Origin of the sequence: Pseudoalteromonas sp. SG45-3 (genome assembly GCF_014164075.1) — a bacterium.
Taxonomy (GTDB): domain Bacteria; phylum Pseudomonadota; class Gammaproteobacteria; order Enterobacterales; family Alteromonadaceae; genus Pseudoalteromonas; species Pseudoalteromonas distincta.
Window position 1 is genome coordinate 1 of the sequence record NZ_JACJEN010000020.1, and the last position, 81,880, is coordinate 81,880.

Consider the following 81,880-nt stretch of genomic DNA (forward strand, 5'->3'; position numbering starts at 1 on the left):
GTTGATAATGTAACCATAAATGCCGATGGCACATGGGAAGTAAGTGACGAAGATATAAGCTCACTTGCAGATGGCGACGTAACAGTAAGTGTTAGCGTATTTGATAACGCCGGCAATGAAGCGGTTAATACGACAAGCCTAACAAAAGATACTGTTGCTAATGTCACGGTTGATATTGTTGATACAGACGATAGCGTAATAAATGGTGCTGGTGAAAATACAAACGTAACCATAAACGGCACCGCCGTTGGTGTTGAAAATGGCCAAACGGTTACCGTAGTAGTCAGTGATGGCACAAATAGTGAAACTTTCACCGCACTCGTTACTGATGAAGCGTACACAATCACAGGCGCAGATGTATCAGACCTAAACGACGGCGAATTAACCGCCACAGCCACAGTAAGTGATGTAGCAGGTAATACAGCAACCGATACAGATACAGCCACTCACGATAAAACCGCTGCAACCAGCATTGATGTTGCAACAGGTGATGACGCTGTTATTAATACTGCAGAGCAAAGTGATGTAGTTGTAAGCGGTATAATAGAAGAGGCTGATGCTAACCAAACAGCCACTGTGGTATTTACCGATGTGAACGGAGATAAAGTCACGGTTGAAAACGTCGCGATTAATAGCGCAGGTGAGTGGGCAATAAATGCCACTAATATTTCAGGCCTTGCTGATGGTGAAATTACAGCCAGTGTGAGCGCATTAGACGTTGAAGGCAATTTAGCCACAAACAAAACCAGCTTTACTAAAGACACCACAGCTACCGTAACAGTCGATATTAACGACACAGACGACAACGTAATAAATGGCAATGGCGAAAACACCAATGTTGAAATTACAGGTACTACAACCGGTGTTGAAGATGACCAAAAAGTAACGGTTGTAGTAAAAGATGAAGCCGGTAACGAACGCAGCTTTGAAGCCACCGTTACCAATAATGCTTACACAATTACAGGTGCAGACTTATCAGGCCTTAACGACGGTAAATTAACCGCCACGGCCACCGTAAGTGATGTAGCCGATAACACAGCCACTAATACCGATACAGCTATTCACGATAAAACAGCAGCTACTACCATTACAATGGCAGCGGGCGATGACGTAGTTAATAGTGATGAGCAAAGTAATGTAGTAGTAAGCGGTGTAATTGATGAAGCCGATACAAATCAAACAGCCACCGTGGTATTTACTGATAAAGACGGTAAAAAAGTTACAGTTGAAAACGTCGTTATTGACGCAGATGGACAATGGCAAGTTGATGCAGCAGATATTTCAGGTCTTGCCGATGGTGAAATTAAAGCTAGCGTTAGCGCATTAGACGTTGAGGGTAATTTAGCCACAAACTCAACCACCTTCACCAAAGACGCCACCATTAATATTGATATTGATACCGGCGATAACGGCATTAACAGTAGTGCATTTAAAACTGGTCAAGTAGCCACGCTGAGCGGTACAACCGATGCTGAAAATACCTCTACTGTAACGCTTACTATTTTTGATGGTACCAACAGTGAAGTAGTAACTGCCAATGTGACAGATGGCGCTTGGAGCGTTGACGGTATTGATGTGTCTGCGCTCGATGGTTCACAGAAGTGGACTATTACGGCGGCTGTTACAGACTCTGCAGGTAATACAGCAGAAGATAGCACACCAATACTTGATGCGCTTGATAGCCAAACACTTAATGAAAGTAATACAGGTAATGGCGGAACAAGTTCGGCTAAAAGCAGCATAGAAATAGATAACGCAGTGCTTACAATCAGCTCTGAGCAATCAGGTCTTGAGGGTTTAAAAGTAAATGGTGAAGCTGTAACTGTTGCATTAGCAACTGATGGTTTATCGTTAGAAGTTAAAGACTCGCAAGGTAACCTAGTGTTAAGTGTTGCGCTTGCGGGTGGTGAACTTACTACCACGCTACATGCACCTATTGATCACGAAAGTGAAAGCTTACTTACTGATATTTTTGTTGATGCACTACAAACAGATGCCGATGGCACAACCGAACTAGTAGTTGTACCAACAGCCGTTACTATAACCGACTCCGCCCCACAAAGTAGTGACGACAGCTTTACAGTAACCGAAGCCGACACCGATGCAGGTAGAGTATCAACAGGTAGCTTAGTCACAAACGACAGTGTAATAGAGGGCGCACCAACCGTTACAAGCGTAACATTTAATGGCACTGACTATGATGTAACGACAAGTACACCTGCAACAATAGACACCGATGAAGGCACATTAACGGTTAACAGCGATGGCACATGGAGCTTTGATGCTATCGATAACCAAGATTCTGACCCAGAACCACAGTTTACTATTGAATACACAATAGAAGATCGCGACGGTGTAGGTAGTTCATCAAGTACAGCCACATTTACTGTACAAGATGGCAGTGCGGGCAGCTTTACAAATCAAACAGCTACTTATACAGAAAGTGATTATGGCGCTACTATAACAAATAACAAATCTTTTGCTGTTGTGGCGGGCTCTGATGCACTAGTTGCTGATTCAATCACCTTTGATGACACTATCGAAAACTTAAACGCACTTAATTTAACAAGTGCTGGTGAAGCTATTACCTTTGTTTTAACTGACGGTAAAACAATAACAGGCTCTGCTAATGGCAGCGAAGTAATTAGCTTTAGCGTAAGTGCAACCCAAAATGGCAAAGATTTAAACGCTAATGTACAAACAAAAATAAGCTTACCGCTTGATAACCCTAATGGAGAAGATATTGATTTTGCGCTTTCTCTTAACGGTGAGGATAGTGATGGCACAGCAATTAGCGATGCTGGCAATGTAACCATAACCGTTGAAGATGGCGGCGCGCCAAAAGTAGCGGATACTACAGCAACACCTATTAGTATTGACGAAAGTGGCTTAGACCCTGCTAATAACATCACATTATCTGAACAAGGTACCGTGAGTACAACGCTAGGCAGTGATTCGTTAAAATCACTTACTTTCTCTACCGACTCGCAACCAGAGCTAACCGCAGGTGGTGTACCACTTGTATACACACTAAGTGATGACGGGCGTACAATAACCGCCAACACAGGTGACGGCACAGAAACAATTTTTGTAGCGACTTTACCTGACATTAATGGCACGAGTAATCAAAACTTAACTTACGATTTTACATTATATCGCCCATTTGATAACGATACAGGCGGAACAGGCGTACCACTACAAGTAGAAGTGCAAGACACTGATGGCGATAACGATACAGCAACGTTAAATATTACCGTTAATGATGGCGCAGTGCATACTCAAAATGATATTGCTTTAACTGTATCTGAAACACCTAACAGCGTGGCTGACAATAACGAAGATGGAGATGGCCAAGCAAATACTGATACTGATACCTCATTTACAGTAACAGCAGGTCTTGATGATGTAGTGGACATGCAAGTTAGTATTACTGATGGGGCAGCGGTGCTTGATAGTAATGGTAATCAGCTAACGCAAACTACGCTCGATGAGAACGGTAATGCTGTCACCACAAATATTGTTTGGCAAGTTAATAGCGACGGTACCGCACAAGGTATTTTAGAAGGCACTTCAACCGAGGTCTTTAAAATCACTTTACCAGATGTGAATGTTGATGCACAAACCTCTGCCACCTATGCTATTTCATTCGAAATTTCAGGTGCAATAGATCACACAGGTGATACCACAGATGCACCGCAAATAGTGATTCCAGTGTACACAGAAGATACCGATGGTTCACAAGTTACAAGTAATGTTACGGTGACATTAAACGACGGTCAAGACCCTGCAATAGCTGACTCAGCTGCAAGTGTTGATGAGACTAACCTTAGAAATAATGACTCAATTACAACTACGGGGCAAATTATAGTAACGCAAGGCTCTGATGAAGTTGTAGAAATTAAGCTTGCAGATAACTTTATAACAACCTTTAACGACGGAAGTTACGTTACTGCAGATGGAAATAATGCGATTACATTAAGCGATAAAAACGCTGATGGCTGGTATATCGCTACAGCAAATGGCGAAGATGTTTTACGCGTTAAATTTAATCCTGATGGCTCTTACACTTACGAGCAATTTACAGCAATTAAACACCCTGATGCTGACGGAACAAATACGCAAGATATCAGTTTTGATGTAATTGCTGTTGATGCTGATGGCGATACTAATAACGCAGCAGTGACTATTACAGTAACTGATGATACACCAACAGTAGATAACACACCTGTCGCTGTTAACCTTGTTGAGGGCGGCGGTAAAACACTCGAACTGCTTGATATTAATAGCAGTAACTTTGTTGGTAACACCAATAACCCAGGTGCAGATGGTGCTAAATTAGCTTCATTTATTTATGGTGGTACAACGTACACTGCGTTTGACTCAGGCTCTGATTCAACCGGTAACTATAAAGAAGTTGCCTTTAAAGGTGAGGGTGACAGTGATACGTCTGGCACATTAAGAGTATACGAAAGCGGTAAAGTAGTGATTACAACTGACGAGTTTGCTCAAAGCGCTGACGAAGATTTTACAGACTCAATTAGCTATACTGTTATCGACAACGATGGTGATACCGCAACAGGAAGTATTGATTTAACAATAAGTGATTACAAAGGTGAGTTAACCGTTACTGCAACGGACATTAACGAAGATGCCATTGACGGTAGCGATAACGCTAACAATGCACGTAGTGAAGTAACCATTACCATTGACAGAGGTGATATTTCTGACCAAGAAGAGACAGTCAGTGAAATAAAAATTGAGTTGGCGTCTTTACAAGGCGGAGAGCTTTACCTTAATGGTAACTTAGCTACAGACAATGCCGATGTTACAATTGTGGATGGCTATTATGTATTTACAGGCGCTGCATTAGCTACTAACGCTGATGGTACAGTGACAGTTGCTAATTTAACTTATCAACCAGCAGAAAACAGCTCCGACTTTTCTAATACGGTTGAATTTAAAGTTGAAACCACAATAACCATTAAAAATGGTGGAACACCTCGAGAATTAAACGATTCGACTACCATTTCAGTTGAATCAGTAGCCGATACCCCAGAGTGGGATACAGGTAATGCTTACCAATACACCCTAGATGAAGACTCACCTGAAAACCTCATTATTAGTGCAGCATTAACTGATACTGATGGCTCTGAGAAATTGACTTATGTAATTTCAGGTTTAGATGAAAACTTAGTACTTAAAATTGGTGGCAGAACAATAACCGAAGGCGCAATACTCACACAAAGTGAACTTAACAAATTAACGGTTAGTAACAAATTACATTCAACTGGCGAATATACGTTTGATATTCAAGCAACAAGTACAGAAAAAGACAATAACAACACAGCAACAGCTGACAAACAAACGGTTACAGTAACGATTAATCCAGTAGCCGACGCGCCAAAACTAGCTGTGCGCGTTGATACAATTAACGAAGATTCAAACCCTCAACTGAGTGACCTAATAAACGGACTGCTCGTTGATACAGATGGTTCTGAGCGCCTCAAGTACGAAATAGAAATACCAACATTTATAGATGCTAATGGTGATGAGCAAGTTGTTACATTATTAGATGGTAATGGAGATGAAGTAACCCCAGTTAATGGTGTTTACACTATTTTTGACACTGACTTAGCAAATTATACGCTTAAGTTACCTGAGCATTTAGCGCAAGAAAAAATTGCACTTAAAGTAAACGCAATTAGTGAAGAAGTTGTAGATGGTAATGTTGTTGATAGTGCAGAAACCGGCGTAAAAGAATTTACCTTTAAAGTAGTGGGTGTTGCAGATTCACCCGTATTAACAAGCAATAATGACTGGGTATATGACGACTCAGGGCTTACTTTAGAAAATACCACCGGTGTAGAAGATGAATTACTCACGCTCGACTTTTTATTCGAAAGTGAAGACACCGATGGCTCAGAAACCGTTAGTTTAGTAATTTCAGAATTACCCGATGGTGTAACGCTTGTAAATGCAATAACGGGAGAGCCTGCTAATTTACCTGTTGTAGGTATTGGCGCTAATGGCAACCCTAAGTACAGCTTGTTAGCCAGCGAGTCTGGTAATTATGCATTAAAACCAAGTGCCGATTTTAGCGGTAACGTTGACTTTAATATTACAGTGGTGACTACTGAGCCAGATACAGGTGAATTTAACACAAAAGACACGGAAATTAAGGCAAGTGTTACATTTACGCCGGTTATTGACTCCACTAACTTAAATACAAATGTTGTTGGCAATGAAGACAGCCAAATCTCACTTAAATTAAATCCCGACCTCTCAGATGTAGATGGTTCTGAAAGTATTACAAAAGCGATTATTAATAGTATTCCAGATGGTACAACGCTTTACATAAACGGTGTTGAAACAGCTGTTGGTAGTGGAATAGATGTTACCGACTACTTAAATACAGATAGTGTTACACTCAAACCTGATGAAGATTACTCAGGCGAGCTTAGTGTTGAGATAACTTACACCGTACAAGATACTTCTGCTGCTGTATCAAGTGATATAAGTGCAAATATTACGGTAACTGTTAATGGCAAAGTAGATGTAGCCCCAAGCATTGAGGCTGACGGCGCTGTTACTCGTATCGAAACCACAGATGAAACCATTACTAATGAAGGAAGTGCTAATGAGCGTCAAATTAATTTAACTGGCGTTGCATCATTCATTGAAGAGGATATTGATGGTTCTGAGCATATAACATATATCGAAATTATCTTGCCAAAAAACTCCTCATTAAAAGTTATTTACATGCAAGATGGTGAAAACATAGCCTCGCCAGATGGGACTGGTCGCTGGGTTATTCCTATAGACGCTGGTACAAGTGACGCCGCTAAAGACAGCATAAACGATTTGCTTAATAACGTAATTATTGAAGCTAACTCATCTACTGGTTCTGACGTTGATGTGACAGTTAATGCACGCGTTAAAGACGGTGACGACAGCGCCCTTATTAGCGGAAACTTTAAAGTACGGTTTAATATTGATGGCGAAGGAGAAACGACTACTGCATCGCCTGTTAATACGTTACAAATAGAAAATGTTACGGCTGATGAAGGCGGTAGCGTTACTTTTGAGGAAAGTGACTTTAATTTAGGTGAAGATTTATCTCAAGATGTTGATGATAACTATAACGATGTAATTACTATTTATGTTGAGCAGAGCAGTTTGCCAGAAGGCTTCACTATTGAGGGCGATGGTATAATTGCGGTAGAAACAGACACTGGTGTAGAGTACATAATCCCTGAAAGCTCGCTAAGTACAATGGTTATTAACAGTAACGACAGTGACTACTCTGGCTTATTAGAAATTCCAGTAAAAATAGTTGCCGTAGACCCAAGTGGCGACCGCGAAATAGATATAACCCAATCATTAAGTGTGGATATTAACCCTGTAGTTGATGGTGGCACCCTTGCTGCTGCAACGCAAACGATTACTGAAGACAATACAAATACATCACTTGGTATTACGTTTACCTCAACAGACGAAAGTACAGATACTGAAGATGGTGGTGTTGAAGAAATTGATTTTACTCAGCCAATAACAATTGAGTTACCAGATGGAGGTACATTATATGACCCTTCAGATAATTTTGAGTTACAAACTGATGGCAGTTATTTATACAAAGGTAATGGCAGTACATTTGACGATGATTTAGCCGGTGTTGGGATTAACCCTCCTGAAAATGCCAAGGGTGATTTTGATATTAATATTAGCGCTACAGTAGTAGATAGAGCTACGCTTTCGACAGGTGAAGTAAAAGCGAGCTCTACTATTAACCAAACAATTACAGTAAATGTAACACCTGTAACAGACGGTGTTATGCTTACTGCTAATAGCGTTACTGGCGATGAAGACAGCGAAATTATACTTACGGGATTAGCGGCTACTTCGCTAGATGACTCCGAAACTACCTATTTTACAATTAGCGGTGTACCAAAAGGTGCCACTCTTATTGATGCGGTAACAGGTGAAGAGCTACAAATAATTAATAATGGTGATGACGGCTCAGAAAATGGCACAACGAGCTGGACTATTCCTCGAAGCTTACTTGAAGGGAATGCAGATAATATTGTATTACTTCCTCCTCTTGATTTTAGTGGAGACATAACACTAAGTTTAAATGCAATTAGCCAAGATGGTACACAGGGCGAGTTATTACAGCAATCACAAAGCTTTAACGTGAGTGTTAACCCTGTAGCAGACACGCTTGATTTTAGTCAAAAACCAGAAGATAACTATTCAGGTGACGAAGATAGCAACGTAACTATTGATCTTGCTGCCTTTAGCACTGAGGCCGATGGCACTGAGCAAGTGCAACTTAAAGTTATTATTAATGGTGATACTTCTGACTTATCGGCATTAGCTGAGCTAGAAAATGGCTATATAGAGCTTGCTGATGGTACTAAAGTTAACTTTGCACAAGAGGGTAATAACTATATTGCTACCGTAATAAGCGAAGAAGGCAGTGGTATAGAAAACTTTGACTTTAACGCCGGTGGCCTTGCGTTTGGCACGTTTAATATGAGCGTTGAGGTAGCGACTATGGATAGCGCAGTTATTAATGGTGAAACCGTTACTGTAACTGGCACACCTGAAACGTCAGACTTTATTGTAGAGTTAGAACCACAAGCAGACGCGCCTGTATGGACTGCTGCAAATGATGTTACAAGTAATTCAACTAACAATATCGCCCTAAACCTAGATGTAGATTTACAAAACCCTGCAACAGATGAAACCGGCTATATTGAAATTATCGGCTTACCTGATGGATACAGCTTTAATGTTGGAGAAAAAGTCGGCGATACATGGACTGTTAATATTACTGATATTGAAAATCTTGAAATAGTTGATGGCGCTGCAGGTGATAGTTTTAACTTAACGTTAACTGCATTTTCAACACTTAACGGTGAAACACAAGAGGCTTCGCCTGAGGTAGTAAATGTAACTATTTCTGATTCGGCTACAGCTAGCTCAGCGCGTACCGCAAGTGCGAGCGGTGACAGTGGGCCTGATTATAGCGATATGTCTGGCAGTGGTAACACAGCACATGATGAGACGATTGCAAGTATGACCAGCGGCGATCAAAACGTATGAAGTTAATCCTAAACCGAGAACAAATATTAGCACTTGGTAAGCATATTGCCGATGCCTTGCATTTACGCCATCAAAGCGACAACTTATTACTTGGTTTGCCAAGTAATGAGTTTTCGGCGCATCATTTAGAGCAAGCATTAAGTAATATTAATGTGAGTGCGCAGCAGCAAACTACGCCAAAACATTATGCTTACCCTGCTTTGGCGCTTGATAAAGAAGGCTACTTTTGGTTTTTTGAAAATGATGGTAAAAGTACTTTTAGCTCACTTGATGAAGCAAAACCTAAGCAATTAAGTGATATTGATAAAGAGCTTATTTGGTACTTGTCGCACGATAATGTAACTGATGAGCGCTCAGAAAAACTTCATACACGTATTCCTAGTTGGCTAAAGCCTGCATGGGATCAGGTTAAACCATTTTATAATTCGTTGTTACTCGCCTCGCTAACCGTTAATTTATTAGCTTTAGTAGTGCCGTTGTTTACCATGAACGTATACGACCGCGTTGTGCCTAATGCTGCGCTCGATACCTTATGGGTACTTGCAACCGGCGCAACAATAGCCATTGTGTTTGATTGGTTATTAAAGCAAGCGCGCGGGCATTTAACCGATGCGGCTGGCAGGCAAATAGATTTACGTATTAGCAGTATGTTGTACGCTAAAGTGCTAGGTATGCGCCTTGAGCAGCGCCCAGCCTCTGCAGGTGCTTATGCAAAGCAAGTGCAAGACTTTGACAGCGTGCGAGAGTTTATAACCTCAGCGACGCTTGTATCGGTAATCGATTTACCTTTTACACTGCTGTTTTTAGCGCTTATTTTTTGGCTAGGTGGCTTAATTGTTTTAATTCCGGTTGTAGTACTTACCTTGGTTGTTATTACAAGCGCGGTATTACAAGCAAGACTGAGTGAAAGTGTTGAGCAGGCATCTAAATTGTCAACCCAGCGCCAAGCGTATTTAATCGAAAACCTGAACCAGCTTGTTGAGCTTAAGCAAATGAACGGCCAAGCAGGCGCGCAACAAAAGCTTGAACAAACACTCGCACAAATGGTTGATTGGCAAAATAAATCACGCCATAGCGCCACAACACTTACGCATACAGTTGCAAGCCTTAGCCAATTTACCAGTATTGCGCTTATTGTGTTTGGTGTTTATTTAATTAGTAACGGCGACATAAGTATGGGCGCACTGATTGCTATTGTTATGCTGAGTGGGCGCGCATCGGGTTCTATTTCTGCTTTAGCTGGGCTTGTTTTAAAATATAAACAAACACAAACAGCCATTGAGTCGGTTAAAAATATAATGGCGCTTGAGCAAGAACAAAAAAGTGGCGAAAACACGATTAATGCGCCTGTAAATGGCAATATTACAGCCCGCCATTTGAGCTTTCAGTACCATGAGCAAGAACTTGAGGCAGTGCACAGTATTAACTTTGAAATTAAGCAGGGCGAAAAAATAGGTTTATATGGCCGTGCAGGCTCTGGTAAGTCTACCTTGCTTGCAATTATTGCTGGGCAGTACAGAGCTACATCAGGTCAGCTTTTAATTGACGACATAGATATAAGGCACTGGTCGTTAAGTGCGCTACGCAAGCAAAGTGGCTGGGTAGCACAAAGCCCAAGCTTGTTTTATGGCACAGTGCTTGAAAACATTACTCTAGGCGCACAAAATATAACCCCAACAAACTTAACCAATGCATTAGTTAAATCTGGCGTAAGTCGTTTTATTGACCGGTTGGAGTCGGGGCTGGAAACACAGGTTGGCGAGTTTGGTCGGTTTTTATCGGGCGGACAACGTCAAGCTGTATGTATTGCGCGTGCTTTATTAAAAGACGATAACGCATTACTTATTTTAGATGAACCTTCGTCGGCTATGGATGCAGGCCACGAAAAACTCCTCATTAAAACCCTTCAGGATCGCACTGAAACGGTGGTTATTTCGAGTCATCGTAAAGATATGCTGACTATATGCGACAGAATATTTGTGCTCGACCACGGTCGCTTAAAAAGTATAGAAACACCAAGCTCATTATTTAGTAATAAAGTGCATGGTGGTGTAAAACTAGTAAGTAAAAAAGTGACAAGGGTGAATACAGAGACTGGGAGTTCTTCAACCAATGGCTGATTTATATATGGGGCAGCTACAAGCTGCAAAACAAGCTAAAAGATTGGTTATTATAGTTTTTGTATTACTTTTTGCTGTGGTTTTGTGGGCTAAATTTGCTAAGCTAGAAGAAGTTGTTGTAGGTCAAGGTGCTGTTATACCAGTACAACGTGTTCAAACTATTGAAAACCTTGATGGCGGTATTTTAAAAGAAGTTTTAGTACGTGAAGGGCAAATTGTAGAGGTGGGTGATCCGCTTTTACTGATTGATGAAACCCGATTTGCTGCTGCTTATGCTGAATCTAGTCAAGAAAAAGGTTCGTTATTAGCAAGACGAAACCGTCTAGTAACTGAATTGAAAAGCGTTACTTTAAATGAAGAAAGCAGTTTTGGCGCTAATATAGAACGCTTAGAAATACCTAGAAAAGATATTGCTGTAGATGTGTATAAGCAGGCATACAATACGTATACTTCAAGACTTACACAGCTTGAGTCTCAGCTACAGCAGCGCACGCAAAACCTACTCCAGCAGGAGCAAGCCAGTGTAGAGCAACGTGCAAATATATCTGCGCTTAAGCAAAGGCTAAAGCTCACAACACGGGAAGTACTGTTAACTCAAGGTGCTGTAGATGCGGGTGCTGTTGCCGAAATGGAGTTGGTTAAATTGCAACGAGACGAAATTGGCATGCAAGGTGAATTAAACCAAGCCAATGCGTTATTACAGCAATTAAAAGCGGCAAAAAGTCAGGTAAAAGAAGAGCGAAAAGCGATAGTATTTGATTATTTAGCGGATACACAAAATCAGTTAGATGAAGTGAGTAACGAGCTTGCTAAAATTCAACAAAGTAGCAAATCACTCGAAGATAGACTTATAAAAGCACAAGTTAGATCGCCAGTACGTGGTACCGTAAAAAATATTGTATCACGCTCTATTGGCAGTGTAATTGACCCCGGCGAGGTGATGATGGAAATTGTCCCTCAAAACGATTTGCTTTTAATTGATACTAAAATTCAACCAAAAGATATCGGTTTTATTCGAGTGGGCATGGCTGCTAAAGTTAAGTTTACTGCTTATGACTTTGTAATATACGGTGGACTTGAAGGTGAAGTTACTTATATTGGTGCAGATGCTCAGTATTTAGAAGATGGAACTGCTTATTATCAGGCTTATATTAAAACAACAATAAGCCAAATAGCAGAGCAAGCAATAATCCCAGGGATGCAAACGCAAGTAGATGTTATTACTGGAAAAAAAACTGTTTTAGATTATTGGCTAAAACCTTTGCTTAGAGCAAAAGCCAATGCAATGCGTGAACCATAATATAGGAATATTAAATGCGTAAATTAGGACTACTCTCTGTTTTAGCCTTAGCCCCAGGGTTATCGAATGCGTTAACGCTTGAGCAATCTGTAGCTGAAACATTAAACACTAATCCGAGATTAATGCAGAAATATGCGAGCTTTGAAGCAAAATACCGCGATAAACGCAGTGCGTTTAGTGAGTATTTACCACAAGTTCGTTTATATGCAGGATATGGATACGAGCGCGTAAACTATAAATCAGGCCGAGAACTTGATAGCGAATTAAATCGTAGAGAAATAGGTTTAAAAATAACACAAATGTTATTTGATGGTTTTAGAACATCATCTGAAGTTGCTAGACTAGATAACGAAGCAAAAGCTGACCAATTGGGTTTAATATCTGCTGCAGAGAATATTAGCCTTGAAGTTGTACAGGTATATTTAGACTTGCTTAAATCAGTTGAGTTAGTTGAGTTGTCAGAGCGAAATATCAACATACATAAAAAAATATTAAGTGATATTGAACAACGACGTCAACGTGGTTTATCAAGCGATGCCGATGTAGCTCAAGTACAGTCTAGACTTGCTACATCACAATCTGGTTTTTTAGCTGCTAAAAATAATCTTCAAGATATTAAAGCAAATTACTATGATTTAGTGGGTCAGTACCCTGATGATTTAATGATTCCTAAAGTGGATGAAACATATATACCAGCCACTTTAGGTGATGCTATAGCAGTCGCTAAAAAATCACATCCAGAAATTATGGCTGCTGTTTTTGATATAGAAGCTGCAAATAAACAAATAGAAAGAGAGAAAAGCGGTTATTGGCCAAAGGTTAGTTTAGAGTTTGATGTAGCTGATAACGATAATATTTCGGGCTCTCCTGGTCGTGATGATAACGGCCGAGTAATGCTTTCTATGAGTTACGATTTATACAACGGTGGCAAAACAAATGCAGATACCGAAGCGGCAAAATGGCGTTACCAAGAAGCCGTAGCAGTTAAAGACACAACTCACCGGCAAGTCGAAGAAGCGACAACCTTTGCATGGAATGCAAACATGTTTTTAGCTGAGCAAAAAGGCTTTTACGAAGAAAATGTTGGCTATGCTGAAGTTGCTCAAAAAGGGTATGAACGCCAATTTTCATTAGGTCGTCGTTCGTTATTAGATGTACTTGATTCGCAAATTGAGTTGTTTACAGCGCGTCGTAACTATATTGAATCGGCTTATGATCAACGCAAAGCAAGCTTTAGGCTTGTAAATGCAACAGGGCGTTTAGTTAGAGCTCTTAGGGTTGATAAACCTGAAGCATGGCTACTAGGAGATAGATAATATGAAAAGCATTATGTTTTTAAGTCTTGCATTATTACTGTCTGGCTGTGCTAGCGATGCAAAAAAATATGAGTATCAAGTTCAATCAAAAGATTTATTTGACCAAGACCGCGACGGTGTTATTAACGCAAGAGACAAGTGTGCTGAAACACCGATAAGAGCCAAAACAAATAATGATGGTTGCCCTAAAGAGCAAAAAATAACGACATCAAGAAACGTTGTTATTGAATTTGGTTACGATAAATCGACGCTAACGGATGATGCAAAAGCAAAAGTAGTAAGTTTTGCTAATAGTGTTGTTGATGTGCCAGGTATTACTATTTTATTAATTGGTGATACTAGCTTAGAAGGGTCATTAGAATATAACCGTAAGCTTGCTTTAAAACGAGTTGAAACAGTTAAAGCGGCTTTGTTAGCGCAAGGTGTTAAAAATATAGAAATAACTGAGCAAACATTTATTGATTCAAAAGATATTCCTAAAGTCTTAGCTGGCAGAAAAACACGAGTTATAGCGTTAGTTGATGGAGAGAGTTCTGTTGAACTAGAAAAGCAATTTGATTTATATAATGCCGGTTTTTAAATAATTATACAAATACAGTTTAAAAAGCCCGTTTTATACGGGCTTTTTTATTGCTTAAGTTTATATTAACGTGGATGTGCCAAAATAAACTAACCACTTTATTTTTGGCACTATAAAAGGAAAATTATATGGCAATTCAAAAAAAGCTAAAAGAAAAAACACGTAATTTTATTGATTCTAAGCATATGCTTAGCGGTATTACAGTGGCGTCGTTTTTAGAGTCAACCATAGTGCCTATTCCACTTGAGGCTGTATTAGTACCGCTAATGCAAGCTCGTAGAGAGAAGCTATGGCTTATCGCCTTAATGGCGACTTTAGGTTGCATAGTGGGTGCATTGTTTGGTTATGCGTTGGGTTATTATTTATTTGATGCGGTTGGTGATTGGATTATTAATACGTTTTCGAGCCCTGAGCAATTTGAAAACGTTAAGCAGCAAATGCAAGATCAAGGTTTTTGGTTTGTTATAACGCTTGGCATTGTGCCAATTCCGTTTCAAATAGCGATGCTTGCAGCAGGCGCGACTAAGTATTCTATTTGGCTATTTTTATTGGCTTCGGGTATCGCGCGTTCTATTCGTTACTTTGGTCTGGCTATTATTGTTTATTATGCAGGTAATGAAGCTGAGCGAATTATTAGTAAACATAAAACTAAAGCGATGATTGGCATTACTATTTTAGTGTTGGGATTGTGGGGACTTAGTACCGTAGTTTAAGTTTAAATTTGAGGGGGATTACGGTTTTCATCTTCGTGATGGTTTTTATTATTGTGCTATAGTTTTCAAATGAAGTACTGAAAAACCTAGCAATTAATATGATTGAAACAGTAAAACTTACCGTTAAACTTTCTAACTTTTATAAAATGCCTTTGATCAATAAAGTTTTAAGTTTAGCTTTATTGATCTATATTGCTATTTTTTCAGCCTACTCCCTAACTAGCTTTCCTCCCTTACAAGTTCAAAACAATGTGTACGGTTTTACTACCGATTTTATTAATTTAACTGTCATTATATTTCTGTTTTGGATTGTTCAATGCTCTGAGCTATCTAAAAAAGCATATATTTTTTCTAGTTTTGGTTTATTACTATGGAGTATTGGCACCACGGCAGACGTGCTTGATGAGTTAGTTGTACAGCCTTACTGGGTAAGTGTTTATTTTGAAGACTTATGTAGAACCAGCGGCATGCTTTTAACTTCTTATGGTTTATTTAAAACTATGCGCTTTGTACAAAGTATTAATAATAGGTTAGCCGCAGAGTTAATAATAGATGACTTAACTAAAGTGCATAATAGGCGCTATTTTTATCGACAGGTTAAAAGTGCAAACATTGTATCTTATGTTATTTTAATTATTGATATAGACCATTTTAAGTCTATTAATGATGAGTTTGGCCATGATGTTGGTGATGTGTAATGCTTAAAGAACTAGCAACTAAATACGACAATGCTTTTACGCACCAAAACAAATTTGCTCGCCTCGGTGGTGAAGAATTTGGTGGCTACTTGCCTACAAATAATATGACGCAAGCGTATGATTTTTCGCAGCAATTAATTGACCTTGCGCACACCATAAATATTCAAAACTCTCGTCACTTAACAGTAAGTATAGGTGTTGCAATGCAAACGCCTAATGAGCCTTTAGATAAAGTAATGAAGCGCGCTGATCAAGCTTTATATTTAGCTAAGAAGAGTGGCCGAGATCGTTTTGAAATTGCCCCATAAGCGTTTTAATTATATAAAAACACGTCCTTATTGTTTGCACATTTACTACACTTTTTAACGTTTTCGTAAGGAAGTGTCAGTGAGGGTAATGCTTTGTAAATTATGAAATTAAAATAGAATGTTTGGGTCGTAATGGGGATATTAATAATAAGGAATAACCTTAATGACTAACTCCCTTTTAAAAGCTGCATTACCCTTAAGTCTAATTACTATTTTGTCGGGCTGCGGCTCTGACGATAGCTCAAGCTCTACAGGTTACATCCAATTGTATAACGGCTCTTACAATAGCCCATACACACGTTTGTTTGTTGAAGAAACAGAGCGCTCAGGCGCTGATTTTGCTGATGTAACTACTCGCCATAACTACAGCACAGACACTTATGATGTAAGTTTTGAGTACCTAGATGCTAACGACAGCTATATAACAATTAGCGATCAAGAAATTTCTATTAAGGGTGACAAAACACAGTTAATAGTAATGAGTGGTAACTTTGATGAACCTACATTTACAGAGCTTAGCGTACCTATTACAAGCGATACGGGTGAGTTTAACTTAGGGTTTTATAATATTGCAGGAGAGGACACTAACTACGATATTTACTTAGCAACTGATGATGGTGTATTTGAAAGCGCGACACTTTTCTCATCAGCTCAATATTTAAGTGAGTTAGATCTGCAAAGCGTTGATGAAGGTTATTACACTATTTACATAACAGAAGCGGGCAGCAGTGATGTTGTGTACGAGTCGTCATCTGTTTATTTATACGATGAAGCAAGTTATGTAGCAATGATCCGCCCAAGTTATGCAACAGAAGAAGGCGGCATTACGCTTGATGTAGTAACCGATAATAACTACGTTACTGAGCTTAAACACCAATCTGCTCTGGGGCAATTACGTTTTATAAATACCGTTGATGACTACTCGCCAGTAAGCTTTTCTGCTACACGCGGTACAACTGTAAACACAACAAATACAGTCGCTAGTGACTCTTATACCGATTATGTTGAACTTTCGCCTAATAGTTACAGCGTAGCGATGTACGACGAAGAAGGTACAAAACTAGCTGATAACTTTTTAATGACGCTAGAGCGCGAGCAAAGTGCGGTGGGTATTTTTTATAACGACGCAGATAACGGTTTACGTATGATGAGCGTTGAAGAAAATCTAACACCAAGCAGTTACAGCCATACGGTATCGGTTGTAAACCTAATTGAAAGCTACGCAGGGCAGTCGGTTTCAGATGTAGATGTGTACTTTACACTTAACGGCGAAACGGTAGACGACACTAGTAACGTAGTCGATGGCCTAGATAAGTATGACCAAGAAGAGCAGGTTGTAGATAACGAAATTTACACGGTTTATGTTGTTTACGAAGACAACGGCCAGCAAATTGTGCTTATTCAACAAAGCGATATGGACTTTACACAAGAGGGTAACTACATATTGATTTTAGAGCATGATGAAACAACAAGCTCTGGTTATAAGATGACCCTAGAGCGCACTATTACCGATAGTGTTGAATAAACCTAAACATATTAAGTAGCATAAAGCCTAAGCACTTTAAGTACTTAGGCTTTTTTATTGAACAAAATTTACCTACTCATTAATAATTAGGTACACTCAGGGCATAATAATTAATAAGAGTGTGCCATGGATGATTTAGTTGGGTTAGCCGTCATAGTAATACTGGTTGTGGTTGCCGGTGCTATTTGCGGCTTAATAGCGCTAGTGCAGTTAAATGCATTAAAACAAGAAGTTGCTGTTTTAAGGGCCAAAATAACACATCTACAAACACATAAATCGATATCGCAAAGTGAACCTCAAAGTGAAGCATCTACGGCTCAGGCAGCGATTTCAATAACAGAGCCAATTGCTCATAAAGCACAGCCAAGCTTAACGTCCCAAAACGCGTCGCCACCTGTAATAAATCAGCTATCAGCACCTCCTAAAAAAGCCAAACCAGCTGAAGCATCAGCCATAGAATTACTATTTAATAAATTGCGCGCAGGGTTTGAAGAGAACTGGATGACCTGGATAGGCGCAATAGCGCTTGCGTTTGGGGGCATCTTTTTAGCTAAATACAGCCTAGAAGCGGGATTATTATCGCCTGTAATGAGGTTGAGTTTAGGCGGCTTATTTGGGCTTGGCCTAATTGCAGCCGCAGCTTATTTACACCATAAACGCATTGTATTTGAAGGCTTTAATAATTACATACCCGCAGCGCTTGCAAGCGGCGGGTTTATTACCTGTTTTGCTTTAACGCTTTTAGCTTACAGCAGTTACGACATGCTGAGCCCTACCGTGGCATTTTTTGCGTTAGCTATTATAGCAATTAGTGCAAGCGCGATGGCGCTTAGGTTAGGCCCGCTATTGGCCGTGCTTGGTATTATTGGCGCTTACAGCGTACCAATATGGGTTAGCGCTGGCAGTGGTAACTTATTTGCGCTGTTAATGTATATTGGCTTTGTAAGTTTGTCGGCTGCGTTAGTTGCACATAAAGTACAACGTATTTGGCTATGGTATTTACTATGGGTTGGGCACATTGGCTGGTATTTAGTTGGTTTTACGCTACTTAAAGCTAATACCGTTTGGTTAATGGGGGCATTTGCTTTACTTAGTATTGTAGGGTTAATTGCTATACCGCGCTTAGGTCTAAAACTAAATGTTATTGAACATCGCCCGCACAGTTTAAAACGCTTAATTAAAGTGCTTCCAGATCATGCATTACTACTCGCTTTTATTGCGCCCTTAATATTTACTATGTTGATCAGTCACTTTGATATGCAGTGGCAAGCAATCGGCGTGTTAAGTATTGTATTGGTGTTGTTTTTAGTCCTTAAAAATAGCCGTTGGGATATTTGGCAGGGCGTAGCGTTAGTTATTTCAACGCTATTAGTGATAGGCGCTGAGCGCACGCATCTTTCGCCAAATCTATTTGATGACGCACTCTTTATATTCAAAAATGAGTATGGTTTGGGTTTATTACTCGGATTGTTACTTACCGCTTTTGGGCTCTATTACGGTAAAAAACAGATTAAGCGTTTAGCGTTTCATATTACGGGGGCATTTAGTGCATTTGTAATGATAGCGACTTTATATAAGCTTATTCCTAATTCTGCGTTAAGTACAGCATATCCACTTTGGGCCGTTGTATTGTTTATAGTGGCAGCTATTTTAATAAAGTGTGCGCAGCATAATACAACGCTATTTCAGCGTTTTACTTATTGGGTAGGTGCTAATGCCAATATTACGTTAGCAATTACCATGCTATTAAGTGACAGCGGCCTAACCATTGCACTTGCTGTACAAGTATTACTTATAAGCGTACTTATAAAACGCTATAACGTGCCTATGCCGCATTGGCCTATAAAAGCCTTAGTTGCTGCGTTATTACTGCGCTTAACGCTTGCGCCTTGGACACCAAGCTACGATGCGTTAACGGTATTTGGTTTGCATTGGAGTATTGTGGTTTATCCGTTATGTATCGCGTTATTTTTTGCCGCAGCTAAGTGCTTTGACTCATCAAAACTTAAAATATGGCTCGAAGGTGCAGCCCTTCATTGTTTAGCGCTTTTTATTACTACCGAAACAAGTTATCAGCTAGTAGGGCATTATCCGCAATTTGATTCACTTAACTTTTACGAACAAATACTCCTTACCTGTAACTGGCTGGCATTAGGGTGTGTGTATTTACACAGAGCAAAACTTGCCGGTACTTTAGCTAAGTTATATAAAGTGGCGGGTTTTGCACTTGCGGGGTTAGCAGGGCTTTTTGCTATTAAAACACTACTTGACGATAACCCATTATTTGAATCACTTTACATAGGTGAGCTGCCAATATTTAACTGGTTATTACTATTGTGGTTAGTTCCTGCAGGATTAACGCTTTGGCTGGCCAAGCTTGTAAAACCAATAAATGCTAAAGCTACGCCATTTATATTGGCCGTTGCGGGTGGCTTTATATTATTGGCAATAAACAGCTTTATTCGTCAGTACTGGCAAGGTCCTTACATTTACTTATCAAAAGGCGCAAGCAATGCAGAGCTTTATAGTTACTCTGTTATTTGGTTAGTATTGGGGGCGGGTACTGTTATTTTTGGTCATTTAAAAAATCAATTATTAATACAAAAAGTAGGCCTAGGCATACTAGCTGCCGTTATTGTTAAAGTGTTTTTAATTGATATGGCTAACTTGGAGGGCTTACTTAAAGCGCTTTCGTTTATTGGATTAGGGCTTTCGTTGGTGGGGTTAAGTTGGTTGTTCCAAAAGCTTAGAAGCCGAGTAAATCAAGTTTAACTTTATGAATACTTTATAAAGCAAAGCCCAGTGAAGATACTGGGCTTTTTGTTTTACGCTATTACTTGATAGCTTTTAACTAGAACACTTTTTACTAGAATACTTTTAACTAGATCACTTTTTACTAGCTTATTATGTACTGTGATTAAGCAGTGCCTTTAGTTTGCCCGGTTTAATTGGCTTACTTAAATAATGAATATTAGCGGCTTTGGTTTCTTGCTTAAGCTCGGTGTCGCGCACTGCGGTAATTAAAATAGCAGGGACTTGGCTTTGCCAAATTTCGCGCAGGGTTTTAATTAGCGTTATGCCATCGCAGTCACTACCTAATTGGTAGTCCATTAAAATAACATCGGGTGCACCGTTTTGCTTAGCGTGCGCCAGTACATTATCTACGTTATCAAAAAGGGTGTAATTAGCTTGCCACTTTTTAAGTAAGCTTGCCATTGCTGCTAAATTTTCAGGGTCGTCGTCTACGGCAACAATATTAATTGCTGCACGGTTTTCTATTAGGCTGTTTGTAGTACTTTTTTGTTGTACAAACTGCTCGTCACCATAAGGTACCTCAATGCTAAAGCGGCTACCTTTATTTGGCTCAGAATGCACATCAAGCGGCAAACTTAATAAGTCAGCCATACGTTTTACAACACCTAAGCCTAAGCCTACGCCTTTGTTATCGCCCGACTCCACACGGTAAAAGTCGTTAAATATTTTGGCTTGCTCTACTTCGCTAATACCGGGGCCTGTATCCCATACTTCTATTCGTAAATTGTGCTTTCGGTTCCTGCAGGCAATTAATACACGGCCATTGTCGGTGTATTTAACTGCATTAGAGACCAAGTTTTGAATAATTCGGCGCAAATAGGTTATATCGCTGTGCACAATTTGTTGGTTTGAACGCACACTAAGCTTAAGGCCTTTATCACTTGATAAAATAGCGTATTCACTTTGTAGTGGCGCTAAAATATCTTCAATATAAAAGTGGCGAGGGGTAGGGGTCATAGCGCCTTGCTCAAGCTTAGCTATTTCAAGCAATGCCGACATTAAATGCACGGTTGAATCGAGACTGTCGCCTAGTTTTTCAAAGCTGTTTTGGTTAGTGCTGTCGAGCTGTTTTTCGTCAATAGCGGCAAGGTATAAACGTGCTGCATTTAACGGCTGTAAAATGTCGTGGCTCGCCAGTGCTAAAAAGCGCGTTTTACTGTCGTTGGCTTGCTCTGCTTCTCGTTTAGCTAAAGTAAGTGCTTGCTCAGTTTGTACACGGCTATCTATTTGAGCTTGTAAGTCTTTATTGATAGTTTGCACTTCTTGAGTACGTGCTTCTATGCGGTTTTCAAGATCCATGTTAACTTCTTCAAGTGCATTTTGCGTACTTATGTGGTTTGTAATATCTGAAAAGCTGGTAACAAATCCGCCATCGGGCAGCGGATTACCAATCATTTCGTATACTTGGCCATTACGACGGTGGCGAATAAAATGATGCGAGCTGCCATATTTTAAATGCTGTACACGTTTTTCTACTTGGCGTTCTATTTCACCAGGGCCACATTCACCACGGTTAGCGTTGTATCTAATAATGTCTTCTATGGGTTGGCCTACTTCTAAAAAGCCTTCAGGGTAGCCAAACATTTCATTGTAGCGTTTGTTCCATGCAACGAGTTTTAAATCTTTATCAACAACTGAAATACCGTGGCTTAAATTTTCGAGTGAGGTAAATAACAGGTTTTGATTAAATTGCAGCGCTTGTGTGGTTTCGTCAAAAAAGTTTACAACTTCTTCAAACGCCATACGCTTACCCGACGATACCGTATGTATTAACGCTTGCGCTGACGATGCGCCAAGCACGCCTGTTAACGCGCGTTCGCAGTAGGCTATAAATTCAGGTTCTGGGTGTGCGTTGTTATCGCTTAAATGATGGGCGAGTGCGTAATGGGCCAGTACTTGTTGGCTGCGCTGAATACCTAGAAATGTTTGCAGTAGTATTTTAAAGTCGTAAACGGTGGCTTTTACGTCTTTATTTAAGCGCCTTGATAAAATAGCCTGATCTTTAGGGTTAACAAAAGCAGCGGCCTGAATTTTATCAATTAAGCGCTCCTCAGCCCCAAGTGAAAAACTAATATAACAACCAATATTGGCAAACAAAGCTATCAAGGTTCCACGCGTTATAAGCGTTTGTTGCAGCTCGCTATCAAGGGTTGTGCCGGCATCGAGTATTGGCAGCATTAAAAATAGTATCCAGCAAATAAAGCCTGCTACCAAACCCGCATACACCCCATAAGCATGACCTTTTCGCCAATATAAACCACCCACAATAGAGGGCAGCAATTGGGTAACAAGTGAAAATGCGACCAAGCCCATACTGGCCAGTGCGCTACTATGGCCAAACCATTGCTGATAGAAATAGGCCAAAATTAATATGCCTGCAATAGCAAAGCGCCTTACAAGTAATATACGAGACTTATAACTGCTGGTAATTAAGTTACGTTTAAACTTTCTACGCAGCATTAACGGCAATACCACATCGTTTGAAATCATCGTGCTTAATGTAAGCGTTGCTACCACTATCATTGCGGTGGCGGCAGATAGTCCACCTATAAATACAAAAGTGGTTAAGAATGCATTGTCGTTAATTAGCGGTAGGGCAAGTACAAAGCTGTCGGGTGAATAGCCGCTGCCAATTTCAGGATGAATGGCCGCAGTCGCAATAGGTAAAATCATTGCGGCTGTTAGTAGTAAATACAGCGGAAAAGCCCAGCGAGCGGTAAGTAAGTGGCGTTTGTTTTGGTTGTCGACCACGGTTACATGAAACTGGCGAGGCAAACATATAATAGCCGCTGCAGCCATTAAAGACTGGCCAATAAAGTTAAAGCTAAAAAAGTTAAAATCGCTCCAGTGACCCCAAATAGATTCAGTTACTTTGTTCGTGGTGGCTTCGGGTAAATTAAAAAGTGTAAATACTGCAAGCCCCGCAACGGCAATAAGAGCAATAAGTTTAATCATAGATTCAAATGCAACAGCGAGCATTAAGCCAGAGCGATATTCAGTTACATCAACTTTGCGAGTACCAAAAAATATAGCAAATAAAGCCATAATTAGTGTGGCAGAAAGCGCGAGCATATCGCCGGATATTTTATTACTGTTTTGCAAAAGTAAAAAGCTTGTACTAAGCGCTTTTAATTGCAGTGCAATGTAGGGAATGGTTGCCAGTAATGCGATTACAGTAACCATTATTGCTGTAGTTTGACGTTTGCCGTAACGAGCTGAAATAAAGTCAGCAATAGTAGTTATATTTTGTTTTTTACTTACCAGTACCAGCTTACGTAAAAATCCTTGGCCGAATAAAAACAGCAACGCAGGGCCTAATAATATTGGCAAGTAACTCCAACTGCTGGTGGCGGCTGTTCCTACCGAACCGTAATAAGTCCAAGAGGTACAGTAAATCCCGAGTGAGAGTGAATACACAAATGGGTGATGGCTAATACGCTTTGCTAAAGGGGTTGTTTTATCGCCCCAATTGGCAAGCCAAAACAGCACACCTATATAACTTAAAGCAACAATAATGAGTACGGCAGTCATGTTGTTATTAAACCTTATTATTTTAAATAATCCCTCATCCGTATGAGGGATTAACACAATACCAGAACTGAGGTTAAGTGTGAGGGTTGAATTTAAAATAAAACTTTTATTTTATTTATATCTTACTGAATATTAACAGTAAAAATAAAACACCCTTGAGCATTAGACTAATGTCGCATTAATGACCAACTTATCAATTTAATCATAAAGCCAGCTTACAAAAACAGCCTAAGTAATTGAAATAATATAAAAATATATAAAACACGCTTGAATGATAAATACAGTTTACGTAAACGTTAACAAGCTGTTACGACTATGGTCTCAATTCAATATGTAACCAGCGTTGCTAAATTGGTAAGCGAAGATAAAAAACCACTCATCGCGATATTGCGGTGCTTAAAGGGGAAAACAAAAATGGCTTTTAAAGATGAAGAACAAGCAAAAGCTTATTGGGCAGAAAACATTTCGCTGTTATTTAAACTGTTAGCAGTGTGGTTTGTCGTGTCTTTTGGCTTTGGCATATTACTGGTTGATGTACTTAATGAAGTACGTTTTTTTGGGTTTAAACTTGGCTTCTGGTTCGCCCAGCAAGGCGCGATTTATACCTTTGTGGCTTTGATTTTTGTGTACGTTTTCAAAATGAATACGTTAGATAAAAAATACGGCGTAGACGAATAGGAGCTAAGCAATGGATGTTCAAACACTCACGTTTTTAATTGTTGGTTTAAGCTTTGCGCTTTATATCGGCATAGCAATATGGGCCCGAGCGGGTTCAACCAAAGAGTTTTATGTAGCGGGCGGCGGCGTACCTCCTCTTGCTAATGGTATGGCAACAGCTGCCGATTGGATGAGCGCCGCGTCGTTTATTTCAATGGCGGGTATTATTTCGTTTGCAGGTTACGATGGCAGTGTTTACTTAATGGGGTGGACAGGTGGTTATGTACTATTAGCCATGTGTTTAGCGCCTTACTTACGTAAATTCGGCAAGTTTACTGTGCCAGACTTTATTGGCGACCGTTACTATTCACGTACCGCGCGTTTAGTTGCTATTTTTTGTGCCATATTCATTTGTTTCACTTATATAGCAGGGCAAATGCGTGGCGTAGGCGTTGTATTTTCACGCTTTTTAGAAGTAGAAATTGAAACCGGTGTTTACATTGGTATGGTGATTGTATTCTTTTATGCGGTACTTGGCGGCATGAAAGGCATTACCTACACACAAGTAGCGCAGTATTGTGTACTTGTATTTGCCTACCTTGTACCAGCCATTTTTATCTCGATGATGATGACGGGTCACTTCTTCCCACAAACCGGTTTTGGTGCCACATTAATTGGCAGCGACGGCGTGTACGTACTTGATAAATTAGATGGCTTAAGCGCTGAACTTGGTTTTGCGCAATATACCGAAGGCTCTAAGAGCATGATTGACGTATTTGCTATTACTGGTGCGTTAATGGTAGGTACTGCTGGTTTACCACATGTAATTGTACGCTTTTTCACTGTACCTCGCGTAAAAGACACACGTATTTCTGCTGCATGGACTCTTGTGTTCATCGCGATTGTTTATACTACAGCACCTGCGGTTGCAGCCTTTGCTCGCGTAAACATGGTTGATACTATTAATGGTAAAGACGGTAGCGGTACAGCTTACGCAGAAGCACCAGGATGGATTAAAAACTGGGAACGCACAGGTTTAATTACATTTGATGATAAAAACGGCGATGGCAAAATGTTCTACACGGCGGGTAAAATCACCGATCCGAACAGTGCTAACGAAGTAAATGTAGACCGCGACATTATGGTATTAGCAAATCCAGAAATTGCTAATTTACCAGCATGGGTAATCGCACTTGTAGCTGCCGGTGGTATTGCCGCTGCACTGTCTACAACAGCAGGTTTACTACTGGTTATTTCGACCTCCGTTTCGCACGATTTACTCAAGCGAACCCTCAAGCCCGATATTACCGACAAGCAAGAGTTACTTGCAGCGAGGTTGGCAGCCATGGTCGCTATTGTTATCTCCGCATACTTTGGTATTAACCCGCCTGGATTTGTGGCATCGGTAGTGGCATTTGCATTCGGCTTGGCGGCAGCGAGTTTCTTCCCAGCAATTATTATGGGTATATTCTCTAAAACAATGAACCGAGAGGGCGCAATTGCAGGCATGGTAACGGGTATTGGCTTTACCGCTGCGTATATCATCTTCTTCAAGTTTGTAAGCCCTGAGCTTAATAATCCTGAACATTGGTTTTTAGGTATTTCGCCTGAAGGTATTGGCTTAATTGGTATGATTATTAACTTTGTAGTAGCTGCAGTTGTTCTTAAATTTACTCAAGCTACACCTATTGAAATTCAAGAAATGGTAGAAGGTATTCGTAACCCTAAAGGGTCAGCTGAAGCGCACGATCACTAGGCAACATTTATAGATATAGTAAAAAAATATAAAGCACCCAAAGCCCGACTTTAGTCGGGCTTTTTATTTGTTTAATAAATAAGTACATTAGATTGGTACATCACCATTTAAAGAGCGAATACAATGAGTGTAGAACAACAAGAAATAGCCCAATACGTTTGTTTGCAAGCGCCTTTTACTATGCTTGATAGCAGCGCATGCGAATACTTTGTAAATCATCTTGATATTATTTACCTTACCCGCGAAAACCAAACTCAGTGGTTACAAAGTGAAAACCCTAAACTATTTTTAATTCGCTCTGGTTTGTACGACCTCGTTGATGGCAAGGGCGATGTTGTTACGCGCTTAGCGCAAGGTGACTATTTTGGTTTTCCGTCGCTATTAACCGGTGAGGCAATTCAAAATAGGTTAGAAGTACAAAAAGAGGGGATAGTGTATATGCTCTCTCAAACGCACTTTGATTTTTTACGCAGAGAATATAAATCGTTTGAGCAATACTTTGTACGCGCTCATGCTAACCGGTTGTTGTCATCGCATTATAAAAGTAAGAACGATAGCTGGTCGGAACGTAAAATATCAGAGCTGATGACGCGCACAGCAATTACGCTTACGCCCGATGCAAGTATTAGGCAAAGCGCTAAAAAAATGAAAGAGCATGGCGTATCGTCAATAATGATAACGCAGCACGCGCACTTAGTAGGGGTTGTGACCGACCGCGATTTACGCAACCGAGTACTTGCCGACGAGGTAGATCCACAAGACGCAGTAAGCAGTATTATGACCGCAAAACCTAAGTTTATATTTGAAAATAACCGGGTGTTTTCGGCGCTGCACTTAATGCTTAAATACAATATTCACCATTTGCCCGTGCTTGACGAAAACCATAACCCGATAGGGATGATAACCAGCACCGATTTACTGCGCCAACAAAAAAGTGACCCCGTACAGCTTATTGGGCGCATATATAAAGCGCACACTGTTACTGATTTAAAACGCTACGCTAAAGAAATTCCCGAACTTTTGCGTAGTTTTTCGTACAACATTGACGACATATCGCTAATTGGTAAATTACTCAGTGGTTTAACCGATGCGCTTACATCGCGCCTGATTCACTTATTTCAAGAAGAGCATGGCGCAGCGCCAACCAGCTTTAGTTTTATTTGCTTTGGCTCGCAAGCACGCGAAGAACAAACCCTGCATTCAGATCAAGATAACGGCTTATTACTCCCTAACGACTTAACCACCGAGCAACACGCTTACTTTAAAAGTATGGGGGAGTTTGTATGCGAGAATTTAGTTGAGTGCGGCATTAGGCGTTGCCCAGGTAATATTATGGCAAGCAGTGATGAGTGCCGTATGAGCGTAAACGACTGGAGCGAGCGCTTTTTTAAATGGATAAAAAGCCCCACACCCAATGCAATGCTTAACTGTAAGATATTTTTTGACCTGCGATTTATTGAAGGTTCAAACGCTTTATACACGGCTTTTTGCGAGCAACTAATTCGTATATCGCGTAACGACTTATTCTATGCCGCAATGGCAACCGACATAAGCAGCAACAGCGTGCCAATTGGTTTATTTAATAAATTTAAAACCGAAAAAACAGATCAAAATAATAAATACATAGATTTAAAAAAACGTGGTGTCGTAATTATAAATGACATAGTGCGGTTATACGCTTTAAAAGCGGGTATTAGGCGCGCCAACACACAAGAGCGGTTGGACGCACTACTAAAACATAAACTGATCAGCAAAGAAGATATATACAACCTAAAAGACTGCTGGCGGTTCTTAACGCAGCTTCGTTTGAGTACACAAATAAACGAAGAGGGCTTACCGAGTAATTGTATTAATCCTAATAAATTAAACTCACTAGAGCGCCATCAACTAAAAGAAGCGTTTTATCTTGTTAAACAAGCGCAGCAAGCCGCTGCGTTTAAGTTTGCTCGCGGCAGTTTATAATGATGGATTACTAACATGGTAAAAAAGCTGCTCACTCGGTATTTAAAGCGCCGTAAATTACTAGGCAAAAATGCCTTACAACAACGTTATTTGGTGATTGATTTAGAGCTAACTGGCCTTGATGCAAAACAGCACGAAATTGTATCGGTAGCGTGGGTGGTAATAGATAACCAATGTATAAAAATGAGCGAGTCGCAGCACCTTATAAATAAAGACGTAAAAAGCCTTGAGCAAAGTCCTGTTTTTCATGGGATTAGCGATGATGCTATAGCAAAGGGGCTAAGCCTAAACAGTATATTAATGCAATTAAGTAACCATTTTAGCGACTGTATTTTAGTGTTTCATAATGCCATGCTCGACTGGGGCTTTTTAAAAATAGCGCTTAAAAATGCCAATATAACTATACATCCTAAACTCATAATCGACACACTGCATATTGAGCAAAAGCGCTTACTCCATCATTCAACTGAAATAAAACAAGATGATTTAACCCTTAATGCTTGCCGCACACGTTATGAGTTACCAAGCTATCATTGCCATCACGCACTGACCGATGCACAAGCCACTGCCGAGTTACTGCTAGCCCAGTGCCATCAAATAAGCCGTGGCAAAGAGTTAAAAGTAGGCGAGTTGATGTAGGTTGGCTGTAGGCGGGGCTTTATGCTGCGCGAGATAAACTCCCGCCAACAATAAAGAGTAGTTTACTTTTATTGTTATCCGTATAACTATAGGTACAGTTACGTAATCATTATCTAACTAATCACTTCAAGGACGATCATGAAACTCATCACTGCCATTTTCTTAACCTTATTCCCACTCATCACTTTTGCTAATTCAAGTTTGCCTGCTAATCGCCATATTGCAGTGCAGGGTACTGCAGAGGTATTAGCAAAGCCCGATATGGCTAAGATTTCTTTTGAAGTAATAAGCTTTAAAGACAAATCACTTGATGCAAAACGTGATGTTGATGACCGAGTAAATTTGTTACTTAAAGGTTTAAGCAAGTATGGTGTTAAGGAGACTGATGTTTCTGCTACAAGCCTGTTAACTCATAATGATGACGATATGTTTAATGTCGAGAGCGGTACAGCAATTAATGCAGGATATGTAGCAACAAGAACACTTAAAGTAACATTAAGAAATATTGAAAAAGTGAATGATTTTATCGATTTTGCACTAAGTGTAAAAATTAATGAACTGACGAATATTGAGCTTATGTCTTCAAAAGCCTCGCAGTTAGAAGCTGAAGCAACACAAGGCGCAATAGATAACGCTATAGTTAAAGGGGGTAAGCTTGCCAAAGCATTTGGCGCAGAGATTGGAAAAATTTACAGTATTAATTCAAATTCTAACCGTTCAAGTTATGGTTATGGCGTAGATGATTTTGATAGAATAGTTGTGACCGGCTCTAAAGTTACTAGAAATCCATTCGAGCAAGGCAGGTATTTACAAGAAACTATTACATTTAAATCATCAATAAACGTGGTGTTTGATTTAGAGGTAAATGATTAAGTTAAAATTTTCATTTCAAATACATTTTCATAATGTAAGCTGGCTTTAAGTTTTTGATTAATTTGAAGGTAGCCATATTATGAGCGATGAAAGCAACACGTTAAAAGCACAAACTGAGGCAAAAGTAGCAGCAGGGCGCAAAGGTAATCCTGATTTTATGAAAGGTGTTGATGAAACGATTGCACAAGCAAAAGCGTTTCAACAAGGTGCTAATGCACTTGATTTAAACCAAATTGCACCAAGTTTTGAGTTACCAAATCAACATGGTCAATCGGTGCAGTTAACTGAGTTACTTGCTAAAGGGCCTGTGGTTGTTACTTTTTATCGTGGTAGTTGGTGTCCGTACTGTAATTTACAACTGAAAGCACTGCAGTCACGTTTACCTGAAATTCATGCTTTAGGTGCGCAGCTGGTGGCTATTAGCCCGCAAGTACCCGATGGCTCAATGAGCGAAAGCGATATAAGTAACATGGATTTTTTAGTGCTGAGTGATCAAAATGCCGATGTAGCAGCAAGCTACGGCGTAGCATGGCAAGTGCCCACATTTTTACTCGAGCATATGCAAGTAGACCGAGGCCTAGATTTAGAGTCGGTTAACAATGGCAATAGTAGTGTTTTACCGATCCCTGCCACCTTTGTTTTAGATAAACAAGGTAAAGTGACTTGGCGTTATGTTGATGTTGATTATCGTACTCGTTCTGAGCCAGAAGATATAATTAACGCTTTGAAAAATTTAGTATAAAAAACTTAATTTTAAAAGTCAGACCCCTTGAAGAGCTTGCAATGCCTAAGCTCTTCAACGTTAATTTAAAGTTTCTAATGCTTCCCTCTTATAATCAGATGCAAGGTCGATTACAATACAGACATCTAAAAGGCGTATTGCCTTTATCTGCACGCTAAAAGAGTGGATTTTATATTTCATGGCAATCAAACTTGCAATTAATGGTTTTGGTCGTATTGGTCGAAATATTGTCCGCGCGTTATACGAGTCTGGTTTGAGCGACGATATAAAAATTGTTGCGATTAACGAACTTGCTGATCCTGAAGCTATTGCTCATTTATTAAAATACGACACATCCCACGGTCGTTTTTCTTTTCCTGTAAAACTTGGTGAAGACACCATTAGTGTTGCAGGCGATACCATTGCACTTTTTTGTGAAGAAAACCCAATTGAATTACCTTGGCAAACGCTCGATGTAGACGTTGTACTTGAATGTACGGGTGTTTACCACTCGCGTGAACATGCGCAGTTACATATTACCGCAGGCGCTAAAAAGGTGTTGTTTTCGCATCCGGCCGATAACGATGTTGATGCTACGATTGTGTATGGCATTAACGACGATGAGCTTAAAAGCGAGCACACAATTGTTTCTAACGGATCGTGTACAACTAACTGTGTTGTGCCGGTTATTAAAGTATTAGATGATGCATTTGGTATTGAGTCGGGCGCTATTACAACGATTCATGCGTCGATGAACGATCAACAAGTGATTGATGGTTATCATCATGATTTACGCCGTACTCGCGCTGCAAGCCAATCAATTATTCCAGTTGATACAAAGCTCGCTCGTGGTATAGACCGTATTTTACCTAAATTTAAAGGCCGTTTTGAAGCCATCGCCGTACGTGTACCTACTATAAATGTCACGGCAATGGATTTAAGTGTAACGGTTAATACCGATGTAGATTTAAATGCAGTAAATAATGCACTTAAAGCACAAGCAAAAGACCGCTTAGAAGGTATTTTAAGTTATACCGAAGAGCCGCTTGTATCGGTTGATTTTAATCACGACCCACATTCTTGTATTATTGATGGCACACAAACACGTGTTAGTCACAAACGACTGATAAAGTTATTAGTATGGTGTGATAACGAATGGGGTTTTGCTAATCGTATGCTCGACACAGCGCGTGCTATGATGGCAGTGAATAAGTAATTTATTAATATAATAATTTTAAACGTATTTTTCAGGTTCAGTATCGTTAACTAAGGAGATGTTCATGTCGGTCATAAAAATGGCAGATTTAGATTTAAACGGCAAACGCGTATTAATTCGTGAAGATTTAAATGTACCAGTTAAAGCAGGTAAAGTGACGTCAGATGCGCGTATTCGTGCAGCACTACCTACTATTAAACTAGCTCTTGAGAAAGGCGCTAAAGTAATGGTTATGTCACACCTTGGCCGTCCTACGGAAGGGGAATACGATGAAGCGTTTTCGCTTGCACCTGTAGCTGATTACTTAAACGATGCCCTAGAGCAAACTGTACGTTTAGAAAAAGATTACCTAAACGGTGTTGATATTGCTGATAACGAAGTGGTTGTTTTTGAAAATGTGCGCTTTAACAAAGGCGAGAAGAAAAACGACGAAGCGCTATCTAAGCAACTAGCAGCACTGTGTGATGTATATGTAATGGATGCATTTGGTACGGCTCACCGTGCACAAGCGTCTACCCATGGCGTTGGTTTATTTGCTGATGTGGCATGTGCAGGTCCATTGTTATCGGCTGAGCTTGAAGCGTTAGGAAAAGCACTTGATAATCCAGCGCGTCCATTAGTAGCGATTGTTGGTGGTTCTAAAGTATCTACTAAGCTTACCGTTTTAGATTCACTTTCTAAAATTGTTGACCAATTAGTTACCGGCGGCGGTATTGCAAATACCTTTATTGCTGCATCAGGTAGCCCAGTTGGTAAATCGCTTTACGAACCTGATTTAATGGATGAAGCGAACCGTTTATGTGCAGCAGCGATTGCTAATAATGGTGAAATTCCGGTACCGACTGACGTAGTGGTTGGTAATGAGTTTTCTGAATCTGCTGTAGCTACACTTAAAGATGTAAGCGAAGTAACAAGCAATGATATGATTTTTGATATTGGCCCTGATACAGCGAGCAAGCTTGCAAAAATTATTGCAAATGCAGGCACTGTTGTATGGAATGGTCCAGTTGGCGTGTTCGAGTTTGACCAGTTTGGTAATGGTACTCGTGCTATTGCACAAGCAATTGCTAACTCAAATGCGTTTTCAATTGCGGGTGGTGGTGATACCTTAGCCGCAATCGATAAATACGGCATTGCCGATAAAGTATCTTATATTTCTACTGGTGGTGGTGCGTTCTTAGAGTTTTTAGAAGGCAAAAAACTTCCAGCAGTTGAAATGCTAGAGTCGCGCGCTAAGTAATTTTAGTGGCGTAAGGTGAAGGGGGTAATAGCCCTCACCGACAATTAATTACTAAATACCTCTCACCCTAATTTAGTCGTTAATTTAGACGGAATATTACTGCAAAGCAGTGGTTTTTCGTGGCGTTGTTATAACGCCAAACTAACACATCCGTTCAAACTAGATGGTAGGGAACTACTGTCGATAAATTGGAGAATACCCAATGGCTTTAATCAGTATGCGACAACTTTTAGATCATGCAGCAGAGCATGGTTACGGCGTACCTGCTTTTAACGTTAACAATCAAGAGCAAATGCGCGCAATAATGGAAGCGGCTGACAAAACAAACAGTCCAGTAATCGTTCAGGGATCAGCTGGCGCACGTGCTTATGCTGGTGCTCCATTTATTCGTCATATGATTTTAGCAGCCGTTGAAGAATGGCCACATATCCCAGTTGTAATGCACCAAGATCACGGCACGTCGCCAGGTGTATGTCAGCGTTCAATTCAGCTTGGTTTTTCATCAGTAATGATGGATGGCTCGTTAATGAGCGACGGCAAAACTCCTTCAAGCTACGAATACAATGTAGAAGTAACGCGCGAAACAGTTGCTATGGCACATGCCTGTGGCGTATCGGTTGAAGGCGAGCTAGGTGTACTTGGTTCACTTGAAACAGGTGAAGCTGGCGAAGAAGATGGCGTTGGCGCAGAAGGGTTATTAACAACTGATCAAATGCTAACAGACCCTGAAGAAGCGGCTGATTTTGTAAATAAAACACACGTTGATGCACTTGCAATTGCTTGCGGTACTTCACACGGTGCTTATAAATTTACTCGCCCACCAACAGATGACATTTTAGCGATTGATCGCATTAAAGCGATTCATGCTCGTATTCCTAACACGCACTTAGTGATGCATGGCTCATCTTCAGTTCCTCAAGAATGGTTAGAAATTATTAATCAGTACGGTGGCGAAATTCCAGAAACTTATGGTGTGCCAGTTGAGCAGATTGTTGAAGGCATTAAGTTTGGTGTTCGCAAGGTAAATATTGATACTGATTTACGTTTAGCATCTACCGGTGCAATTCGCCGTCATATGGCGCTTAACCCATCTAACTTTGATCCACGTAAATACCTAGCTGAAGCTACAAAAGCAATGACAGAGATTTGCGTTGCACGCTATAACTCGTTTGGTACTTCTGGCCAAGCTAGTAAAATTAAGCCAATTTCACTTGATGAAATGCACCTTAAATACTTAAGCGGCGAACTAGACCCTAAAATTAGATAATAGATCAATTTATAATTGATCATTATTAGGGCCTGTTTATCTTTCGAGGTTGAATTTGCAGCAGTATGTTTGGTATTTAGGCAAGGCAGAGCCTATGCAGTGTGGTTATTCCCCATAAATAGGCGATAACGTGGAATAAATGCCAAACATGCGCTGCCCGAAGGGCTCTGCCTAGGGGCAATTTACTCTTTGTTGCCTACATGGATGTAGGTAAGGGGCGTGAGCAGGACGCGGAAGCTTTGCTCGGTTTTTACTTAGCCCGCTAGGTTACAAACCTCACGCCGCGATTAAATCGCCCCTAGATTGAACAAATTTTAATCCTGAAAGGTCAACAGGCCCTAAGCCAGTAACTTTGTTGCTGGCTTTTTTAATGTCAGCCCTTTTTATATTACAGATTACGGTTTTTTGATCAGATCACTGCATTACCAACGCGGAATTTTGGGATCACGCATTTACTAACGCAGCCTTTTTCGGATCATTACTTTACTAAGCCGAATACACTTTAATGCTATATATGGGTTCTGAGATAATTTGATCGTTATTTATTTGTACAAACAATCAACAACTTATGGCTTTGACTAGGTACAACTCTGATCTGAGGGTTGATCGGCTTGGTAAAAATCTGATCCTTTATTTGGAGCTTAGTAAAATTTAGATCTATTTTTGAACGTATTGTTTGTTACACAGGCGGGTTTGTTGATTTTAAAATGGCTTTAAAGCTACTTTTAAACGATCGATCTGTAAAAATGTCTTGGTTAGTAAAACAATGATCCCAGCTAGTTTAATATTGTTTAGTGGTTTAAATAGCGATACAAAAAAGATAATTTTAAAAAGTTAGCTATTACATAAATTTATCGTAAATCTCTTTTTATTACGTTAAATATTAAAAAGGTTTTAAAAATATGACGTTAATGAGGTTTTTTGTCACTAATTTGTGTTTTTTTTACCACCATTTTAATTTACACGTTACACTTTCATAAAAATGTCATACTTAGTCATAATAATGAAAACTAATTCGATAGCGTAAGAGATAAATTGGAATGTCACGTAAAGTACTAGTCGTAGATGACGAAGCTCCTATCAGGGAGATGTTGGTTTTTGTTTTAGAGCAAAATGGATTTCAAGCAATTGAAGCAGAAGATTACGACTCTGCTATTGCAGCTATGGTTGAACCTTACCCAGATATGGTTTTACTTGATTGGATGTTACCAGGTGGAAGCGGTATTCAAATTGCTAAAAAGTTTAAGCAAAACGAACACACCCGCCAAATCCCAATTATTATGCTTACAGCTCGCGGCGAAGAAGAAGACAAAGTACGCGGCCTTGAAGTAGGTGCAGATGATTACGTCACCAAGCCGTTTTCTCCTAAAGAGCTTATGGCACGTATTAAAGCGGTTATTCGCCGTGTATCGCCAACCTCATTAGAAGAAGCTATTGAAGTACATGGCCTGCGTTTAGACCCTATTTCTCATCGTGTTACCTCAGAAGGTAACGAGCTTGATATGGGGCCAACCGAATTTAGATTACTGCACTTTTTTATGACTCACCCAGAGCGTGTATATAGCCGTGAACAACTGCTTGATCATGTGTGGGGAACTAACGTTTACGTAGAAGATCGCACTGTTGATGTTCACATTCGTCGCCTGCGTAAAGCAATTGGCCCACTTGGACATGACCGTTTGGTGCAAACAGTACGTGGCGCTGGGTATCGTTTTTCAAGTAAGCTGTGATCAGCTTAAAGCTTAGCTAATGTGTAAAATACGCATGTATTACTACTCTAAGGTAAAGTGAGTGTATGTATCGAGTTGTTAATAAGCAGGCGTTAGTAAAGCGCCTGTTTATCTATTTTTTACCCTTACTATTAATTGGTGTGCTGGTTGGCGCGCCATTTTTGCTTTTATTTTTAGGATCTTTTTCCCTCCTTATTTGGCACTACCATCAACTTTATCGTTTGAGCGATTGGCTACTTAATCAACGCAGCTTTAATCCACCAGAGGGTGAGGGTGCATGGGAGCAAGTGTTTGAAGGTATTTACCATCTCCAGCACCGTAATCGTAAAAAACGTAATGAGCTTGCAGATTTAATTCGTCGCTTTCGCGATGGGGCTGAAGCGGTACCTGATGCGGTAGTGGTATTACAAAACGATTTAAGTATTGTGTGGTGTAATCAATTAGCCCTTAAAGTGCTTGGTTTGCAGTGGCCTACCGATCATGGTCAGCGCCTTGATAATTTAATTCGCGAACCTAAGTTTGCTAAATACATGCACAAAGGCGAATTTGACGACGCGCTTGAGCTGGATAACGGTCATAGTATTGAGCAGGTGCTTGAGTTTAGGGTAATGCCATATGCAAGTACGCAACTTATGGTTGTGGTACGTGATGTAACGCGCTTAAAACAGCTTGAACAGATGCGTAAAGACTTTGTAGCCAATGTGTCGCATGAACTACGTACACCGCTTACAGTGGTTACAGGGTATCTTGAGATGATGGATGGCGACATGATGCCGCCGCCAGCAATGTGGAACAAAGCGCAAAATACCATGCTTGAACAATGTAAGCGCATGGATAGCTTAGTCAGCCAATTATTATCGCTTTCGCGTATTGAAGGTGCACGGCGCCAAGACAACGATAAAGCTATAAATGTACCGCAATTACTTGGTTATATTCACACTGAAGCAAACTCAATTAATCAAGACAAAGGCCACGAACTTATTTTTGATATTGATAAAACCCTTGATATTAAAGGCTCTGAGGATGAACTGCGTAGTGCGTTTTCTAATTTAGTATTCAACGCGATTCATTACACAAAACCAGGCGGTAAAGTAGAAGTTTGCTGGCAGCGCAAAAACAATAAAGCGTGTTTTAGTGTTACCGATAATGGTGATGGTATTGCGCCTGAGCATATTAACCGATTAACTGAGCGTTTTTATCGTGTTGATAAAGCTCGCAGTAGAACAACAGGTGGCTCAGGCTTAGGGCTCGCTATAACAAAACATGTGTTAACTCGCCATGATAGTAAATTAAATATTCGCAGTGAAGTTAACAAAGGATCGTGTTTTTCTTTTGAATTTTCAATAGATAAGATAGTTTCGCTGACTAAATAATTAAGCTAATAGGTCAAGTCATAAAAGTGTCATTTAAGAGTAATGTAACTGTCATGTACTCACTTTAGAGTGGGCAGCAGTTAGAAAATGGAACGAACAAACCGGAGAACTCTACATGAAATTTAAAAACTTAGTTGCCGCAATGGGTGTGGCTGTTACAACTTTCGTATCTGCACAAGCAGTTGCTCTAGACCAAAATATTCCTGAGTATCAAAAAATTAGTGGTGTTTCAGGCAACTTTTCATCAGTAGGTTCTGACACTTTAGCCAACATGATGACGTTTTGGGCTGAAGAGTACAAACGTATTTACCCAAATGTAAATATTCAGATTCAAGCAGCAGGTTCTTCTACTGCTCCACCGGCACTTACCGAAGGTACAGCTAACCTAGGTCCAATGAGCCGTAAAATGAAATCTAAAGAAATCGAAGCGTTCGAAAAACGTTACGGTTACAAGCCAACAGAAGTTCGCGTAGCTATTGATGCACTTGCTGTATTTGTACATAAAGATAACCCAATTGAAGGTCTTCGTATTGACCAAGTAGATGCTATCTTTTCATCTACTCGTAAATGTGGCGCACCAGAACAAGTTAACCGTTGGAGCGATGTTGGTCTAACAGGTGATTGGGCAGCTAAAGATGTGCAACTTTACGGACGCAACTCAGTATCAGGTACGTATGGTTACTTTAAAAAGAAAGCACTTTGTAAAGGTGATTTCCGTAATAACGTAAATGAGCAACCGGGTTCTGCATCAGTAGTACAGTCAATTTCATCTTCATTAAATGCAATTGGTTACTCAGGTATAGGTTATAAAACATCGGGCGTACGTACAGTACCGCTAGCTAAAAAAGGCGATAACTTTGTTGATGCAACACTTGATAACGTTGCACAAGGTAAATATCCATTATCTCGCTTTTTATACCTTTATGTGAATAAGCACCCAAACAAGCCGTTGTCTCCAATGGAAGCGCAATTCTTAAAAATGGTACTTTCAAAAGATGGTCAGCAAATTGTAGAAAAAGATGGTTATGTACCACTTTCTGCAAAGCTAGTAGAAACAGAACTTAAGAAGCTTGGTTTAAATTAATAAACTATAAGCAATAAAAAACCGCTCATTGAGCGGTTTTTTTGTGCCTAAAACTAAAAACTTTAAGGAATTAAATATTACCTAATTTTTCGGCTTGTGCTTTACATTGATTATAGCTCTCAACACATTTGCCAGAGCATACTTGTTGCTTTAAGCCCTCAGCAGTTGTTTGCTGTTCACAACTACTTTCACACTGGTAGTTTTGTTGAGCACACTGATTCATTTCAGGGTTTTCAACTTGGTTTTGACAACCTGCCAATAGTGCAAAAGTAAGGGCGACTACGCTTGTTTTTATTAAAGTGTGCATGCTTCTTATCCTTAAAATGGAGTCGCAATAATATTAAATTTCGACTTGGATATTGTCGATCAATCTAACACCACCAAAATAGGCTGCGGCTAAAATAACAAATTGAGTATCTTCGATTGTAGCAGTTTTTAATGTATCTCGTTGAGCAATCTCAAAATAGTCTGGTTTTAGGCCTGCTTGCTCTAAACTTTGTTTAGCTAAGCTTTCAAGTTTTACAAAGTCTTTCTCGCCACTTTTAAGTTGCTCAGCGCACGTATTAAGGGCTTTAAATAATACGGTTGCAGTCGCTTTTTGATCATCAGATAAGTAACCATTACGTGAGCTCATAGCAAGGCCAGAAACTTCTCGCATTGTAGGTACACCAATGACTTCAACCGGAATTGATAAGTCGCGTGCCATAGTTTTGATTACTTGTAGTTGCTGAAAATCTTTTTCACCAAAGCAGGCGTAATCTGGTTGCACTAAGTTAAATAACTTAGTTACGATTGTTGCAACACCTCTAAAGTGACCTGGACGTGAGCCACCGCAATAGCCTAATGAAATGTCAGGTACATCTACAAAGCTTTGTGCACCCAGTCCGTTAGGGTAGATTGTTTCTACACTTGGGGTAAATACAATATCAGTGCCTAGTTCAGCAAGGCCTTGTTTGTCTTCGTTTAGCGTACGAGGATAGTTATCTAAATCTTCGTTAGCACCAAATTGCATTGGGTTTACAAAAATACTTACAACGACTTTGTCGGCCAAGTTTTTTGCTTTTTCTACTAGCGAAAAATGCCCACGGTGCAAGTTGCCCATTGTTGGCACAAGCGCCACGCTAAGACCTGCTTGGCGCCATGCTTTAATTTGACTACGTAACGATCTGATTTCAGTTATTGATTGCATTATTTAAACTCATGTTCAGCGCTTGGAAATGCGCCACTTTTAACATCTGTACAATACTTTTGAACGGCTGCAGGCATATTGCCTGTTTCGAGCAAAAAGTTTTTAGAAAATTTAGGAATGTAACCTGCCGAAATACCAACCAGGTCATGCATTACCAGTATTTGGCCGTCAGTTAAGCTGCCTGCACCAATACCAATAGTTGGGATACTTAAAGCGTCTGTAATGCGTTTTGCCAGGGCACTTGGAATACACTCAAGTACTAATAATTGCGCGCCAGCGGCTTCAAGTGCTTTCGCATCATCAATCATTTTTTGTGCTTTATCTTCTTCGCGACCTTGTATTTTAAAGCCACCAAATACATGAACTGACTGTGGTGTAAGGCCTAAATGCCCGCAAACTGGGATACCTTGTTGAGTGAGTGCTTTAATGCTCTCGTAAAGCCACTCTCCGCCTTCAAGTTTAATCATGTTTGCGCCAGCGCGCATAAGCTCAGCTGCATTTTTACAGGTATCACTAACGCTTGAGTAGGTCATAAAAGGTAAGTCAGCAATTACAAATAATTCGCGGCTACCAGCGCGTACACAGCGGGTATGATATGCAATATCTTGATTTGTTACGCCAAGGGTGTCATCGCCGCCTTGTAGTACCATGCCCAATGAGTCGCCCACTAAAATAACTTCAACGCCGTTATCATGAAATAACTTTGCAAAACTAGCGTCGTAGGCTGTTAATGCAGTAATTTTGTTATTTTCTGCTTTCATTTTATTTAAAGTAGAAACGGTTATTTTAGACATAATATCCTCGCAGGCAAAAGCCTAGGTTAATTACAGAGGTAATTGTTGTAAGTCGTTGAGCGGTAAGTTATTTGCAATGGTTTTTAATGCAATGCCGCTAGGTAAAATAAGTTCAGGTGCAAGCTCTAATAGTGGGTAAACCACAAACTCGCGATCACTCAAACCATAATGAGGCACGGTTAAGCGCGCCGTATTTATAATTTGATCATCAAATAATAGGGTATCGATATCAAGTGTGCGTGGACCCCAACGCTCAGCTTTTCTTACTCGACCATGCTCAAGCTCAATACTTTGTGTTAAATCAAGTAATTGCTCTGGAGCAAGGGTCGTTTTAATACAGGCTACGGCATTGATATAGTCTGGTTGATCTTGTGGGCCCATAGGCTTACTTGCATAGTAATGCGATACGTTTAAAAATTCACAATTAGGCAGCTTTTTAAGCGCAATTATCGCGTTATCAAGCTGCTCTGTTGGTGAGTTTAGGTTGGCACCTAAACCCAAATAAACACAATGCATGTTATTACTCAGTTGGCTTTTTAGTAGGGCGACGGCGCTTTCGCGGCTTAGGACCACCTTGATGACCTAAGCTTTTAACCATCTCTTTTTGGCCGTTTATATCTTTACTTAAGTATTGTGTCCACCACTGAGCAAGCTCTGTATGCTGAGTTTCGCCTGCATCTACGCGTAATAATAAAAAGTCGTAAGCGGCTTTAAAGCGAGGCTGTTGCGTTAGCCTGTATGCACGTTGGCCAGCACGTTTATCTAAGCGGTGCTGAATATGCCAAATATCGCGAGCACCTAAAGTAAAGCGCTTAGGAACAGCTATATGCTGTGAATTATCGCTTAGTACTTTATTCATTGCTTGTGCGAAAGCATCGTATTCAGATAGTTGCTCATGGCTTTGAATTTTTTTAGTGCGCTCAAGCAGTGGGAACCAAAGTAGGGCAGCAAAAATAAACGCCGGTGTTACTTTTTTATCGGCATTAATACGCTTGTCGGTATTTTGAAACATTTGCTGAATAAGCGTGTGCTCTAAGCCACTTGGGTTTTTATCTAAAATTTTATCAAGTTCAGGAAAAAGTGAGCGGAATAAGCCGTATTTACGCAGCATTAAAAAGTTAGCTTCGGCCTTGCCGTTTAAAAACAGTTTAAGAATTTCTTCAAATAAACGTGCTGGCGGAATGTTATCAAGCAAGCTTGCAAGCTCGCTAATTGGCTTTTCACTTTTAGGCGCAATGCTCATATCAAGCTTAGTGGCAAAACGTACTGCACGTAACATACGAACAGGGTCTTCGCGGTAACGCGTTTCAGGGTCGCCAATAAGCTCGATTTGTTTAGCTTTAATTGCCGCTAAGCCGTTGGCGTAATCGTGAATACTAAAATCTTTAATTGAGTAATAAAGTGCGTTGATTGAAAAGTCGCGGCGCTCCGCATCTTCTTCAATACTGCCAAATACGTTATCACGTAGTAGTTGGCCCTCATTGCTTGATTGGCTTATTTGATTTTTGTCTTCTTGCGCTTCGTGGTGGCCACGCATTGTTGCCACTTCGATAATTTCACGGCCAAATACAATGTGTGCTAGACGAAAGCGACGACCTATCAGGCGACAGTTTCTAAATAGTTTTTTTACCTGATCTGGAGTTGCATTAGTAACTACGTCAAAATCTTTTGGCTGTTGGCCTAACAATATATCGCGAATACAACCACCAACAAGGTAGGCATCGTAGCCACCGTCTTTTAAGCGGTATAATACTTTGATTGCATTTGGGCTAAATTGTTTGCGAGAAATACCATGCTCACCACGAGTGACAACAATAGGTTCACTGCTTACAGAAGCGCTTTCGGCACTGGTATTCGGGCCGATTATTTGTCGGCAAAATTGAAAAAGCTTGGAAATAATAGTCTGTCTCCTAGAAGGTGTGATTGACTCTGCATCGCAATCAAAAGTTACAGCAAATAGGGCGGTTATAACCCAGTACAAGCTGTTTGACGTAATTAGCATATATTTAGGCGGCTATCATATACCAGCAGGGTTTAAAAATTAAGTTGATGTGTTGAAATTAAGCCGTTTTTAGCTATTTTATTTACTTAAATGTGTAAATTGGACTTTCTGGCTATGTGGATGTTGAGAAATTTGTATTTCGGATACTTGGGGGACCTGTTTTAAGCTAAAGTTTTTAATTCCCCAATCGATTAATTGTTCTATATTTAAGTCGCTTAAATCAGCTATAACAGGTAGCCCTAAAAATTCAAAAGCGCTAATTAAAGCAGGCTTTGGATTTTGCTTACAAATGGCGGGGGCATAATTTTGTTTAGATAGTTTAAAACCGGGTTTGGCAACCGCTAAAGGTAAATGAGCAAATTCAGGTACAGGGCTGTCGAGTTGTTTAAACAAACTAATTTGCCGAGCTGTTGGCTCAATTAAATCTGCGCCTCTTACGATTCGATTTATCCTTTGATCGATATCATCGACGACCACAACAAGTTGATATGCAAATAAACCGTCACTGCGTTTAATTAAGTAATCTTCGTGGGATAATGCACTATTTACCGATATATCACCTTGAATTAAATCACTAAATTGAGTCGTTGGATGTTGCTGAACTAAACGAAGCGCGCCGGATTGAGTATGATGATTAAGTGCTTTGCAATGCCCCTGATAAATACCGCCAATGGCTTTTATCTGCTTGCGAGTACAGGTGCAACCATAAACAAGGTTTTGCTCTAAAAGTGAGTGGGTAATATCTTGATATAAAGACAGGCGCTGTGTTTGGTATACAACAGGTTCATCCCAATAAAGGGCGTAGGCTTGTAAGGTATTTAGAATATCGGAGTCGGCGTTTTTAACCACGCGCGTAGTGTCAATGTCTTCAATACGAACTAACCATTTTCCTTGATTAGCTTTTGCATCTAAATAGCTACCCACAGCCGCTACAAGTGAGCCAAAATGTAATGGCCCAGAAGGAGACGGCGCAAAACGACCGCGATATTTACGCATAGGCGCAGTAACGGCTGTAGGAGACATAACTAACTAATAAGTTTTAATTAGCCGCGTCCAGATTGCTTTTCTTTGATTTCTGCAAGTGTTTTACAGTCTACGCATAAATCGGCAGTAGGACGTGCTTCTAAGCGACGTATGCCAATTTCGATGCCACAAGACTCACAAAAGCCAAAATCATCTTCTTTAATCAAATTAATTGTTTTTTCAATTTTTTTGATTAATTTACGTTCGCGGTCACGAGTACGAAGTTCTAAAGAGAATTCTTCTTCTTGTGCAGCGCGGTCAACTGGGTCAGGAAAGTTAGCAGCTTCGTCTTGCATGTGCGATTTAGTACGATCAACTTCGTTACGTAAATCGTTACGCCAAGTCTCTAAAATTGCTCTAAAATGAGCACGTTGTGCATCATTCATGTACTCTTCGCCTGGTTTTTCTTGGTATGGTTCTAAACCGGCTTGAGCCAATAAACCATGTTTCTTTTGGTCTGGCATAACTCTCTCCTAAATCCTTAATTTAATGCCTCAGCATTAGCCGGCGGTATAAATAACAGAATCTTATACCCTAGGCAAATTTATTTTTAATTAATCGAATTAGCTTCAACCATGCTTACTGAGTAAAAAAGTGTATTAATAGTTTATTTACACTTTTAATTAATTCACATATTCGCTTTCTAAAACTTGCCTTGTTATATGGGCAAAAGCTTTAAAAACAAGTTAATTTTAATAATTCACTTTTTACCACTTTCTATAATTGGAGTACTTTGTAAATTACGCTTAGTTCAATCCGTTGGTTTATTACACTATTCTATAAATACTATTCTTTTATGAAGTAAGACTCCATTAGCTGAAATTTTGGCTTTGTATGCTAATACTTCAACACCGGCTATTATTGCTTGGTTTAATAACGTGGCGTATTTTTTATCAATATGCGCAGCTGCACTTACGGTATTTATTCCCTCATGCAAAACAGCGAACAGTAATACTGCTCGGTGGCCTTGTTCGATCATTTCTATTAGTTCGCGAATATGTTTTTGTCCACGCAGTGTTTGCGCATCAGGAAAGTAGCCTTGCCCGCTTTGTGGTGCATTTTCGCTTAATAATGTGACTGACTTAACTTCTACATAGCAATCGGGCTTATTTTCGTCTGTGAGTAAAAAGTCGATACGACTGTTTTCGCTGCCGTACTTCACTTCGCTTTGCAATTGACTGTAGTCGAGTAGTTCGCTTATCACATTATTGTTTATTGCTTCTTCTACTACTTTATTAGCCACCGCTGTATTTACACAAATAAGCTGCGATAAGTTATTTTGCGTAAGTTCTAATGAATGCGGGTATTTTCGTTTTGCGTTATCGCTTGTTGAATAAAAAGCAGTAAAGCCTGGCTCAGCGCATCCCGTCATTTTACCTGTATTTGCACAGTGGGCGGTAAATTCGCTGCCATCACTTAATTGTAAATCAGCTAAAAAGCGTTTGTAGCGCTTTAATAATATGGCTGGTTGCAGCGCTGGCGTGTACTTCATAATAACTTCCAAAGCGTAAACACTGCTCAGCAGTGTGATTTATGTTATTTATCTCAAGCTGTTGGGAACTTAAGCGCTCTATAGTAAACTCGGTGGCACATTTAAGTGCAAGGGAATTCTAACATGAGTGAAAAATTTGTTGTTCAACTAAGCGAACAAGCAGCAGCGAGTCATTGGGGCGATAATGCGTCATTGTCTTTTAACGAGCGCGGTGCAACTGTTCATTTATCTGAGCAAGACACATTAAAAAATGTTCAAAAAGCAGGCCGTACTATTGCAAGCCAAGGCGTTAAAAATGTTGAATTAGCAGGTGATACTTGGTGTACAGAAAGCCAGTGGGCTTTTTACCAAGGCTTTGTAACACCAAAATCATTAAACGGTGTTGAGTTTGTTGATAACGCACAATCAGATATTAAAGAACTTGCTCACTTAAAAACGTCAGCAATTTGGGCACGTGAAATGGTTAACGGTACTGCCGATGACATATACCCAGAAAGCCTAGCTGAAAAAGCAGCTGAGTTTATTCAATCATTAGCGCCTGAACATGTAAGTTACCAAATTATTAAAGGTGATGCGTTACTAGAACAACAGTGGATTGGTATTCATGCAGTTGGTCGCGGTAGTGTTCGCCCACCAGTATTGCTTGAGCTTGATTACAACCCAACAGGCGACGAAAATGCACCAGTAAGTGCTGCGCTTGTAGGTAAAGGTATTACGTTTGACTCAGGTGGTTACTCAATTAAATCAAGCGAAGGTATGCTTGGTATGAAGTGCGACATGGGCGGCGCTGCAACAGTAACAGCAGGTTTAGCATTGGCTATTAACCGTGGTATTGAAAAACGTATTAAGCTGTTTTTATGTTGTGCTGAGAACTTAATTTCGGGTCATGCATACAAATTAGGTGACATTCTTACTTACAAAAATGGCACAACAGTTGAAATTGTAAACACGGATGCTGAAGGTCGCTTAGTACTTGCTGATGGCTTAATGGCAGCAGGAGAGACTGGCGCTCCACTTATCATTGATGCAGCAACACTAACTGGAGCAGCGCTTGTTGCTGTTGGCCAAGAGTACAATGCATTATTTGCACTTGATAAAGAACTTGCACGTGAAGTTGAAAGTTTTGCATCTCAAGAAATGGAAGCTGCTTGGCCACTTCCTCTTGAAAAATGGCATCAACAAAACTGCCCATCTCCTTATGCTGATACGGCAAATAGCCGTGCACAAAAGGGTGGCGGTTACGGCGGTGCATCGAATGCTGCAGGCTTTTTATCACGCTTTGTGCCAAACGATGGCAAAGGTTGGGTGCACATAGATTTAGCTGCTGCTTTTAACATGGGCAGTACAAGCCAATGGGCAGCGGGCGCAACAACTCAAGGTATGCGTACGGTTGCTCGTACCCTACAAGAAAAAGCATAATATTTACTAAATTATGCTTTTTACACTAAAAATAGGTACCTTTGGGTGCCTATTTTTTAATTTACAGGCAAGCAATTTTATTTCATTTGCGGTAAAATCCGTCGCCAATACCTGTTTGAGTTTAATTTTTGCTTAACTCTAAGCTGCGCTCAAATCTTATATCCACCACTGGGGTTTCTAATTATGTCAGATAAGTGCTACATCACAGCTCAACAGCTGCTTGAAGATTCGTTCCGCGTAGCGGCACAAGTATACCAAGATGGCTTTCGTCCTGATTTTATTATTGGTATTTGGCGAGGTGGTGCACCGATCGGTATTGCTGTTCAAGAATATTACGATTATAAAGGCATTGAGACTGACCACATTGCAGTACGTACATCGTCTTATTACGGTATTGGTAAACAATCTAAAGAAATTAAAGTCCACGGTTTGCATTACATTGTTGAGAACGCAAATGCAGGCGACTCATTATTAATTGTTGATGATGTATTTGACTCTGGTCGTAGTATTGTTGCATTAAAAGAAAAGCTTTCAGAGCTTATGCGCTTAAACTTGCCACGTGATATTCGTATTGCATGTCCGTACTACAAGCCAAAAAACTCAAAAGTAGACACTGTTCCAGATTATTATATTCATGAGTCTGAAGAGTGGTTAGTGTTCCCGCATGAACTATCGGGTTTAACACCGGATGAAATTATTGCAGGTAAATCTGATCTTGTGAAAATTCATGACATTTTGCTAGAGAAGTAATCAGTAATTTGTGTAAATAAAAAAAGGCCGTTAAGGCCTTTTTTTATGGGTAAATTTTAAATAACTTAAAGTTGAGCAAAGCTATCTACGTATTCACTTAGCTTTGGTATATCGACTGCTTGTAAGCCATCGTTACTTCTAAGTACCAAGCCTTTTTCGACAAGTTCTGTAACAACACGTCTGTAAGCTCGCTCAGTGGTAGCAAAGCGTTCGGCTTCAGCATTTACAGTTGGATAGGCTCTAAGTAGCGTAGGGTTGTTGTTCTCGGCTCTTAGTAAGCAATCTTTGGCTATGTTGTAGCTCAATGGTAGTAGTAGCTTATCTAAATTGATTTTTTGGTTTTCCTGAAATTTAGCCGCAATAGTTTGTGCGGTGTATAAACTCAGTTCTGGTTTTTCAAGCAGCAGAGCACGCCAATGTCTTAATTCAATAAGATTATAAGTTACATCGCTAAAGCACGTTACCGTATAAATACACGGATTATTATTTAGCGCTTCTATTTCACCAATAAGGGTGTTGTTACAATCCAATTGTCCTAACAGCAGGCGTCGTCCATTACCTACGTCGTAACTAAACGACACAGTGCCACTGCGTACAAGCACAAGCTTGCTTAAAGGCTGATCTTGATGGATCAGAACTTCTTTTTTTGATTGTTGATAGCTACTACCGGCAAAGGTTAAAAGCTGATCAACAAGGTAACTAGAAAAATGGTATTGAAACATCAATGTGCTCTTCGGACATTTGTCCTATTTATTACATCTTAATGACGTTAGCATTAAGACACTAAGAATTTACGCTAACTTGCTACTAATATTATTAGCTTTGCTAATAGTATTATTTTACCTTCATTTCCCGTGTAATGATTTAAGAATTTGCTGGTATTTTCCGGCAAACTTTTTCAGGTTTTTAAGCAAGTTAGCTTTTTTATTTTGTTGTAACTTTGCAATACTTATAAGTGCCATAAGTTAGCAGTACATGTAATGCTAACCTAAAGGCTAGGAGAGAACAATTGAGTTGGGAATATTTAGGCTATATTGCATCAGCTTTATTGGTTGCATCGTTAACAATGACAGATGTAGTAAAACTGCGTTGGTACAACATGTTTGGTTGTATTGTATTTACTGCATACGGTTTTGCCATTGGCGCAGTACCTGTTATTTTTACCAACGGCTTATTGTCGCTTGTAAATTTATACCACATTATAAAAATATATCGCCAACCTAAAGTTGAAGACGCTAAAAGCTAAAATAAGTTATCTGCACAAATAAGTTAATGATTTCAATTAAAATCAAAATTTCAGTTTTTGTGCATTCCGGCTTGAAGTGAATACAGATAATCTCATATCACTCTACATAACTTTCCTTTGAACCTTGCTGTAAGCTCTTACTTAAAAGATGATTACATTAGGTTTTAATACGCCGAACGTTAGCTAAATTCTGTTCGCGGATAACAAATATATAAATAAGCGCTTCTAAAAATTCCATTAAAAAATCCGATAGCAGTAAACTGCTATCGGATTTTTTATCTGTTATACCAACCTGCTTATATGTGGGTCTATTTAATGCTTCAAAGCGCTTAAATATTTATGTAGGTTGTGGTATTTACGCTTTTTCTAAATCTTCAACGTCACCTAAGCCAGCAGTTAGTTCTTCAAGTAATTGCTTTATTTCCTCAGAAGCTAAAATAAAGTCAGCATCAAGTTTTAAAGCCATATCTTCTTTAGGAATATCTGCGTTCTCTTCTTTTAGAGTTTCAGAGTAGCTTAAACGCTTGATAGAGCCATCGTTTTGCAGCATAAACTTGAGGCGTTCTTGCCAATCAAGTGCCAGTTTAGTTACGCGTTTACCACTTTCTAAGTGCGATTTAACCTCATCACATGCCAGATCATGGCCTTTTAGTTTTACTTGTGCACCGCTGTCGTCAGCTTCTTCAAGCTCAGCGTCAGAGCCAATAGCAAAGCCTTCTGGTGTACTAAAGTTAGTTAACCAATCAGTTAAGAATACATCTAGGTCGTAGTTAGCAAACGCAGGTACAACTGGGAGCGTTCCTAACGATTTACGAAGTAGTGCCAGTAGCTCTTCAGCTTTATTAAAGCTGCCACTATTTACAACCACCCAGCCATTTTCTTGGTCAATAAAGGCAAATTGTAAGCTCGACTTTTTAAATGCCTGGGGTAGAAGAGTATGAAGAATGTTTTCTTTTAATTCGTCTTTTTCTTTCTTTTTAACCGGGCGGTTTTCTTCGGCTTCTATCTGATCAATTTTCTCAGCAACTAGTTCGTTGATAACAGAAGCTGGGAGTACTTTTTCTTCACGTTTTGCGCAAACTAAAATACTTTTTTGAGAAAAATGCGATAGTGTTTCGCCATGCTTTCCAAACGCTTTCGTCCAACCAAATGTTGCAAGCTCTTGACCAGTACATGGGCGAAATAAATCTTGCTCTAATGCTTTATCAAAATCTTCTTGGGTGTATGAAACGTCTTGCTTAAAGCGGTAACAAATAAGGTTACTAAACCACATAGGGGAATTGATCCATTTGAAAAATTTGTCCAATCATAGCAATAAAAACAGCATCTCGAAATGACTGATTTGTTACTAGGGCGTGTTGAATTTTATGGATTGAAATTTGTTCAATCCAAGGAAGATTAAATCGCGGCGCTAGGTTTGTAACCTAGTGGGCTCGGTAACTGCTCCTGCGTTATTCTACTGGCTTACATCCATGTAAGAATAAGTAAAAACTGAGCAAAGCTTCCGCGTCCTGCTCACGCCCCTTACCTACATCCATGTAGGCAACAAAGAGTTAATCGTCCCTAGATCGAGCTCAAAGGGCAGCGCATGTTTGGTATTTATGCTGCGTTATCGCCTATTTATGGGGAATAACCACACTACATAGGCTCTGCCCTGCCTAAAAACCAAACATATTTCTGCAAATTCAACCACCAAAGAACAATACGCCCTAATAATTTAATGCATATACTTTTTTATTCATATTTATCAAAAATAGGCATTGGCTTAGCCATGTTCTTTGGAAATTGAATATAGTAACGCAGACCTTTACCAGGTTCACTCGTTGCATCAATAGATCCACTAAGAGTTTGTTTAACTAAATTAAACATTATATGGGTACCTAATCCGCTTCCGCCCTCATCGCGTTTAGTCGTAAAGAATGGGTCAAACAATTTTTTCAATTGCTCACTGGTAACTCCGTTACCGTCATCTTTGTAATCAATCGTTAAGTTAGTGTCATCTGCGCTTATTTTGATATCCATCACACCGTTGCTTTTACCTTCAAAGCCATGAATGAGTGAATTCATAATTAAGTTAGTAAAAATTTGGCTGATGGCGCCTGCCGGTAAATTTAAAACTAAATCATCAGGGCATTCTAATTTTATTGTATGGGATGTCTTTTTTAGTTTTGGATGCAGTGAGCGTATTACTTCGTTAGTGTAATCTTTAAAGTTAATAGTTCTTACAGCTTCACTGGCCTGATCGACCGCTATTTGCTTAAAGCTAGCAATAAGCTCTGAGGCTCTATCTAAGTTAGTGGTTAACAAGCTTGTACTTTGTTTTGCTTCGTTAATAAATTCTTCTAGTGCTTTTGGTGAAAGTGTTTTTTCACTATAAGCACTTTCGAGTTTATTTAAGCGTTCTTGCAAAAACGATATTGCCGTTACACCTATACCAATAGGGGTGTTAATATCATGCGTAATACCCGCCACAAGCCCGCCTAGTGCGGCCATCTTCTCTGTGCCCAATAAACGTTCCTGTGCAAGGCTTAATTCCTCTATATAACGCTGAGATTCAGTTTGTTTTGTAATTAGCTCTTGCTCTGTGCTGCGGCGTAAGTCTATTTCTTCAGTGAGCACAATTTTTTGCTTCTCAAGTTCGTATTTTTGCTGTTGTAATTCCATCATTGCTTGGCTTAAGTTTGATGTTTTACGGGCTACGTCTTGCTCAAGTTGTATGTTGTGATGATCGAGCTTTTCGTTACTAATAATAAGTTCTTTTTGGGTGTGCTCAAGCTCTTTTCTGTACTGAACCACTTTATCTATTAGTTTGTTAAACGACTGCTCCATTACTTTTAGTTCGTTATGCTCCTCTGTTTCTATTTCTATGTGTTGTCCTTCTAGCTCATCTAATTCTAGGTTTTCTAGTTGCTCAGTAAGCTCAGCTAAGGGATCTGTAAGAAGCTTTCTAAATGCCATTAAAAATAAAATGATTAAAAAGGTAGTTTTAATCATCGCATTACCAATCAAAAAGTAGATTGATACCATAATTCGGCTTAAAACAACTTCTCGGCTAGAGAACAAGGTAACGTCGCCCACTTGGGTAGCACGGCCAGAAAATTCAAAAATAAGTGGAAAGGTGTAACCAAACAGACCGGATTTCGCGTCTTCTAAAATAGCTTCTTCTTGTACTAACTGTTGGTTATATAGCTTATGTATGTCGAGCGAGCGCCCTAACTGTGAAATAATTTCGCCGCTGTCGTCTCGAACAATAATCCCTTCAATCATGGGAATGGCGAGTAAACCTTCTGCTGTTGTAATTGTTTGCTTGGTATTAAGCTCCCAAATTGCACGTGTTAAGCTACGACTAAAGGTTTTTTGTAATGTACTTAATTCATCACGTATATAGTCTTTAGTATTGAGATATTCAGCAAGCACCTGTCCGCAAGTCACTACGAAGGTAAGCAAAAAATAAACGGATAAAACGCTTGTTAGCAGCTTCTTAGAAAGGCTTTTTTGTAACATGAGTGACTTGTTCATCCTTTGTTATTTTTGTAACGTTACTATTGTAATTTAAAAGTTAGTCAATAAACCTCTAAAAATAAATAAAAAAGTTAAAATTTAATAAGATAAATCTAATTAAGTAGGTATGTAGTATTAATGTAATTAAACTCAGCTATGAATTAGTAAATTTGTTAGACGTTAAGTTTTGTAAGTTTGATTAGAATTTAGTTTCGTTAATCATATTTAAATGAGTTAATTCTATATTTATCATTGCATTGAATTATTAATGCGCTAAGTACTTAGATGCGTGTTAAAGTGTCCTGAGTGCAAAGAAAGATGGTCTTTTAATAACTTTGATGGTTGTGTAGTAGTAAACATGATGAAATTTTCGATATTAGTCTGTGATGATTCTGCTGTTGCTCGTAAACAAGTCGTGCGGTGTTTAAATGAGTGTATAGACGCAGATATACAACAAGCTATAAATGGAGCAAACGCCCTCGATCTTTTAAGAGCACAAAACTTTGATTTACTGTGCCTAGACCTCACCATGCCAGAGGTTGATGGTATACAAGTACTTGAAACTATAAAAACAGAAAAAATAGAGTGCTTTGTGTTGGTTATTTCTGCTGATATACAGGAAAAAATGAAGCAACGAGTCGCCCAACTTGGCGCAATTGATTTTATTGATAAACCTATTAATAAATCAAGCTTGAATGAAATATTGCATAAATTTGGCATTCATTAGGTTTTTTCATGTTAAAAAAGGCTGTTTTATCTTTTAATTTAGGGTTGACAGCATAGCCTTTGTTAAGGCAGTCTTAACATATGAAAACAATTAATCGCGTACTGACCATTATTATTACAACCATCATTCTTACTGGATAGTGGCATAGGTCGGTGCAACAAATTTAAAGGCCTGTGTTCACTTAGAACACAGGCCTTTTTTCGTTTTATGGGATGAGGAACATAAACAATGCGAGTTTTAAAATTTGGTGGGTCTTCACTTGCCGATTATGCATGCTTACAACAGGTAGCTCAGTTAGTTAAAGCACAATTAAAAGATGAAATGTTATTGGTGCTTTCTGCTCCAGGTGGAATGACCGATTCGCTAGTTGCACTTGCAAGTGCTGCAGAGCAAGGCTTAGATTTTTCGAAGCAATGGCAAGCATTAGCGAGTCGTTGTGAAGGCTTAAAAGCTGACGTTGAAAAAAGTGGCGTAGTCGTTACAAGCTGGCCAGACCTAGGCGAGCTTAAAAATAAATTAGATGGCGTGTCGCTTATACAGTGTTGCCCTGATCAAGTTCGCGCATTTGTAATTAGCTTTGGAGAGCGCGTTAGCGTTTCTTTAATGCAGGCTTTATTGAGCTCACAAGATGCAAGGTACTTAGAAGCAACAAGCTGTATTGCTTCAACTGGTGGCTACATTGATGCAGAAGCTGATTTAGTGGCAAGTAAAGCTCGCTTTCAAGCTGTGCTTAAAGAAAACCCTGCAACTATTTATATTATGCCTGGTTTTACGGCGAGTAATGATAAAGGTGAGCTTACGACGCTTGGCCGTAATGGCTCAGATTACTCAGCAGCTATTGCTGCGGCATGTTTAGAAGCTGAGATTTGCCAAATTTGGACTGACGTTGATGGCGTATATAGCGCTGATCCTCGTTATATTAAAAAAGCCACTAAAGTAGATTTTTTATCTTATAAAGAAGCGATGGAGCTTTCTTACTTTGGTGCAAAAGTACTTCACCCAAAAACAATTTTACCGTGTGCTAAAGCAGGCGTGCCATGTGAAATTAAAAATACGCATAACCCAGACGCACAAGGCTCATTAATTGGTAACGATTATTCATCTGATGAGCCCGTAAAAGCGCTTTCTAGCTTACAAGACCTTGCAATGTTAACTGTTTCAGGCCCAGGCATGAAAGGTAAAGTAGGCATGGCATCTAAGGTATTTAACGCGCTTGCTCACGATAACGTATCAATTGTATTGATCACGCAATCATCATGTGAATTTAGTATTAGTTTTTGTGTGCACGAAACAGACCTAGCACTTGCACTCGATGCGCTACAAACTGCATTTGAGCTTGAATTACAAGCAGGGCTTATTGAGCCTGTTCAAGTACAGCGTAATTTAGCCATTGTTACTTTAGTGGGCGACAACATGCGCGCACACCGTGGCTTAGCGGCTAAGTTTTTTGCATCGCTTGCACAAGCGCAAGTAAATATTGTGGCAATTGCACAGGATTCTACAGAAAGTGCTATTTCTGCGGTAATTGATGGTGAGTTATGTAATGACGCTGTAAAAATATGCCATGAAAACTTTTTCACGCATGTGCCGTCAATTGATGTGTTTTTACTAGGTTGTGGCTTAGTAGGGCAAGAGCTTATTAATCAGCTTGAGCGCCAGCAAGCTTGGCTTGAAAAGCGTAATATTAAACTTAACTTGTATGGTGTTGCTAACTCTCGTCAATTACACCTTGATAACGAAGGCATCGCTTTTAGTGATTGGCAGCAAAAATTGGCCTCATCTGAGCAAGCATTTGATTTAAAATTAGTAGAGCAATTTGTTAAGCAAAACCACTTAGTGAATCCGGTATTAGTAGATTGTACATCTTCAGATGCACTTGCTGCGCAGTACGTAGACTTTTTAAATGCAGGTTTTCATGTGGTTGCAGCTAATAAAAAAGCGACAACAAGCTCATACACGTATTACCAAGATTTAATAGCTGCTACGCAAAAGAATAATCGTAAATTTTTATACGAAACTAACGTTGGTGCAGGTTTACCAGTAATCGATAACTTGCAGTCATTATTTGGTGCCGGTGATGAGTTACTAGAGTTTAGCGGTATTTTATCAGGCTCACTTTCGTATATGTTTGGCGCACTTCAAGATGGTTTATCACTTTCTGAGGCAACTATTAAAGCCAAAGAAAGCGGTTTTACTGAGCCAGATCCTCGTGATGATTTATCGGGTACTGATGTAGCACGTAAGTTACTGATCATTGCTCGCGAAGCCGGTATGAAGTTGGAGCTAAGCGATATTGAAGTTGAGTCAGTATTACCACAAGGTTTTGCACAAGGTGATAGCGTTGATGAGTTTATGGCAAAACTACCAAGCCTAGATGCTGATTTTAATGACCGCATTCAAAGTGCTGCGAGCGAAGGAAAGGTACTTCGTTATGTAGGTACAATTAAAGAAGGTCACTGTAAAGTAGGTATTGAGGCTGTTGATGAAAAACATGCGCTTAATGTAATTCGCGATGGCGAAAACGCGCTTGCTATTTTAAGCCAATACTACCAGCCACGTCCGTTTGTAATTCGTGGTTATGGTGCCGGCTCTGAAGTAACAGCAGCGGGTGTATTTGCTGATATTTTAAAAACACTATCGCGCTAGGAGCTCGTTATGATTGAAGTATATGCTCCGGCGTCTATTGGTAATTTTGCAGTGGGTTTTGATGCACTTGGCGCAGCGCTTGCGCCAATCGATGGTAGTTTATTAGGCGATGTAGCTGTTGTAAGTGCAGCACCAAGTGACGAATTTATTTGTACTGGCGACTACGCTCACAAGTTACCAAGTGATGCGAATGAAAACTTAGCGTACCAGTGTTTAGTACATTTTAGAGCGCATGTCGCGCCTGATATGCCAAGCGTAAAGCTCGAGCTTAAAAAGAATTTACCAATTGGATCTGGACTTGGTTCTAGTGCATGCTCGGTCGTGGCTACCTTTGCTGCCCTTGATAAGTTTGCACAAACTAACTTAAGTCAGGTTGAGCTTATTGAGCTTATGGCTGACTTTGAAGCTGTAGTGAGCGGTGGTCGTCATTACGACAACATCACGCCATGCTATTTAGGTGGTTTGCAATTAACAGGTGATTTAATCCCTGATAAATCGATTGCACTGCCTGTTGATGAAAATTGGTACTACGTTGCTGCGTTCCCTGGTTTTTCACTCAACACTGCAAAAGCGCGCTCGGTTTTACCAAAAGAGTTGAGCATGCATGCAAGTGTTGAGTTTGCACAGCGTTTATCGGCATTTAGTAGCTTACTGTTGACTAATCGTTTTGACGATGCACTGAGCATAATGAAAGATGAAATAGCAGAACCTTACCGCGCACCGCTTATTAAAGGTTTTAGTGAAGCCAAAGCAAGCTTACCAGCGTTGGGCGCTGAAATAGTGAGTATTTCGGGCGCAGGACCTACCTTGTTTAGTGTATGTAAAACACTTGAAGCTGCAAAGCAATGCGCGCAGTGGTTAGAGGCAAATTACATTAACGAGCAAGGCTTTTGCCACATTTGTAAATTAGATAACGACGGCACGCGTCAATTAACAGTTTTATAGGATAGGTAGTCATGCAATTACATAATTTAAAAGATAGCTCACAAAAAGTGTCGTTCGTTGAAGCCGTAAAAACAGGTTTGGGTCGTAATCAAGGTGTGTTTTTCCCTGAATCCCTTGCCCCACTGTCCGATGTTCATGCTTTGCTTGATATGGACTTTGTTACACGCAGTGGCAAAATATTATCTCACCTAATTGGTGATGAGCTGCCTAGCGACACTGTGGCACAAATGGTTAAAAATGCATTTAACTTTCCAGTTAAACTGGTGGAAGTTGAAGAGAATACATACTGCTTAGAGTTGTTTCATGGTCCTACGCTTGCGTTTAAAGACTTTGGTGGTCGCTTTATGGCTGAGTGTTTAGCGCAATTTAATAAAGATGAAAAAGTAACTATTTTAACCGCAACATCGGGCGATACTGGTGCAGCCGTTGCACATGCTTTTTATAACAAGCCGAATATCGATGTTGTCATCTTATATCCTAAAGGCAAAATTTCACTTGCTCAGCAAAAGCTATTTACTACGTTAGGTAACAATATTCATTGTTATGCAGTTGATGGCAGTTTTGATGATTGCCAAGAGTTGGTTAAAAATGCCTTTTTAGATGAAGAAGTTAAATCAACACTTGGGCTTAATTCTGCTAATTCAATTAATATTAGCCGTTTAGTTGCTCAGGTTTGTTATTACTTTGAGGCCATTGCACAACTACCAAAAGAAAAACGCGCAACAGCGCATATATCAGTGCCAAGTGGCAACTTTGGTAATGTATGTGCTGCAATGATTGGTGCGGTTATTGGCTTACCTGTAGGTAAATTAAGTGCAACCACCAACCAAAATGATACTGTGCCGCGCTTTATGCTTGATAAAACCTGGACGCCAAACGCAACACTTGAGTCGCTTTCAAATGCAATGGATGTAAGTAAGCCAAACAACTGGCCGCGTGTGCAAACAATGTTAGATAATAACTGGTTTAGCTACGATAATTTTTATTCAACTAGCGTAAACGAGGAAGACACGCAATCGGTGATGAAAAAAATTCAACAAACGGGTTATGTTGCAGAGCCTCACACTGCTATTGCGTACCAAGGTCTTGTTGAAAATCGAGCGCCTGGTGCAGCGGGCATCTTTTTAGCCACAGCTCACCCTGCTAAGTTTAAAGAAAGCGTAGAGGGTATTTTAAATATTGAATTAGGTATGCCAAAACCACTTAGCGACGCACTAGCAAAACCATGTCTAGCAAGCGATATAAAGGCCGATTACGACGCATTACGTACAGAAATACTTGCTAAACTTGGCTAAGTTAATTAATTCAAAAAGGCGGTTAAGCCGCCTTTTTTTATAACTATAGGCTTTTAAATCTAGTGAGTTGCATTTACTAATTAAATGTAGGAAATAGCATTCATTTAAAATCGTTATGGTTTTATAAGAAAATATCATCTTAAAAAGTCTGTGAAATAGTTTCAATCCCTGTTTAAATATCCTCAACTTAAGAGCGTAGGCAAAGAGTCGTTTAAAGCGTACAATAAAGCCTCTAAAAAACACCATACACGTTGCCCTAGGAGACCCCAATGTTAGAACGTAGCATGAATATTTCGGATTTTGATCCAGAGTTATTTGACGCGATAAACAAAGAAACTGCTCGCCAAGAAGAGCACATTGAACTAATCGCTTCAGAAAACTACTGTAGCCCACGCGTACTAGAAGCGCAGGGTTCACAGCTTACAAATAAATACGCAGAAGGTTACCCTGGCAAACGTTATTATGGCGGTTGTGAGCACGTTGATGTTGTTGAGCAATTAGCAATTGACCGTGCTAACGAGTTATTTGGTTCTGACTACGCAAACGTACAACCACATGCTGGTTCGCAAGCTAATGCTGCTGTTTTTCTAGCGCTATTAGAAGCAGGCGACACTGTACTTGGTATGAGCTTAGCTCATGGTGGTCACTTAACTCACGGATCACACGTAAGCTTCTCTGGTAAGCTTTACAATGCAATTCAATACGGACTAGATGAAACAACGGGCGAAATTGATTACGCACAGGTTGAAGCACTAGCACTTGAGCATAAACCAAAAATGATTATTGGTGGTTTCTCAGCGTACTCAGGTATTGTTGATTGGGCTAAATTCCGTGAAATTGCTGACAAAGTAGGTGCTTACCTGTTTGTTGATATGGCTCACGTTGCAGGTTTAATTGCGGCAGGCGTTTACCCAAGCCCAGTTCCTCATGCACATGTTGTAACTACAACTACGCATAAAACACTTGCTGGTCCTCGTGGTGGTTTAATTATCTCTGCATGTGGCGATGAAGCAATCTATAAAAAGCTTAACAGCGCAGTTTTCCCTGGTGGCCAAGGTGGTCCTTTATGTCATGTTATTGCAGCAAAAGCAGTGGCATTTAAAGAAGCGCTTCAACCAGAATTTAAAGTATACCAAACACAAGTTGTTAAAAACGCAAAAGCAATGGTTGCTGTAATGCAAGAGCGCGGCTACAAAATCGTATCTGACAAAACTGAAAACCACTTATTCCTACTCGATTTAATCGATAAAGATATTACTGGTAAAGATGCAGATGCAGCCCTTGGTAACGCTAACATCACAGTTAACAAAAACTCAGTGCCAAACGATCCACGTTCTCCGTTTGTAACATCTGGTTTGCGTATTGGTTCTCCTGCAATCACTCGTCGTGGTTTCAAAGAAGAAGAATCAAAAGAGCTTGCTGGCTGGATTTGTGACGTACTAGATAACATCACTGATGAATCTGTACAGGCGCAAGTTAAAGAAAAAGTAAAAGCAATTTGTGCAAAATTACCTGTTTACGCTTAATTGCATAAGCAGCAGTAATTTAGATCACATAGGCTAGGGGCCTGTTTATCTTTCGAGGTTTAATTTGCAGTAGTATGTTTGGTTTTTAGGCAAGGCAGAGTCTATGTAGTGTGGTTACTCCACACAAATAGGCGATAACGCAGCATAAATGCCAAACATGCACTGCCCTCGGGTTCGTCCTAGGGGCGATTTACTCTTTGTTGCTCGGTTTTTACTTAGCCCACTAGGTTACAAACCTCGCGCCGCGATTAAATCACCCATAGATAGAACAAATTTAATCCTGAAAGGTCAACAGGCCCTATTTTTTTGCTAAGATAAAAGACCGCTATTTAGCGGTCTTTTTTGTTTTAAAACGGAAGTACCGAGCTATGCATTGTCCATTTTGTACCGCAAAAGATACTAAAGTTATTGACTCACGCCTTGTTGGTGGAGGCCATCAAGTTCGCAGGCGCCGTGAGTGCAACGACTGCCATGAGCGCTTTACTACATTTGAAGGCGCTGAACTGGTTATGCCTCGTGTTATTAAACAAGACGGCAGCCGCGAACCATTTAACGAAGATAAATTATTAAATGGCTTAAATCGCGCACTCGAAAAACGCCCAGTGAGCACAGAGCAAGTAGACGAAGTAGTGAATATAATAAAATCGCAGTTGCGTGCTACAGGCGAGCGAGAAATTTCAAGCCATTTGGTTGGTGAATGCATTATGGAAGCCCTCAAAAAGCTCGATAAAGTAGCGTATGTAAGATTTGCCTCTGTTTATCGCTCGTTTGAAGATATACGCGAATTTGGCGAAGAAATTGCCCGCTTAGGGGAGTAACAATGCAAAGCCAAGTTCCTTTTACTGAACATGATGAAATGTATATGGCACGCGCCATAGAACTTGCCAAAAAAGGCCGGTTTACTACCACACCTAACCCTAATGTTGGCTGTGTTTTAGTTAAAAATAATCAAATAATTGGTGAGGGTTTTCATCAATTAGCAGGTCAAGGCCATGCAGAAGTAAATGCACTGGCTGTCGCTGGAAAAAATGCACAAGGTGCAACGGCTTATGTAACGCTTGAACCGTGTAGTCATTATGGCCGTACGCCACCGTGCGCCGAAGGCTTAAAAGCTGCCGGTGTGGTAAAAGTAATTGCTGCTATGGTTGATACAAATCCACAAGTTGCTGGCAAAGGCCTTAAAATACTGAGCGACGCGGGTATTGACGTTGCTTACGGGTTACTCGAATCACAAGCTCGCGCACTTAACGTTGGCTTTTTTAAGCGTATGGAACAAGGCTTACCTTATGTGATTTGCAAAATGGCAGCGAGTATTGATGGTAAAACGGCGCTTAAAAATGGGCAAAGTAAGTGGATCACAAGTCCTGCTGCTCGACAAGACGTACAATTATACCGAGCGAAAAGCTGCGCTATTTTAACCGGTGCCGATACAGTGCTAGTAGACGATGCTAAACTTAATGTGCGACTAAGTGAGCTGCCTTGCACACTGCCTACTGATTTGCCGCTTCGCCAGCCCGTGCGTGTTATAATTGACTCTCAAAACCGTTTAACACCTGACCTTGCTTTATTTGAAATCCAAAGTGATGTAATAATATTTACGACTAAGGTTGATAAATCATTGCAATGGCCGCATTTTGTAAAGCATATTGAAGTTAGTGAAAGTAACGGTAAAGTTGATTTACAAGCCGTTTTAGAAAAACTTGGGCAACTGCAGTTTAATAATGTTTGGCTTGAAGCTGGCGCAACACTTGCTGGTAAAATGACAGAGCTTAATTTAGTTGACGAGTTTGTTTTTTATTTAGCGCCTAAACTAATGGGCCATGATGCAAAAAGTTTAGTTAATTTTCCTGAATTGACGAGTATGCAGAACACCGTTGATTTAACATTTAATGAATGTGCGCGCATTGGTGACGATTTACGTATCACCGCGTCAAAACTCATTAAAATCACTTAATAAAAAGAGTAGTGCTATGTTTACTGGGATAATAGAAGCCACAGGCAAAATTGCTTTATTACAAAAAAAACAAGGCGACTTAGCCATTCGTATCCAAAGTACTGATCTTGATATGACAGACGTAAAGTTAGGTGACAGCATTGCAACTAATGGTGTTTGCTTAACTGTAGTTGATAAACATATTGATGGTTTTAGTGCGGATTTATCTAATGAGACGATTAGTTTGACCGGTTTTGCTCACTATGCTTTAGGACAAACGGTGAATCTTGAAAAAGCCATGCAACCTGTTTCTCGTTTAGGCGGTCATTTAGTGTCTGGCCATGTTGATGGTATCGCAACAATTACAAGTATTACAGCAAACGCCAGAGCAACAGAATATTGGCTTACAACTGACGAAAATTTAATGAAATACATTCCTTACAAAGGTTCGGTATGTATTGATGGTATAAGCCTGACAGTAAACGCTGTAGAGGGTAATAAATTCAAATTAACAATTGTCCCACACACGAGTGAGCAAACCACAATTGCTCATTTTAAAGTAGGTACCCAAGTTAATTTAGAAGTCGATCAAATTGCACGTTATTTAGAGCGCCTTATAAAGGGTGCAGAGCAACCAACGGGCTCTGATATTTCGATGAGCTTACTCGCTAAAGCGGGTTTTATTAAATAACGAAACTGACAACTTACACGAGCAAATTTATGAATTTACACAGCGCGCAAGAAATCATCGACAATATTAAAGCCGGTAAAATGGTTATTTTAATGGATGATGAAGATAGAGAAAATGAAGGCGATTTAATAATAGCAGCTGAGCATATTAGCGCAGAAGCGATTAATTTCATGGCTACCCATGGCCGTGGTTTAATTTGTTTAACCATGACGCAAGAGCGTTGCGAGCAACTTGATTTACCGTTAATGGTTAAAAACAATGGTGCAGCATTTTCTACTAACTTTACAATGTCGATAGAAGCATCAAAAGGTGTTACAACCGGTATTTCAGCAGCAGACAGAGCACGTACAGTGCAAGCGGCTATAGCTAAAGGCGCAGTCCCAAGTGATATTGTTCAGCCTGGACATATTTTTCCTATTATGGCGCAACCTGGTGGCGTATTAACTCGCGCAGGACACACTGAAGCGGGCTGTGATTTAGCGCGTTTAGCTGGGCTTGAAGCATCATCTGTTATTGTTGAAATACTTAATGCTGACGGCACTATGGCACGTCGCCCTGATTTAGAAGTTTTTGCGAAAGAGCACGATATTAAAATTGGCACCATTGCTGATTTAATCGAATACCGCAACTTAAACGAAACAACAATTGAGCAAGTAGCAAAATGTAAGTTACCAACTGTTCATGGTGAATTTGATTTAGTTACTTACAAAGACACAATTGACGGCCAATTACATTACGTATTACTCAAAGGCGATATAAAAGATCAAGAGCCGACAAATGTGCGTGTACATTTGCAAAGTACCTTTAATGATATTCTACTTTCAGACAGAAGTGCTGACCGTAGCTGGGGCCTTTCAGAAGCAATGGCTTATATCGCTAAAAATGAAGGTGCTTTAGTTATTTTAGGTAAGCAAGAAAGCACTGAAGAGTTAGAGGCAACTGTGAAAGCATTTGCAGCAGCTGATGCTGGCGAAAGCGTTACGCCACGTAAATTCAAAGGTACATCTCGTACTGTTGGCGTAGGTTCGCAAATACTTGCCGATCTTGGAATTAAACAAATGCGATTAATGAGTCGCCCTAAAAAGTACCATGCACTTTCGGGCTTTCATTTAGAAGTTGTTGATTACGTTGAGCCACAATAAGCATCACGCTTAAACTAGGCTATTATTTTATTTTTATGGTATGATGCGCAGCAATTTTTGCGCAATCGCAACCGCTTGAACTTATTTTTAGGGTTATCAAATGAAAATTATTGAAGGTAATAAGTACGCTCCAGGCAAAAAATTTGCCATTGTCATTTCTCGTTTTAATGACTTTATTGGTAGCAGCCTCCTTGCAGGTGCTGTTGATGAGCTAAAACGCACAGGTGGCGTATCAGATGACGACATTACCGTTATTTATGTGCCAGGCGCGGTAGAATTACCTTTAGCGGCTAAACGCGTTGCGGCAAAAAAAGAGTATGATGCAATCATCGCATTAGGCGTAGTGATCAGAGGTGGTACACCACACTTTGACCTAGTTGCTGGCGAATCAAACAAAGGTCTTGCGCAAGTATCACTTGAGTATGATATCCCGGTTGCATTTGGCGTATTAACCACAGAAAGCATTGAACAAGCAATTGAGCGTGCTGGCACCAAAATGGGCAATAAAGGCGGCGAAGCTGCTTTAGGCGCGCTTGAAATGGTTAATGTGTTAGATAAAATTTAAGTTTAAGGAATTTTTGTGAAACCAGCAGCAAGACGTAAAGCACGTATCTTAGCACTCCAAGCCGTTTATTCTTGGCAAATAAGTGGCAATTTAATTGCCGATATCGAACAACAAATGTTGATCGAAACAGACGTTACTAAAATTGATGTTGAATACTTTAAAGATCTAGCGACGGGTGTTGCTGTAAATTACAAGCAACTAGACGAAGCTGTATCACCACATTTAACACGTCCGTTTGATGACTTAGATATGGTTGAGCGTGCAATTTTACGTTTAAGCAGCTATGAGCTTAAGTTCCGTGAAGACGTACCTTATAAAGTTGCTATTAACGAAGGTATTGAGCTGGCCAAAATTTTTGGCGCTGAAGACAGCCATAAATTTGTAAACGGTGTACTTGATAAAGCTGTTAAGCATTTACGCAAGTAAGTAAACCGTCAAAGAGGGGAGCCGGCATAGGCCGGCTTTTTTGTGTATGAAGGAATTTGAATTAATTAACCGCTACTTTAAAGGTCGCGGTATCACCCGTCGTGATGTAAACCTAGGTATAGGGGATGATTGCGCTTTAGTAACCGTTCCACAAAACTGCCAACTTGCCGTTACAACAGACACTCTTGTTGCTGGCGTACACTTTTTTGATGATATTTCCCCTCGTGCATTAGGTCACAGAGCGCTTGCTGTTAATTTAAGTGATTTAGCGGCCATGGGCGCTGAGCCGACTTGGGTTTCAGTTGCGTTAACTTTGCCAAGTATTGACCCACAGTGGATTGAAGAGTTTACTGATGGCATGCATGAAATTGCTGAATATTTTAATGTGCAGATTATAGGAGGCGATACAACTCAGGGCCCACTAACCATCACTATTTGTGCGAAAGGGACTGTACCCGAAGGTACTGCACTTCGTCGTAGTGGCGCAAAAGTGGGTGATTGGATTTATGTTACGGGTCCGCTAGGTGACGCTGGACTTGCAATTGAGTCTCGCAAACAAGGTATAAGTATTGAGCCAGAGCATTTAAAGTACGTAAATAAACGCTTTGACTTTCCAACCCCACGTGTTGCTGCAGGGCAGGTATTACGAGGCCTTGCATCATCGGCTATCGATGTGTCGGACGGCTTAATCGCTGATTTAAGTCATATACTCGATATGTCACAAGTAAGTGCAGTGGTGAATATTGAAAGTATTCCAACTTCAGATGCGATGCAAGCAAGCCTTGATTTTAATCAGCAGCTGCCATTTATTCTCAGTTACGGTGATGATTACGAATTAATTTTTACGGTCCCTGATAGCAATAAAAGTATGTTAGAAATAAAGCTACGCCAGTATGGTGTAGATGCAACATGCATTGGCCAAGTTAAAAGTGGCGATGGCCAAATTGAGCTTTTACACAACGGTGAAAAGTTTGATTTTGAACCGCAGGGTTTTGAGCACTTTGCAAAGGAGCTGGTTTGAACAATAACCGCAAGTTTAATTTAAAGCGTCCACATCAGTTTTTTGGTCTGGGCTTTGGGACTGGGCTTGCCCCTAAAGCGCCCGGTACATTTGGTACGTTTGCTGCCTTGCCATTCATTTTTATGACCATGTATTATCCGTTATGGCTGCAAATTGTATTTGCCGTTGTGATCAGTATATTTGGTATATGGGCGTGCGGTAAAACGGCTGATGATTTAGGCGTGCACGATCATCCTGCTATTGTATGGGATGAAGTGGCGGGTTATTACATCACTATGATTGGCGCAGCACTTAGCTGGCAAACATTACTCGTAGGTTTTTTGTTATTTCGCTTTTTTGATATAGCAAAACCCGGCCCAATCCGTATGCTAGACAAACGAGTACATGGCGGTTTAGGTATAATGGCCGACGATATACTTGCGGGTATTTTTTCGCTTATATGTTTACAAGCGTTAATAAAAGTGGGTTTACTGCCCTTTTAATTTTTATATTTGATTTGTTTAACTAGGTGGCAGCAATATGATGCGATTTTTACTGGTTTGTGTACTTATGTTGTGCGCGACGCCAAGTTGGGCTTCAATTACTGATTACGTAGTTAAGCAATGGAATATAAAAGATGGCCTACCGTCGCAATCACTTAAAAGTGTTGTGCAAGATCAGCAAGGCTATATGTGGCTTGGTACGCAATTTGGTTTAAGCCGTTTTGATGGTACAACATTTACAAATTATAACACGCAAAATAGTCCATTCTTGCCTAGTAATGGTGTTAATAAGCTTTTAGTCGATTCTAGTGGTTTGCTATGGGTAGGCACTAAAAGTGGCTTGGTAGTTATTAACCCAGCCACATTTGCAGCACAAGAATTTAATATTAAAGGTCCAGTAAGGGATATTCTTGAGGACTCTAAAGGTAGCATATGGATTGCGGCCAACGGCTTATACTATGTAGATAGAGGGCAAGTTGATTTACGCACTGAAGTAAATGGTCCTCTACCTATTGTTAATGCTACTGTGATCACACAAATAGTTGGCTCTGTTAGCCAAATGGCACTCTCTCCTGAAGGCATTTGGCTGGTTAACGATCGTCATTTATTACGCCTTACAAAAAACTCATCAGATTTTTCTAAACTACGTTTAGAGCTTACCGCAAAAATATCTTTACCAGAGCGCTTAGCGCAAACCATAGTGCACGATTTATCATTTTTAAATGGTAATTTGTATATAGCTTCTGAGCTAGGTGCATACTTTTTAGATTTAGATGACGAGCTAAGACCTTTTCCTCTACCTAATGCAAATAACTCAGCCGTTTATAAGTTTATGAGTGATACCGATGGTGGCTTGTGGGTTTCGACCTATGGACGCTTATTATTCAGAGATAAAACCGGTGAGTGGCAATGGGTAGAGCCTAGCCAACTCGATCAAAGTATATGGTTTGCTGATATTTTTAGAGATGATAAAAATAACGTTTGGTTAGCAAGCTTTAGTGAAGGCTTGTGGCTTGCTCATGAAGGACGAGTCGAAAGGCATTCAGCAGTTTCAAACATGACCGAATCTGTTATGGCTATTAGCCAAGCACCCGATGGTAAACTGTGGGTTGCGAATAAAAGCGGCATTGGTTATTTCGATTTAGATAAAAGTTTTATTAATTTAGTCCCAAGTAGTAAATATGGATACGCATCAGTACACGATCTACAATTTGATGGTGAGCGATTATATATAGCCACAGGGCGCGGCTTATTTGTTTTTGAAAACAAGACACTTTACACCGTCCCAGGTCGAGCACTTCGCGATAATCCGGTATTTGCAATAAGTCGCTCTAGTAAAGGCGGCTTTTGGATTGGTACCGGACGCGGTTTATATCGATTAAATTATGCTGGTTTAACGCCTTTTGCCTATAACGCTTTTTTAGGTAGTAAGTTTATTACCTACGTATTAGATAAAACAAACTTTGGTGTGATTGGTACTAGTAAGGGCGCATATTACTTTACAGACCGTGGCATTGAAAAAATTGGCGACCAAACAACACTTGAAAGCGCATACGTAACTAGCGTGCTACATATAGATGGCGTGGGTATTTTAATCGGCTCTCTTAACGACGGGCTTTTTTACAGAAGTACGCAAGGGCAATGGCGTCAGCTCGATGCAGCTAATGGTTTACCGTATGGTTCTATATTTAGCCTAGAATATGATGAAAAGTTAAAGCATGTTTGGGTAAGCACCATGAAAGGTGTTTACAGAATGCCTGTAGAGCAATTTAAAACAGAAATAAAAAGCTTAAAAGTTGAAGAAGTAATTTCATCTTTTGACCGTCAACTTGATGGTAAAGCGAATCAATGTTGTAGTGGACTTGGGCATGATGCGGTAGCAGACACCGGAAATTCTATTTGGTACCCAAGCTTACAAGGTGTTGTTGAAATACCTAAAAATGTAGAGCTATTTGGTGTGCTTGCATTAAAGCCAACAATAGAGACAATAACAACGCCACTTCGTCATTTAACTACCGCTGCGCTTGGTAAAAAACCATCATTAGAAACAGACGAGCGTGATATAACGCTAACTTACACAGCTATTGATTACTATGCACCAAACAGCATTGAATTTAGATATAAACTAAGTGGCTTAGATAGTGACTGGCGCTATGCAAATACGCGACGTGAAGCTATTTATACTAACTTGCCTCCTGGCTCGTTTTTGTTTCAATTAGAAGCTAAGCGCCAAGGTGAAGACTGGGCTAAAGCGCAAGATGTAGAATACGGTTTTGTAGTGCCTGAGCGCTTTGACGAAACAATTTACTTTAGGCTTTTAATTACCAGTGGTTTTATTTTGCTTTTTTATCTCATTTTTTGGGTGTTTAGAGCACAAGAACGCAGAAAACAAGAAGCATTAGAGGGCTTAATCACTGAGCGTACCTTAGAGCTTCGCCAAGCTAATGATAAATTAGGCCAAGTGAATTCACAGCTTAAATTAGTGAGTCACTCAGATGAGCTAACAGGGCTACGTAGCCGCCGCTTTTTGTTTGATCAACTCCCTAAAGATATTGAGCACTTTCAACGTAATTCACAGTCGCTGCAGGCACAAGGTAAGTCACTGGTGCTGGTAATTATTAACTTTGATAACTTCAGCCGTATTAACGATGCGTATGGCCCAATTGCAGGTGATAGCTGCTTACAGCAAATGGCTGCATTGTTAAATTCGCGTACGCAGGGCTCTGACTATGTGGCACGTTGGAGTGGTGATGAGTTTTTATTATTATTACGTGACTTTAAATGCAATAAAATAGATAGCTATGCCTCAGAACTTTGTAAAGTAATAGCGGCTAATTCGTTCCAATTACCAAATGGAAAAACAACTAATATCACGGCATCAATTGGTTGGTCATTTTATCCATTACCTTTACTAGGCGGACAGGTAATTAGCTGGGAAACCTCTATTAACTTAGCAGATATAGCACTGCATCAAGTTAAAAAGCGCGGTGGTGATGGTGTGGCTAATATTACGTTTGATGATCAGCTCGATGCATTTGAGTTTGAACAAAACTCTAATGTTGATCAGCAATTAGGTATTTTACAAAGTAATGGCTTGGCAGATATAAAAGTGTGGATGCGATAATGCCCGACCAAGGTTATTGGTCAGGCATGGTGAGGTTAACTCTATTTGTTAAGCCAAGCTGGTAATATTGCAATCGACTCAGGGGCTGTAAATGCCGTACTGGTATCGGCGCTTATATCACCGCCTGCACTGCTTAAAATATTATTAAATCGCATAACCACATTATTTGACTTCTCAGCTACGTATAAATCTGTTCCGGTATACATAATATCAACAGGGTTACCCAGTAGGGTATTTGGACCGCTAATAGTGGTACTTATGTTTACCAAGCCCGATGCAGTTGCTACGTTATTCAAGACGTATATTTTGCCATCGTCAGCAACTGCTGCGCTACCAACATCAGAGAGTATTAGCGAGCCACTTAGCGAGTCGTAGTCGATGCCGTGCATGTTGCTTGGTGCTGCTACTGCTGTACCTGCATTTGCTGGCGTTATAAGCCTATCCTCAACTGCAATATTAGTACTACCAGCCATTAGTTTGCTTTTAACTTCGTCAAATACAGCAACGGTTCCATTTGTTAGTGCTACAAAAGCTCGATCAGTGTTTGCATCGTAATCAACATCCCAAGGGCGAGCATCGTTTGCAAACGTAAGCGTCATTAATGGGCTTGCATCCCCTGTGGTGCAAGTTGAAAATATTGAAATGCTTGGAGTATCTGCATTATTTTCTGCAACTAAAATCATACCGCTATCAGAAGCCACATCAAGACCTTTAGGAGATATAAGGCCTGTATTCGAACCAGTAATAATGCTGTCTTGGTTCGTATTATAAGTTTGCCCATCTCTGTTTATTGCCACTTTATTTGAAATAACAATACCGCCAATTGAGGTTGTACTGTTATCGAACGTTGTATAACTATTACCCGCTTTATCAAAAGTTACACTTTCGATAGTTTGACTTGCATTATAGTTGCCAATTTCTGTGTTAAGTTGTGAACTTAATCGACTAATTTGCCCAGTTGTTTCACCTGCAGTGCCCGGATTACTACTTACAGCAACACCTAGCAGCGCCATATTAGCGGTATCACTATCTGAAATATCAGCCATCTCATTTTGTATACCCAGTTTAGTAATTGACTCAGGTTTAATTGTTGAGGTAACTAAATCAGGAGTGATATCGCCGCTCTCACCTGAAAATATATTGCTGAACACAAGAACAGCATCATTTGATTTTTCAGCTACACGTAAGTCACTACCTTCAAGGCTAATATCAACTGGGTTACCAAGCATTGTTGCTGGACCGGCAATACTTCGTGCAACGCTTACTAAGCCCTCTGCAGTTGAAGCATTATTAATTACAAATAACGAACCATCGGTTGCGTCTGAGGCACTGCCTACATCAGACAAAACAAGTTTATTAGTATTTGAGTCATAAACAATGCCGTGAATATTTACAGATATTTGCGTGCCATCATTATTACTTGGAGTAATTGTGCGGCTTGGCATTGCGGCAAATTCACCACCAACAAAATTATCATAAACGGCTACATCACCATTTGTTAGTGCTACATAAAGGCGGTCGTTAGATTCATCATAATCAACATCCCACGGCGCCGCTTCTGTAATAGTTGTGCCTAAAGGCGCTGCATCGCCCGCGGCTGTAGCGCCAAAAGTCGTTACTTGCATAGCGCCAAAGTCAGCAATAAAAACAAGGCCACTCTTTTGTGCTACAGCTATTCCTTTAGGGTTTACCAGTGTTGTGTTATTACCTGTTATTTCGCGATCTGTATTAGCTGTATAGGTTGCGCCGTCACTACGATTTGCAAGCTGGCAAATAGTTTTAATACTGCCATTTTCGCTGTCGCTTGCTTGCAATAAATTACCTAAGCTATCAAATGCAACGCCTTCGTTAGCTGTTGTATTAAAGGTTTTTAGTTTAGAGGCGTTTTGGTTAATTAAATCGATAGTGCCTGTATTGCTCTCGCCATTGTTTGCCAAAATTAATGTGGCTGATGCAAAACCAGGGTTGCCATTTGTACCGTCGGTACCGTTTTGTCCATCGGTGCCTGCAATACCATCTACGCCGTTTTCACCATCGTCTGAGCTACAGCCTGTAATGCCGATTAATACTGCAAGTGTTAAAGCTGAAAAACTAAGCGTGTGTTTAAGTGTGTTTTTTTGTGTTGAATGAGTTGTTAAATTAGCTTTATTCATCATTTTTACCTTTTAAATATTCCATCAAATGTAGGTAAATAACGCGCTTGCTCATAAGGCATAGACTAAGCGGCACTGATTATTTACATGTTAACCTCATATCAATAACGGCTATAAAATGAAACTGGATGCAAAAAAGTTAAAATTAAAAACAAAAAAAGGAGCCTTGAGGCTCCTTTTTAATAAACTAAGTAAATAGCTTAAGCGATAAACGCCTTAATAGCGTTTAATATTCCTTGCTCGCCTAATCCCATTTCATCGTGCATTTCATCTTGCGTGCCGTGTTTAATAAACTCATCAGGAATACCTAAGTTAAGGATATTAATATCAGCTTTTTGCGTTGCCAAGTATTCATTAACTGCAGAGCCGGCACCGCCAGCAATCGCGTTATCTTCAAGCGTAACAAAGGTATTGTGGCTAGTAGCAAGCTCATTTAAAAGTGCAGTATCAAGTGGTTTAATAAAACGCATATTAACAAGCGTTGCATCTAATTCGTTAGCTGCAAGCTGGGCGTTTTCAAGTAATGTACCGAACGATAAAATGGCAATTTTACTGCCTTTCTTAATTGTATCTGCCTTACCTATTTCAAGCAGTTGCATAGTGCTTTCAATGTCTGCAGTACCTGCGCTACCTCGAGGGTAACGAACTGCAACAGGGCAGTTTTCTTTATAACCGGTGTATAGCATTTGGCGGCATTCGTTGGTGTCGCTTGGTGCCATAATTACCATATTTGGAATACAGCGCATAAAGCTTAAATCGTACGCACCTTGGTGAGTTTCACCATCGGCTCCAACAATACCAGCGCGGTCAATGGCAAATAATACAGGTAAGTTTTGCAGTGCAACATCATGTATTAATTGGTCATACGCACGTTGTAAAAAGCTCGAGTAAATAGCAACAACAGGTTTTAAACCTTCACAAGCAAAACCAGCTGCTAAAGTAACAGCATGCTGCTCTGCAATGGCCACATCAAAGTATTGATCTGGAAACTCTTTAGAAAAACGTACCATGCCAGAGCCTTCGCGCATTGCTGGCGTAATAGCCATTAACTTGCTGTCTTGCTTTGCCATGTCGCATAACCAATCGCCGAAAACTTTTGAAAAAGTAGCAGCGCTAGGTTTAGATTTAGGCAGGCTAGTTGTGCTCGGATCGAATTTTGGTACACCATGGTAGCCAATAGGATCGGCTTCAGCCGGTTTGTAGCCCTTACCTTTTTGCGTTTTTATATGTAAAAGCTGTGGGCCTTTTAAATTACGCATATTACGCAATGTATCTACAAGCATGTTTACATCGTGACCATCAATTGGGCCTATGTAATTTAGGCCTAATTCTTCAAAGAAGGTCCCCGGGATCATCATGCCCTTAATGTGCTCTTCCATTTTACTGGCAAGTTGCTTTACCGGAGGCACACCTGAGAGTAACTTTTTACTGCCTTCACGAATGTTAGTATAAAAGCTACCTGATAAAATTCGGGCAAAGTGATTTGTTAATGCGCCAACATTTTCTGAAATCGACATTTCGTTATCATTTAAAATAATAAGCATGTCTGATTTTACATCGCCTAAATGATTCATCGCTTCAAATGCCATGCCTGCGGTGATAGCTCCGTCACCAATAATGGCTACAGATTTTCGACCTTTGCCTTCTTTTTGGGCGGCAATAGACATACCTAAGGCAGCTGAAATAGAGGTGCTTGAATGACCTACGCTAAACGTATCGTATTGGCTTTCATCGCGAAAAGGAAAAGGGTGCAAACCGTCTTTTTGGCGAATAGTGTGCATTTGGTCGCGACGACCTGTAAGAATTTTATGTGGATAAGCTTGGTGACCCACATCCCAAACTAGGCGATCGTCTGGAGTGTTATAAACATAATGTAGCGCAACGGTTAGTTCAACCGTCCCTAAACCAGACGCTAGATGACCGCTACTTTGCGATACTGAGTTGAGTAAATAATCGCGCAGCTCATTGCTAAATGCAGGGAGTTTGTCTTGCGCTAAGTCACGCAATTGGGCTGGCTCGTCAACCAAATTAAGTAATGGATACTTGCTACTATCAAGTGTCATGGTTTTATATATATCCTTCGCTAACATTAATTCATTCAAAGCTTTTACGAATAATTAATGTTGAGTAATAATGTCAGTGCTAATTGCAATACGTATGAGCAAAAATTAGTGGTCACGCTCAATTAGGTAATTTGCTAGCGACGCAAGAAGTGTTGTGTCAGCATCTATATTTGCCAACGCTTCATGGGCTTGTTGTATTAAATTTTGCGCCTTTTCTTTAGCGCCTAGCATACCTAATAACGCCGGATATGTCGCTTTATTCGCGGCAATATCGGAGCCTTGTGGTTTACCTAAAGTAACCGTATCGCCTTCAACATCTAAAATGTCGTCGTGTACTTGAAACGCCAGCCCTATAGCATACCCAAAAATGCTTAAATTTTCTAAGGTTTGTTGATCTGCCTTTTCACTGCACAGTGCACCAAGTGTAATTGCACAATTAATTAAAGCTCCGGTTTTTAGCTTATGTATTCGCTCAAGCTCTTGTACGGTAATTACTTTATCTGTTGCTGCTATGTCAAGACCTTGTCCGCCTACCATGCCCTCAAGGCCTGATGCGTTGGCAAGCGTAGCAATCATTTTTACTTGTGTTTGCGACGAGCATGTAAATTTGTGGTTCGCAATAAGCTCAAAGGCGAGTGTTTGTAGGGCATCACCGGCTAAAATTGCATTTGCCTCGCCAAATTCTATGTGGCAAGTAGGGCGGCCACGGCGTAAGTCGTCATCGTCCATAGCGGGCAAATCATCATGAACTAGCGAATAGCTATGGATACACTCAATTGCAGCTGCAAGTACATGTAAGTCTTGCTGGTTTGCACCGAGCATTTTACCTGTGGCATAAACTAAAAATGGACGTAATCTTTTACCGCCATTAAATAATCCATACTGGGTGGCGTTCTTGACTGTTTCTTCAGTATCGAGAGACTGTTTAAAATGCTGTTGTAAGGTCGCTACTACATCTTTTTGAGCACGTTCGATATAATTATTTATGCTCACAGCTATTCCATATCATTATCAAAATTCGTAAGAACTGACTTTTCGCCATTCCCCATCAAAATTGATACTTTTTGTTCTGCTTGCTGTAATTTACCTGATGAAGCACTTGCTAATGCAATTCCACGCTCAAATTGCTTTAACGATTGCTCAAGCGATAAGTCACCTTGTTCCATGTCACTAACGATTGTAGATAATTCTTCTAGTGCTTGTTCGAAACTTAAGTTTTCAGGTTTTTTAGTCGCCATCTTTATTTCAGCTTACATAATAAATTTAGGGGTCAATTTTAGGGGGAATGCTAAACTAGGTCAAAGGATGATATTGGTTTTTTACCTTTATAACGTTAAATTATATTTCAAGTGTATTAATAAAGCCTTAATAGCGGTCTGTTAGTTTAATAAATCAATTGATAATTAGGTAGCCCTTATAACTTGATCTAAAATAGTGCTAAAGGCTGCTTTTTATGTTTATTTATAAAAATGGCTTAAGCAATTCAATATGTTGCCGATAAGCAGTTAATAATAAAAGTTTATGATAAGGCCATTAAGCATGAAACTTCTGGAGGAAATGTGGATTTAGCAACCATAATCGGGATCCTAGGCGCAATTGGCTTAATTGTCATGTCTATGTTTATGAGTAGTAGCGGTGAAATGGCTATGTTTGCCGATGCTCCTTCTAGTGTAATTGTATTTGGTGGTTCACTTTTCATTGTTTTATCAAATTTCACCATGTCGCAGTTTTTGGGTATAGGTAAAGTTGTTGCTAAAGCGTTTATGTTTAAAATTGAAACGCCAGAAGAACTTATTGAAAAAGCAGTAGAACTTGCTGATTCAGCTCGTAAAGGTGGCTTTTTAGCACTCGAAGAAGCTGAAATCCCAAATCCATTTATGCGCAAAGGCGTCGACATGCTTGTTGATGGCCATGACGCAGATGTTGTTCGCGCCACACTTCAAAAAGACATCTCTTTAACCACTACTCGACATGAAATGGGTGCAGGCTTATTTAAGTCATTAGCCGATATTGCACCAGCAATGGGAATGATTGGTACTCTAATTGGCTTAGTTGCAATGTTATCTAACATGGATGACCCAAAAGCAATTGGCCCGGCAATGGCGGTAGCGCTTTTAACAACTTTATATGGTGCGTTTTTAGCCAATGTTGTGGCAATTCCTATTCAGGTAAAACTTGAACTGCGTAAAGACGAAGAAGCTATGAATCAGCGTTTAATTTTAGATGCTATTTTAGGTATACAAGATGGCCAAAATCCAAAAGTTATCGAAGGTATTTTGAAAAATTACTTAGCTGAATCTAAACGCAAAGTAGATACCGAGGAGTAATTATGTCTGATCAAGAGTGCAAATGCCCACCACCAGGCCTACCAGCATGGATGGGAACGTTTGCCGATTTAATGTCACTGTTAATGTGCTTTTTTGTACTCTTGCTTGCGTTTTCAGAAATGGATGTACTTAAGTTTAAACAAATTGCGGGCTCTATGAAGTTTGCTTTTGGTGTGCAGAATAAAATTGAAGTAAAAGATATCCCTAAAGGTACCTCTGTTATTGCTATGGAGTTTACCCCAGGCAAACCAGAGCCAACCCCAATAGAAACCATTCAGCAGCAAACAGTCGAAATGACTCAACAAATGTTAGAGTTTCAGGCTGGAGATGAAAGCTCAGCTGGCGGCAGGCAAGAACAACGCGGGGATAAACGTGGTGGCGAATCTCGTAGTACTTCTCAAGAGCAATCGTCAGAGCAAGCAACTTCAGCGGCCGATCAGGAACAAACTAACGAGCTCGTTAAAAAAATCGCGCAGCAGCTTGAAAAGCAAATAATAGATGGTGCAATTGAGCTTGAATCTTTAGGGCAGCAAATAATTATTCGTATTAGAGAGAATGGTTCATTTCCTTCGGGTAGTGCATTTTTACAACCTAAGTTTAAACCCATAATTCAAGATATTGGTGTACTGTTAAAAGATGTACCTGGCGAAATAACTGTATCTGGCCATACCGACGATTTTCAGGTATCGAATGAGCTATATATTAATAATTGGGACTTATCGTCAAAGCGAGCTGTAGCTGTAGCAAGCGAGCTGCAAACGGTGCAAGGGTTTGATAAAAACCGCATGATGGTAGTGGGGCGAGCTGATACTCGTCCACTTGTTCCAAACGATTCAAATGAAGATCGCCGAAGAAACCGTCGAGTAGAAATATCAATCCTGCAAGGTAAGGCTAAAGAGTCTGCTCCTATTGATGTGCGCTAAGTTATTGCTTGTGTTATATTTCACTATGTTTGTTTTGATTTAAGGTACTTAATTGCCTTAAGTATCTTGGCAATTTCGTCATTTTAGCTTACAGTACATTTCCTTAACATATGTAATGGAGTGCCTGTGAAAATAATCAATAAATATTGCGACATGCCGGGTAATGGTGATGGTACTGATGACGATAAAAAAACAAAATAGGGCAGAGTATTTTGCCTGAATGGTTTTTATATATTGTTAGTATTTTAAGCAAAAGCTGGGTTTTAATGCTAAGTCCGGCTATTTTTATATTTTTTGTATTTAAAGATCGCCTAGCCTTTCGATTTGTATTACTTACCGCAGCTTTTTTCCTCTTTGGTAACCTAACTGCTTCAAGCCTACGAGCGTTTGATGACATTTATATTTATCGTTATTTAGTTTGGGCGATCACAGATATTATTTGGATGGCACTTATAGCTTACTGGGGTATAAAGGATAAAGTTTATTTATGGCAATGTGTTATTGGGCAACTAGTTGTTATTGGCGCACCTATATTACAACTATTCCGATTAGTTGACCGCCATTTGTGGGATTTAGCTTACAGTACCGTTATTTATCAGACCCTAATGCCATTTATCAATATTGCCACGGTGGTTGTATGCTATTTACCTTTAATTATCCTTTTCACTAAGCAAGGTAGTGTAAAGTCAAAAATAGAAAACTCCCCACCTTCAAAATAGCTGTGCTAAACTACTGTTTATATAAACAGTGAGTGAGCGACTCCCATGAAACTCTACATTGCAGAAAAACCATCACTAGGCAGAGCAATTGCTGATGCCTTACCAAAACCACATAAAAAACATGATGGTTATATAGAAGTCGCTAATGGCGATTGTGTATCGTGGTGTATTGGGCATTTGCTAGAACAAGCAGAACCCGATGACTATGATGAGCGCTTTAAAAAATGGCAGTTTGAACACTTACCTATAATACCTGAACAGTGGAAGTTAAAAGCCAAAACCAAAACTCGCAAACAGCTCACTGTTTTAAAAAAATTAATTAAACAGGCCTCGCAACTTATTCACGCTGGCGATCCAGACCGTGAAGGCCAGCTTCTGGTCGACCAAGTAATAGAAGAAGCTAAAATAAGTCAGGCTAAAAAGCAGAGTACGCAACGTTTACTCATTAGTGATTTAAACTTATCGGCGGTAAAGAAATCATTGGGCGCAATGCGTTCTAATCGAGATTTTATTCCGTTAAGTGTATCTGCTTTAGCGCGCTCTCGTGCTGATTGGCTATTTGGTATGAATTTAACACGTGCATACACACTAGCTGGGCAAAAAGCAGGGTTTGGTAATGTGCTTTCGGTAGGGCGAGTGCAAACCCCTATTTTAGGTCTTGTTGTTAATAGAGATAACGAAATAGCGAACTTTGTATCTAAGCCTTTTTACGATGTATTGGCGCATTTGCTTACTCCAGATAATCAACCATTCATAGCTAAGTGGGTTCCAAGCAAAGCATGTGAGCCACATCAAGATGAAGAAGGGCGAATACTTAACAAAGCTCTTGCAAAAAATGTTGCTTCACGTATTACAAGGCAAAGTGCTGAGCTTATTTCACTCGACCAAAAACAAAAAAAGCAAAGTGCTCCATTACCTTATAATTTATCTGCTCTGCAAATAGATGCCGCTAAAGCATTTGGTATGCCAGCTCAAAAAGTATTGGATATTTGCCAAATACTTTACGAACGTCATAAACTAATTACTTACCCACGCTCAGATAATCGTTATTTACCCAAAGATCACCATCAAGAAGCATCTGCTATTTTAAAGGCAATAAGTGCAAATGGGGGGCAAAGCAGTGAATTAGTAAACGGGGCAGATGTGAAAAAGGGTAGTAAATGTTTTAACGATTCAAAAGTAGCTGCCCATCATGCCATTGTGCCTACGGCTAAGCAGTTAAAGTCAGCGAGTTTGAGCAGTGACGAAGCAAAGGTATATCAATTAATAAGCCGTCATTACTTAATTCAGTTTTATCCCGACTATATATATAACGAAACTAAAGCTGAGGTAATTATTGCTGGTGGGCTTTTTAAGGCAAATGCAAAGCAAGATGTAAGCTTGGGTTTTAAGGTGTTAATGGGTAAATCTGAATTAAAAGATGAAGCCTCGCTACCTCCTTTAACAAAAGGTATGCCTCTTTTTTGCGATAAAGGCGAAGTAGTCGAAAAGCATACATCACCCCCTGCTTATTTTACCGATGCCACATTGTTGGCTGCGATGACGGGCATTAGCCGTTATGTTAAAGATCCACAAATTAAAAAAGTATTAAAAGACACTGATGGTTTAGGTACGGAGGCAACACGTGCGGGAATAATCGAGTTGCTATTTAAGCGGCGTTTTTTAAAACGTGAAGGTAAGTCAATTAGAGCGACCGAAACGGGACTTGCTCTTATTAGCGTATTACCACAAGGTTTAGCGAGTCCTGATTTAACCGCAAAGTGGGAGTCGAGCTTAGGTGATATTGCACAGCAGGCAATGAGTTATCAGCAATTTTTACAGCCTTTACTTGCTGACCTAAATGGGTTTGTTCAATTAGCAGCAAACTGCGATAGCAATGCATTTGCGAAGTTACCAAAAACCTCACCTAAAAAACGTTTTGCTAAACGAGGTGGAAAAGCGACCTTTAAAAAGTCGAGTTATAAAAAAAGCTCTGTTGCTAGTTAGTAACAGAGCTATTTTATTAAACGATATTACTCAACCTGAACTCTGTTTGAGATAGTTTTATTATCCAGAATTCAGGTTACTTATTAAATAAAGCAACAGCAGCGTTACTCATTGCTTTTATTCCAGTAGGAATAGCAACTTTATAATCTGGTGCAAATTTACTAGAGTGTAGAGAAGGGAGTACCTCAGCTGTTTTTATTGAATCTGCATATTGTGCTTGGTTTACGCCTCCTAGCCAAAAGAGGGTGATAGGGATATTTTCATCGGTGCGCCCGTATAGGCCAAAATCTTCACCCGCCATTACAGCTTGTGTTTCAAGTACATTAGTATCGCCAATTGCGCTGGCAATAGAATTTCTAACAATGTCTGTTTGTGCAGGGTTATTATAAGTAGATGGAATCGATTCATCTTCATGTACATATACTACAGGGTAGTTTGATTCATCCAATCCAGCGCTTTGTGCTATCCCAGCTGTAATACGTTTGATAGCAGCTATTTGAGCGCTTCTTACATCGGGGTTATAGCTTCTAAGAGTGAGTTGTAGTTTTACTTCATCCGAAATCACATTATGTTTTGAACCACCATGAATAGACCCCACTGTAATAACAGAAGGCTCAAGCGGTGAAAGCTCTCGGCTTGTGATTGTTTGCAAAGCAAGTACAGTGCGTGCAGCTATAACCACTGGGTCTATAGTTGTATGCGGATAAGCACCATGACCACCTTTACCTTTAATTGTAATATCGACAGAATCTACACTTGCCATCGTGTATTCATTTTTCATTGATACCTTACCAGCGGGGACGCTAGCGCTTACATGTAAAGCAATTATATGATCAGGTTTTGCAAATTTACTAAATAGTCCTTCGCTTAACATCGCTTTAGCACCCCCACCTACTTCTTCTGCAGGCTGTGCAACCATCATTAATGTACCTTGCCACTGTTTTTTATGAGCAATTAACTGCTCTGCAGTTCCAATAAAAGAGCTCATGTGGATATCGTGGCCACAGCCGTGCATTACACCTACTTTTGCACCGTGCTCATCTATTACTTTGACTTTTGAGGCATAGGATTTTCCTGTTTGCTCAATAATAGGTAAGCCATCAGTATCAGTGCGGATCATTACTGTCGGCCCCTCACCATTTTTATAAATACCAACTACACCAAAGCCACCTACATTACTTGTTACTTTAAAACCCAGCTGAGTTAATCTATCTGCTATCTTTTTACCTGTTTTTTGTTCGTGATAAGAAAGCTCTGGGGATTGGTGTAAGTCGAGGTAAAACTTTTCAATAGCTGGCATGGCTTTGCTTAAATTCAAATCGAGTCCATTTGCTTGTACTAATGGGCTTGCTAATAAAAGTATTGCACTTAGGTAAGTTAATTTCATATTTTCCCTTATTGTTGAATATGTATACCGAGTGATTTAGGTATATGACTTGTAATTATTATGTTCACCACCATATAAAAACCTAAATAGACGAATATGGCAATCAATTCAATGAGCAACATAGTTAGTATTAATGCGCAAAACCTTCAACAAGTACTCGGTGAAACATCACAACAAAAATTGGTGTTGCTTAACTTTTTCTCTCCTCAAAGTCCTGACTGCATCGGACAGGCTGCAATTTTAGATAAAGTAGCAGCAGAAAATGCAAGCTATATAGTAGTAGCAAACTTAGATTGCGATGCAGAACAAGCACTCGCTTCTCAACTTGCGCAACAAGTTGGTCTGCAAACACTGCCTACGCTTGTATTGTTAAAAGACTCCGCACCAGTAGATTTACTTGCAGGTGTTCAAAGCGAAGCGCAAATACGCGAAGCCCTAGCAAAGCATTTACCTGCGCAACAAGACTTACTATTAGAACAAGCAAAGCAAGCGTTATTAAAGTCAGATTTAAATGCTGCATTTAATTATGCAAAGCAAGCTTATGAAATAGACAGCGGTAATGCACGTATCAAGTTAGTGCTAGCAGACATATGTATTCAAATTCACAAGGTAGATGAAGCGCAAGCGCTTATAAATACAATAGATGCACAAGAGCAAGATGCTTACTTTAATAATATAAAAGCAAAATGCGAAGCCGCGCTTGAAGCAAAAGATTCACCAGAGATTAAAGAAAAGCAACAACAAGTAGAAAAGTATCCAAATGACTTAGAATTAAAAGAAGAGCTCAGTATTTTACTTAATGAAGCAGGCAGAAAAGAAGAAGCATTGGATGTACTTTTTACAGTTCTACAAAAAGATCTGAACTTCAACGAAGCAAAACCAAGCTTTTTAGCCATTATTGCCTCTTTACCTGATGGCGACGCACTCGCAGCTAAGTATCGTCGCAAGTTATATAGTATTTTATACTAGGGTCTGTTGCTCTTTGCGGATTAAAATTTGTTCAAACTAGGGGGTGTTTAATCGCGGCGCGAGATTTGTAACCTAGTGGGCTAAGTAAAAACCGAGTAACAAAGAGTAAATAGCCCCTAGGAAGAACCCTTTGGGAAGCGCCTGTTTGGCATTAATGCTACGTTATCGCCTATTTATGGGGATTAACCACACTACATAGGCTCTGCCTTGCCTGAATACCAAACAGGCTGCTGCAAATTTAACCTTGAAAGATAAACAGACCCTAGATTCTAATAACTATTACTTTTAAGAAGCACCTACATAAGGTGCTTTTTGCATTTTTAAGGTTTTAATTAATAGCTTTAGTATGGTTTAGCTATGTAAAAAAAAGAGTTATCAACAGGGTTTTGTGAGTAACTTGTGCTTATCGTGTGTGCTTGCTTGGGGCTTAATTTTAATTACTATTTTATGTAAATAACGCTTGCGTAAAATCCGCCGCTCCCTATAATGCGACCCCACTGAGACGGGAAACAGCAACGCATAGCGGACGAAGCATAGCGAGGCACGAACTACTCAGAGAGTTAAATAAAACTTCGGTTTTAAATTGTCGAAAGAAAGTTTAAAACAAAGTGTTGACTCGAAAAATAAAGGGTGTATTATTCTCATCCCTTGAGACGCTGAAGCGACTCAAAACGTTCTTTAACAATATAAAGCAATCATCTGTGTGGGCACTCGTACAGATTGAGTTCTAACAGCCAACCTACTTCGGTAGCGAGGCAAATAAATTAGAGTCTCAATTGAAACTGAGTGACCATATGTTATTAAAAGATTCAGCCTTGAGCTGTTTTGATTTCACTTTTTTAAAAGTGAAAATAATAACGCACAGTCAATTCGTTTTTGGCAACAA

59 protein-coding genes and 1 pseudogene are annotated in these 81,880 nt (G+C 39.9%); 43 read left to right on the forward strand and 17 right to left on the reverse strand.

All coding sequences use genetic code 11. The features are described from left to right. The 9 genes and pseudogenes from H5126_RS17630 to H5126_RS17670 form a co-directional block, all read left to right on the forward strand. Positions 1-9,105: DUF5801 repeats-in-toxin domain-containing protein (locus H5126_RS17630; RefSeq protein ID WP_182721234.1), on the forward strand; the 9,105-nt coding region annotated here is incomplete at its 5' end. Then, on the forward strand, positions 9,102-11,225 hold the full coding sequence (locus H5126_RS17635; protein WP_182715577.1) for an ATP-binding cassette domain-containing protein: 2,124 nt from the start codon (positions 9,102-9,104) through the stop codon (positions 11,223-11,225). The genes H5126_RS17630 and H5126_RS17635, both read left to right, overlap by 4 nt. Continuing rightward, the gene (locus H5126_RS17640; RefSeq protein WP_182715576.1) at positions 11,218-12,525 is read left to right on the forward strand and encodes an HlyD family type I secretion periplasmic adaptor subunit; all 1,308 of its coding nucleotides are present in this window, start codon (positions 11,218-11,220) and stop codon (positions 12,523-12,525) included. Before H5126_RS17635 ends, H5126_RS17640 begins: the two co-directional genes overlap by 8 nt. Positions 12,526-12,539: 14 nt before the next feature. Next, positions 12,540-13,841 (forward strand): TolC family outer membrane protein, encoded by a 1,302-nt coding sequence (locus H5126_RS17645; RefSeq protein ID WP_182715575.1) that lies wholly within the window; start codon positions 12,540-12,542, stop codon positions 13,839-13,841. A 1-nt stretch (position 13,842) separates the two neighbouring features. Next, the gene (locus H5126_RS17650; RefSeq protein ID WP_182721235.1) at positions 13,843-14,421 is read left to right on the forward strand and encodes an OmpA family protein; all 579 of its coding nucleotides are present in this window, start codon (positions 13,843-13,845) and stop codon (positions 14,419-14,421) included. A 128-nt stretch (positions 14,422-14,549) separates the two neighbouring features. Further along, the gene (locus H5126_RS17655) at positions 14,550-15,134 is read left to right on the forward strand and encodes a YqaA family protein (RefSeq protein WP_024600650.1); all 585 of its coding nucleotides are present in this window, start codon (positions 14,550-14,552) and stop codon (positions 15,132-15,134) included. Between the two features lie 98 nt (positions 15,135-15,232). Further along, positions 15,233-16,140, forward strand: a pseudogene (locus H5126_RS17660) (GGDEF domain-containing protein). A gap of 163 nt (positions 16,141-16,303) precedes the next feature. After that, positions 16,304-17,665, forward strand: coding sequence for a hypothetical protein (locus H5126_RS17665; protein WP_024597652.1), 1,362 nt, complete (start codon positions 16,304-16,306; stop codon positions 17,663-17,665). Positions 17,666-17,791: 126 nt separating this feature from the next. Next, positions 17,792-20,437 carry a DUF2339 domain-containing protein gene (locus tag H5126_RS17670; protein ID WP_182721236.1) on the forward strand — a complete coding sequence of 882 codons (2,646 nt, stop codon included), beginning with the start codon at positions 17,792-17,794 and terminating at the stop codon, positions 20,435-20,437. A 132-nt stretch (positions 20,438-20,569) separates the two neighbouring features. On the opposite strand, the gene H5126_RS17675 is transcribed toward H5126_RS17670, so the two are convergent. Then, positions 20,570-24,010 (reverse strand): PAS-domain containing protein, encoded by a 3,441-nt coding sequence (locus tag H5126_RS17675; RefSeq protein WP_138489576.1) that lies wholly within the window; start codon positions 24,008-24,010, stop codon positions 20,570-20,572. Between the two features lie 414 nt (positions 24,011-24,424). Between H5126_RS17675 and H5126_RS17680 the strand changes: the two genes are divergently transcribed. From H5126_RS17680 to H5126_RS17735, 12 genes are all read left to right on the forward strand, one after another. Beyond that, positions 24,425-24,688, forward strand: coding sequence for a DUF4212 domain-containing protein (locus tag H5126_RS17680; protein WP_002961535.1), 264 nt, complete (start codon positions 24,425-24,427; stop codon positions 24,686-24,688). 10 nt (positions 24,689-24,698) lie between these two features. Further along, positions 24,699-26,423 (forward strand): sodium:solute symporter family protein, encoded by a 1,725-nt coding sequence (locus tag H5126_RS17685; protein ID WP_002961534.1) that lies wholly within the window; start codon positions 24,699-24,701, stop codon positions 26,421-26,423. Between the two features lie 123 nt (positions 26,424-26,546). Then, the gene (locus H5126_RS17690; protein WP_039490378.1) at positions 26,547-28,385 is read left to right on the forward strand and encodes a DUF294 nucleotidyltransferase-like domain-containing protein; all 1,839 of its coding nucleotides are present in this window, start codon (positions 26,547-26,549) and stop codon (positions 28,383-28,385) included. Between the two features lie 15 nt (positions 28,386-28,400). Then, positions 28,401-29,024, forward strand: coding sequence for a 3'-5' exonuclease (locus H5126_RS17695; protein ID WP_182720666.1), 624 nt, complete (start codon positions 28,401-28,403; stop codon positions 29,022-29,024). 138 nt (positions 29,025-29,162) lie between these two features. Further along, positions 29,163-29,897 (forward strand): SIMPL domain-containing protein, encoded by a 735-nt coding sequence (locus H5126_RS17700; RefSeq protein ID WP_182720667.1) that lies wholly within the window; start codon positions 29,163-29,165, stop codon positions 29,895-29,897. A gap of 79 nt (positions 29,898-29,976) precedes the next feature. Further along, positions 29,977-30,639: a peroxiredoxin-like family protein gene (locus tag H5126_RS17705; protein WP_182720668.1), complete on the forward strand. Its 663-nt coding sequence runs from the start codon at positions 29,977-29,979 to the stop codon at positions 30,637-30,639. 178 nt (positions 30,640-30,817) lie between these two features. After that, positions 30,818-31,834, forward strand: coding sequence for an erythrose-4-phosphate dehydrogenase (epd, locus tag H5126_RS17710; protein WP_002961528.1), 1,017 nt, complete (start codon positions 30,818-30,820; stop codon positions 31,832-31,834). 64 nt (positions 31,835-31,898) lie between these two features. Next, positions 31,899-33,074: a phosphoglycerate kinase gene (locus H5126_RS17715; protein WP_002961525.1), complete on the forward strand. Its 1,176-nt coding sequence runs from the start codon at positions 31,899-31,901 to the stop codon at positions 33,072-33,074. Positions 33,075-33,276: 202 nt separating this feature from the next. Then, positions 33,277-34,341 (forward strand): class II fructose-bisphosphate aldolase, encoded by a 1,065-nt coding sequence (fba, locus tag H5126_RS17720; protein WP_002961523.1) that lies wholly within the window; start codon positions 33,277-33,279, stop codon positions 34,339-34,341. Positions 34,342-35,381: 1,040 nt separating this feature from the next. Next, positions 35,382-36,071 (forward strand): phosphate regulon transcriptional regulator PhoB, encoded by a 690-nt coding sequence (gene phoB, locus H5126_RS17725; RefSeq protein WP_006791869.1) that lies wholly within the window; start codon positions 35,382-35,384, stop codon positions 36,069-36,071. A gap of 65 nt (positions 36,072-36,136) precedes the next feature. Continuing rightward, on the forward strand, positions 36,137-37,444 hold the full coding sequence (gene phoR, locus H5126_RS17730; protein ID WP_002962688.1) for a phosphate regulon sensor histidine kinase PhoR: 1,308 nt from the start codon (positions 36,137-36,139) through the stop codon (positions 37,442-37,444). 115 nt (positions 37,445-37,559) lie between these two features. Beyond that, the gene (locus tag H5126_RS17735) at positions 37,560-38,528 is read left to right on the forward strand and encodes a PstS family phosphate ABC transporter substrate-binding protein (RefSeq protein WP_002962686.1); all 969 of its coding nucleotides are present in this window, start codon (positions 37,560-37,562) and stop codon (positions 38,526-38,528) included. A 70-nt stretch (positions 38,529-38,598) separates the two neighbouring features. On the opposite strand, the gene H5126_RS17740 is transcribed toward H5126_RS17735, so the two are convergent. The 8 genes from H5126_RS17740 to sfsA all read right to left on the reverse strand — a co-directional run bounded on the left by H5126_RS17740 (position 38,599) and on the right by sfsA (position 45,028). Beyond that, entirely contained in the window at positions 38,599-38,835 is a 237-nt protein-coding gene (locus tag H5126_RS17740; RefSeq protein ID WP_024597166.1) for a hypothetical protein, read from the reverse strand. Positions 38,836-38,868: 33 nt separating this feature from the next. Then, on the reverse strand, positions 38,869-39,717 hold the full coding sequence (panC, locus tag H5126_RS17745; RefSeq protein ID WP_138489570.1) for a pantoate--beta-alanine ligase: 849 nt from the start codon (positions 39,715-39,717) through the stop codon (positions 38,869-38,871). Beyond that, positions 39,717-40,511, reverse strand: a complete 795-nt coding sequence (gene panB / locus H5126_RS17750; protein WP_002962679.1) for a 3-methyl-2-oxobutanoate hydroxymethyltransferase — start codon at positions 40,509-40,511, stop codon at positions 39,717-39,719. The genes panC and panB overlap by 1 nt, the downstream gene beginning before the upstream one ends. 30 nt (positions 40,512-40,541) lie before the next feature. Continuing rightward, a complete protein-coding gene (gene folK, locus H5126_RS17755; protein WP_182720669.1) occupies positions 40,542-41,027 on the reverse strand; it encodes a 2-amino-4-hydroxy-6-hydroxymethyldihydropteridine diphosphokinase in 486 nt (161 codons plus the stop codon). Between the two features lie 4 nt (positions 41,028-41,031). Next, positions 41,032-42,513: a polynucleotide adenylyltransferase PcnB gene (pcnB, locus tag H5126_RS17760; protein WP_220491487.1), complete on the reverse strand. Its 1,482-nt coding sequence runs from the start codon at positions 42,511-42,513 to the stop codon at positions 41,032-41,034. Between the two features lie 78 nt (positions 42,514-42,591). After that, positions 42,592-43,536, reverse strand: coding sequence for a tRNA glutamyl-Q(34) synthetase GluQRS (gene gluQRS / locus H5126_RS17765; protein ID WP_002962673.1), 945 nt, complete (start codon positions 43,534-43,536; stop codon positions 42,592-42,594). 20 nt (positions 43,537-43,556) lie between these two features. After that, a complete protein-coding gene (dksA, locus tag H5126_RS17770) occupies positions 43,557-44,000 on the reverse strand; it encodes an RNA polymerase-binding protein DksA (protein WP_002962671.1) in 444 nt (147 codons plus the stop codon). A 308-nt stretch (positions 44,001-44,308) separates the two neighbouring features. Continuing rightward, entirely contained in the window at positions 44,309-45,028 is a 720-nt protein-coding gene (sfsA, locus tag H5126_RS17775) for a DNA/RNA nuclease SfsA (RefSeq protein ID WP_182720670.1), read from the reverse strand. A gap of 123 nt (positions 45,029-45,151) precedes the next feature. Between sfsA and pepB the strand changes: the two genes are divergently transcribed. Beyond that, entirely contained in the window at positions 45,152-46,447 is a 1,296-nt protein-coding gene (gene pepB, locus H5126_RS17780; RefSeq protein ID WP_002962668.1) for an aminopeptidase PepB, read from the forward strand. A gap of 183 nt (positions 46,448-46,630) precedes the next feature. Continuing rightward, the gene (locus H5126_RS17785; protein ID WP_002962666.1) at positions 46,631-47,197 is read left to right on the forward strand and encodes a phosphoribosyltransferase; all 567 of its coding nucleotides are present in this window, start codon (positions 46,631-46,633) and stop codon (positions 47,195-47,197) included. Positions 47,198-47,262: 65 nt separating this feature from the next. Here the strand turns inward: H5126_RS17785 and H5126_RS17790 are convergent, their stop codons facing one another. Continuing rightward, entirely contained in the window at positions 47,263-47,919 is a 657-nt protein-coding gene (locus H5126_RS17790; RefSeq protein ID WP_002962665.1) for a Crp/Fnr family transcriptional regulator, read from the reverse strand. Between the two features lie 287 nt (positions 47,920-48,206). Between H5126_RS17790 and H5126_RS17795 the strand changes: the two genes are divergently transcribed. Then, the gene (locus H5126_RS17795; RefSeq protein ID WP_024596297.1) at positions 48,207-48,443 is read left to right on the forward strand and encodes a YgjV family protein; all 237 of its coding nucleotides are present in this window, start codon (positions 48,207-48,209) and stop codon (positions 48,441-48,443) included. Between the two features lie 355 nt (positions 48,444-48,798). On the opposite strand, the gene rdgC is transcribed toward H5126_RS17795, so the two are convergent. Both rdgC and H5126_RS17805 read right to left on the reverse strand, forming a co-directional pair. Then, a complete protein-coding gene (gene rdgC / locus H5126_RS17800) occupies positions 48,799-49,716 on the reverse strand; it encodes a recombination-associated protein RdgC (protein ID WP_002962662.1) in 918 nt (305 codons plus the stop codon). 461 nt (positions 49,717-50,177) lie between these two features. Next, a complete protein-coding gene (locus H5126_RS17805) occupies positions 50,178-51,947 on the reverse strand; it encodes a sensor histidine kinase (RefSeq protein ID WP_024596296.1) in 1,770 nt (589 codons plus the stop codon). A 355-nt stretch (positions 51,948-52,302) separates the two neighbouring features. Between H5126_RS17805 and H5126_RS17810 the strand changes: the two genes are divergently transcribed. The 14 genes from H5126_RS17810 (at position 52,303) to H5126_RS17875 (ending at position 68,467) form a co-directional block, all read left to right on the forward strand. Continuing rightward, positions 52,303-52,671 carry a response regulator gene (locus tag H5126_RS17810; RefSeq protein ID WP_024596295.1) on the forward strand — a complete coding sequence of 123 codons (369 nt, stop codon included), beginning with the start codon at positions 52,303-52,305 and terminating at the stop codon, positions 52,669-52,671. A gap of 228 nt (positions 52,672-52,899) precedes the next feature. Then, positions 52,900-55,317, forward strand: coding sequence for a bifunctional aspartate kinase/homoserine dehydrogenase I (thrA, locus tag H5126_RS17815; RefSeq protein WP_154903651.1), 2,418 nt, complete (start codon positions 52,900-52,902; stop codon positions 55,315-55,317). A gap of 9 nt (positions 55,318-55,326) precedes the next feature. After that, positions 55,327-56,262 (forward strand): homoserine kinase, encoded by a 936-nt coding sequence (gene thrB, locus H5126_RS17820; protein ID WP_024596294.1) that lies wholly within the window; start codon positions 55,327-55,329, stop codon positions 56,260-56,262. 11 nt (positions 56,263-56,273) lie between these two features. After that, positions 56,274-57,557 (forward strand): threonine synthase, encoded by a 1,284-nt coding sequence (gene thrC, locus H5126_RS17825; RefSeq protein WP_182720671.1) that lies wholly within the window; start codon positions 56,274-56,276, stop codon positions 57,555-57,557. 269 nt (positions 57,558-57,826) lie between these two features. Then, positions 57,827-59,083, forward strand: a complete 1,257-nt coding sequence (gene glyA / locus H5126_RS17830) for a serine hydroxymethyltransferase (RefSeq protein WP_002961763.1) — start codon at positions 57,827-57,829, stop codon at positions 59,081-59,083. Between the two features lie 368 nt (positions 59,084-59,451). Continuing rightward, positions 59,452-59,901 (forward strand): transcriptional regulator NrdR, encoded by a 450-nt coding sequence (gene nrdR / locus H5126_RS17835; RefSeq protein ID WP_002961761.1) that lies wholly within the window; start codon positions 59,452-59,454, stop codon positions 59,899-59,901. 2 nt (positions 59,902-59,903) lie between these two features. Then, positions 59,904-61,037, forward strand: coding sequence for a bifunctional diaminohydroxyphosphoribosylaminopyrimidine deaminase/5-amino-6-(5-phosphoribosylamino)uracil reductase RibD (ribD, locus tag H5126_RS17840; protein ID WP_024596292.1), 1,134 nt, complete (start codon positions 59,904-59,906; stop codon positions 61,035-61,037). A 16-nt stretch (positions 61,038-61,053) separates the two neighbouring features. Beyond that, entirely contained in the window at positions 61,054-61,707 is a 654-nt protein-coding gene (locus tag H5126_RS17845; protein WP_024596291.1) for a riboflavin synthase, read from the forward strand. A 29-nt stretch (positions 61,708-61,736) separates the two neighbouring features. Continuing rightward, positions 61,737-62,849 carry a bifunctional 3,4-dihydroxy-2-butanone-4-phosphate synthase/GTP cyclohydrolase II gene (gene ribBA, locus H5126_RS17850; protein WP_024596290.1) on the forward strand — a complete coding sequence of 371 codons (1,113 nt, stop codon included), beginning with the start codon at positions 61,737-61,739 and terminating at the stop codon, positions 62,847-62,849. A gap of 100 nt (positions 62,850-62,949) precedes the next feature. After that, complete coding sequence (gene ribE / locus H5126_RS17855; protein ID WP_002961753.1) at positions 62,950-63,414, forward strand: 6,7-dimethyl-8-ribityllumazine synthase; 465 nt, start codon at positions 62,950-62,952, stop codon at positions 63,412-63,414. A gap of 15 nt (positions 63,415-63,429) precedes the next feature. Further along, positions 63,430-63,840 carry a transcription antitermination factor NusB gene (gene nusB / locus H5126_RS17860; RefSeq protein ID WP_002961751.1) on the forward strand — a complete coding sequence of 137 codons (411 nt, stop codon included), beginning with the start codon at positions 63,430-63,432 and terminating at the stop codon, positions 63,838-63,840. Positions 63,841-63,886: 46 nt separating this feature from the next. After that, positions 63,887-64,861 (forward strand): thiamine-phosphate kinase, encoded by a 975-nt coding sequence (gene thiL / locus H5126_RS17865; RefSeq protein ID WP_024596289.1) that lies wholly within the window; start codon positions 63,887-63,889, stop codon positions 64,859-64,861. After that, positions 64,858-65,343 (forward strand): phosphatidylglycerophosphatase A, encoded by a 486-nt coding sequence (locus H5126_RS17870; RefSeq protein WP_024596288.1) that lies wholly within the window; start codon positions 64,858-64,860, stop codon positions 65,341-65,343. Before thiL ends, H5126_RS17870 begins: the two co-directional genes overlap by 4 nt. A gap of 37 nt (positions 65,344-65,380) precedes the next feature. After that, positions 65,381-68,467, forward strand: a complete 3,087-nt coding sequence (locus H5126_RS17875; RefSeq protein ID WP_002961745.1) for a ligand-binding sensor domain-containing diguanylate cyclase — start codon at positions 65,381-65,383, stop codon at positions 68,465-68,467. Between the two features lie 41 nt (positions 68,468-68,508). Here H5126_RS17875 and H5126_RS17880 read toward each other — a convergent pair whose 3' ends face one another. From H5126_RS17880 to H5126_RS17895, 4 genes are all read right to left on the reverse strand, one after another. Continuing rightward, complete coding sequence (locus H5126_RS17880; protein ID WP_182720672.1) at positions 68,509-70,620, reverse strand: hypothetical protein; 2,112 nt, start codon at positions 70,618-70,620, stop codon at positions 68,509-68,511. Positions 70,621-70,820: 200 nt separating this feature from the next. Then, positions 70,821-72,683 (reverse strand): 1-deoxy-D-xylulose-5-phosphate synthase, encoded by a 1,863-nt coding sequence (gene dxs, locus H5126_RS17885; protein ID WP_182720673.1) that lies wholly within the window; start codon positions 72,681-72,683, stop codon positions 70,821-70,823. Between the two features lie 105 nt (positions 72,684-72,788). Further along, positions 72,789-73,676, reverse strand: a complete 888-nt coding sequence (ispA, locus tag H5126_RS17890; protein ID WP_182694442.1) for a (2E,6E)-farnesyl diphosphate synthase — start codon at positions 73,674-73,676, stop codon at positions 72,789-72,791. Positions 73,677-73,678: 2 nt separating this feature from the next. Next, positions 73,679-73,921, reverse strand: a complete 243-nt coding sequence (locus H5126_RS17895; protein WP_002961738.1) for an exodeoxyribonuclease VII small subunit — start codon at positions 73,919-73,921, stop codon at positions 73,679-73,681. 321 nt (positions 73,922-74,242) lie between these two features. Between H5126_RS17895 and pomA the strand changes: the two genes are divergently transcribed. From pomA to H5126_RS17915, 4 genes are all read left to right on the forward strand, one after another. Next, entirely contained in the window at positions 74,243-75,010 is a 768-nt protein-coding gene (gene pomA / locus H5126_RS17900; RefSeq protein ID WP_024597197.1) for a flagellar motor protein PomA, read from the forward strand. A 2-nt stretch (positions 75,011-75,012) separates the two neighbouring features. Further along, a complete protein-coding gene (locus tag H5126_RS17905) occupies positions 75,013-75,933 on the forward strand; it encodes a flagellar motor protein MotB (RefSeq protein ID WP_024597196.1) in 921 nt (306 codons plus the stop codon). 212 nt (positions 75,934-76,145) lie between these two features. Beyond that, positions 76,146-76,652, forward strand: coding sequence for a hypothetical protein (locus H5126_RS17910; protein ID WP_182696310.1), 507 nt, complete (start codon positions 76,146-76,148; stop codon positions 76,650-76,652). 45 nt (positions 76,653-76,697) lie between these two features. Further along, complete coding sequence (locus H5126_RS17915) at positions 76,698-78,638, forward strand: DNA topoisomerase III (protein WP_182720674.1); 1,941 nt, start codon at positions 76,698-76,700, stop codon at positions 78,636-78,638. Positions 78,639-78,714: 76 nt separating this feature from the next. Here H5126_RS17915 and H5126_RS17920 read toward each other — a convergent pair whose 3' ends face one another. After that, a complete protein-coding gene (locus tag H5126_RS17920; protein ID WP_182696308.1) occupies positions 78,715-80,025 on the reverse strand; it encodes a M20 family metallopeptidase in 1,311 nt (436 codons plus the stop codon). Positions 80,026-80,136: 111 nt separating this feature from the next. On the opposite strand from H5126_RS17920, the gene H5126_RS17925 reads away from it, so the two are divergent. Then, the gene (locus H5126_RS17925; protein ID WP_182715561.1) at positions 80,137-80,994 is read left to right on the forward strand and encodes a tetratricopeptide repeat protein; all 858 of its coding nucleotides are present in this window, start codon (positions 80,137-80,139) and stop codon (positions 80,992-80,994) included. Positions 80,995-81,880 lie beyond the last annotated feature (886 nt).

What these genes read in the sequence shown, in the direction of transcription:
- H5126_RS17635 (WP_182715577.1), top strand. Translation starts at nt 9,102, where the DNA reads ATGAAGTTAATCCTAAACCGAGAACAAATATTAGCACTTGGTAAGCAT.
- H5126_RS17640 (WP_182715576.1), top strand. Translation starts at nt 11,218, where the DNA reads ATGGCTGATTTATATATGGGGCAGCTACAAGCTGCAAAACAAGCTAAA.
- H5126_RS17645 (WP_182715575.1), top strand. Translation starts at nt 12,540, where the DNA reads ATGCGTAAATTAGGACTACTCTCTGTTTTAGCCTTAGCCCCAGGGTTA.
- H5126_RS17650 (WP_182721235.1), top strand. Translation starts at nt 13,843, where the DNA reads ATGAAAAGCATTATGTTTTTAAGTCTTGCATTATTACTGTCTGGCTGT.
- H5126_RS17655 (WP_024600650.1), top strand. Translation starts at nt 14,550, where the DNA reads ATGGCAATTCAAAAAAAGCTAAAAGAAAAAACACGTAATTTTATTGAT.
- H5126_RS17665 (WP_024597652.1), top strand. Translation starts at nt 16,304, where the DNA reads ATGACTAACTCCCTTTTAAAAGCTGCATTACCCTTAAGTCTAATTACT.
- H5126_RS17670 (WP_182721236.1), top strand. Translation starts at nt 17,792, where the DNA reads ATGGATGATTTAGTTGGGTTAGCCGTCATAGTAATACTGGTTGTGGTT.
- H5126_RS17675 (WP_138489576.1), bottom strand. Translation starts at nt 24,010, where the DNA reads ATGACTGCCGTACTCATTATTGTTGCTTTAAGTTATATAGGTGTGCTG.
- H5126_RS17680 (WP_002961535.1), top strand. Translation starts at nt 24,425, where the DNA reads ATGGCTTTTAAAGATGAAGAACAAGCAAAAGCTTATTGGGCAGAAAAC.
- H5126_RS17685 (WP_002961534.1), top strand. Translation starts at nt 24,699, where the DNA reads ATGGATGTTCAAACACTCACGTTTTTAATTGTTGGTTTAAGCTTTGCG.
- H5126_RS17690 (WP_039490378.1), top strand. Translation starts at nt 26,547, where the DNA reads ATGAGTGTAGAACAACAAGAAATAGCCCAATACGTTTGTTTGCAAGCG.
- H5126_RS17695 (WP_182720666.1), top strand. Translation starts at nt 28,401, where the DNA reads ATGGTAAAAAAGCTGCTCACTCGGTATTTAAAGCGCCGTAAATTACTA.
- H5126_RS17700 (WP_182720667.1), top strand. Translation starts at nt 29,163, where the DNA reads ATGAAACTCATCACTGCCATTTTCTTAACCTTATTCCCACTCATCACT.
- H5126_RS17705 (WP_182720668.1), top strand. Translation starts at nt 29,977, where the DNA reads ATGAGCGATGAAAGCAACACGTTAAAAGCACAAACTGAGGCAAAAGTA.
- epd (WP_002961528.1), top strand. Translation starts at nt 30,818, where the DNA reads ATGGCAATCAAACTTGCAATTAATGGTTTTGGTCGTATTGGTCGAAAT.
- H5126_RS17715 (WP_002961525.1), top strand. Translation starts at nt 31,899, where the DNA reads ATGTCGGTCATAAAAATGGCAGATTTAGATTTAAACGGCAAACGCGTA.
- fba (WP_002961523.1), top strand. Translation starts at nt 33,277, where the DNA reads ATGGCTTTAATCAGTATGCGACAACTTTTAGATCATGCAGCAGAGCAT.
- phoB (WP_006791869.1), top strand. Translation starts at nt 35,382, where the DNA reads ATGTCACGTAAAGTACTAGTCGTAGATGACGAAGCTCCTATCAGGGAG.
- phoR (WP_002962688.1), top strand. Translation starts at nt 36,137, where the DNA reads ATGTATCGAGTTGTTAATAAGCAGGCGTTAGTAAAGCGCCTGTTTATC.
- H5126_RS17735 (WP_002962686.1), top strand. Translation starts at nt 37,560, where the DNA reads ATGAAATTTAAAAACTTAGTTGCCGCAATGGGTGTGGCTGTTACAACT.
- H5126_RS17740 (WP_024597166.1), bottom strand. Translation starts at nt 38,835, where the DNA reads ATGCACACTTTAATAAAAACAAGCGTAGTCGCCCTTACTTTTGCACTA.
- panC (WP_138489570.1), bottom strand. Translation starts at nt 39,717, where the DNA reads ATGCAATCAATAACTGAAATCAGATCGTTACGTAGTCAAATTAAAGCA.
- panB (WP_002962679.1), bottom strand. Translation starts at nt 40,511, where the DNA reads ATGTCTAAAATAACCGTTTCTACTTTAAATAAAATGAAAGCAGAAAAT.
- folK (WP_182720669.1), bottom strand. Translation starts at nt 41,027, where the DNA reads ATGCATTGTGTTTATTTGGGTTTAGGTGCCAACCTAAACTCACCAACA.
- pcnB (WP_220491487.1), bottom strand. Translation starts at nt 42,513, where the DNA reads ATGCTAATTACGTCAAACAGCTTGTACTGGGTTATAACCGCCCTATTT.
- gluQRS (WP_002962673.1), bottom strand. Translation starts at nt 43,536, where the DNA reads ATGTCTCCTACAGCCGTTACTGCGCCTATGCGTAAATATCGCGGTCGT.
- dksA (WP_002962671.1), bottom strand. Translation starts at nt 44,000, where the DNA reads ATGCCAGACCAAAAGAAACATGGTTTATTGGCTCAAGCCGGTTTAGAA.
- sfsA (WP_182720670.1), bottom strand. Translation starts at nt 45,028, where the DNA reads ATGAAGTACACGCCAGCGCTGCAACCAGCCATATTATTAAAGCGCTAC.
- pepB (WP_002962668.1), top strand. Translation starts at nt 45,152, where the DNA reads ATGAGTGAAAAATTTGTTGTTCAACTAAGCGAACAAGCAGCAGCGAGT.
- H5126_RS17785 (WP_002962666.1), top strand. Translation starts at nt 46,631, where the DNA reads ATGTCAGATAAGTGCTACATCACAGCTCAACAGCTGCTTGAAGATTCG.
- H5126_RS17790 (WP_002962665.1), bottom strand. Translation starts at nt 47,919, where the DNA reads ATGTTTCAATACCATTTTTCTAGTTACCTTGTTGATCAGCTTTTAACC.
- rdgC (WP_002962662.1), bottom strand. Translation starts at nt 49,716, where the DNA reads ATGTGGTTTAGTAACCTTATTTGTTACCGCTTTAAGCAAGACGTTTCA.
- H5126_RS17805 (WP_024596296.1), bottom strand. Translation starts at nt 51,947, where the DNA reads ATGTTACAAAAAAGCCTTTCTAAGAAGCTGCTAACAAGCGTTTTATCC.
- H5126_RS17810 (WP_024596295.1), top strand. Translation starts at nt 52,303, where the DNA reads ATGATGAAATTTTCGATATTAGTCTGTGATGATTCTGCTGTTGCTCGT.
- thrA (WP_154903651.1), top strand. Translation starts at nt 52,900, where the DNA reads ATGCGAGTTTTAAAATTTGGTGGGTCTTCACTTGCCGATTATGCATGC.
- thrB (WP_024596294.1), top strand. Translation starts at nt 55,327, where the DNA reads ATGATTGAAGTATATGCTCCGGCGTCTATTGGTAATTTTGCAGTGGGT.
- thrC (WP_182720671.1), top strand. Translation starts at nt 56,274, where the DNA reads ATGCAATTACATAATTTAAAAGATAGCTCACAAAAAGTGTCGTTCGTT.
- glyA (WP_002961763.1), top strand. Translation starts at nt 57,827, where the DNA reads ATGTTAGAACGTAGCATGAATATTTCGGATTTTGATCCAGAGTTATTT.
- nrdR (WP_002961761.1), top strand. Translation starts at nt 59,452, where the DNA reads ATGCATTGTCCATTTTGTACCGCAAAAGATACTAAAGTTATTGACTCA.
- ribD (WP_024596292.1), top strand. Translation starts at nt 59,904, where the DNA reads ATGCAAAGCCAAGTTCCTTTTACTGAACATGATGAAATGTATATGGCA.
- H5126_RS17845 (WP_024596291.1), top strand. Translation starts at nt 61,054, where the DNA reads ATGTTTACTGGGATAATAGAAGCCACAGGCAAAATTGCTTTATTACAA.
- ribBA (WP_024596290.1), top strand. Translation starts at nt 61,737, where the DNA reads ATGAATTTACACAGCGCGCAAGAAATCATCGACAATATTAAAGCCGGT.
- ribE (WP_002961753.1), top strand. Translation starts at nt 62,950, where the DNA reads ATGAAAATTATTGAAGGTAATAAGTACGCTCCAGGCAAAAAATTTGCC.
- thiL (WP_024596289.1), top strand. Translation starts at nt 63,887, where the DNA reads ATGAAGGAATTTGAATTAATTAACCGCTACTTTAAAGGTCGCGGTATC.
- H5126_RS17875 (WP_002961745.1), top strand. Translation starts at nt 65,381, where the DNA reads ATGATGCGATTTTTACTGGTTTGTGTACTTATGTTGTGCGCGACGCCA.
- H5126_RS17880 (WP_182720672.1), bottom strand. Translation starts at nt 70,620, where the DNA reads ATGAATAAAGCTAATTTAACAACTCATTCAACACAAAAAAACACACTT.
- dxs (WP_182720673.1), bottom strand. Translation starts at nt 72,683, where the DNA reads ATGACACTTGATAGTAGCAAGTATCCATTACTTAATTTGGTTGACGAG.
- H5126_RS17895 (WP_002961738.1), bottom strand. Translation starts at nt 73,921, where the DNA reads ATGGCGACTAAAAAACCTGAAAACTTAAGTTTCGAACAAGCACTAGAA.
- H5126_RS17905 (WP_024597196.1), top strand. Translation starts at nt 75,013, where the DNA reads ATGTCTGATCAAGAGTGCAAATGCCCACCACCAGGCCTACCAGCATGG.
- H5126_RS17915 (WP_182720674.1), top strand. Translation starts at nt 76,698, where the DNA reads ATGAAACTCTACATTGCAGAAAAACCATCACTAGGCAGAGCAATTGCT.
- H5126_RS17920 (WP_182696308.1), bottom strand. Translation starts at nt 80,025, where the DNA reads ATGAAATTAACTTACCTAAGTGCAATACTTTTATTAGCAAGCCCATTA.
- H5126_RS17925 (WP_182715561.1), top strand. Translation starts at nt 80,137, where the DNA reads ATGAGCAACATAGTTAGTATTAATGCGCAAAACCTTCAACAAGTACTC.